This window comes from uncultured Brevundimonas sp., assembly GCF_963975535.1.
Classification (GTDB): domain Bacteria; phylum Pseudomonadota; class Alphaproteobacteria; order Caulobacterales; family Caulobacteraceae; genus Brevundimonas.
The window spans coordinates 1-111,297 of record NZ_CAXBHE010000005.1; the positions used below are offsets into that span (position 1 = coordinate 1).

Genomic DNA, 111,297 nt, shown 5'->3' on the forward strand with positions numbered 1-111,297 from the left:
GGATGAGCGGAGAGAAAGGCGGTTAGGCCTCGGTCTTTTCTTCGGCAGTCGCTTCAGCGGCCGGAGCTTCCTCGGCAGCGGCTTCAGCGGCCGGAGCCTCTTCAGCGGCAGCTTCGGCGGCCGGGGCCTCCTCGGCGACGACTTCCGGCTCCGGAGCCGGCGGCGCGTTCTTGGCGGCTTCAGCGGCGGCAGCCGCCTCTTCCTTGGCCTTCACGGCGGCTTCGGCGGCTTCGATCTTGGCCGCGGCCTCGGCCTCGGCGCGATCGGCTTCGCGCTGGGCGCGCTCGGCGGTGCGTTCCTGGGCCTTCTTGCCGGGGACCGCCTTGTTGGGGTTGTTCGACTGGGTCCACTTGACCGTCTGGCCCAGGGTCTCGTCCTGGCTCAGGAAGCGGGCGACGCGGTCGGTGGGCTGGGCCCCCTTGCCGAGCCATTCGGCGATGCGCTCGACCTTCAGCGTGACGCGCGGCTTTTCGCCGTCCTTGGGCAGCATCGGGTTGTAGGTGCCGACGCGCTCGATGAATTTGCCATCGCGCGGCGAATGGGAGTCGGCAACGACAATATAGTAGTAGGGGCGCTTCTTGGCGCCACCACGGGCCAGACGAATCTTCAGCATTTTCAGTCTCTTTCCAGGGTTCTAATTCTATTTCTTGGCAGGGAGGCCCGGCAGGCCCGGAAGGCCTCCCGGCAGTTGTCCGCCGCCCAGGCCGGAGAGCCGGTCCTGGATGGCTTTCATTTCGTCAGCAGAGGGTTCCGGCATCTTGCCGCCGCCCATGGCCTTGAGCCGGGCCATGTCGGCCCCGCCGCCACCCATGCCGGGCAGGCCGCCCATCATGGCGGCCATCTTCTGCAGGTTCTTGCCGCCGCCACGCGACAGCGACTTGACCATGTCGGCCATCTGTCGGTGCTGTTTCAGCAGGCGGTTGATGTCCTGGACCTCGACGCCGGCACCGGCGGCGACGCGTTTCTTGCGGCTGGCGTTCAGCAGGTCGGGCTTCTTGCGCTCGGTCTTGGTCATCGAGCTGATGATGGCGATCTGACGCGCGATCATCTTGTCGTTGATGTTGTTGTCGGCCATCTGGGCCTTCATCTTGGCCACGCCCGGCAGCATGCCCATGATGCCCTGCAGCCCGCCCATCTTCGACATCTGCTGCAGCTGGGCCGACAGGTCGTTGAGATCAAACTGGCCCTTGGCCAGCTTGCGGGCCATGGCCTCGGCCTTGGACTGGTCCAGTTCCTGGCTGGCCTTCTCGACCAGGGCGACGATGTCGCCGTGACCCAGGATGCGGCCGGCGACGCGGCGGGCGTCGAACACGTCGAGCGCGTCGACCTTCTCGCCCGAGCCCAGATATTTGATCGGCAGGCCGGTCACGGCCCGCATCGACAGCATGGCCCCGCCGCGACCGTCGCCGTCGGCGCGGGTCAGGACCAGGCCGGTCAGCGGCAGGCGCTCGTGGAAGGCGGCGGCGGTCCGTACCGCGTCCTGGCCGGTCAGGCTGTCGGCGACCAGCAGGGTCTCGACCGGGTTCGAGACCCGGGCGACCTCGGCCACCTCGTTCATCAGGGCCTCGTCGAGCGTGATCCGCCCGGCGGTGTCGAGGATCAGGACGTCGAAGCCCTGCAGCTTGGCGGATTGCAGCGCCCGCTTGGCGATCTCGACGGCCGACTGGCCCTCGACGATCGGCAGGGTCGCGACCTCGATCTGCTTGCCGAGGGTGGCCAGCTGTTCCATGGCCGCCGGACGCCGCGTGTCCAGCGAGGCCATCATGACCTTCTTGCGATCGAACTTGGTCAGGCGCAGCGCCAGCTTGGCCGAGGTCGTGGTCTTGCCCGAGCCCTGCAGGCCGGCCATCAGGATCACAGCCGGCGGCGTGGCGTTGATGTTCAGCGGGGTGGGCTCTTCGCCGCCCAGCATCTCGACCAGACCGTCATAGACGATCTTGACCACCTGGTCGGCCGGCTTGACCGAGCGGATCACATCCTCGCCGGTGGCGCGTTCGGTGGCGAAGGCGATGAAGTCCTTGACCACCGGCAGGGCGACGTCGGCCTCCAGCAGGGCCACGCGCACTTCGCGCATGGCTTCCGCCACGTCCTTTTCGGACAGGGCACCGCGCCCGGTGATCCGGTCGAAAACGCCTGTCAGTCGCTCGTTCAGGGCCTCGAACATACAAACCTCATGCCCGTTTTCGCTTCAGGCCGGGATGACCTGAATCCGGAAGACGGACGCTCAGCTCCGACGGGTTGGTTCGGTCCCCATAGAGAAATGGCCCCTGGCGACGATCACGTCGGCAGGGGGTTCTCGCCCACCTCGTCCCGACAGGTCGGGGGTCGTGTGGGTGGAGACGCGAGGTTCACTTGCGCCGGAAGCCGGGGCTTATGCGCGAAAACCCGGCCAAAGACAAGCTGACCCCGCGCAGGAGCACACATCGGGTTTCAGCGTTACCATTGGCACTGCCCGTCCGCCGGCATCCTGATAGGATCGTCCCGTCCTCCCCTCCCGAAAGTCCCTGCCATGTCTCCCGCCACCGACGACCGCCTGCGCGAAGAAGTCCGACTGCTGGGCAGTCTGCTCGGCGATGTGATCCGGGACGAGGGCGGGCCGGCCCTGTTCGACCGGATCGAGGCGGTGCGCCAGGCCTCGGTCGCCTATCACCGCGACCCCGAAGCCCACGACACCGGGCCGCTGGAAGCCCTGCTGGCCGAGCTGTCGCTGGATCAGGCCGTCGGCCTGGCGCACGGCTTCGCCACCTTCTCCCTGCTGGCCAATGTCGCCGAGGACCGGGCCGGCAAGCGCCACGCCCGGGCCCTGTCCGCCGAGGGCGCGCGCGCCGACACGCCCGAGGGCGCACTGGCGCGCCTGGCCGAGATCGACCGCACGCCCGAGGACGCCCGCGCCATGCTGGCCGGGGCCCTGATCTCGCCGGTCCTGACCGCCCACCCCTCCGAGGTCCGGCGCAAGAGCGTGCTGGACCGGATTACGGCCGTCAGCGATCTGCTGGATGCCTGCGACCGGGACGACCTGGCCTGCGCCCCCGACACCCTGACCCGGGGCCTGCGGCGCCAGACGGTGATCCTGTGGGCGACCCGACTGGTGCGCACGACCGGCCTGGTGGTCCAGGACGAGATCGACACCGTCGTCTCCTTCCTCGAGCGGGTCTTCCTGCTGGCCGCCCCGGCCCAGCTGGCCGACTGGCGTCGCCGGCTGAATGCCCCCGACCTGCCGCCCTTCATCCATATCGGCACCTGGGTCGGCGGCGACCGGGACGGCAATCCCAATGTCGACGCCACGGTGCTGGAGGCCGCCTTCCGCACCCAGGCCCGGGCGGTGCTGCGCTTCTACATGGACGAGGTGCATGCCCTCGGGGCCGAACTCAGCCTGTCGGGCTCCCTGGCCGGGATCAGCGACGACCTGCGCGCCCTGTCCGAGGCCTCCGGCGACACCTCGCCCCACCGCGCCGATGAGCCCTATCGCCGCGCCCTGTCCGAAATCTACGCCCGGCTGTCGGCGACCCATCCGGTCCTGACCGGCCTGGCCGCCGCACGGCCCGCCCCGTTCGCGGCCCGGGCCTACAGCGGTCCTGACGCCTTCCGCACCGACCTGCGGGTGCTGCGCGACAGCCTGATCGCCCATCATGGGGATGCGTTTGCCGACGACCGCCTGACCCATCTGATCACCGCCGCCGAGGTGTTCGGCTTCCACATGGCGACGATGGACCTGCGCCAGAATGCCGATGTCCACGAACGGGTCGTCGCCGACCTGTTCCGCGCCGCGGGCGTCTGCCCCGACTATCTGGCGCTGGACGAGGCGGCGCGCATGAGCCTGCTGGCTGCCGAGCTGGCGTCCGAACGTCTGCTGTTCAGCCCCTATGCCGACTATGCCCCCGAGACCCTGAAGGAACGCGCCATCCTCGAGGTCGCCGCCCAGGCCCTGGCCCGCTTCGGCCCCCGGGCCCTGCGCACCCATGTCGTCTCCAAGACCGACGCCGCCTCGGATTTGCTGGAGGTCTATCTGCTGCTCAAGGAGGTCGGCCTGTACCGGCCGTCCGAGCCGGGGGCCTGCCCGATCCAGGCGGCCCCCCTGTTCGAGACCATCGATGACCTGCGCGCATCGCAGGCGACCCTGTCCCGGCTGATGCGCGAGCCCTCGGCCCTGGCCGTGGCCCGGGCCCGCGGCGTCCAGGAGGTGATGATCGGCTATTCCGACTCCAACAAGGACGGTTCCTACCTGACCTCGACCTGGGAATTGCACGAGGCCTCGCGCGCCCTGCTGGACGTGACCCGTGAGGCGGGCGTCCGCCTGCAGCTGTTCCACGGTCGCGGCGGGGCCGTCGGCCGCGGCGGCGGCTCCAGCTTCGCCGGCGTCATGGCCCAGCCCCAGGGCACGGTGGACGGCCGCATCCGCATCACCGAACAGGGCGAGGTCATCGCCAACAAATACGGCGCGCCCGACGTCGCCAAACGCAATCTCGACGCCCTGACCTGCGGTGTCCTGCTGGCGTCGCTGCGCCCCGCGCCGGACGAGACCTTCACCGCCCGCCACGGCGCGACCGTGTCCGGCCTCTCGACCGCCTCCATGGCCGCCTACCGGGCCCTGGTTTATGAGACTGACGGTTTCGTCGACTATTTCCGCGCCGCCACCCCGATCGCCGAGATCGCCGAGCTGAAGATCGGCTCGCGCCCGGCCTCGCGCAGCGCCTCCACCGCCATCGAGGATCTGCGCGCCATTCCCTGGGTGTTCAGCTGGTCGCTGTCGCGGGTCATGCTGCCGGGCTGGTACGGCTTCGGCTCGGCCGTCCAGGGAAGCGACATGGCCGAGCTGCGGACCATGGCCGCCGAATGGCCCTTCTTCCGTACCCTGGTGCAGAACATGGAGATGATCATGGCCAAGGCCGACATGAGCATCGCCCGCCGCTACGCCGACCTGGTGCCGGACGCCGCCCTGGCCGACCGCATCTACGGGGCCCTGGTCTCGGAGTGGGAGCGCACCCGTGACGCCGTCCTCGCCATCACCGGCCAGGAGGACCTGCTCAGCGACCAGCCCGAGCTGGAGCGGCTGATCCGCCTGCGCCTGCCCTATATCGAGCCGCTGAACCATCTGCAGGTCGAGCTGATCCGTCGCCGCCGGGCCGGGGACACCGACCCCCGCGTCCGCGAGGGCATATTGCTGACCATCAACGGCGTCGCCGCGGGCCTGCGCAACAGCGGCTGACCGCCCGGCCCCGCCTCACCCGACATGAAAACGGCCCGGTGGATCGCTCCACCGGGCCGATGTTCATCAGGGTCGTCGCAGTCCCTAGTTGACCGGGAAGCCCCGCACCTTCAGCAGGGCCGCCACGTCCGGGTCGCGGCCACGGAACTGGCGATAGGCCTCGCCGCGGTCGGTCGTGTTGCCCGGGGCCAGGATGATCGCCTTGAAGCGGCGGGCGATGTCCGGATTGAACACGTCGCCCGACTCCTCGAAATAGGCCCAGGTGTCGGCGTCCATCGTCTCCGACCACAGGTAGGAATAGTACCCGGCCGAGTAGGAATCCGACGTGAACAGGTGATTGAACTGCGGCAGGCGGTGCCGCATCACGATCTCCTTCGGCATGCCGTAGCGGGCCAGGCTTTCACGCTCGAACGCGTCGATGTCGGTCGGGGGCGTGGCCCGGGTGTGCAGATCCATGTCGACCAGGGCCGACGACAGATAGCTGACCGTGGCATAGCCCTGGTTGAAGGTGGACGCGGCCTCGATCTTGTCGACCAGGGCCTGGGGCATCGATTCCCCGGTCTCGACATGCTTCAGATAGCCGTCGAGGATCGGTCGGGTCAGCAGCCAGTGCTCATGCACCTGCGACGGGTATTCGACGAAGTCGCGCGGCGTGCCGCCCAGCGCCGGATAGGTCACGTTCGACGACAGATAGTGCAGGGCATGACCGAACTCGTGGAACATGGTCTCCGCGTCGTCGAGCGAGATCAGGACCGGCTGGCCACCCTCGGCCTTGGTGAAATTGTTGTTGTTCGACGCCAGCACATTGTCGTCGCCGGCATAGGTCGAATGCGACCGGTAGGTCGTCATCCAGGCCCCCGACCGCTTGCCCGGACGGGCATAGTCGTCCGTGTAGTACAGGCCGACCGGACGCCCGTGATCCTTGACCTCATAGACGGTGACATCGGGGTGGAAGACCGGCACCGTGCCTGTCGGCAGCTTGGTGAAGGTAAAGCCGTACAGACGTTCGGCCATGGCGAAGGAGCCGGCGCGGACGTTGTTCAGTTCGAAATAGGGCTTCAGCTCGTTCTGATCGAGGTCGTACTTCGCCTTCCGGACCTTCTCGGCGTAATACAGATAGTCCCACGGCTCGATGTCGTGACCGGCGATCGCGCGCATGTCGGCGACCTCCTCGGCGACGCGCGCCTTGGCCGGGGCCCAGACCCGGTTCATCAGGCTGATCGCCGCAGCCGGGGTCTTGGCCATCGTATCCTGCATCCGCCATTCGGCATGGTTGCCGAAGCCGAGCAGGGCCGCGCGTTCGGCCCGCAGTTTCACGATCTCGGCGATCGTCGCATTGGTGTCATTGGCGTCGCCATTGTCGCCGCGATTGACGAATTTCTTCCAGACGACCTCGCGCAGACCCCGGTCATCGGCGAAGCTCAGGAAGGGGTCGACGCTGGACCGGCTGTTGACGATGACCCAGCCGTCCAGATTGCGCGACCGGGCGGCGGCGGCGGCGGCGGCCTTGTTCGACTCCGGCATCCCGGCCATGCCGGCCGCGGTCGGGATCACGGTCCAGGTACGCTCGTCGGCCACCACCTTCTGGCTGAAGCTGGTGAAGGCATTCGACAGGGCGGTGTTGATCCGGCCCAGTTCGGCCTTGCCGGCGGCATCGAGGGCGGCCCCGTTGCGCATGAAGGCGTCGCGCGACCGGGTCGCGATCCGCGTCTGTTCGGTCGTCAGACCCGCGGCGGCGGCACCGTCAGCCACGGCCCTGACACGCTGGAACAGCTTTTCGTTGAAGGTGATTTCGTCGCCGGCGGCGGACAACAGCGGCGACACCTCGGTATCGACCGCCTGGTATTCATCCGAACCGATGTTCTGGATCATCACGCCATAGATCGCGTCGGCCCGCTCCAGCGGCGCCCCGGCCATCTGCATGGCCACCAGGGTGTTGGCGAAGGTGGGGGCGGCCGGGTTGTTGGCGATGGCCAGGATCTCGGCGCGGCGCAGATCGATCCCCTCGATAATGGCGGCGCGCAACCTGGCCGCCGTCACCTTGTCCCAGGGCGGTACGCCGCCGTACGGCCCGGCCCAGGTCTGCAGCAGCTCGGCCCGCGGCGTCTGGTCCGGAAGCACCGCGCGGGCGATGGCCGCGTCCGCGGCGAGCGATGTCGGCGAGGTGCCGACGGCCGTCATGGCCCCCGCTGTCGCGCAACCGGTAAGGGCGAAGAGGCTCGCGCCCCCGATGAGGACATGACGTCTATGCATGGTCGCTCCGTAATCTGGATGATGTCTGATGGACCACCCTAGGCCTATTGCGCCTGAGCGTCACATGAACGGCGCGTTATCTTGAGGATTGGACGGGAACGGGCCGGGCGGCTAAAGGCCGCACCATGGCGATTGGCGTATTCGACTCCGGGGTTGGCGGACTGACCGTTCACCGCGAACTGACCCGACGGTTCCCCCGGCGGGACTTCATCTATCTGGCCGACCAGGCCAATGCGCCCTACGGCGGCCGCGACGGCGAGGACATCGTCAACCTGACCCGCGCCGGCTGCGAGCGGCTGTTCGAGGCGGGGGCCAGCGTCATCGTCCTGGCCTGCAACACCGCCAGCGCCATCGCCCTGCGCCGGCTACAGCAGACCTGGGTGCCGGAGGCGCGCGCGCGCCATGGCCGCCCGGTCAATGTGCTGGGAATCATCGTCCCGACCATCGAGGCCGCCACCGGCCTGCCCTGGGCCTTCGAGGCCGAACGGTCCGAGCGGTTCGGCGGCGACAAGATCGAGGCCATCGACGTTACCGGCGTGTTCTGCACCGCGGCCACCGCAATGAGCCGCGTCTATGAGATCGAGATCGACAAGCGCCGCGAGGATCTGGCGGTGTTTTCCGAACCCTGCCCCGGCCTGGCCGGCCTGATCGAACTGGGCGCGCCCGCCGAGGAGCTGAAGCTGGTCGTCGATGACCATGTCGACGCCCTGCGTCGCCGCATCGGTCGCCATCCGGACAAGGCCATCCTCGGCTGTACCCATTACGAGATCGTCGCCGACCTGTTCGCCGCCGCCCTGCCGCCCGGCACGCCGGTGATCCATCAGCCGACCGCGGTCGCCGACGCCCTGGAGCGTTATTTCCTGCGCCACGCAGACTATGACCTTGGATCGGACGGTCGACGGACCTTCCTCACCTCCGGCAGGGCCGGTCCGCAGTCGGATCTGGTGGCCCAGTTCTGGGGCGAGCCCCTGACCTTCGATCCGGCCTGACCTGACGGCGCAACCGTCGGGTGACCGAAAACGCCAGGAGGGCGCAGAATGCTGAAAGCGATGATTGCCGCAGCGACGATAGGCCTGTTCGCCGTCGGGCCCGCGGCGGCGGAAGTGACCGGGCGTCATGCCGACGGGTTTGCCCTGCGCGTCACGGTCCCGACGGCCGCGTCGGCCGGTGACGTGATCTCGGCGCTCGGCACCATCGGCGGCTGGTGGGACGGTGCCCACACCTACAGCGGCGACGCCGCCAACATGACCATGGCGCTGCAGCCGGGCGACTGCTTCTGCGAGGCGCTGGCGGACGGCGGCGTGGTCGAACACGGTCGCGTGGTGACGTTTGACGCCGATCATCTGACGCTGGACGCGCCGCTCGGCCCGCTCAAGGGTCAGGCCACACGGGCCGAGCTGACCCTCCGCTGGCCCGACGCCGGAGCCGGCACGGCCGTGACCCTGACCTATGTGGTCGAGGGCCCGAATCTCGGCGGCATGGCCGGTGCGGTGGACGGGGTGCTGACCGGGGCCGTCGCCCGGCTCGTCCGCTACGCCGAGACCGGCGCGCCCTGAACTCGGGCGGTCCGACCGACCGGGCCGAGCCGGCCCCGGCTCCGGTCAGGCGGCGAGAGCGGCTTCCGAGGCGGCGATGCGGCTGGCGGCATGAACGACGGCGGCAATGCGCATCGCGGCCTGGATCCGGGTATTGGGCACGCCGTGGGTCTTCAGCGCCGCCTCATGCGCGTCCATGCACGAACCGCAGCCGTTCAGCGTACTGACCGCCAGTTCCCACAGTTCGAAATCCGCCTTGTCGACGCCGGGATTGGCCAGGACATTCATGCGCAGCCGGGCCGGCAGGGTGGTGTATTCGGTGTTCTGCATCAGGTGCAGGCCGCGATAGTAGATGTTGTTCATGCCCATGATGGCCGCGGCCGATTTCGCCGCCGAGGCGGCTTCCGGGGTCAGGACCTCGCCGGCCGCCGCCGTGATCAGTCGCACCACCGGGGCCACGCCCACCGCGTGGGCGCAGGCGAGGAAACAGCCCCATTTCTGCTGGTCGCTGAGGACCGTCTCGCTGGCCAGGGAGGACAGGTTCAGGGAGATGTCCTTGGCATAGGCGGGCATCAGGTCGCGCAGGGCGTCGATCGACATTTTGTGAGGTTCCCTTCGGGAAGCGGCTGCCGCTCGCGACGCGGTCGCTCGCTGCTTGAGCCGGATCGGGGCTGGTCTGGTTACCGGGTGCATACGCGCTCAAGTGGCGAGCGACCGCGTCGCGAGCGTAGCGCCCATGGGTGAGCGAGCGGCGAGAAGGCGGCGACGCGAACGCCGCCGCCCTCCACCATCGGGTCAGCCGTCTTCAGGCCGCGAGCGTCTCACCGCCGACCGGGCGGTTGCAGGCGCACAGCTCGTCGGTCTGCAGGGCGTCGACGACGCGCAGGGTATCGGCCGGGGCGCGGCCGACGTTCAGGTTGGTGACATAGACGTGCTGCACGACATTGTGCGGGTCGACCACGAAGGTGGCGCGCAGGGCGACACCCTCCTCTTCATTGAGGATGCCCAGCTGCCGGGCGAACTTGCCGCCGTTGTCGGCGAACTGCCAGATCGGCAGCTTGCTCAGGTCGGCATGGTCACGACGCCAGGCCAGTTTGACGAACTCATTGTCGGTCGAGCCGCCCAGCACCACGGTGTCGCGATCGTCGAACTCACGCGCCAGCGAGGCGAATTCGGCGATCTCGGTCGGGCAGACGAAGGTGAAGTCCTTCGGGTAGAAGAAGATCACCTTCCACTTGCCCTCGAAGCTCTCGCCCGTGATCGGCTCGAAGGCGGAAATGCCGTTTTCTTCATGGTCGTTGAAGCCCGGCTTTACGCCAATGACTTTGAATTCCGGCAGCTTTTCGCCAACACCAAGCATGGTCAATCCTATCGGTTCAGGAACAAGAAAAACGGCGAAGAGGGGGAGCTCTCCGCCGATCCCCGTCAGATGGGCGTCCGTCGGCACGAAGTCAAATCGATCGTTTCGCAAGTGCGAATAATACAAATCTATACGATACCGGGGCTGTCCCGCTGCGGCGCATAAGTTTTTCTGTTCCAGTCGACAATCTTTATCGATTGGCCCTTGGTCCTGGCCCGGACTAGGCTGTGTGCACATTCAGCACAGAAAGAGGCAGTCATGGACGGCAATTCAGGTGGTGATCCCCTTCAATGCCCGGCCAGGGGACCGGCGGCGCTCAGGTCCCTTGTGGGCCGCACCAACCGCGACTGGTGGCCCAACCAGCTGTCGCTGGACATCCTGCATCAGCACGGCATCAACGGCGACCCGATGGGGCCGGACTTCGACTATGCCGAGGCGTTCAAGTCCCTGGACTATCAGGCCGTCAAACGGGACCTGACCGCCCTGATGACCGACAGCCAGTCGTGGTGGCCGGCGGACTATGGTCATTACGGACCCTTCTTCATCCGCATGGCCTGGCACAGCGCCGGCACCTATCGCAGCGGTGACGGCCGCGGCGGGGCCTCGTCAGGCTCGCAGCGGTTCGCGCCCCTGAACAGCTGGCCGGACAACGCCAATCTGGACAAGGCCCGCCGGCTGCTGTGGCCGATCAAGCAGAAATACGGGGCCCGGCTCTCCTGGGCCGACCTGATGATCATGGCCGGCAATGTCGCCATCGAGTCGATGGGCGGGCCGGTGTTCGGATTCGGCGGTGGCCGCGCCGACGTGTGGGAGCCGGAGAAGGACATCTACTGGGGCACCGAGGAGGAGTGGCTCGGGGACACCCGGATCGACCCCGACCAGGAGAAGGTGCTCGAGAACCCGCTCGCCGCCATCCAGATGGGGCTGATCTACGTCAACCCTGAGGGGCCGGGCGGCAATGCCGATCCGATCGGCTCGGGTCGGGACATCCGCGAGACCTTCGCCCGCATGGGCATGAATGACGAGGAGACCGTGGCCCTGACCGCCGGCGGTCATACCTTCGGCAAATGCCACGGGGCCGGCGACGCGTCCCTGGTCGGGGCCGAACCCGAGGGGTCCGACATCGCCCAGCAGGGGCTCGGCTGGCACAGCACCCATGAAAGCGGCATCGGCGACCACACCATCACCAGCGGCCTCGAGGGATCGTGGAAGCCCAATCCGATCCGGTGGGACGACGGCTATTTCCACATGCTGCTCGACTATGACTATGAGCTGGTCACCAGTCCGGCCGGAGCCAGACAGTGGCAGCCGGTCAACCAGAAGCCCGAGGACCTGGCCCCCGCGGCCCATGATCCGACCCGGCGGGTGCCGACGATGATGACCACCGCCGACATGGCGATGAAGATGGACCCGGCCTACCGCAGGATCTCCGAACGGTTCCGGGCCAATCCCGACGAGTTCGCCGACGCCTTCGCCCGTGCCTGGTTCAAGCTGTGTCACCGTGACATGGGCCCCAGGGCCCGCTACCTCGGCCCCGAGGTGCCGGCCGAGGACCTGCTGTGGCAGGACCCGATCCCGGCCCCGTCCGGCCCCGTCATCGACGCCGCCGACATCGCCGGATTGAAGACGGCGATCTCGGCATCCGGCCTGACCGTGTCCGAACTGGTGCAGACGGCCTGGGCCGCGGCCTCGACCTATCGCGGCTCCGACCATCGCGGCGGGGCCAATGGCGGGCGCATCCGCCTGGCCCCGCAGAAGGACTGGGACGTCAACCAGCCCGAGCAGCTGGCCCGGGTGCTGACGGTGCTGGACGGCATCAAGGCGGACTTCGACACGGCGGGCGGCAAGACGGTCTCGATCGCCGACCTGATCGTGCTCGGCGGCACCGTGGCCATCGAGAAGGCGGCGAAGGACGGCGGCCATGCGGTCGAGGTCCCCTTCACCCCCGGCCGCACCGACGCGACCCAAGACCAGACCGATGCCGAGGGCTTCGCGGTGCTGGAACCCCGGGCCGACGGTTTCCGCAACTATCTGCAGGTCCGGTTCAGCGTTCCGACCGAGGAACTGCTGATCGACCGGGCCCAGCTGCTGGGACTCAGCGCGCCGCAGATGGCGGTGCTGGTCGCCGGGCTGCGGGTGCTCGGGGCCAACCACGGCGGCTCGAAGCATGGCGTCTTCACCGACCGGCCGGGCGTGCTGACCAACGACTTCTTCGTCAACCTGCTCGACATGGGCACGGCGTGGAAACAGGTCGACGACGAGGCCGACGAGGTGTTCATCGGCTCCGATCGCGCGACCGACCGGCAGAAATGGACGGCCACCCGCACGGATCTGGTGTTCGGCTCCAACGCCCAGTTGCGAGCCCTGTCGGAGGTCTATGCCGCCGCCGACGCGGAGGGGAAATTCGTGCGCGACTTCGTCACCGCCTGGACCCGGGTGATGAACGCCGACCGCTTCGACCTGCCCCGGGCCGCGCGCCGGGCCGAGGCCTGATCGCCTGACCGCCCGGTCCCCGACACGTCGGGGACCGGGACACCGGCGGCCCCGCCCTTCGATGAGGCCAGCCGATAGATTTTGATCTCATGATAGCGAACCCTTATACCGCTCTCATGCTCCCGACCCTGCGACAGCTCCAGTATCTCAAGCTGCTGGCCGAACACGCGTCGTTCAGCCGGGCCGCCGAGGCGGCCCATGTCAGCCAGCCGGCCCTGTCGTCGGGCGTGCAGGAGCTGGAGAAGATTCTCGGGGCCCCGGTGGTCGAGCGCACCCGCGGCAATGTCCAGCTGACCGCCGTCGGGGCCGAGGCCGTGCGCCGGGCCGAGGACGTGCTGGCCCGGACCGAGGACCTGGTCGAGGCCGCCCGCAATGCCGGACGCCCGCTGTCCGGCCGGTTCCGTCTGGGCATCATCCCGACGATCGCGCCCTTTCTGCTGCCCAATAAATTGCCCGGCCTGAATGCCGCCTATCCGACCCTGCGCCTGTTCATCCGCGAGGACCTGACGCCGCGGCTGATCACCGGACTGAAGGCCGGACAGCTGGACGCGGCCGTGATCGCCCTGCCCTATTCGGCCCCCGGCATCGATCATGCCCGCATCGGCGACGACGAGATCCTGGCCGCCGCCCCGGTCGGTCACCGGCTGGCCGTGCCCGGGGCCATCCACCCGGGGGCCCTGAAGGCCGAGGACCTGATCCTGCTGGAAGATGGCCACTGCCTGCGCGACCAGGCCCTGGCCGCCTTCGAAATCGAACCGTCGCGCGGCGATGACGTCTTCGCCGCCACCTCGCTGCACACCCTGGTGCAGATGGTCTCGTCCGGGCTGGGCGTCAGCTTCCTGCCGCGCATGGCGGTCGACGCGGGTCTGGCCGACATGCCCGGCGTGGTCATCCGCCCGATCTCGGCCAAGGCCCCCAGTCGCGAGATCGTCGTCGCCTGGCGCCGGGGCTCCAGCCGGGCCGCCGAGGCGCGGCTGCTGGCCGGGGCCCTGCAACTGGACGCCCCCGCGGCCTGAAACGCGAAAAGGGCCGGCGGATCCCTCCGCCGGCCCCTGTCATGCGTCCGCCCGGTCCGCCTAGTCGCGGGCCAGGTTCCGCAGCACATAGGGCATCACGCCCCCGGCCTTGAAATAGTCCATCTCGGTGGCGTTATCGATGCGGCAGCGGACCGGGAAACGGGCCATCTTGCCGTCCGACGGGCGGAACAGCTCGACCCACAGGTCCTGGCGCGGACGCAGCTTGCCGGTGTTGACGTCGGACAGGCCGCGAATGGTGACGATCTCCTCGCCGGTCAGACCCAGCTTGGTCCAGCCGTCCTGCTTGAACTGCAGCGGCACCACGCCCATGCCGATCAGGTTCGAACGGTGGATGCGCTCATAGCTCTCGGCGATGACCGCGCGGACGCCCAGCAGACGGGTGCCCTTGGCGGCCCAGTCACGCGACGAGCCGGTGCCGTATTCCTTGCCGGCGAACACGACCAGCGGCCGGCCCTCGGCCTGGTAGCGCATGGCCGCGTCATAGATGGACATCGTGTCCTGCGACGGGAAATGCTTGGTCACCCCGCCCTCGATCTCGGGCGTGATCTTGTTGCGGATACGGATGTTGGCGAAGGTGCCGCGCATCATCACTTCGTGGTTGCCGCGACGCGCGCCGTAGCTGTTGAAGTCCAGCGTATCGACGCCGTGCTCGGTCAGATAGACCCCGGCGGGCGAGGTCTTCTTGATCGAGCCGGCGGGGCTGATGTGGTCGGTGGTGATCGAGTCGCCGAAGATGCCGAGCACGCGGGCCTCGACGATGTCGGTGACCGGGGCCGGCTCCATCGTCATGCCCTCGAAATAGGGCGGGTTCTGCACATAGGTCGAGGCGTCGTCCCAGGCATAGGTCTGACCGCCCTCGACGGCGATGCCCTGCCAGTGCTTGTCGCCCTTGAACACGTCGGCATAGCGTTTGGCGAACATGGCCGGGGTGACGCATTTCCTCTGGATGTCGGCGATCTCCTTCGAGGTCGGCCAGACATCCTTCAGGAAGACATCCTTGCCCTTCTTGTCCTGACCGATCGGGTCCTTGGAGATGTCGATCCGCATCGAACCGGCCAGGGCATAGGCCACGACCAGCGGCGGCGAGGCCAGATAGTTAGCCTGGACGTCGGGGTTCACCCGGCCCTCGAAATTGCGGTTACCCGACAGCACCGAGGTGGCGACGAGGCCGTTGTCGTTGATGGTCTGCGAAATGGCCGGATCCAGCGGACCCGAGTTGCCGATGCAGGTGGTGCAGCCGTAGCCGACCAGGTTGAACCCCAGGGTGTCGAGGTCGGTCTGCAGGCCGGCCGCGGTCAGATAGTCGGTGACCACCTGCGAACCGGGGGCCAGCGAGGTCTTGACCCACGGCTTGACCTTCAGCCCCAGCTTGTGGGCCTTGCGCGCCACCAGACCGGCGGCGATCAGCACCGACGGGTTGGAGGTGTTGGTGCAGGAGGTGATGGCGGCGATGACCACGTCACCGTCGCCGATGTCGAACTTGTGGCCCTTGACCGGGTAGCGGGCGGTGGCGTCCGGGCGCGCGAAGACCTCGCCCATCGCGGTTTCAAAGGCCGGAGCGGCCTCGGTCAGGGCGACCCGGTCCTGCGGACGCTTGGGTCCGGCCAGCGACGGTACGACCTCGGCCATGTCGAGCGACAGGATGTCGGTGAACACCGGGTCTTCCGAATTCTCGTCGATCCACAGACCCTGGGCCTCGGCATAGGCCTTGACCAGGGCGACGCGGGCCTTGTCCCGGCCGGTGGCGGTCAGATAGTCGAGGGTCGCCTGGGACACCGGGAAGAAGCCGCAGGTGGCCCCGTATTCCGGGGCCATGTTGGCGATCGTGGCCTGGTCCTCGATGGTCAGGGCGCTGACGCCCGGGCCGAAGAATTCGACGAATTTGCCGACGACGCCCTTCTTGCGCAGCATCTGGGTCACGGTCAGCACCAGGTCGGTGGCCGTAGCCCCCTCGGGCAGGCGACCGTCGAGACGGAAGCCGATGACCTCGGGGATCAGCATCGGGATCGGCTGGCCCAGCATGGCCGCCTCGGCCTCGATGCCGCCGACGCCCCAGCCCAGAACGGCCAGGCCGTTGATCATGGTGGTGTGGCTGTCAGTGCCGACCACGGTGTCGGGGTAGGCGACGGTCGCCTTGCCCTCGGCCACGGTCCAGACGGTCTGCGCCAGGTTCTCGAGATTGACCTGGTGGCAGATGCCGGTGCCGGGGGGCACGACGCGGAAATTGTTGAAGGCCGACGAGCCCCAGCGCAGGAATTTGTAGCGCTCGATGTTGCGCTCGTACTCACGCTCGACGTTCTGGGCGAAGGCACCCGGGGTGCCGAAATGATCGACCATGACCGAATGGTCGATGACCAGGTCGACCGGCGTCAGCGGGTTGATCCGCGACGGGTCGGCGGCGAGGGCCGTCATGGCGTCGCGCATGGCGGCCAGGTCGACCACGGCGGGCACGCCGGTGAAGTCCTGCATCAGCACCCGGGCCGGACGGAAGGCGATCTCGTGCTCGACCGAGCCCTTGTTGTCGATCCAGGCGGCCACGGCCTTGAGGTCGGCCTCGGTGACGGACACGCCGTCCTCGTTGCGCAGCAGATTCTCCAGCAGCACCTTCATCGAGCGCGGCAGGCGGGAAATCCCGGTCAGACCGGCTTCCTCGGCGGCCGGAAGGCTGTAATAGGCATATTTCTTGCGACCGACGGTCATGTCCCGGCGGGTGGTAAGGCTGTCAACTGACGGCATGGAGAGCTTCCTCTGGTCAAAGCCGCCCGGACATCCGGTTGCGCGGTCGCGCGACAGACGGCGGGGCACACAGGTCCCCGCCGCGCGCGGCGACAGCCTGCTGCGGCAAGCGCGTTCATAATGCGTGACGACGCGGCAGTCCATGTATCCACGCCGCCGTCATGGATATTGAGAACGGGTCTCAACTTGGCCCGCCGGGCCCTCTGTGCGGATATGCGGCCATGATCACCGCCCTGTCCGTCACCGACCTCGCCCTCGCCCGCGGCGAACGGATGCTGTTCCGGACCCTGGACCTGACCCTGGCCGCCGGCGAGGCCGTGGCCCTGACCGGGGCCAACGGCGCGGGCAAGACCAGCCTGCTGCGCGCCGTCGCCGGTTTCATCCGCCCCGAAGCCGGCATCGTGAGCTTCCGCGACGCCGCCGGCGACGCCATCGACCCGCAGGACGCCCGGGCCCACGGCCTGCATCTGCTGGGCCATCTCGACGGACTCAAGACGGCCCGCACCGCCCGCGATGAACTGCTGTTCCAGTCGCAATGGCTGGGTCACAGCCACCACGGCATCACCGGGGCGATCGAGACCCTGGGCCTGGCCCCCCTGCTCGACCTGGAGGTGCGCCAGCTCTCGGCCGGACAGCGCCGGCGGCTGGCCCTGGCCCGTCTGATCGGCGCGCCGCGCTCGCTGTGGCTGCTGGACGAACCGCTCAGCCCGCTGGACGCCCGCTGGCGCGCGGTGGTCGGTGCGATGATGGCGCGCCACCTGCAGGGCGGCGGCCTGATCCTCGCCGCTGTCCACGACCCCCTGCCGATCCCGGCCCGCGCCCTCGACCTCGGGGCCGGACGATGAGCCCGGTCCGCACCGCCCTGGGGGTGCTGTTCCGGCGCGAACTGTCCCTGGCCTGGGGCGGCGGCGGCGGTCCGCTGCTGGCCTGCGGCTTCTTCGCCTGTCTGACGGTGCTGGTGCCGCTGGCCGCCGGCGGTGATCCGGTCGGGCTGAAGCCGATCGCCTCGGCCATCGCCTGGCTGGCCCTGGCCCTCGCCGCGATGCTGTCGCTGGAGCGGCTGTTCGAACGCGACCTCGAGGACGGGGCGCTGGACCTGCTGGCCACCGGCCCCCTGCCGCTGGAAGCGGTCTTCGTGGTCAAGGCCGTCAGCCAGTGGCTGGCCACCGGCCTGCCGCTGGCCCTGACCGCCCCGGTCGCCGCCCTGACCCTGGGCCTGTCGCCCGACCTGCTGCCCCTGACCGCCCTGGCCGCGGCGATCGGCGGTCTCGGCTTCGCCTTCACCGGGGCGCTGGGCGCCGCCCTGGCCCTGGGCACAAGGCGCGGCGGCCTGCTGATCGCCATCGTCGTCCTGCCCCTGTTGATCCCGCCGGTGGTGTTCGGGGCCGGGGCGCTGGCGCGGGCCGCCAGCGGCATGGACCCGGCCCCGGCCCTGGCCCTGCTGGCCGCCTACGCCCTGTTCGCCCTGCTGATCGGCCCGTTCGCCGGGGCCGCCGCCATCCGCAATGCGCAGGGCTGAGGTTCACCCGGCCCCCCGCGCGATCGGTCGCGCCCGCCTTATGTAGCGCGACGCGCGATAGGCCACTAAGAAGCTCCCCATGTTCGGTCTCGCCAATCCCGAGCGCTTCATGCGCTTCACCCGCCCCGTGACGCCGGGTCTGTGGGGGCTGGCCGCCGTGCTGCTGGCCGTCGGGACCTGGCTGTCCTTCACCGCCCCCGAGGACTACCAGCAGGGCGACACGGTGCGGATCATGTTCGTCCATGTGCCGGCCGCCACCCTGGGCCTGGTGGCCTATGCGGCGCTGGGCGTCTCCAGCTTCTTCGCCCTGGTGTTCCGCCATCCGCTGGCCGACGCCGCCGCCCGCGCCGCCGCCGTGCCCGGGGCCGCCTTCACCGCCCTGGCCCTGGTCACCGGCTCCCTGTGGGGCAAGCCGATGTGGGGGGCCTGGTGGGCCTGGGGCGACGCGCGGCTGATGTCTGTGCTGATCCTGTTCCTGTTCTACCTCGGCTATATCGCCCTGCGGTCCGCGATCGACGACGAGGTCAAGGCCGGGCGTGCCGCCGCCGTGCTGGGTCTGGTCGGGCTGATCAACCTGCCGATCGTCAAATTCTCGGTCGACTGGTGGAACACCCTGCACCAGCCCGCCTCGCTGCTGCGCATGGGCGGGCCGTCGATGAGCGAGGCCTTCCTGGTCCCGCTGCTGACCATGATGGCGGCCTATGCCGCCCTGTTCGGGGCGCTTTGGCTGACCGCCATCCGCACCGAAGTCACCCGCCGCCGGGTCCTGACCCTGCGCGCCCGCGCCGCCCTGGAGGCCTGAGATGCCGGACCTCGACATGGGAACCTATGCCGCCTTCGTCTGGCCTGCCTGGGGCATCAGCGCCCTGGTGCTGGCGGCGCTGGGCGTCCGCGCCGTCCGCGCCGCACGGCGCTGGTCGCGGGCCCTGGCGGCGCTGGAAGCGACCGTCACCACCGACCCGACCGGGCCTGCGGCATGAATCGCTGGCTGTCCCTGATCCCGCTGGCCGTGGTCGCCGCCCTGGCCGCCCTGTTCATCGGCTGGTCGTTGAAGCGCGACCCGGCCTTCAAGCCCGACGCCCTGGTCGGCCAGCCGATCCCCGAGACCGTGCTGCCGATGCTGGACGGCGACCGCGCCGGGCCGGGCTATCTCGACCTCAAGACCGCCGGGGTCGGGCGGCCGATGATCGTCAATGTCTTCGCCTCCTGGTGCGCCCCGTGTCAGGTCGAGAACCCGACCCTGCTGGCCCTGAAGGCCCGCGGCGTGGCCGTGGTCGGCGTCGCCTACAAGGACGACCCGGCCGACACGCGCAAATTCCTCGATGCGTTCGGCGACCCCTTCGCCAAGGTGCTGGTCGACCGCGACGGGCGGGCCGGGCTCGACCTGGGCGTCTCCGGCGTGCCCGAGACCTTCGCCGTCGACGCCATGGGCAGGGTCGTGGCCAAACATTCCGGCCCGCTGCTCGATCAGGCCGACGTCGAGCATCTGGTCGCCGCGATGCAGGCTCCGCCGCGCGCCCTGCCCACAGCCACGCGCCGCTGATCCCGGACCCGGGCCCGGCGCGTTAACCCTTTTTCGACAGGATTGGTTAACCGTCCGGACATGAGCGCGATTCGCCCCGACATGCCCGCCGCCCTGCCCGGCACCGGCCCGACCAGCTCCGGCGGGGCCGCGGCCGATGCCGCCCGGGCCGCCTTCTTCCGCGCGGCCCTGGGCCAGGTCCAGGCGACCCCGGCCCCGGCGCGTGCCGTTGCCCCGGCGCCGGCCGCTCTGGCCACCGCTTCGACCGGCACCGCCCGGGCCGAGCCGTCCGCCGACCGGCCGGGCCGACCCGGCGCGCTGCTGGATATTCGCGTCTAGGCCCGGTTTCGCCGGCGCGTCAGGCCGGGGCCTTCCGGCCCTTGGCCGGCTTGGCCGCCTTGTCCGGCCTGGCGGTCTTTTTCGCCGCCCGCTCGGCCTTGCGGGCCTCCTTCAGCGCCTTCTTGGCGGCGCGGGCGTCCGCCTGGGCCTTGTCCGGGGCCGCGTCGGCGGCCGAGGCCAGGTCCGACAGCAGGGCCAGAAAGCCGTCGCGCTTGCCCTTGGGCAGCAGGGCCATGATGCGCTTGTCCGCCGCCGCGACCCGCGGCCGGGCCGCGTCCAGCGCCGCCGCCCCCGCCTCCGACAGCCGCACGGCCATGGCCCGGGCGTCGATCGCCGATCGTTCGCGCACCAGCAGCCCCTTGGTCGTCATCCGCGCCACCAGATCGGCCAGGGTCGAGCGGTCGATGCCGGTCGCGCGGACCAGATCGGTCTGGGTCAGGCCTGACTTCTGCGACACCGCCTCCAGCACCGCGAACTGGCGCTGCGTCAGGCCGTCAGGCCCGGTCTCGGCGGCATAGATGTCGAGCGCCAGCTGCAGGGCGCGGTGGATCAGATGGCTGGGCGACACCGCCAGCTGCCCGTGCCGCCGTGTCTGTTTTCCGGACTTGACCATCAACCGTCTCCTCCCGCTGCGACCGCCTCAGATGCCCGGATCAGGCGTGATCGGTCCGGGCTCGCCGGCGGTCGGCAGCAGGTTCTTCATGATGAAGGGGATCTGCAGCAGGCCGAACACGATGGCCAGGATGAACAGGCCGACCCGGAACTGGACCCAGGTGCCGTCCGACTGGGTGCGCCAGATGACCTCGTTGGTCACCGCCACCGTCGCGAAATACAGGCCGTAGCGCAGGGTCAGAACGCGCCACGCCTGGTCGGTCACCCGGATGGCGTCGCCCAGCAGATATTTGAACGGCGACCGGTTCAGCGGCAGCGAGCCCAGCAGCACCACCGCCAGCAGGGCGTTCTGCACGGTCAGCTTGATCTTGATCAGGCTCTCGTCCTGGAAGACGATGGTCATGGTCCCGAACACCAGGGCGAACAGGCCGGTGATCAGCGGCAGCGGGGCGAACCGCTTCTCGACGAAATAGCCGGTCGCCAGGGCCAGGGTCGAGGCGATGACCAGCACCCAGGTGGCCTTGATCATGTCGCGGGTGACGAAATAGGCGACGGCGAAGGCCAGCAGGGCCCCGAAGTCCACGGCCTGGCGGATCCACTGGCCCGTCTTCGGGGCCGGATCGGTGTTCGGGGTCGTCGTCTCGGTCATTCTCAGTCCTCAAGCCCGACCAGCGAGCGCGAAAAGGCCCGGGCATCGAACGGTTGCAGGTCCTCGATGCCCTCGCCGACACCGATCAGCTTGATCGGCGCGTCCGAGGCCTGGGCCACGGGCACCAGCACCCCGCCACGGGCCGTGCCGTCCAGCTTGGTCATCACCAGACCCGAGACATAAGCGGTCCGGCCGAAGATCTGTTCCTGGGCCAGGGCATTGCGGCCGACGGTGGCGTCCAGCACCAGCAGGGTCTCGTGCGGGGCGTCCGGGTCGATCTTCTTCAGCACCCGAACGATCTTCAGCAGCTCGTCCATCAGGGCCGACTTGTTCTGCAGCCGTCCGGCGGTGTCGATCAGGACCACGTCATAGCCCTCGGCCTTCGCCCTGGTATAGGCGTCGAAGGCCAGGCCGGCGGGGTCGGCCCCGTCGCGGCGGCTCTCGAAATCGGCCCCGGCGCGCTCGGCCCAGACCTTGAGCTGTTCGCGGGCGGCGGCGCGGAAGGTGTCGCAGGCGACGATCATCACCTTCGCCCCCTGACCGGTCAGGTCGGCGGCGATCTTGCCCAGGGTCGTGGTCTTGCCCGAGCCGTTGACCCCGACGAACAGGGTGACAAAGGGTTTCGGCCCGTTCAGCGGTTCATAGGCGGCCTGGCGCGGCAGCAGTTCGGCGGCGACCGCCTCGGCCAGGGCCTCCTTGACCTCGCGCTCGTCCGAGACCTTGCCGAAGCGCAGGTCGCGAAAGCGCGCGACGATCCGCGCCGAGGCCGCCGGCCCCAGATCGCTCTCGATCAGATGCTCTTCCAGCTGCTCCAGCGCCGCCTCGCTCAGCGGCTCGCGGATGAAGGTGGAGACGACCTGTTCGGTCATCTGTTTCGAGGATCGGCCCAGACCCTCGCTCAGCCGCGAGAGCCAGCCCTTTTTCGGCGTGTCGTTCATTGTGTCCGCTTAGCCGACCCGGCCCGCCGCGTCACGCGAACGCGGACAATTGAGGGGGCCGGGGTGTCCCTTCGGAAAAAACACGGTCCACTGAGTCCACTGAGTCCACATTACCGGAGGCTGACCCGGAGCGTCGGACCCCGGCTGGTGATCAGGCGGCATTATGGGGGACCTGGGACCGCGGGTCGGTCGATTTGCCCGGCTTTTTTGTAGCCGCTGGTTTTCGTTGAAGGTTTTTTCGCGGATCGGGAAAATCCGTGCGAGGTTTTACCGGTCCGGCGCGATGCGGCGCGGGGTCGTGTCCGCGACAGGGTCGCGCGCTCGCGCGCCGCTGGGTCCCGGATCGCCCTGCGCTGTCCGGGATGACGAAAGCAGAGAACGGGTTTTGCGGTCGTTAGCTTCCGGCTGATAGAAGGGGCCTGACCTGTCGGCGGAACCATCGATGCCTGAAGCCCACGCCTTCCACTCTGCCGCCACCCACGGCTTCGTCCGCGTCGCCGCTGCGACACCGGTGGTCCATATCGCCGATCCGGTCGCCAACGCCGCCGAACACGAAGCCCTGATCCGCCAGGCCGGAGCCGAGGGCGTCGACCTGCTGGTCTTCCCGGAACTGTCGCTGAGCGGCTATGCCATCGACGACCTGCTGATGCAGGACGCCCTGCTGGTCGCGGTCGAACGCCAGATCGGCCATCTGGCGGGGGTAGCCGGCGAGGCCGGTGTGGTCGCGGTCGTCGGAGCCCCCCTGCGCAACGGCGACGCCCTGTTCAACTGCGCCGTGGTGCTGGCCAACGGCCAGGTGCTGGGCGTGGTGCCCAAATCCTACCTGCCCAACTATCGGGAATATTACGAAAAACGCTGGTTCTCCCCCGCCGCCGGCCGGGCCGAGGATGTGCTGGTCCTGAACGGCGAGAGCGTCGATTTCGCCCCCGGCCTGATATTCGAGGCCGACGACCGCCCCGGCTTCGTCTTCGCGGTCGAGATCTGCGAGGACTTCTGGGCCCCCCTGCCGCCCTCGACCCGGGCCGCCCTGGCCGGGGCCCGCATCCTCTGCAACCTGTCGGCCTCCAACATCGTCATCGGCAAGGCCGACGAGCGCGCCGTCCTGTGCGCCAGCCAGTCGGTCCGCACCCTGTCGGCCTATGTCTTCGCCGCCTCGGGCTGGGGCGAAAGCACCACCGACCTGGCCTGGGACGGTCAGGCCACGATCCACGAACTGGGCGCGAAACTGGCCGAGGGCCCGCGCTTTTCGCTCGAATCCCACCTGACCGTGGCCGACGTCGACGTCGAGCGCATCGGCCTGGACCGGCTGCGCAACGGCACCTTCGCCGACTGTGCCCGGCTGGAGGGCGAGGCCGCCACCGTGGTGCCGTTCAGCGCGCCCGGCCACGACGACGTCGACACCCTGATGCGGCCGCTCGACCGCTTCCCCTTCGTGCCCGACGATCCGGCCCGGCTGGACCGCGACTGCTACGAGGCCTTCAACATCCAGGTCCAGGGCCTGATGCGGCGCATGACCGCCACCGGGGCCGAACGGCTGGTGATCGGCGTCTCGGGCGGGCTGGATTCGACCCAGGCCCTGCTGGTCGCCTGCCGCGCCTTCGACCGGCTGGCGCTACCGCGCACCGGCATCCTGGCCTTTACCCTGCCCGGCTTCGCCACCTCGGACGCGACCAAGGCCAGCGCCTGGGCCCTGATGCGCGCCCTGGGCGTCACCGGCGAGGAGATCGACATCCGCCCGGCCGCCGAACGGATGCTGGCCGACATCGGTCATCCGTATGCGGACGGTCAGCCCGTGCACGACATTACCTTCGAGAACGTCCAGGCCGGTCTGCGCACCGACTATCTGTTCCGCCTGGCCAACCAGAACCGGGCCTTTGTGCTGGGCACCGGCGACCTGTCGGAACTGGCGCTGGGCTGGTGCACCTATGGCGTCGGCGACCATATGAGCCACTACAACGTCAACGGCGGGGTGGCGAAGACCCTGATCCGCCACCTGATCCGCTGGGTCGCCGACGGCGATCTGGTCGGGGCGGACGCGACCCCGGCCCTGCACGCGGTGCTGGCCACGGTGATCTCGCCCGAACTGGTGCCGGCCGGGGCCGACGGCCGGATCCAGTCGACCGAGGAGACGGTCGGCCCCTATGCGTTGAACGACTTCTTCCTGTTCTACATCACCCGCTTCGGCATGCGTCCGTCCAAGGTCGCCTGGCTGGCGCATCAGGCCTGGAAGGACGCATCGACCGGGGACTGGCCCGTCCATACGCCGGCGGCCGAGCGCGTCGCCTACGACCTCGCCACGATCAAGGGCTGGCTGCGCCAATTCCTGGTGCGCTTCTTCCAGACCAGCCAGTTCAAACGCTCGGCCCTGCCCAACGGCCCCAAGGTGGTGACCGGCGGCTCCCTGTCACCGCGTGGCGACTGGCGGGCCCCGTCAGACGGCAACGCCCGCGTCTGGCTGGACGACCTCGAGGCCCACGTGCCGGAGGCCTGAGGCGACCCGCCCTTCGCGCCCCGACCCCGCGCCCTTCCGTCACCGCTGCACACAGAGACCCGCCATGACCGACACCCCGACCCGGGATTCCAACGGCAACATCCTCGCCGACGGTGACAGCGTCACCCTGATCAAGGACCTCAAGGTCATGGGGTCGGGCGGCGTCACCCTCAAGCGCGGCACCCTGGTCCGGAACATCCGGCTGACCGGCGACGAGGCCGAGATCGAGGCCAATGTCGACAGGGTGCGCGGGCTCGTCCTGCGCACCGAGTTCGTCAAGAAGGCATGAGCCACCGTCTCGCCGCCGTGGGCCTGGCGCTCGGCCTGCTACTGGCCGGACCTGCCGCCGCCGGACCCGTCGAGGACGCCGCCGCGGGTTTCGAGGCCCAGATGGCGGCGTGGAACCGCGGCGACATCGAGGGGGCGCTGGCCCTGTATCTCGACACGCCCGACATCGTCTGGGTCAGCCGCGCCGGCGTCGAGCGCGGGTTCGACTCCTTCGCCGCCGCCATGCGCACCGAATTCGCCGGGCACCCGGAGATCATGGGCACCTACAGCGGCGAGGTGCTGGACGCCCTGCCGCTCGGACCCGATCACGTCGCCCTGGTGCTGCGCTGGCAGATCACGCGTGACGGCACCCGCCTGTACGGCGGCGTCTCGACCCAGGTCTGGCAACGGATCGACGGCCACTGGCGCATCGTCCTGGAACACGCGGGCTGAAGCGCTATTTGACACCGGCGAGGAATTCGAAGATCGCGGCCCGCGCCTCGGGCTCGTCCAGCATCGGGGCGTGGCCGACACCCGGCACCTGGACATAGGCCATCTTGCGCGCCGCCTTGCGCATCCGGTCGACGATCTCGGGACTGAGCAGGTCGGAGGTCTCGCCGTGCACCAGCAGCACCGGACGGCCCCGGGTCAGCCGGCGGAAGAAGGGCCACAGATTGGGCACCATGGCCTTGGCCCCGGCGGCCCGGATCGGCACGGCGATATCCGGGTCATAGTCCGGCACCGGCAGGCCCTCGGTCCCCTCGCGGAAGGTGCGGCGCGCGAAGGCGGCCCAGTCGGCGTCGGTATAGTGGGGCAGGGCCACGGCGTTCAGCCCCTTCACATAGTCGGCCGCCTCGGCCCAGGTCGAGATCTCGACCGGCTGGCCCATATAGGCGGCGATCCGGGCCAGGCCGACCGGCGACACCTCGGGGCCGACGTCATTGATGATGGCCGCCGCGATCGTCCGCGCCCGGATGGCGGCGATGGCCATGGTGATCAGTCCGCCCATCGAGGTGCCGAGAAAGACCGCCTTGTCGATTCCGGCCTGGTCCATCAGGGCCAGGATGTCGCGCGCATAGACCTCGGGCGAATAGGTCATCGGGTCGGGGGCGCGGTCCGAGCGGCCGCGGCCGCGCACATCGACGGCCAGCACGCGGCGACCGCTCTGGGCGATCAGGGGGGCGATGGTGTCGAAATCGGCGCTGTTGCGGGTCAGGCCATGAATGGCGATCACCGGCAGGCGGGCCGCGCCGTCGGCACCGCCGTAGTCACGGGCGAACAGGGTCAGTCCGTCCGGCGAGGTCCAGCGACGTTCAGCGTATTCCGCCATGACAAATTCTCCGGATCGGGAGGGCCCAGCCTATTTCATTGTCACGGGAATTGCGATCAACCGCCCAGAAGATCATGGACGAATTCGTCGAGGTCGACGCCCTCGAACAGGAAACCGGGCAGGCCGGCGCGCCGGGCCGCCTCGAGATCGGTCGGCCGGTCGCCGATCAGGAACGACCGGGCCGGGTCGATGCCGTGGTCGGCGATGGCCCGGGTGATCATGCCGGGGTTCGGCTTGCGGTCGGGATGATCGGCATGGAAATAGCGTTCATCACGCGCTTCCTTGTGAAAGGGGCAGGCATAGACCGCCCCGATCCGGGCTCCCTTGGCCGCCAGGCGTCGCACAATCAGATCGTTGAAGGCGTGCATCTGCGCCTCGCTGAACAGGCCGCGCGCCACACCCGACTGATTGGTCACCACGATCACCAGATAGCCGAGGGCATTCAGCCGGCGCACCGCCCCGTCGGCCCCGGGGATCAGGGTCAGATGGGATTCGAGATGCGGATAGCCGGTATCCTCGATCAACACGCCGTCGCGGTCGAGAAACACGGCAGGCACGCCGCCGCCCGCTGTCTGGCCGGTTGCGCTGGTCGTTCTGGTCGTCACTAATGCACTCCACCCTGCCCCGGTCGCTTAGGACACCGCGTGGTCGCGTTGCAACCCGCAACGTGAAGTGACCCTGTGGCATTTGTCTGCGGTGGGGACGGTTTGGTAGGAGGCGCCAGCCTTGGCCCTCCCGCTCCGTGGCGCTTCAAGCCGCAACACGCCGACGCCTGATGAGAGAATCGCCAGTCATGACCATCGCCTTCATCGACCTCCAGGCCCAGCGCCTTCGCCTCGACGGCCGGATCGAGGCCGCCGTCCAGGCCGCCGTCGTCGGCGGTGCCTGGGTCATGGGCCCTCAGGTGCGCCAGTTCGAATCCGACCTCGCCGCCTTCGGTGGCGCGAAACACGCGCTCGGCTGCGCCAACGGCACCGACGCCCTGGCCCTGCCGCTGATGGCCTGGGGCGTGGGTCGCGGCGACGCCGTCTTCGTGCCCAGCTTCACCTTCGCCGCCACCGCCGAGGTCGTGCCCTGGTTCGACGCCGAGCCGGTCTTCATCGACGTCGACGCCCGGACCTACAACATGGACCCCGGCCACCTCGAGGCCGCCATCGAGGCCACGCTCAGGGAAGGTCGCCTGACCCCCAAGGTGGTGATCGCCGTCGACCTGTTCGGCCAGCCCGCCGACTATCCGGCCATCAAGGCGATCTGCGACAAGTACGGCCTGAAGCTGATCGCCGATTCGGCCCAGGGTTTCGGCTGCACGATCGACGGGGATCATCCGCTGAAATGGGCCGACATCACCACCACCAGCTTCTTCCCGGCCAAGCCCCTGGGCTGCTACGGCGACGGCGGCGCGGTGCTGACCAATGACGACGACCTGGCCCAGCTGATCGATTCGATCCGGGTGCACGGCAAGGCCGTCGCCCGCGACCTCACGGGCCGGACCTTCGAGCACGACCCCAAATACCTGAACATGCGTATCGGCCTGAACTCGCGGCTCGACACCATCCAGGCCGCGGTCCTGATCGAGAAGCTCAAGGTGTTCGGTCAGGAGATCGAATGGCGCAACCGCATCGCCTCCCGCTACAATGTCGGCCTGCGCGCCCACGTCGCGGCCGTGCCGGACGTGCCGGCCGGCAACGTCTCGAACTGGGCCCAGTACACGATCGAACACGCCGACCGCGACGGCCTGGCCGCCCATCTGAAGGCCCAGGGCGTGCCCACCGCCGTCTACTATCCGATCCCGCTGCACCTGCAGCCGGCCTATGACATGTATCCGCGCGGCCCCCAGGGCCTGCCGGTGACCGAGCGGCTGATGACGCGGGTCATCAGCCTGCCGATGCACGCCGACCTCGACGAGGCGACCCAGGACCGGATCATCGCCGCCGTCGCCAGTTACAAGGGCTGAACCGCATGACCACCTCCCTGCCCCCCCTTCGCTTCGGTGTCGCCGGTGCCGGCGTCATGGGCCGCAACCATGCCCGGGTCCTGTCGGACATCCGCGACGTCGACCTGACCGCCGTGTTCGATCCGGACGCGGCCACGGCCGAGGGGGTCGCCACCCTCTATGACGCCAGGGCCTTCACCCGGGCCGAGGATTTCGTCGCCGCCGGTCTCGACGCCGCCGTCGTCGCCACCCCGAACCGGCACCATGCCGAGCTGGGCGTGGCCCTGCTGGAAGCCGGCATCCATGTGCTGGTCGAAAAGCCGATCGCCGCCACCGTCGCCGACGCCCAGCGCATGATCGACGCCGCGAAAGCCAATGACCGGGTGCTGATGGTCGGTCAGGTCGAGCGGTTCAATCCGGCCGTCGACGCGGTCAAGCGCGCCATCGACGGTGACGACATCATCTCGATCCAGATCACGCGCGTGGGCCCCTTCCCGCCGCGCATGGGCGAGGTCGGGGTGGTCATCGACCTGGCCGTGCATGACATCGACATCATCCGCCACCTGACAGACTCCGAGATCACCGAGGTCCAGCCGCAACTGGCCCGCACCAAGGCCGATCGCGAGGACACGGCCCTGCTGCAGTTCCGGCTGGCCAACGGCGTCATCGCCCACATCACCACCAACTGGGTCACCCCCTACAAGGTCCGCACCCTGCAGGTCGCCACGCGCAACAAATTCGTGGTCGCCGACCTGATCACCCGCCAGGTCACCGAATATTTCGGCCAGCAGGCCGACGGCTCCTACCAGACCCGCGCCGTCAACAGCTGGCCGGCCGAGCCGCTGAAGAAGGAGCTGGAAGCCTTCGCCCACGCCATCCGTACCGGCGAGACCCCGGCCGTGACCGGCGAGGACGGGCTGCGCAATCTGGAAGTGGCGCTGCGGTGTCTGGGCGAGGGCTGAGCCTCTAGCCCACCACCTGCATCCCCAGCCATTCCGCCACCAGGGCCGGCTTGTCGCTGCCGTCGATCTCGACCGTGACCTCGTGTTTCAGCAGCCAGCGCCCGCCGCCCCTGTCCTCGGCGGACAGCAGCCGGAACCGGCCGCGCACCTGCGATCCGGCCGGCACCGGGGCGAGGAAGCGGAGTTTGTCGAAGCCGTAGTTGATGCCCATGGTCACCCCTTCCAGCGGCGGCACGGCGTCATAGGTCATGGCCGACAGCAGGCTGAGGGTCAGGAAGCCGTGGGCGATGGTGCCGCCGAACGGGCTGCTCGCCGCCGCGACCGGGTCGATATGGATGAATTGCCGGTCCTCGGTGATCCCGGCGAAGGCGTCGATCCGGGCCTGGTCGACCAGGATCCAGCGGCTGACCCCGACCTCGGTCCCGACCAGACCGGCGAGGGCGGCGGTGGGCGTCGGCACACCCTTGCGTTCGGTGCGGCTCATGGTGCGGCTCCCCAGGTTTCCGGCGTGTAGCGCTCTTCGATGATGGCGCTGAACAGGGCCGGGTCGACATTGCCGCCCGACAGGATGATGGCGGTGATCCGGTCCTTGACCGGCAGCTTCCCGGCCAGCAGGGCCGCCAGCGACACCGCCCCGCCCGGCTCGACCACCAGTTTCAGCACCCGGAAGGCCCAGGCGACCGCCGCCGCCACCTCGGCGTCGCTGACCGTCAGCACCCCGGTCATCCGGCGATTGATCGGAAAGGTCAGCACCCCCGGCTGCGGCGACATCAGGGCGTCGCAGATCGACGGCCGGGTCACCGGCGGATGGCCGCGCCGCTCGCCCGCGATCAGCGAGCGTCGGGTATCGTCATAGGCCAGCGGCTCGACCCCGAACACCTGGGTGTGCGACGCGGTCGCCGCCAGGGTCAGGTTGATGCCGGCCATCAGCCCGCCGCCCGACATCCCGCACAACAGCTGGTCCAGCGGGGCCGCCCCGACCGCCTTGGCCTGGTCCAACAGCTCCAGCGCCACCGTCCCCTGCCCCTCGATGATCAGCGGATCATCGAACGGCGGCACCAGCACGCGGCCGTGCTCGGTGGCGATGGCCGCGCCGATGGCCTCGCGGCTCTCGGTATAGCGGTCATAGGTCCGCACCTCGCCACCATGGGCGATGACGCCGTCGAGCTTCACCTTCGGGCTGTCGGCCGGCATGACGATGACGGCGTGGGTCCCCAGCATCTGCGCCGCCGCCGCCACCGCCTGGGCGTGATTGCCCGAGGAATAGGCCACGACCCCGCGCGCGCGTTCCTCGGCCGTCAGCCGGCTGATGCGATTATAGGCCCCGCGGAATTTGAAGGCCCCGGTGACCTGCAGGGTCTCGGCCTTGATCAGCACCCGGCCGCCCAGCCGCGCGTTCAGCGCCGGGCTCTCGATCAGCGGCGTGCGCACCGCGACGCGGGCGATCTGACGGGCGGCGTCCTGGACGCCGGCATAGGAGGCGATACGCATCCGGCCACTTAACCCCAGACACCGGCTCTGCGTAAGATGGAATGCTGAACCACCGCGAAGGGAATTCATGAACCGCCTGATCCTCGCCATCGACCAGGGCACGACCTCGACCCGGGCCATCGCCTTCGCCGTGTCGCCCCAGGGCGGGTTCAGCGCCGTGGCGGTCAGCCAGATCGAACTGGCCCAGCATTTCCCGCACTCCGGCTGGGTCGAGCATGACGCGGCCGAAATCTGGCAGGCGACCCTGCAGACCTGCCGCGCGGTCATCGCCGAGGCGGGCGGAATCGACCGTTTCGCCGCCGTCGGCATCACCAACCAGCGCGAGACCGCGGTGCTGTGGGACGCCACCACCGGCGAGCCCCTGCACCGGGCCATCGTCTGGCAGGACCGGCGCACCGCCGACGTCACCGCCCGTCTGACCGCCGAGGGCCATGAGCCGAGGGTCCAGGCCGCGACCGGCCTGATCCTCGACCCCTATTTCTCGGCCACCAAATTCGCCTGGCTGCTCGACGCTGTGCCCGGGGCGCGCGACCGGGCGGCGCGCGGCGAGGTGAAACTCGGCACGATCGAGAGCTGGCTGATCTGGAAGCTGACCGGCGGCACCCGCCACGTCACCGACGCCACCAATGCCAGCCGCACCAGTCTGATGGACCTCCAGACCCGGGCCTGGCGCGACGACCTGTGCGCCCTGTTCGCCGTCCCCCGCCGGGCCCTGCCGCAGATCCTCGGCTGCAGCGATCATTTCGGCGACTGCGACCCGGCCCTGCTGGGCGCGGCCCTGCCGATCCACGGCGCGGCCGGGGACCAGCAGGCGGCCCTGGTGGGCCACGGGGCGATGCGCCCGGGCGACGCCAAGATCACCTATGGCACCGGGGCCTTCCTCGTCGCCAATGTCGGGGCCGCGCCGGTGCTCTCGACCCGGCGGCTGCTGGGCACGCTCGGCTATCAGATCGGCGACACCGTCGCCTGGGCGCTGGAGGGTTCGATCTTCTCGGCCGGGTCGGCGATCCAGTGGCTGCGCGACGGGGTCGGACTGCTCGCGGACTCCGCCGGGTCCGAGGCCATGGCCCGGTCCCTGGCCGACAACGGCGGCGTCTATCTGGTGCCCGGCTTCACCGGCCTGGGCGCGCCCTGGTGGCAGCCCGACGCCCGCGGCACCGTCACGGGCCTGACCCGCGACTCCGGCCCGGCCCATTTCGTCCGGGCGGCGCTGGAGGCCCTGGCCTACCAGACCCGCGACCTGCTGGACGCCCTCGTCGCCGACGGGGCCCCGCCGCTGGCCGTATTGCGGGTCGACGGCGGCGTCACCGCCAACGGCTTCGCCATGCAGTTCGTGGCCGACATCTGCGACGTCACCGTCGAACGCCCGGCCTTCCAGGAGATGACGGCCCTGGGCGCGGCCCGGCTGGCGGCGCTCGGCATCGGCCTGATCGACGACCTGAGCCCCTCGGCGACCGACGCCCCGACCGTCTGGACCCCGCGCATGGACCCGGACGAGCGGGCGCGGCTGATCAAGGGCTGGCAAAGCGCGGTCCGGGCCGCCATCATCGCCGCACAATGACCGATACCGACCTGACCGACGCCCAGACCGCCTTTTCCGGCACCCGCGCGGTGGATCCGCGCCATGCCCTCGACGAGGCCGCCCTCGGGGTCTGGCTGAGAGAGAACATCGACGGCTATGCCGGTCCCCTGACCATCCGCCAGTTCAAGGGCGGCCAGTCCAATCCGACCTATGAGCTGACCACCCCCTCGGCCACCTATGTGCTGCGGCGCAAGCCGCCCGGGGTGCTGCTGCAGTCGGCCCATGCGGTCGATCGCGAGTTCACCGTCATCTCAGCCCTGCACAGGCACGGCTATCCGGTGGCCCGGCCCCACGCCCTGTGTACCGACGACGCGGTGATCGGCTCGATGTTCTATGTGATGGACAAGGTCGAGGGCCGGGTGTTCTGGGACCTGAAGCTGCCGGGCCTGCAACCGGCCGAACGCCGCGCCATCTATGAGGCCCAGACCGACACCCTGGCCGCCCTGCACCGCTTTGACCCGGCCGCCATCGGCCTGGGCAACTACGGCAAGCCGGGCAACTATTTCATGCGCCAGGTCGGGCGCTGGACCAAACAGTACCGGGCCTCCGAGACCGAACCCAACCCGGCCATGGACCGGCTGATCGCCTTCCTGCCCGACAGCCTGCCCGCCGACGGCCCGACCCGCATCGTCCACGGCGACTTCCGTCTCGACAACCTGATCCTCGACCCGAAGAAGGCCGAGGTCCGGGCGGTGCTGGACTGGGAGCTGTCGACGCTCGGCGACCCGATGGCCGACTTCTCCTATCTGCTGATCGGCTGGGTCATCCCCGCCACCCTGCGCAACGGTCTGGGCGGGGCCGATCTGGAGGCGCTCGGCATTCCCTCGATCGACGAGACGGTCGACCGCTATGCCGCCGCCGCCGGGGTCGCGGGTCCGAAGAATCTGGACTGGCTGTTCGCCTACAATCTGTTCCGGCTGGCGGCCATCTGCCAGGGCATCGCCGGGCGGGTGCGCGACGGCACCGCCGCCAGCAGCCATGCCCGCACCATGGCGGCCCAGGTCCAGCCGCTGGCCGACGCGGCCTGGAGCTTTGCGAAAAAGGCCGGCGCCTGAATCCGGCCGTGGCTAGCGCTGCGCCGCCGTCAGGATGCGACGGTCCGCCCGCGCCTGCAGCAGGACCACCACCGCATCGCCGTCGTCCGACACCGGCGGCAGGGCGAACAGGGCCGAGCGCCCGGTCCAGTCACCCAGACGGGTCACGCCGCGCACGACATTGAGCTGACGCACGGTCCGGCCGCGGTTGTCGCCGCGATCGACCTGCACGCTCTGCAGGCCGGGTGTATAGGTCACCGCCACCACCTCGGCCCCGCCCTCGGGCGGGCGGCCCGAGCCGATTCCGACCCGGCCGCCGGTGGCGCGGAATTCGATTTCGGGCGGGAAGTCGCGGCGGACCGATTCCTCGTCGATGGCGGTCTGCAACTCCGGCGAACGGGCCCCCGACACCTGGCGATGGCCGTCGATCACCACCTGGGGCGTCGACACCGACCGCAGGCGCAGGGCCTGGCGATAGGCATGCTGGCGCGCGGCGAACTCCGGCCGCGCGAAGGTGTCGGCCCAGCCCAGATAGTCCCAGTAGTCGACGCCATAGGTCAGCACGATCACCCCCGGGGTGTCGGCCGCCTCCTCGACCATCCGGTCGGCGTCGGAACAGCCGGCGCAGCCCTGGGCCGTGAACAGCTCCAGCACCACCGGCGCGCTCCGCACCGCCCGTGACGCCGGACGGGCGTCGGACGGCTGGGGCTCGGGCGGCAGGGTCGCCCCCGCCGCCATCAGCCCCGCGACCGCCGTCGCCACACCAAAGATCAAGCCCCTCAGGTTCATGGCCGACAGCTTAACCACCCCCGGCCCGATCCCGCCGCTCATTTTCCCGTGAGGAACCGTCAGTCCATCAACTGCTGGGCCAGATAGACATAGTGGCGGGCCCAGCGCCGGGCATTGGCCACCGGATCGGCGTCATTGGAGTGGCCGCCCGAGGTTTCCTCATAATACAGGTGGTCGTGGCCCTGATCGCCCAGCCGCGCCGCGAATTTGCGCGCATGGCCGGCATGAACCCGGTCGTCCAGCGTATTGGTGGTGATGTAGACGCGCGGATAGTCCGCATCCGGACGCAGCTGCTGATAGGCCGAATAGCCGGCGATCCAGGCGGCCTCCTCGGGGATGCGCGGGTCGCCGTATTCGCCGATCCACGAGGCCCCGGCGGGCAGTTCGTGATAGCGCAGCATGTCGATCAGCGGGCTCTCGATCACCGCCGCATTGATCAGCTCTGGGTGCTGGGTGACCATGACCGAGGTCAGCACCCCGCCGTTCGAGCGACCGTAGATGCCCAGACGGCGCGGCGAGGTGATGCCGCGCGCCTGCAGATCACGCGCCACGGCGGCGAAATCGTCAAAGGCCATCTGGCGGTTCTCGTTCAGCACCGCCTGGTGCCAGTCGGGCCCGAACTCGCCACCGCCGCGGATGTTGGCGTTGACATAGACCCCGCCCTTCTCGAGCCACAGCCTGCCCATTTCCGGAATATAGGCCGGCGGCTTGGACACCTGGAAACCGCCGTAGCCGTACATGATCGTCGGCGCATGGCCGTCCATGACCAGGTCGCGGGGACGGGTGACGAAATAGGGGATCTTGGTGCCGTCGGACGAGGTGGCCTCGAACTGTTCGACCACATGGGTCGAGGCCTCGAACCGGGCGGGGGCGGCGGCGATCTGTTCGGTCCGCCCGGCGGGGCCGACCCGCATATCCAGCAGGTTCAGGGTGGCCGGCGTCAGAAAGCCTTCAAAGCTGTAGAACTGTCGATCCGATCCCCGGCTCGAGTCGCCCAGGTGCACCGCGACATTGTCCGGCACGTCGACATCGGCCTTCAGCCAGCCGCGGCCCCGGGTGTCGAGGAAACGCATCATCCGTCCCCGGACGTTGTCGTAGACCGTCGCGACAACGCGGTTGTCGAACACCGACACCTCTTCGACCGACTGGCGGTCAGCGGGCGCAAAGATGGTCTCGGCGCGGCCCTGGCCGTCGCGCAAGCCCGCAAGGGGCGCGGCCATCAGGCTGCCGGCCCGGAACGTCTCACCCGCCTGGGTCCACGACTGGTCAACGCTGAAGATCAACTGGTCGCGGATCGCGCCCTGGACATTGACCTTGGCCGGAAGGCTCAGCTTGACCGCACGACCGTCCAGCCACTGTACGGTCTCGCTGCTGAAGGTATCCAGCGGACGGTTGAACAGCACCGCCAGGACCGCGCCCCGGCCGTCGCGCAGAACCCGCGCGCTGACCCCATAGCCGCCGTCGCCGATGTCGCCGCGATAGACCTCGGTGGCCTGGGCCAGGGTCTGGCCGCGCGTCAGGGTCTTGATGATGAAGGGATAGCCGCTCTCGGTCAGGGTGCCGGGGCCGAAATCGGTGGCCACCAGCAGGGTGTTGCGGTCCAGCCAGCTGAGGCGGTGCTTGCCCTCGGGCAGGGTGAAGCCACCGGCGACGAAGCGTTTGGTCGTCAGGTCGAACTCACGCACCACCACGGCGTCCCGGCCGCCGTCGGACAGATTGACCAGGCAGCGGGTCTCGTCGGGCGCGAGGCAGTTGGCCCCCTTGAACACCCAGTCCCTGCCTTCAGCCGCCGACAGGGCCCCGATGTCGAGCAGGGTCTCCCACTGCGGATCGGCCGAACGATAGGAGTCCAGCGTCGTGCGTCGCCACACCCCCTTGGGATTGGCCGCGTCCTGCCAGAAATTGCCGATGCCGTCGCCGAGGAAGCTCGGCGCGGGAATCCGGTCGGTGGCCGACAGGATGGCGAAGGCCTGCTGGCGATAGGGCTCATAGCGGGGATCACCGGTCAGGGCCGCCAGCGCGGCCGCATTCTCGCGTGCGACAAAGGCCATGGCCGCCTCGCCCTGCACCTGTTCCAGGTCCAGATGGTCGTCGGCGGCGGCCACCCCGGCCGGGCTGAGGTCGGCGGGGAAATGCGGCGGCGGCGCGCGCTCGGCCACGACCGCCGGCGGGGCGACGGCGGGGCCCGGCAGGGTGGCGCAGGCCCCCATGAGCAGGGCCGGGATGGCGGCGGACAGGATCAGATGGCGCATGGACTTACACTCCGCAGTTAAAATCCTCCCCCATCGGGGGAGGGGGACCATCCGAAGGATGGTGGAGGGGGACTGGACCTGAACCGGGGCCGGGGCCTTCGCGGTCCCCCTCCCCCAAGGAGGGGGAGGAAGGCACGACCTACTCCGGCACGGGGATCTGCGTGTCCATCAGCCGCCGCGTCAGATAGGTGTATTCCAGCGCGATGCGCCGGGCCGTCTCGCGCAGATTGGCGCCGGCCGCGTGGCCGCCGTCGGTATTCTCGTAGAACAGCACCGGATAGCCCAGTTCCTCAAGCCGCGCCGTCGCCTTGCGGGCGTGGCCCGGATGGACCCGGTCATCCTTGGTCGAGGTATGGATGAAGACCTCGGGATAGGGCTGTCCGGCGCGCAGGTTCTGATAGGGGGAATAGGCCTGGATCCAGGCCCGCTCGGCCGGGATGTCCGGATTGCCGTATTCGCCCTGCCACGAGGCCCCGGCCAGCAGCTTGTTGAAGCGCAGCATGTCGAACAGCGGCACCTGGATGACGGCGGCGTTGATCAGGTCCGGCCGCTGGGTCAGCATCGTGCCCATGAACAGCCCGCCCTGGGACCCGCCGATGATGCCCAGTCGCGGCTGGCTGGTGATGTCGCGGGCGATCAGGTCCAGGGCCACGGCCTGGAAGTCCTCATGGGCGCGCTGGCGGTTCTCCTGCAGGGCCGTGTCGTGCCAGTTGGGGCCGAACTCGCCGCCGCCGCGGGTATTGGCCACGACATAGACGCCGCCGCGCTCCAGCCACAGCTTGCCGACCGTGGCCGAATAGCCGGGCAGCAGGGAGTTCTGGAAACCGCCGTAGCCGTACAGCAGGGTCGGGTTCGCGCCGTCGCTGGCCATGGCGTCGCGATGGACGACGAAATAGGGGATCATCGTGCCGTCGGCCGAGCGGGCCTCGAACTGGTCCACGGTCATGCCGTCGGCATTGAATTTGGCCGGCAGCGCCTTGACCTGTTCGACCGCGCCGGTGGCCGCATCGGCCAGCCACAGGCTGGACGGGTTCAGATAGCCGGCGACGCTGACGAACACCTGGTCGTCGCGGTCCGAGGTCGACCCGACCCCGACGGTGACGTTCTGCGGCAGGTCCAGACGGATCCGGGCCCAGTCGCCGTCCGCGTTCGGCGCATAGACATGGACCGCGCCGCGGACGTTCTCGAACAGGGCCACGACCAGGCGGTTGCGGGTGGCCCGGATGCCCTCGATGGCCTCGCGCGGCCCGGGGCGGATGATCAGCCGCGCCGGTGTCGCCGGATCGGCCAGCCAGGCGTCGAGCGGCCAGGCCAGCACGTCGCCGGTCCGGAACGCCTGTCCCGAGGGGGCGGTCCAGTCCTGTTTGGTGGTGATGACCAGCTGACCCTGGACCAGGGCCTCGATGTCCGCCTTGGCCGGAAGCGCCAGCTGTGTCGTTGAGCCGTCGGCGTGCAGACGCCAGGTCTCGCTCTCATAGAAGCTGACGCCGCGGTTGAGCAGGGTGGCCCGCACCGTCCCGTCGGCGTCGCGCAGGGCATAGCCGGACACCGAGACGTCCTCCGGCTGGCCGGTGAAGACGGTCTCGGCCTGGTCGATCGTCTGACCGCGCCGCAGCCGTTTGACGATCATCGGATAGCCCGAACGGGTCATCGACCCCTCGCCGAAATCGCGGGCGATCAGCAGGGTGTCGGCGTCGATCCAGGCGGCGTCGCCCTTGGACTCCGGCAGGACGAAGCCGTCGGCGACGAAGGTCTTCGTGGTGCGGTCGAATTCGCGGATGGTGACCGCGTCCTTGCCGCCGTCGGACAGGGACACGAGGCAGCGGGTCTCGGCGGGCGGCAGGCAGGTCGCGCCCTTCCACACCCAGTTGTGCCCCTCGGCCGCCGACAGGGCGTCGATGTCGAGCAGGGTCTCCCATTCCGGTTCGGCGCGGCGATAGCTGTCCAGGCCGGTCGTGCGCCAGACGCCGCGCACATGCTCGGCGTCCTGCCAGAAATTGTCGAGCGTGCCGTCAGCGTTGAAGCCGGGATAGGGTATGCGGTCGCGCGACTGCACGATCTCCAGCGCCTGCCGGTGCAGGGCCTCATAGCGGGGATCCCCCTGCAGGACGCCCAGCGACCGGGCGTTGTGGGCATTGACCCAGGCCATGGCCCGCTCGCCCTCGATCTCTTCCAGCCACAGATACGGGTCGGTGGCGTCCGAGGTGGCGAAGGCCCCCTCGGCGAGCGGCGGATTGGGCGGGGAAGCGGGGGATTGGGCCATGACGCCTGTCGCGAGAGCGGTGGATGCCAGAAGGACGGCGAGCGTGGCGGCGGGACGGATCATGCGGGCGGTTCCGGTATGCGGGGGCCCGCACCTTAACCGCCGGCCGCCGCCGGACAAGGCGATGCGCGGTCCCTTACGGTTTTGTCATCGCAATTCAGCGGCCGGGATCGGGAATGCAGAGGGTCTCGCCGCACGCCTTGCAGTGGACGGCGTCGGGATCGTGGCGCTGCAGGCCGCAGGTCGGGCAGGGATAGACGACCTTGTGCGGCATCAGCAGGGTCTGCCCCAGGCGCACGAACAGGGTCACCCCGACCAGCATGATCACGATCGACACCAGCCGCCCCCAGTTGCCCGGCAGCAGAATGTCGCCATAGCCGGTCGTGGTCAGGCTGGTGACGGTGAAATACAGGGCGTCGATATAGCCGGTGATGCCTTCATAGCGGCCCATGAAGCTGGTGTAGACGAAGCCGGTGGCCACGAAGACGAAGGTCACCAGGGCCACGATCGCCTTGGTCGTGTCCTCGACCCGGGTCTGGTCATAGCGCCGGCCGATCGTGCGCCAGAAGAATTCCGAATTGATCAGGGTCCACAGCCGCAGCACCCGCAGGAAGCCGAGATTGAACAGCCAGGCCGGGAACAGCAGCGTCGCCAGGATGAACAGATCGACCCAGACGATCGGCTTCTTCAGCCAGGCCCTTACGTCGGAAAAGGCCCAGGCCCGCGCCGCAAGGTCGAGCGCCAGCAGGAAGGCGATCACATAGTCGATGACATAGAAGACCCAGGCCTCGCTCCGCAGCAGCGGGGCCGCCACGAAGAAGCCGACAATCAGCAGGTCAATGACCAGCACCGCCAGCCGGAACCGGACCGCGGTCTCGGATGAGCCGTGATACAGGGCCCGGACCCGCGCGCGCAGACGCAGGCCTTCGGGTTTTTCGACATCGTCAGCGCGGCTCATGCGCCAGCGATACCGCGCTTCGCCGCCGGCGGAAACAGCGCCCTTCGCCACAGGACGTTCCCGGTCTATAGGCTCGGGGTCCATGCAACGCCCCTTCGTCAAGATGAACGGCGCCGGCAATGACTTCGTCATCGTCAATGCGCTCGAAACCCCCTTCGCCCCGACGGGGACACAGGTGCGCGCCATCGCCGACCGCGACACCGGCCCGGGCTGCGACCAGCTGATCGCCATCGAGCCGTCCGACCGCGCCGACGCCTTCATGCGGGTGTGGAACGCCGACGGCGGCGCGGTCGAGACCTGCGGCAATGCCCTGCGCTGCGTCGGCTGGCTGCTGATGCAGTCGACCGGCAAGGACCAGGTCACCCTCGACACCCTCGGCGGCCCGACCACGGCCTGGCGCGTTCCGGGCCGCGTCGGATCGGGACCCGACGGGCGGCGCGAAGCGTCAGATCCGCCCGACCCGATCGGGGGGTCGACGAGCGCGGCCCGGATTAAGGTCGACATGGGCGCGCCGCGGCTGGACTGGACCGAGATCCCGCTGGAGGAGGCGATGGACACCACGGGCATCGAGCTGCAGGTCGGGCCGATCGACGCCCCGCTGCTGCACACGCCCGGAGCCGTCTCGATGGGCAATCCCCATGTGGTCTTCTTCACCGACCGGCAGGACGACGCCTTCGTCACCGGCTCCGGCTCGCTGATCGAGCACCACCCGCTGTTTCCCGAGGGGGTCAATGTCGGCTTCGCCCACGTCCTGGCCCCGGACCGCATCCGCCTGCGGGTGTGGGAGCGCGGGGCCGGCCTGACCCGCGCCTGCGGCACCGGGGCCTGCGCCGCCCTGGTCGCGGCCAGCCGCCGGGGTCTGACCGGCCGCTCGGCCACGGTCGAGGTCGACGGCGGCACCCTGACGATCGCCTGGGACGAGGCCACCGGCCACGTCTTCATGACCGGCCCGGTCGAGATCGAACGCACCGGCATCCTGACCCTCAAACCTGACCCCGGGTAAGGAATACGACGGGGGCCGGTTGTCGCCCCCCGTCGCCCGCTCTAGGAACAGATGACGCCCCCCGAGCCCCCGGAAAGACGCTGATGCCCGACCTGACCGAAAAACAGACCTTCTCCGACGAGGACGCGCTGGAGTTCCACCGCAATCCGACGCCGGGCAAGATCTCCATGGCCCCGACCAAGCCGATGGCGACCCAGCGCGACCTGTCGCTGGCCTATTCGCCGGGGGTGGCGATCCCCGTGCTGGCCATCGCCGCGGATGTCGACAAGGCCTATGACTATACCTCCAAGGGCAATCTGGTCGCCGTCATCTCCAACGGCACCGCCATCCTCGGCCTGGGCAACCTCGGGCACATGGCCTCCAAGCCGGTGATGGAGGGCAAGGCGGTGCTGTTCAAACGCTTCGCCGACGTCGACAGCTTCGATGTCGAGGTCAAGGCCACGGACCCGGACGAATTCATCACCGTGGTCAAGAACATCGGTGACACCTGGGGCGGCATCAATCTGGAGGACATCAAGTCCCCCGAATGTTTCGTCATCGAGAGCGAGCTGCAGGACCTGCTCGACATCCCGGTCTTCCATGACGACCAGCACGGCACCGCCATCATCTCGACGGCCGGCCTGATCAACGCCTGCCACATCACCGGCAAGAAGCTCGAGGACATCAAGGTCGTCCTGGCCGGGGCCGGGGCCGCGGGCCTGAGCTCGATCGGCCTGATGAAGGCCGTCGGGGTCCGGGCCGAGAACACCGTCATCGTCGACCGCGACGGGGTCGTCTACAAGGGCCGCGACAACGTCGACCAGTGGAAGGCGGCCCACGCCACCGACACCCCGCACCGCACCCTGGCCGAGGCCATGGTCGGGGCCGATGTGGTGCTGGGCCTGTCGGCCAAGGGCGCGATCACCAAGGAGATGGTGGCCTCGATGGCCCCCAATCCGATCATCTTCGCCATGGCCAATCCGGATCCGGAGATCACGCCGGAGGACGTCGCCTCGGTCCGCTCCGACGCCATCATGGCCACCGGCCGCTCCGACTATGTCAACCAGGTCAACAACGTCCTCGGCTTCCCCTACATCTTCCGCGGCGCGCTCGATGTGCGGGCCCGTCGGGTCAATCACGAGATGAAGGTCGCCTGCGCCCAGGCCCTGGCCCTGCTGGCGCGCGAGGATGTGCCCGACGAGGTCGCTGTCGCCTATCGCGGCCGCAAGCTGAAATTCGGTCCGGACTACATCATCCCGTCGCCGTTCGACCCGCGCCTGATCTGGTACATCCCGCCCTTCGTCGCCCAGGCGGCGATGGACAGCGGCGTGGCCCGCAAGCCGATCGAGGACATGGATGCCTACCGCATCCAGCTGCGCCAGCGCGTCGACCCCTCGGCCGCCCTGATGCAGAAGATCGCCTCGGCCGTGCGCGCCGCCCCGAACAAGCGGATCGTCTTCGCCGAGGGCGAGGAGACCACGGTCATCCGCGCCGCCTGGGCCTTCAAACAGGCCGAGCTGGGCACGCCCATCCTGGTCGGGCGTGAGGATCTGATCCGCCAGAACGCCACCGAGGCCGGGCTGAATTTCGACGAGCTGGGCATCGAGATCGTCAATGCCCGCGTGTCCGAGAAGAACGATCAGTACACGGACTTCCTCTATGGCAAGCTGCAACGGCGCGGTTATCTGCGCCGTGACGTGCAGCGGATGATCAACCAGGACCGCAACTATTTCGCCGCGACCATGCTGGCCCAGGGCGACGCCGATGCGGTGGTCACGGGCACGACCCGCAATTTCAACATGGTGCTGAAGGAGGTCCGGCGCGTCCTCGACGTCACCTCGCGCCTGGTCGGCCTGTCGATCGTGCTGGCCAGGGGGCGCACCCTGTTCGTGGCCGACACCTCGATCCACGAACTGCCCGACGCCGTCGAACTGGCCGAGATCGCCATCCAGGCCGCTGCCACCGTGCGGCGCATGGGGCGCAATCCGCGCGTGGCCTTCCTGTCCTATTCGACCTTCGGTGACCCCCCGGGCGACCGCGGCGAGATGGTGCGCGAGGCCATCCGCATCCTCGACCAGAAGGGCGTCGACTTCGAATACGAGGGCGAGATGCCGGCCGAACTGGCGCTCGATCCCGAGGCCCGCTCGGCCTATCCGTTCATGCGCCTGTCCAAGGACGCCAATGTCCTGGTCATGCCCGGCATCCATTCAGCCTCGATCTCGACGCGTCTGGTCCAGGCGCTCGGCGGGGCGACGGTGATCGGCCCGCTGCTGGTCGGGCTCGAGAAGTCGGTGCAGATCGTCTCGCTCGGGGCCTCGGTCAGCGAAATGATCACCGCCGCCACCTTCGCCGCCTATGAGGAAGGCCTCCTGCACGACAACTAGGCCGTCGGGCCGCCGGCCGGGTCGCACCGGCCGGCGATCCCGCGGCTCAGCCGGCCGCCGCGCCCGTCTTGCGCCGCCCGGCCGTCAGGCGGATCCACTCCAGAATGCAGAAGATCACGGTCACCCCGCCCAGGGCGGCCGCGAAGACGAACACCCAGGCGAAGCCGTGCACCTCGATCATCTCGCCCAGCGCACCCCGCCCGAGCGTGCCGATCAGCAGGGCCAGTGAGGTGAAGACCGCGAACTGCACCGCGCCGAACATCTTGCTCGACAGGGCCGACAGATAGGCCACGAACGCGGCCCCGGCGAAGCCCCCGGCGATGTTCTCGCCGGCGATGGCCAGCATCAGTCGCGCCATGGGCTCGCCGATGCCGAAACCGCCGAACAGCCCATAGAGGCCGGTCGAGGCCATGAAGCCGCCGATCACCGGGGCCCCCATGGCCAGGTCGGCGAACAGCAGATTGGTCGCCGCGGCCAGCACCGCCCCGATCACCAGCGACGCCATCCGGCCGATGACCAGCAGGGCCCAGCCGCCGAGGCCGATGCCGAGAATGGTCATGACCACGCCGAAGGTCTTGGAGGCCAGGGCCACCTCGGTCTTGGTGTGCCCGAGGGCGCCGCCGACATCGCCCATGTAGAAGGGATAGGCGAACGGGCCCCAGACGCCGTCGGTGATCCGGTAGGTCAGGATCAGGCCCAGCACGATCAGCGCGCCCCAGCCCAGACGCCCCATCAGCTCGACCAGCGGGGCCAGGATGGCGTCGTACAGGGTGGTCACCAGCGGGCGGGTGTCGGTCGCGGGCGTGGGCTGGCGACCGCGCCAGACCACGAAGCCGGCCAGGCCGCACGGCAGCAGGACGGCGGCGGCGATGATCCACGGCCCCCAGCTGGCGGTGAATTCGGTCGCGCTCGGGGCCGGCGAGGTGTTCAGGGCCGTGACCATGAAATTGACCAGCATGAAGGCGGCCCAGCCCCAGGCGGCGAGGGTGGCGATCAGGGCGAACAGCCGCAGTTTCGGCGACCCCAGCCGCTCCTTGGCGATGGCCTGGGGCGGGGCTGGTTCCGGCTCGGGGGCGATGATCGTGCCCAGCAGGCCGAGGCCCATCAGCAGGCCGGCGATGGTGAAGGTGGCCGGCCAGCCGGCGACATCGGCCAGCAGCAGGGCCCCGGCCCCGCCGACCAGGGCCGCGGTGCGGAAACCGAACTGGTAGATGGTCGACAGCAGGTCGATCGGTGCGCCCGGCCCGGCGACCTCGATGCGCCAGGTGTCGATGACGATGTCCTGGGTGGCGGAGGCGAAGGCCCCCAGGGCCGCGGCCCCGGCCAGCAGGCCCAGGGTGCCGCCCTCGGGACTGGAGACCGCGATCACCAGCAGGGCCCCGCCGATGATCAGCTGGCACCCCAGCAGCCACGAGCGCCGTCGCCCCACCCGCCGGCCGATCACCGGCGGGAACAGGTTGACCAGCGGCGACCACAGGAATTTGAAGGCGGCGAACAGGCCGATCCACGACAATATGCCGATCGTGGCGATCGACACGCCGGCCTCGCCCAGCCAGGCGTTGAGGGTGCCGATCAGCATGGTGAAGGGCAGGCCCGCCGAGAAGCCCAGCAACAGCATGGCCAGGGTGCGGCGATCGCGGAAGGCCGCCTTCAGCACCGCCAGTCCCTTGGGAGCGATATCCTCATCGGCCGTCGGGACGGCGGGTGTCTCGGTCATCGAAGCGTCTCTCCTGGACGCCCCGCGCCCTCTATTCGCCGACGACCTTGGCGCGGGTTTGCCGGTTCGTCCAGCGGGCGAGTGTCCGGCGCAGGCTCTCGGGGGCCAGCGGCTTGACCAGATGGTCGTCCATCCCGGCCTCGAGACAGGCGCGGCGGTCCTCGGCGAAGGCGTTGGCGGTCAGGGCCACGATCGGGGTTGCGTCGCCGCGGGCCCGGATCGCCCGGGTCGCGGTCGGACCGTCCATGCCCGGCATGCGCATGTCCATGAACACCAGGTCGTAGCGGGCCCGGGTCAGGGCGGCGACGGCCTCGTGGCCGTTGGCGGCGGTCTCGACGGCGCAGCCCTCGCGCCGCAGCAGGGTCGCGGCCAGCAGCGCCCCGACCGGATTGTCCTCGACCAGCAGCACCCGGGTGCCGGCGAAGCGGACGGTGGCCACCCGGTCGTCATCGGCCGACGGCGGCGGCGGCTGGCCGGGGGTGTGACCGGCCGAGGGGCTGGTCACGGCCAGCACCCGCTCGGCCAGGGAGGCGCGGCGCAGCGGCTTGATCAGATAGCCCTGGAAGCCGGCGGTGCGGTAGCGGGCGATCAGGTCCCGTTCCGACGGGCGCAGCAGCACGATGGCCCGGCCCGTTTCGGGCCGCGGGGCCAGGGACTCCCCGGCGACGGCGGCCAGGGCGTGGTCGACCAGCACGACCGGGGCCGCCGGGTGGACCTTGCCGCCCGAGGCCTCGATCTGGTCGATCGCGGCCTGGCGCACCATGTCGTCGGGCGACAGCACGGCGACGCGCCGGCCCTCCAGCGGCCGGCCGCGCTCGGGCCGGTCGGCGGCGGCGGTGAAGCTGGCCTCGAACCGGAAGCGCGAACCCGGGCTCTTGCCGCGGTGACCGACCGAGACCTTGCCGCCCATGGCGTCGGCCAGGCGTTTGACCACCGCCAGGCCCAGGCCGGCCCCGCCGAAGCGGGTGGCGTCCGAGGCGTCGACATGGCCGAACTCCTCGAAGATGCGGGCGCGCGCCTCGGCCGGAATACCCGGCCCGGTGTCGTCGACGATGAAGGCCAGCCGCGGGCGGTTGCCGGCCCGGGGCACGCGTTCGACGGTGATGTGGACCCCGCCGGTCTCGGTGAATTTGACGGCATTGCCGGCCAGGTTGAACAGCACCTGGCGCAGGCGGCCCTCGTCGGCCATCACATCGACGGCGTCGGGGGCGACCGACCAGACCAGCTCCAGCCCCTTCTCGTGGGCCCGCGGGCTCAGCAGTTCGGCGACACTGCGCACCAGGGTCTCGACATCGACCGGGGCGGAGTCGAACTCCAGCTTGCCGGCCTCCAGCCGGGCATAGTCCAGCAGGTCGTTGACCAGGCCCAGCAGGTGCTCGGCCGACTCGCGCGCCGCCTCGGCATAGGCGCGCTGCGCCCCGTCCAGCCGGGTCCGGGTCAGCAGGCCCAGCATGCCGATGACCCCGTTCAGCGGGGTGCGCATCTCGTGACTCATCAGGCGCAGGAACTGCTGCTCGGCCCCGTCGGGCGGCGCCACCGTCGCTGCGATGGCCTTTGCGATATTCTTCGCCGGTCGTGTCATGTCGATCTCCGACCGCCACCATGGCGCACAACCGTTAAGGGCGGCTCAAGGCGGGACCTGCGCGATCGAGTCCGTCGCCACCCCGGATCCCGACCACGGCAGGGCGTCGCCGGTCCCCGGCCCCACCGGGGTGCGCCGGTGCACCAGGGCCTCGGCGATATGGCGGCGCACCACCCCGCTCGCCCCTTCCAGATCGGCGATGGTCCGGGCCAGCCGCAGCGTCCGCACCCAGCCCCGCGCCGTCAGACCCCCGGCCTCACCCGCCCGCATCAGCAGGGCCCGGCCCGGTGCATCGGGGGCCGCGAACCGCTCCAGGGTCTCGCCCGAGGCGCGGGCATTCAACGCCTGATCGGGGGCCAGCCCCGCCGCCCGCGCCCGCTCGGCCTGCAGGCCCCGGGCCACGGCGACCCGGGCGGCGGCCTCGGCCGTGCCCTCGGCCGGCGGCGGCAGGGCCATGTCGGCGGCGGTGACCGGCGGCGTCTCGACCGTCAGGTCGATGCGGTCGAACACCGGGCCGGAGATCCGGTTCTGGTAGTCGCGCTGGCAGCGCGGGGCCTTGCCGCAGGCCCCGCGCCCGCCGCCGCCGATGCCGCAGCGGCACGGGTTCATCGCCGCGATCAGCTGGAACCGGGCCGGATAGCGGATATGGGCATTGGCCCGGGCCACCACGATCTCGCCGGTCTCCAGCGGGGCGCGCAGACTGTCCAGCGCCTGGGCGCTGTATTCCGGCAGTTCATCGAGGAACAGCACGCCATTGTGGGCCAGCGAGGCCTCGCCCGGCCGCGCCTTCAGCCCGCCGCCGGTCAGGGCCGCCATACTGGCTGAGTGGTGCGGACTGCGGAACGGCCGGTCCCGGGTCAGGGCCCCGCGCTCGATCAGCCCGGCCACGGACCAGACCATCGAGGTCTCCAGCAGTTCGGCCGGGGTCAGGGGCGGCAACAGGCCCGGCAGCCGTTGCGCCAGCATCGACTTGCCCGAGCCTGGCGGGCCGACGAACAGCAGGTTGTGGCCCCCAGCGGCGGCGATCTCGAGCGAGCGTTTGGCGCTCTCCTGACCCTTGACCTCGCGCAGGTCGGGCACGGCCCCGCCGGCCCGCACCGGTCCCGGCTCGGGCGGGCGCAGCACCTGGCTGCCCTTGAAATGGTTGATCAGCCCGATCAGCGAACGCGGGGCGAGGATGGCGACCTCCCCGGCCCAGGCGGCCTCGGGCCCGTTGGCCTCGGGGCAGATCAGGCCCAGCCCCATGGCCGAGGCCGCCACCGCCGCCGGCAGGGCCCCGCCGACCGGGGCGATCCGGCCGTCCAGCCCCAGTTCGCCGATCGCGGCCCAGCCGTCCAGCGCATCGGGCGTGATCACCCCCAGGGCCGCCATCAGCACCAGGCCGATGGCCAGGTCGAAATGACTGCCCTCCTTGGGCAGGTCGGCCGGGGCCAGGTTGGCGATGATCCGTTTCGGCGGCAGGCCCAGGCCGATGCCGGCAAAGGCCCCGCGCACCCGCTCACGGCTCTCGGCCACCGCCTTGTCCGGCAGGCCGACGATGGTGAAACTGGGCTGGGCCGCCCCGACCAGCTGCACCTGCACATCGACCCGGCGCGCCTCGACCCCGTCGAACGCCACCGTCACCACGCGAGCGACCATCGCCCCCTCCCGTTATACGGGAAAGAACAAATCACGAACTGTTTTGAAGATCAAGGGATGCCGGACCGGCGATCAGCAGAATACGGAACCCCGGGGGAGCGGATCGGCGTCAGCCCGTCGGCGCGCCGCCTGGGTCGCTCAAGCGCATCTCAGCTCGCCTGTAGACACTCAGTTCACTGCGTTTCACCAAAGCCCCCAATAGAAAGAGTCCCAACAGGAATCCAAAATCCATCAGTATTATTGAGTTGTAGTTGGCGATATCAAATCGAGCAGTCAATAGTTTCATGACCCATGGAAGGGTTATTGCCATCAGCAAGAACAAGGTCATCGGCCACTGAACGACCCTCATCCTTGATAAAATTTGTTTCTCGGAATCCAGGAGCAACGGCTTCAGCTTTTCGACCCGTTTCCCGGTCCCAGTTCCAATCGCGGTATATACCAAGCCCACGGATACTGCGACGAGGCCATAGGCGGCAACGCGGGGTATGACTGGTGGATCATACATCTGGGAAAAATAGGCCCCCAACCCGGCAATCGCAGCCATCAGCCTGTAGGTCGCGGAACTATTCCAAACGTCCGATTTTTGAGCCAACGACTTCGACATCTGGACCCACCCCTGTAACGCGCGAATTGAGCGATCCAACCGTACAGCCGTCGAGCGTGCTAACGCGAAGACCGCTTGACGTAGTCCCCTCAACAATCCCCGGAATCTACCGCATCATTGCTCTGCATGACGCCGGATAATCTCCCGAACCTGCAAGACGTCCGTCACCGCCAACAGCACCAGGGCGCAGAAAACCGTTATCGGAATCAGCAGCGACACCCCCGAGAAGACCGGCACAACCGCAGACAGCACAAGCCCGCCCACGGACACGACTACCCTGCGCCTGTTCCAGATATCGAAATCTTCCAATACCCGGGTCATCCGGGCACCATAAAACATGGAGGCTCTCCAGATATTCTGGTCTGGGAGGAAAAAGAATACGGCGTAAATCGCAGCAACAAGGGCGAGGTATTTGAGCCAGTCCACGGATCACCCTTCAGTCCAACCCCGGCCCTGCGCCGCCGCGCTTGTCACCCAGCCCGCTTCACCTCAATCGCGTCCCACATCAGGGCGGCGGCGTCGATGCCGGAAAATGCCTTCAGCTGCTGGGCCCCGGTCGGGGAGGTGACGTTGATCTCGGTCATCCAGTCGCCGATCACATCGATGCCGACGAAGATCAGGCCGCGCGCCTTCAGCGTCGGGCCGATGGCGGCGCAGATCTCGCGGTCGCGGGCGGTCAGTTCGACCGGGGCCGCGGTGCCGCCGACGTGCAGGTTCGAGCGCACCTGACCGGCCGCCGGAATGCGGTTGATGGCCCCCGCCGGTTCGCCGTCGACCAGCAGGATGCGCTTGTCGCCCTTCGACACCGCCGGCAGGAATTTCTGGATCACCAGCGGGTCGCGACTGCCGACGGCGTGGATCTCGATCAGGGCGTCCAGATTGGGATCGTCCGCCTTCAGACGGATCACCCCCGAGCCCCCGGCCCCGTGCAGGGGTTTCAGCACCACATCGCCGTGCTTCCTGTGAAAGGCGGTCAGGGCCACCGGATCCCAGCTGATCAGGGTCGGCGGCGTCAGGCCGGGGAATTGCGTGACCAGCAGCTTCTCGGGGGCCGAGCGCACCTCGGCCGGGTCATTGACCACCAAAGTCTTCGGATGGACCGTCTCCAGCAGATAGGTGGCGGTGACATAGGCCATGTCGAACGGCGGGTCCTGACGCATCAGGATGACGTCGACGTCCTCGCCCAGGTCCAGCCGCACCGCGTCGCCGAAGGTCACATGGTCCCCGGCCACGGCCCGCACCGTCATCGGCCGGGCCCGGCAGAACAGCCGGCCCTCCTCCAGCGCCAGGGTGCGGAAATCATAGACCCACAGCGGATAGCCCCGGTCCTGGGCCGTCATCGCCATCATGAAGGTGGTGTCCGCCAGGATGTCGACCGCCTCCATGGGGTCCATCTGGATCGCGACCTTGAGCATGCGGAATTCCTTTGTCGGCGTCGGGTGGAGGCGTCAGGCAGCCCGGGCGACGGACCGGTCCCTATGTGACCAGCCGCGGGCCCGGTCTCAAGGGGGCGGGGCCAACGCCGGACCGGATTCCCTCAATTCAGCTGCAGCCGGACCCGGTCGAGACTGGTCTGGCGCCGGACCAGGGCCGGGCCGTCCAGGTCCTCGGCCCGGGCCAAAGCCTCCATCGCCCCGGTCAGGGCCCCGCAGCGTTCGCGCGCCGCCGCCACGTCCAGCCACGGCCGGTGATCGTCCGGGTCCAGCAGGGCCCGGCGCAGGGCCGAACGCTCGGCCGCCTTGCAGTCACCGGCGGCGATGGCCCGGCTGAACTGCATGGCCTGCAGCCGGATCAGGGCCTGGCGCGCCGTCACCGGGGCCATCAGCAGGTCCAGCCGGTCGGCGACATGCGGGGTCAGGCCGGCGCACAGGGCCCGGCGCGTCAGCTCCGACGGCAGCACCAGCTGGCCCTGGCTGAACGGGTCCAGCGCCACCGGCCCGTCGGCCGTCTCGACGCGGATCAGGAAATGGCCGGGAAAGTCGACCCCCGTGGCCGGTATGCCCGCCTGCCGGGCCGCGTCCAGATAGAAGACCGCCAGGGCCACCGACAGGCCACGCCGCCGCTCGGCCACGGCGATGATGTCGGTATTGGCCGGGTCGCCGCCGTGGATCAGATCCCCGGTCAGCCGCAGCTCCGCCGACAGGGTCTCGGTCAGGGCGTCCTCGACCGGCTCCCCGCCGATCCGCTCCAGCAGCCGCTCGGCCGCCTGCCGCGCCAGCAGCCGCACCGGCTCGGCCTCGCGCATCGGATCGTCATGCAGGGCACAGGCGATCGCCGCCTCGAGCAACGGAAAATCGTCGTCGTCAGCCAGTCCGGCCGCCGTCAAGGTCGTGGTCGCGTCCTGATGGATCACGGAAATCGGGCCCCCCGGTCTCGATATCCTTAACATGACGCGGAAAGCGTCCGGGGGCCAGCGCCACCATATCCAGCCGCAGGGTCAGGCCCGCCAGAGCGGGCCGTCCGCGCGCCACCGCCCGGGCCGAGGCGCGCAGCCGCGCCAGCTGCTGCGGGCCCAGGGCGGTCAGGGCCGCCGCCAGCGTCGCCCGGCGTTTGACCTCGACCACCGCCAGGATCTTTCCCCGTCGGGCGAGAATATCGATCTCCCCGGCCCGGCTCTTCAGGCGAAAGCCCAGGATCTGGTAGCCGCGGCCCATCAGCCACAGGGCGGCCAGCCATTCCCCGGCATGGCCGCTGCGGTGCGCCGCCTGCCCCGACGCCCGCCGCCGGCCCGACACGGGCCGCACCGGCGCCGGACCGGGGCGCAGCCGTTTCATCCCCGCCCCTGCAGCTCCAGCGCCCGCTTGTAGAGCGGCTTGCGCGGCAGGTTCAGCGCCTTCGACACCTCGGCCGCCGCCTCGCCCGGGGCCAGCCGGGTCAGGGCCTCGGCCAGGGCCGCGTCGGCATCGGCCGCGCTGGCCACCTCCATCTCGCCGGGGCCGACGACCACGACGATCTCGCCCTTCGGCCCCTGGCAGCGCGGATCGACGGCCAGTTCGGCCAGGGTGCCGCGCACACATTCCTCGTACAGTTTGGTCAGCTCGCGGGCCACGGCGGCGGGCCGGGGTCCGAGCACCTCGGCCATATCGGCCAGGCTGTCGGCCAGCCGCGGCCCGCTCTCAAAGAAGACCAGCGTCTGGCGCGCGGTGCGCAATTCTTCCAGCATCGCCCTGCGCGCCCCGGATTTGGGCGGCAGAAAACCGGCGAACAGCACCCGGTCCGACGGCAGTCCGGCGATGCACAGGGCCGCCAGCAGGCTGGACGCCCCGGGGATCGGATGCACCGGCAGGCCCGCCGCGATCACCGCCCGGGCCACGACGAAGCCGGGATCATTGACCATCGGCGTGCCTGCGTCCGAGACCAGGGCCACCACCTCGCCCGCCCGCAGCCGTTCGATCGCCCCCTCGGCCGCCCGGGCCGAGGCATGGTCGTCGCACCGTTCCAGCTTCGCCTTGATCCCATAGGCCGACAGCAGCTTGCCGGTGACCCTTGTGTCCTCGGCCAGCACCAGATCCGCCGCCGCGAGCACATCCAGCGCCCGCAGCGTCATGTCGCGCAGGTTTCCGATTGGCGTCGCCACCAGATACAGGCCGGACGCGACGGGGCGCGGCGGCGGGGCGGTCGGCGGGAACGGCGCGGGATCGTGTTGGGAGTCTGGCATCGCCGGGACCGTGCCAGCGGGGCGCGGGCGGCTCAAGGGCGGAGAGGCAAAGGGCACATATTGCTCCCTCTCCCGCCGGGAGAGGGTTGCCGCGCCTGCTCCTCGACCGCCGCGCCAAACGGGCGGATTATGAGCCGAGCGGGCACCAACGCCGCATCACTAGACCGATTTCCTGCTCAGCCGGCGCGGCGGGGTCGGCAGGCCGGCGCGCGCCACCCTGCGGGCCGCCGCCGCGAGGCTGGCTTTCAGCCGGGCCCGCCGTGTCCACGGCCGCCATGAGTCCTGCGGCGAGATCGGGTCACCCAGGTGGAAGGTGGCGATGAAGGTGGCCATCGGACCGAGCCCCTCCGGCTCCAGCGGCCGCAGACGGCAGTAGCCCGCCAGACGCAGCGCCTCGAGGGCCCGGCCGACCCGACCCGCCCTGTCGATCGCCGTCCGGACGATATCGGCCTCGCAGCCGAACCAGTGGGCCAGGATGCCGGTGCGGATATCGGTGATCCTGGCGCGCGTCGCGGTGCCACCGGCCCCGCGCGCGGCCTCGATCGACAGGTCACACTCGGTGTCGAAGCCGAACGAGCGGTTGTTCATGTTGCTGGACCCGACGCGCAGCAGCACATCGTCGATGATCGCCAGCTTGGCGTGGACGATGATGGTGCGACCCAGATTGGTGACCGGGCTGTAGGCATGGAGGCGGCCGTGTTTGTCGGCCTCCTTCAGGCGCTTGAGAAACATCGACCGGGTCCGGTCCATGGTCATCTGGTCGAAATAGCTGGGCGAATGCTGGGTCGAGACGATGACCACCTCGGGCCCGCGCGGCTCGGCGAGGCGCGCGGCCAGGGCCTCGGCCATGATCGGTGAGGTGAAATACTGGTTCTCCAGATAGATGCAGCGCTTGGCGGCGGCGAAGGCCGCCAGATACAGCGCCTCGCTCTCGCGCACCTGTCCCACCTGTCGCCAGGCCGCGACACTGCGCGACAGGCCGACGGAGACCCGGCGGAAATCAGGCTTGACCCGGGTCGGCCAGGCGGACGGTGCCATGGCCTCGGGCTCCGGCAAAGCTTCCCTGGTGGCGCGCTGCCAGCGGTCGCGAAACAGCTGACCCAGCGCCCGGGCCGGCGCGCCGTCGACCAGGGTCATCACCTCGTGGCGCGAGTCGAAGCATTGATGATCGCGGGGCGTTTTCTCGCGCCGGGGATCGTCGTCGCGGTGTTCCGCCGTGTCCCAGCGATCGGGTCCGATATCGCCGCCGCCGCAGAAGGCCACGGCGTCGTCGACGATCAGCACCTTCTGATGGTGCGAGGCCCCGATCGGCAGCGCCCCGTCCAGCACGAATTGGACCGGCGTGCCGGCAAAGCATTTGCGCGCCTTCAGCGGAAAGAAGTCCTGGGTCGCCGCGACCGGCAGGGCCGACTTCCAGCACAGCACCCGCACATCCAGCTCCGGGCGACTGCAGGCCAGGGCCTTGAGGAAGGCGGCGAACCGGTCGGAGTCGGGCCCGGTGCAATTGGGCTGGGGGTCGAACAGGGTGTCCGGGTCAAAGGCCCAGTTCAGCAGGTGGATCGAACGTCTGGCCCGGGTCATCGCCTCGCGGGCGGCGAGAAAATAGTCGGCCATGTCGAGCAGGAAGGCGGCGCGCGGCGCTGTGCCGACCTGCCAGCAGGTGGTCCCCTCTTTCAGCAGCATCACCCAGGTCTCCGGAAGGGTCGCGGTCATCGCCGTCGGCGGATGGCGGCGCGCGTCGCGCCGGCTGACCTTGAAGCCCCGGGGAGGCCGTCGGGTTCCGGCGCGGTCCCCGGGGCCCCGGTCGCGACCACTGTCGAGCGGCCTGACGCCGGCGCGTCAGCCCCGTCCGACCGGACCGGTTGGGCCGGAAGGGCCGGCGAGTGCTATAAGGGGAAGGCAACCGCTGCGAGTGAGGGCCCGAGATGACCGAGACGCCGCCGCTACTCCACCGTCGCGCCGAGGCGGCCGTGGTGGACCTGCTGAACCGCGAACGGGTGATGACCATCGCCGTCATCCGTGACGACGGCTGGCCGCAGGCGACGACGGTCGGCTACTATAATGAGGGTCTCGACCTCTATTTCTCCATCGCCCGGTCCAGCCAGAAATTCGTCAATCTGCAGGCCGATTCCCGCGCCTCGATCGCGATCCGCTCGCGCAGCGGGGGCGGCAGCACAGGCCTGTCCATGGCCGGCCATGTTGTCGAGATCACCGACCCCGAGGCGGCGGAAAGCCTCAATCAGCGCCTGCTGGCGCGCTATCCCGAGGCGCATGTCTATTCGCCGTCCGGGGCCGCCGTGGCCCTGCTGCGCTTCAGACCCGTCATCGTCTCGGCGGTCGGGGTCGCGCACGACCGCAGCGATCCGCAGACCTTCAGGGTGGCGGATCGCGACGGCGAGACGGCACCGGCCGGGGGTTGAGGCACGACGGCGTCACACCAGCAGCGCCCGCAGCACACCGTCCAGCACCGGTCGGCCGGTGGCCGTCGCCCTGACCCGTCCTGCCTCCACCGTCAGGAACCCGTCGCGGATCAACCCGGCCAGCGGCTCCGTCGTCCCGGTGCGGTCCAGCGTCGCGAGATCGTCCAGCGCCGCCCCCTCGACCGTGCGCAGCCCCAGCAGCACCCGTTCCTCGGCGGCCGCCCGCGGGTCCAGGGTCTCGTGCTCGCGCCACGGCCTGCCCGCAGCGACGCCGGCGACATAGTCGGTGACGCCGCGATGGGCGACGGTGGCGGTGCGCGCCCCGTCCAGCGTCAGTCGTCCGTGCGCCCCGGGACCGAGGCCCAGATAGTCGCCGCCGCGCCAGACGTGCAGATTATGGGCCGAGCGGGCCGCGACGCCGCGCCCGTGGTTGGACACCTCATAGGCGTCGAAGCCCGCGCCCTCGAGCACCGTCTGGGTGGTCTCGTACAGGGCGGCGGCCGTGTCCTCGTCCGGCGGGGTCCAGGCTCCGCGCGCCACGGCCCGGCCGAAGGCGGTCGTCGGCTCGATGGTCAGCTGATAGGGCGAGACATGCTCGAACCCCATGGCCAGGGCCTCGGTCAGCTCGGCCGTCCAGCCGGCGACCGTCTGGTCCGGTCGGGCGTAGATCAGGTCGATCGACAGCCGGTCGAAGGCCCGGGCGGCCACGGCCACGGCGCGGCGCGCCTCATCGGCCGAATGGTTGCGGCCGAGGAAGGCCAGGGCCGCGTCGTCCAGCGCCTGCACCCCCATCGACAACCGGTTGACCCCGGCCTCGGCCAGGGCCCTGAACCGCCCGGCCTCGGCGTCGGTCGGATTGGCCTCGAGCGTGATCTCGATCACACCGGACGGCGGGAACAGGGTCTTCGCCCGCGCGATCACCGCCGCCACCGCCGCCGGATCCATCAGCGACGGCGTGCCGCCGCCGAAGAAGATCGAGGCCAGCCGCCGCGGCCCGGTCAGGACGGCCTGCGCCGCCATATCGGCAAGGATCGCCTCGACCAGCCCGGCCTGTTCCGCGACCCGGCCCCGGTCGCGCACGACGTTGAAGTCGCAATAGGGGCAGATGCGCGCGCAATAGGGCCAGTGCACATAGAGGGCGAGGTTATCCCCCAAATTGTCCACAGGCCCGCTAGTCCGCGTCAATCAGGGCCGCCTTCAGCAGCGCGAAGGCCCGGGCCCGGTGGCTCATCGCGTCCTTGGCCGCGGGTTCCATCTCGCCAAAGGTCTGGTCGTGGCCGTCGGGTATGAAGATCGGATCATAGCCGAAGCCCCGGTCACCGCGCGGCGGGAAGGTCAGCTGGCCGTCGACCCGGCCCTCGACCACGACACAGGGGCCGTTCGGCCAGGCCACGGCCAGGGCCGAGGTGAACCAGGCGCTGCGATCCCGGGACCCGGCCTCCTCCAGCCGTTCCTCGACCTTGGCCATGGCCTGGCTGAAATCCTTGTCCGGACCGGCCCAGCGCGCCGAGAAGATCCCCGGGGCCCCGTCCAGCGCCGCCACCGACAGGCCGGAGTCGTCCGCCAGGCTGACCTGACCCGTAAAGGCCGCCGCATGGCGGGCCTTCAGCATGGCATTGCCGGCAAAACTGCTCTCGGTCTCGTCCGGTTCGGGCACATTCAGCGCCGCCGCCGTGACGATCTCGTAATTTCCGTCCAGCAACGCCGCGATCTCCCGCGCCTTGCCGGGGTTATGCGTGGCCGCGACCAACCGCATTCCCTTGATTAATTTCAGATTCATTCTGATCACGCCCTCGCAACAAATCCTTGCCAAAGTTTAATATCGTTAAACGATATGTAACATGACTTCCCGGCACGCACGGCCTATCTATGATCCTCAAGAACGGCAGCCGCACCGTTCCCCTGATTGCCAACAAGAGCAACAGACTTGCAGCGGTTAACTGGATCGGGGGCAAAAACGACCCCCACCAAATAGATGGAGAAAGACGATGGATACCATGAGCGCCTCTTTGTGGATGGAAAAGGTCGGCCACGCGATCGTCAATGCCGCCCTGCTGGCCGCCCTGCCGACCGCCCTGGTCGCGTGCCTGGTCCAGGCATTTTGATCGTCGCCGCTTTGACGCCGTCGCCAAAGCCCGCGAAGACTATACCGCGTGAGGGTCGGTCGGACCCCACGCGGTAATCGCGCCCCGCCACCCGACCCGAGGTCTACCGCATGCGCCGCCCGACGTTCTCATCTCTCGGGTTCCACCTGCCCCGCCTGTCGGACAGGGGTCTGCGCGCCCCCAATCTGAAAACCCTCGGACCCGGCTCGGTCTCCAGCCTGCTCAAGATCGCGCTGGATGTCGCCTATATCCTGCTGGGTGTCATCACCGGCGGCCTGGTCCTGATGCTGATCGCCGCGGTCTTCATTCCGTTCGCCAACCTCAACCTGACCGTCTCCGACGATTCCGGCGGCCTGCAACAACCCCTGACCCGCCCGCTTCTGCTGTTCGGCGTCGGGGCCTTCGCCGCCTTTTTCGGCAGCTTCATGCTGATCCTGCGTAACCTGCGGATGATCTTCCGCACCCTGACCCTTGGCGATCCGTTCCAGCCGCCCAATGTGCGCCGACTGCGCCAGATCGGCCTGATCCTGGCCGTGGTCACCGGCGGCAAGTGGCTGGCCCAGGGCCTGGTCGCCGACCGCCTGGCCCCCGGCATCATGGACCCCCAGGGTTTCACGGATCTGCTGACCCCGGTGTTTTCGGTCCTTGTCGTCTTCGTCCTGGCGGAAGTGTTCCGTGAAGGGGCCCGTCTGCGCCGCGAATCCGAACTGACCATCTGACATGGCCGCGCGCGCCGCTAGACATGACGTTTTGGCGCGACACGGCAGCCTCCGGGTCGACCCTGCAAATGCCGCGGGATAGAGAGATTTCATGGCCATCCGCATCCAGCTTGATCGCATCCTTCTCGAACGACGCATGTCGTTGACCGAGTTGGCCGATCGCGTGGGCGTCACCCTGGCCAATCTGTCGATCCTCAAGACCGGCAAGGCCCGCGCCATTCGCTTCACCACCCTCGACGCCCTGTGCCGCGAACTGAACTGCCAGCCGGGGGACCTGGTCGTGCATGAGCCGGGCCCGCAGGACGCCGCCCGCGCCTTCGACGACGAAGACGACGACGCCTGATGGTCACGCGACGCGGCGGGGACCTGACTCCCGAGGACCGGCGGATCTGGACCCGGGTCACAGGCTCGGTCAGCCCGGCCAAACCGGTCAAGGCCCCGCGCATCGCCGTCGCCGGCCCGGTCGCGAATCCGGGCGCGACGCCCGCTCCGCTCCGGCCGACGCCCCAACCGGGTCCACGGCCGGCCGCTCCGGCGGCGACCGCGGCCGGCGCGGCCCGGCCATCCGCATCCCGCGGCGTGCCGGAGTCACTCGAACCCCGGCGTCAGAGGCGGTTGTCGCGCGAACGCGATCCGATCGAGGCCCGCATCGATCTGCACGGCTATGGCCGGTTCCAGGCCCAGGACGCCCTGACGTCCTTCCTGACCACCGCCCAGGCGCGCGGCTATCGCGCGGTGCTGGTCATCACCGGCCAGGGCCGGCGCGGCGGCACCGGGGTGATCCGCGGCTCGGTCCATGAATGGCTGACCGGCCCGGCCCTGCGGGGGGTGGTGTCCGGCTACGCCGCCGCGGCCCGCCACCACGGCGGTGACGGGGCTCTGTATGTGACGATCAAACGGCCGGGTTAGGCCGCGAGTTTCAGGCCAGCCGCGACGGCCAGCCGCTCAAGCGACGTCATCGGTCGCGGACCCCAGTGGGCGATGACCTCGGCCGCCGCCAGCGAGCCGAGCGCGCCTGCCTCGGCCAGGGTCAGGCCGCGCGCCAGACCGAGCAGGAAGCCGGCGGCGTACTGGTCACCAGCCCCGGTGGTGTCGACGACCTTGTCGACCGCGGCGGCCTTGACCACGACCCGCTCATTGCCGGCCACGATGACCGAACCCTCGGCGCTGCGGGTGACGGCGGCAACCTCGACCAGCGCGGCCAGTCGGGTCGTGGCCGCCTCGAAATCGTCGGTCTCGAACAAGGCCAGGAGTTCGCTCTCATTGGCGAGGACGATATCGGCCGAGGCCGCGATGAAGGCCAGAAGTTCGACGCGCCAGCGGCCGACGACGAAGGAATCCGACAGGGTGATGGCGACCTTGCGACCGGCGGCGTGGGCGGCTTCGGCGGCGGCCTCGAAGGCCGCACGGGCCGGGGCCGGATCGAACAGATAGCCTTCCAGATACAGGATGGCGCTGTCGGCGATCAGCGCCGCATCGATGTCGGCCACGGTCAGCTGGTTTGCCGCCCCGAGAAAGGTCGACATGGTGCGCTGCGCGTCGGGGGTGACATTGATCAGGCAGCGGCCGGTACCCGCACCGCCGGTCAGGACCGGGGTGTCGAAGGCCACGCCGGCGGCACGGATGTCATGGGCGAAGACCTGGCCCAGGGTGTCGTCGGCGACCTTGCCCAGATAGGCGGCGCGTCCGGAAAACGAGCCGATACCCGCCACCGTATTCCCGGCCGATCCGCCCGAGACCTCGACGCCGGCCGCCATGGCGTCATACAGGGCGGCGCTCTGGATCTCGTCGACCAGCGACATCGAGCCCGGGACCAGGCCCTGGGCGCTGAGGAACTCCGGCGTGCACGGGGCGAGTACGTCGACGATGGCATTGCCGACGGCACAGACGTCGAAGCGGGCGGGGGTCGCGGCGGGAATGTTTGTCTGGGTCATGGCGCGCCCCTTAGCGGTCGCGCCCGGAATTGGCCAGTGGGGGCGGTTGCGGGCCCGGGCCGTTTCGGGTCAGGAGGGTCTCCATGACCCGCATTGCCGTGCTGACCCCCGACCCCGCCGACCTTTCCTACGCCAGCCAGTGGCCCGGCGTGCGCGACCGGCTGGCGGCGGCCCTGGCGCGGGAAGGGATCGAGGCCGTGGCCACGCCATGGACCGAGCACATCGACGATGTTGCCGGCCTGGCCGGATTTCCATTGATCCTGCCGATGATCGTCTGGGGTTACCATCGCGATCACCCGCGCTGGCTCCAGGCCTGCGCGACCTGGGCGGCGGCCGGCCTGCCCCTGGCCAATCCGGCCCCCGTGCTGGCGTGGAATTCGGACAAGACCTACCTTGCCCGCCTTGCCGGGCGCGGCGTGCCGATTCCCGAGACGATCTGGAGCGCCGGAGTCACGGTCGACACGGTCGCCGCCGCCTTCACCAGCACGGGGGCCGAACAACTGATCGTCAAGCCGACCGTCTCCGGCGGCGCGTGGCGGACACTGCGCCTGTCACCGGGCCAGCCGCTCGACGCGGCTCCGAAGGGTTCGGCGATGATCCAGCCCTATCTGCCGACCATCGAAACCGCAGGCGAAACCTCCCTGCTGTTCTTCGGCGGTGTCTTCAGCCATGCGGTCAACAAACGTCCGGTCGGCGGCGATTTCCGCATCCAGGTCCAGTTCGGCGGCCTCTATGCGCCGGTGGCCGACCCGCCGGCCGCAGCCATGGCCCTGGCGAAGCAGGTGCTGGCCGCCATCGACGAGCCCCTGTTGTATGCCCGTATCGACATGGTGCCCGACGCCGACGGCAACTGGCTGCTGATGGAGGCCGAGCTGATCGAGCCCGACATGTATCTGGACCATGCCCCCGACGCTGGCATGGGATTCGCCCGCGCAGTGCGGGCGCGGCTCTAGCGCGGATCGTCCAGGCTGAGCCGCGACACCAGCACCGCCGCGCGCAGGGCCTGGCGGGTCAGACTGTCCAGGTCGATCCATTCGCCGTCGGCATGGGCTCCGCCCCCGGCCACGCCCAGCCCACCCAGCGTATCGACATCGGCCGCCACAAAGCCGCTGTCGGCCGCCCCGCGTCGGCCGGGATCAAACTCGGCCAGCAACGGCAGACCGAGATCGCGATTGACGACATTGAGCCGGGCCAGCAGGGCGCGGTTGCCCTCGGTCGGCGCCATCGGTGGATAGCCGCCCTCGGCGAATTCCAGCGTCGCTCCGGTTCGGGGCAGGTGTCCGGCGACGATCGTCTGCATGCCGGCGCGGACGCGATCATCCTGTTCGCGCGTCAGGGTGCGAAGATCGCCGCGGGCGATGGCGGTTTCAGCGACGATATTGGTCTTGCCGGAAGCAACGACCCCAAAGCCTTCGGCATCGATTGCCACCGGGGTACCGCCGGCCATCACCCCGACATTGAAGGTGGCGTTGGGCTCCTGAAGTTCGCGCTGAAAGGCGTCGAGGATGCGGGCCATTTCATAGATGGCCCCATAGCCCAGGGTCTCGTTGAACACCCCGCTGGAATGACCGGTGCGGCCGGTCGTGGTCAGGGCCCAGTTGGTCGAGCTGCGCCGGGCGACGGTTCCGAACTCCAGCCCGCCTTCAACTGCCAGATTTTCGAATTCCAGCGCATAGTCAGCCACCTTCCCGGCCGCGATCAGGTCGCGCCGCGCGACCGAGGCCGGAATCCCGACCCGCTCCTCGTCCCCGGTCAGAACGATGGTGACATTGGCGCGGTCCAGGTGACCTGCTGCCTGCAGGGCCCGCATCGCCGCGATGATCACCACCAGTCCGCCCTTGTCGTCACCGATGCCGGGCCCGATGGCACGGCTGCCCTCGCGCCGGAATGTCTGGAACGCCCCGTCAGCCTCGAACACGGTATCCAGATGGCCGATCAGCAGGACATTGCGCCCGGGTCCAGGGTAGCTGGCGATCAGATGACCGGCCCGGCCGGATTCGGCCATATCGACCCAGCGGATGACAAAGCCCAGGGGCTCAAGCTCGGCCGCGACCATTGTGCCGACAGCGCGAACACCCGCCAGGTTCAGCGTCCCGCTGTTCTGATTCACCAGTCGCTCCAGCAGGGCGATATGGCGATCGCGCTCCTGCGCCACCGTTCGGACCATGGCCTGTTCTGCAATACTGACCTGGGCATAGGCTGCGGCGGGCACCACCAGCAGCAACAGGCAACATAGGATCAGGCGCATCGAACTCTCCCGGGACCGGGTCAAGGCATTGCCCATACCACGCGCCGGGTAAAGGCCGCCCGCAGTGGCGTCAGTCGCTGCTTCGCGGTACCGTCAGGCGTACAGTCAGTCCATCAGGTCCGGAATCGAACGCCAGGGACGCATCCAGCTGCCGGGCCAGGTCCCGCATCAGGCCGATGCCGAACCCACCGTCGGTACCGGCCGGCAGGGCGGCGGGGAGGCCGTCGCCGTTGTCACCGATCTCGACCCGCAGATCGCCGGACGGGAGGGGCAGGCAACGGACGGTCAACCGCCCCGGTCGTGTTCCCCGGAATGCATATTTCAGCGAATTGGTCACCGCCTCGTTGACGATCTGGCTGATCGGCAGAAGCTGGTCCATTCGCACCGAACAGGCCGGGTCCAGGTCCTCGACCACGGCGCAGGTTTCCGGATCGATCGCGAAACAGGCCACCACCTCGTGCAGAAGGGGGCCCAGATCGCTCGACTGATCGTTCACATTCGTCATCAGCCTGCGGTGCAGGCGGGCGATGGCATGGATCTGGGCATCGACGCTGCGGGCGAAGAGGCTGACGGCCGCGCGGTCCACCACGCCGTCACGCGCGATATGGCGACCCTGCAGGCGCACGTAGCTGGACAGCATCATCAGATGATTGGCCACCCGGTGGTCGGTCTCGGCCCGCAACACACACGGTCCGGCACAGTCCGGACCGGCCGGAGGCGGTGCCTCCGGTGGCCGGTCTTTCGAAGATCGCGTGGAGTCTGGCATGGCCGGCTGCACCCGCGGATCCGTCCTGATCCGAGCCCGCAATCCTAGACAGGACGCCCATCCCCGACATTGAGAGAGATCAATCGGTGCCGGTTTGCCGGCACCTTATCCGGCCATCATCAGCCCCGCCCGCGACGGACACAGGTCGGCGACCGGACAGCCGCCGCAGTTGGGCTTGCGCGCGGTGCAGGTGTAGCGGCCGTGCAGGATCAGCCAGTGGTGGGCCTTGGCCAGATAGGCCTCGGGCACGATCCGGTGCAGCTGGGCCTCGACCTTGTCCGGGGTGGCGGCATTGGCCAGGCCCAGACGGTGCGAGACCCGGAACACATGGGTGTCGACGGCGATGGCCGGCTCGATGCCCAGTTCATTGAGAACCACACTGGCGGTCTTGCGCCCGACTCCCGGCAAGGCCTGCAGGTCGGCGCGGTTCAACGGCACGCTGCCGCCGTGCTGCTCCAGCACGATCCGGCTCAGGGCGATGACGTTTTTCGCCTTGTTCCGGTACAGGCCGATCGAGGCGATGAAGGGCGTCAGCCCCGCCTCGCCCAGGGCCAGCATCTTCGCCGGGGTGTCGGCCACGGCGAACAGCCTGTCCGTGGCCTTGTTGACCGCGACGTCGGTGGCCTGGGCTGACAGGGCCACGGCCACGGTCAGCGTATAGGCGTCATGGAAATGCAGTTCGGTCTTCGGCTCGGGCATGATCGCGGCCAGCCGCGCGAAAATGGCCTCGACCCGGTCGGGATCGGGCGGGAAGACGACGGCCCCGGACGCCGGCGCGCGCGGAGCTGTCTTGCGAGGACGAGGTTTCGGCACGGCCATCAACAAGGCCTTCGCCGTCCTCGCCGGTCGGGTCAAGCGCCCCGAGTGACGAACACTGAAACACGACGTGTTTGCTGCGGCGCATCCGGTGTTGTTGATTTTTGGACGTTGTAGTCCATTTTAGCGGCCAGCCTCCCCGGCACAGACCCTGAGTTCGAGTTACCCATGACCGTCTCCGCCACTTTGAAACAGCGCTTGCCGCTGATCGTCGCCGTTTTGGTCGGCCTTGCGGTCATCATCGGCGGCACCGTCTGGTGGCTGGGCAACCAGCGCTGGGAGACCACCGACAATGCCTTCGTCCAGGCCGACACCACCCTCGTCAGTCCCCAGGTCAGTGGCTATGTCGTCGCGGTTCTGGTCGCCGACAACCAGCGCGTCGAGCCCGGCCAGATTCTGGTCCGCCTCGATGACGCCGACGCCCGCGCCAAATTGGCCGAGGCCGAGGCCAATCTGCAGGCCCTGATCGCCGCCGTCGGCAATGTCGATGCCCGCGCCGCCCAGGAACAGGCGATGATCGCCGCGCGGGCCGCCGGGGTGGACCAGGCCCGGGCCCAGGCCGGCCTGGCCCATGCCCAGGTCGACCGCTACGGCCGGCTGGCCGAACAGGGCTGGGTCTCGCAGCAGCGCATCCAGACTGAACAGGCGGGGGCCGCCACGGCCCAGGCCGCGGTCGCCCAGGCCCAGGCCGCCCTCGTCGCCGAACAGCGCGCCGCCGCCGTACTGGGCTCGACCCGCGAACAGAGTGTCGCCGCGGTCCAGCAGGCGCGCGCCGCCGTCGATCAGGCGCGCACCGCCCTAGACCGCACCATCATCCGCGCGCCCGTCGCCGGCGTCGTCGGGGCCCGGGGCGTGCGCGCCGGCCAGTACGTCAATCCGGGGGCCCAGCTGCTGTCGATCGTGCCGCTGGGCGATACCTTCGTCGTGGCCAATTTCAAGGAAACCCAGCTGGACCATTTGCGTCTGGGCCAGACCGTCGAAATCACCGCCGACGCCTTTCCCGGTCGGCCCGTTCGCGGCCGGATCGACAGTTTCGCCCCCGCGACCGGTTCGGAATTCGCCCTGATCCCGGTCGAGAACGCCACGGGCAATTTCACCAAGATCACCCAGCGGGTCCCGGTGCGCATCGTCGTCGCCCGGAGCGAACACGGAACCGCGGCCCTGCGTCCCGGCCTGTCGGTCGAGGTTCGCGTCGACCTCAAGAGCGCCGGCGGGCCCAGCTTCGCCCAGGTCGGCGGTGACGATCCGCGCCTGGCCGAGGTCGCGACCGGTCCGGCCCGTCCCGAATGAGCGCGGCCGTCACCGACGGCTCCGCCCTTGCCCCCCAGCCTGAAACGGCCGCGCCCGAGATCAACTGGACCTTCCTGCTGCTCGGCTTTGCCGGGATGGTGATCGGCCAGTTCATGGCCATTCTCGACATCCAGATCGTGGCCGCCTCGCTGCCGCAGATCCAGGCCGGGATCGGGGCCTCGGCCGACGAGATCAGCTGGATCCAGACCGCCTATCTGATCCCCGAGGTCGTGATGATCCCGCTGTCGGGCTATCTGTCACGCCTGTGGGGGACGCAGAAGGTGTTCCTGGTCTCCTGTACCGGCTTCCTGCTGATGAGCGTGGCCACAGGCCTGTCGACCTCGATCGACATGATGATCCTGTTCCGGGCGCTGCAGGGCTTCGTCGGCGGGGCCATGATCCCGACCGTCTTCGCCGTGGCCTTCACCGCCTTCCCGCCCGACAAGCGGGTCACGGCCAGTGTGGTCATGGGGCTGATCGTGACCCTGGCCCCGACCGTCGGCCCGACCCTGGGCGGTCACCTGACCGAATGGCTCAGCTGGCGCTGGCTGTTCTTCATCAATGTGATCCCGGGTCTGCTGGTGCTGTTCCTGGTCGGTCGCTTCGCCGATTTCGACAAGGGCGATCCGTCACTGTCCAGGGGGTTCGACTGGTTCGGACTCGGCCTGATGGCGGTGTTCCTGATGAGTATGCAGTTCGTGCTGGAGGAAGGGTCGAAGAAGGACTGGTTCGCTGACACCGTCATCCTCGCCCTGGCCGTCGTCGCCGCCATTTCCGGGCCGGCCTTCATCTGGCGTTCGCTGACCTATTTCAATCCGATCGTCGAACTGCGCGCCTTCGCCAACCGCAATTTCACGGTCGGCTTCATCATGACCTTCATCGTCGGCGCGGCCCTGTTCGGCGGCACCTTCCTGCTGCCGCTGTTCCTTGGGCGGGTGCTCGATTATTCGCCCTCTGAGGTCGGCACCACCATGGTGGTCTCGGGTCTTGCCATGTTCGCCACCGCCCCCTTCGCCGGACGGCTGGTACGCAAGCTGGACCTGCGCCTGCTGATGTTCGTCGGTTTCGTCATGTGCGCCTGGGGCATGTGGGACGCCCGGGCCCTGACGTCGGAATGGGGCTATTGGGAGTTCGCCGGGGTCCAGGCGATGCGCGGGGCCGGAGTCATGCTGGCCATGATCGCCGCCCAGCAGGTGACGATGTCGACCCTGCCTGACCATATGGTCAAGAACGCCTCCGGTCTGGTCAATCTGTCGCGCAACGTCGGCGGGGCCTTCGGCCTGGCCTTCCTGAACACCTCCCTGACCACCAATACCGCCGTGCACATGGGCGAACTCACCGACCGGATCAGCCAGTCCAATGTGCAGATGCAGGCCATGCTGGCCGGGATGAGCCAGCGGTTCGCCGGCTCGATCGACCCCGAGGGGGCGGCACTGAAGGCGGTCTGGGGCATGCTGCAGCGCCAGGCCACCATCCTTGCGTTCGGTGACGCCTTCGCCATGCTGGCCATGGCCTGCGCCGTCGCCGCGGTCGTCACCCTGTTCGCCCGCCCCGTGAAGACGACCCCGGGCGCACCGCCTCTGGAGGCCCACTGATGTCCCGCGCCGTCGGCCAGATCGACCCCCGCAAGAGCGAGGCCATCCTCGACGCCGCCACGGAGCTGTTCGCCGAAAAGGGAGCGGCCGCGACCATGGACGAGATCGCCCGCCGCGCCGGGGTATCGAAACAGACCCTCTACAACCGCTTCGCCTCCAAGCTGGACATCGGTCGGGCCCTGGCCGCACGGCGGTCCGACGCCGTGACCGCCCCGCTGCGCTCCGAAGGCGACCCGCAGACGGTGCTGACGGCCTATGCCATCGCCCTGCTGGAGAAGATCGTCCACGGTGAGGCCGGAGCCTCGCTGCGCGGCCTCGCCATGGTCTCGCCGGAGGCCCCGGACATCGCCGCCGCCATCTATGACGGCGGTCCCGGTGAGAGCCTGCGCCGTCTGTCCGCCTGGCTGGGCGAGCAGGACCGGCGCGGCCTGCTGTCCGTGCCCGATCCGGACCACGCCGCCGAGATCTTCTCCGGCATGGCGCTGGGCCACAGCCACCTGCGCACCCTGCTCGGGGTTCATCATCCGGGCGCGGACCAAATCCCCGAACGGGCCCGCGAAACCGCGCGCCGCTTCATCCGCGCCTTCCTCCCCGACTGACCGGATCCGGCCCGTTGCGGATTGGCGACAGTCCCGGATCGGCGTAGGAGGCGGGCCAGTCCCCTGTACCGGAGTTCCCGACCATGCTCATCCATCTGTCGTCCTGGCCCGAAATCGATGCCCGTCTGAAGACGACCAAGACGATTGTGGTGCCGATCGGCTCCAATGAGCAGCACGGCCCGACCGGTCTGCTCGGCACCGACTGGCTGTGCCCCGAGATCATCGCCAACGCCGCCGAGAAGACCGATGACAACCTGATCGTGGCCCCGACCTTCAACATCGGCATGGCCCAGCATCACCTCGCCTTCGCCGGCACCATCTCCCTGCGTCCCTCGACCTTCATGGCCGCCATCACCGACTGGGTCTCCTCGCTCAGCCGCCACGGCTTCGAGCGGATCTATTTCCTCAACGGCCACGGCGGCAATGTCGCCACCATCGAGGCGACCTTTGCCGAGATCTATGCCGAATGGAGCTTCGTCGAGGAGCAGCCGCCGTTCGTGCTCAAGCTGAAGAACTGGTGGGACCTGCCGGGCGTCCACGCCCTGTGCAGTTCCATCTTCCCGACCGGCCACGGCATGCACGCCACCCCGTCCGAGATCGCCGTGACCCAGGCGGCCTATCCGGACCGGATCAAGACCGCCGACTATGCACCGAAGATCGCGCCGGTCGGCCCGATCCGCGACGCGCTGGATTACCGGGCCCGCTTCCCGGATGGCCGCATCGGTTCGGATCCGGCCCAGGCCAGCCCGGAAAAGGGTCAGCGCATCATCGATGCCTCCGTCACCGCCCTGCTCAAGGACGTGGCCGACTTCTCGGCCGAAGTTCTGCCCTAGGGGTTTCCCGGGACTTGCCCCCGGACCGAATGCGGCCCAAGGCTCGGCCATGACCCATATCAAGAAGGCGGCCCGCAACGGCCGACGCCTGGCCCGCAACAACCAGTCCGCTGCCGATACAGCCGTCGCCGGCGGCGAGATGCTGCAGGCCTCCGGCGAGGTCATCTCGGCCCGCCTGGAGATCATGGCCGCCGGCCTGGCCAATCCGGGCAAGACCGACCTCGTGGAAATGGCTCTGATGAGTTCGGAAAAGGTCGCTGCCATGTCGGCCTCGGCGTCCACCGTGACCCGCAATTTCGGCGACCTGTCCGACCGGATGGCCCGATCCGCCGCCAATGAGATGCACCTGGCCAGCCGCGCGGCCTCGGCCATGGCCAGCGCCGGCGACCCGGCGACCCTCGCCACCCTGCAGTACAACTATGCGGTCGGCTGGTGGGGGCGGGCGACCGGCCAGATGCTGACCCTCAATACCGAACTGCTGAAGGCCCAGGCCCAAGCGCTGGACCCGATCCACCGGACCGCCGTCGCCAATGCCAAACGGCTGAAGCGCTAGACCGGCCCCGTCACGCCGTCCGGATGACACCACCGTCGGCCACCACCGGCCACGGCGTCAATTTCGCCCCGGCGCAGGGGCCGCCGACGCAGGCCCCGGTCAGGGGCGTGAACACCGCCCCGTGCCAGCCGCACAGGATCAGCTCGCCGTCCGGCGTCAGATAGCGGTCCAGTTCAATCGCCAGCGGATGACCCTGGTGCGGGCAGCGGTCGACATAGCCGGCCACCTGACCCTGCCTGCGCACGACGAAGCCGTGGAAATACGCCTCGCCGATCTGCAGCACGAATCCGCGCGAGCCGGGATCGACGATGTCCGTCTCGGCACACAGGGTCACGCCGGGCGGCGTCTTCCAGACGCGTTGGCGCTCGGTCGGTATCGCGTCATCCATCAGTGCCGCTCGACCTTCAGGGGGCGCGACAGCAGGTTTCCGATCATCGCATCGACCGTGGTCTCTCCGTTCAGCAGGGCGGCGACCGCTTCCGAGATCGGCATCTCCACCCCCAGCTTCGCCGCCAGCTGGCGCACGGCCGGCGCGCTCTCATAGCCCTCGGCCACCGACCGCTTGCCGGCCAGCGCCTGATCGACACTCTGGCCCTGACCAAGGGCCAGACCCAGGCTCATGTTGCGCGACTGCGGGCTGGAACAGGTCAGCACCAGATCACCGAGGCCACACAGACCGGCCACCGTCTCCGGCCGCCCCCCCATGGCCACGCCCAGACGGGTCATCTCGGCAAAGCCGCGGGTGATCAGGGCCGCGTGGGCACTGCGCCCCAGACCCCGGCCCTCGCTGATGCCGCAGGCGATGGCCAGCACGTTCTTGATCGCCCCGCCGACCTCGGCCCCGATCAGGTCGGTGGCCAGATAGGGCCGGAAGGTCGGGGCCGACAGGGCCACCATCAGCGTCTGGCCCAGGGCCTCATCGGCGCAGGCCAGGGTGACGGCGCTGGGCAGGCCGCGCGCCACCTCACCGGCGAAACTGGGACCGGACAGCACCGCCGCCGGCGCGTTCGGCAGGGTCTCGGCCAGGACCTCGGTCATCAATTTCAGCGAGCCGCGCTCGATGCCCTTGGCGCACAGCACCACCGGCACGCCGGCCCGATGGAAAGGGGCGAAGGCCGCCAGGGTGGCGCGCATATACTGCGCCGGCGGTACGGCCAGGATCACGTCGCAGGCCCCGAGGTCGGCCAGCTCACCGGTCACCTTCACCTGCTCGTCCAGCGTAACGCCGGGCAGGAAGGCCTCATTGATCTGGTGGTCCCGGATGCTGTCCACGACTTCGGACTCGCGCGCGTGCAACAGCGTGTCCAGCCCGGCCCAGCCGGTCACCTGGGCCAGGGCGGTGCCCCAGGCACCGGCCCCGATCACCCCTGCGGTACGAAATTCCATCGGTCGTTTCCCTAGGCCTTGGCCCCCTTGCGACCCGGCTTGTGCATCGGGTCGCTGAGCGCCTTGTTTTCATCCAGCGGCCATCGTGGGCGCGCCGCCGTATCGATATCCGAAACGAGACCCTGCTGCAGGCGTTCCGCCCCGGCCAGGGCGATCATCGCCGCATTGTCGGTGCAATAGGCCATCGGCGGGGCCAGAAAATCAAAGCCGTTCTTCGCCGCCGTCGCTTCCAGCACGGCCCGCACGGTCCGGTTGGCCGCCACGCCCCCGGCGACCACGAACATCGGCCGGGTCGCCGCGGTGCCGTGGCTGTCGATCCAGTCGTGCATGGCCCGGTGCGAGCGTTCGGCCAGCTGGCGGGCGATGGCGCTCTGCACCGCATCAGCCAGATCGGCCCGGTCCTGATCGGTCTCGCAGGTCCGGGCCAGCCGCGAGGCCGCCGTCTTCAGTCCGGAAAACGAGAAGTCGCAGTCCTTGCGGCCCAGCAGGGCCCGCGGCAGATCATAGCGGCTGCCGTCGCCGGCCTCGGCCAGCCGCTCCAACGCCGGACCGCCCGGATAGCCGAGCCCCAGCGCCTTGGCGATCTTGTCGAAGGCCTCGCCGGCGGCGTCGTCGATGGTGGAGCCCAGCCGGCTCATGTCGCCGATGCCGCGCACCTCCAGCAGCTGACAGTGTCCCCCCGACGCCAGCAGCAGCAGGAAGGGATAGGCGAGGTTGCGCCCCAGCCGCGCCGACACCGCATGGCCTTCCAGATGATTGACCGCCACCAGCGGCACGCCGCGCGCCAGGGCCACCGCCTTGCCGAACCCCAGGCCGACCATCACGCCGCCGACCAGGCCGGGCCCGGCCGTGGCCGCGACGCCGTCGAGGCCCTCATAGCCCAGGCCCGCCTCGGCCATGGCCCGTGCCGTCACACCGGCGATCATCTCGACATGGCTGCGCGCGGCGATCTCGGGCACCACCCCGCCGAAGGCCGCATGGTCGTCGATCTGGCTGTGCACCATCGACGACAGGACGGTGGCCGTGCCGTCCGGATCCAGCCGCACCACGGCGGCGGCGGTCTCGTCACAGCTGGTTTCCAGTCCCAGCACGGTGAGCGCCCGCACCGGTCCGGTTGCCCGACCTGTTCCGCTGCTGTAGTCCGCGACCCTGTTCATCGGGTCCAGCTAACGACCCCCACTCCTGTGCGCAACGCCTCATGACCTTCCCGATCCGTATCGGCACCCGACGTTCCGCCCTGGCCCTGACCCAGTCGGGCATAATGCAGCGCGCCATCGCCGCCGCCATGGGCGTGCCCGACGACGAGGTCGCCACCGCAGTTCCTCTCGTCGAGATCGTCACTACCGGCGATCGAATCCAGGACCGCCGCCTGCTCGAGATCGGCGGCAAGGCCCTGTTCACCAAGGAGATCGAGGAGGCCCTGATCGACGGCCGCGTCGACGTCGCCGTCCATTCGATGAAGGATGTCCCGGCCGAACAGCCGCCCGGCCTGTGCATCGCTGCCGTGCCCCAGCGTGAGGATGCGCGCGACGCCTTCATCAGCACGGCCTTCGCCAGCTTCGCCGACCTGCCGCAGGGAGCCCGGCTGGGCACCGCCAGCCTGCGCCGCCAGGCCCAGGCCCTGGCCCTGCGCCCGGACCTTCGGATCGAGATGCTGCGCGGCAATGTCGATACCCGGCTGCGGCGTCTGGCCGACGGCGATTTCGACGCCATCCTGCTGGCCACCGCCGGCCTCAACCGGCTCGGCCGGGCCGACGTGATCCGCGAGCGGCTGTCCCTCGACCAGTTCCTGCCGGCTCCGGGCCAGGGGGCCCTGGCCCTGCAGACCCGCGCCGGCGAAACCGGGGCCGCCTGGGTCGCGGCCCTCGACCACCCGCTGACCGCCCTGGCCGTGGCCGCCGAGCGCGGGGCCATGACGGCGCTGGAAGGCTCGTGCCGCTCGGCCATCGGAGCCCACGCCACCCGGGCCGACGGCCGGCTGCTGCTGAGCGCCGAACTGCTCAGCCCCGACGGCACGGCCCGCTGGCGGCGCTCGGGCGACCTGGGCGACATCACCGCCGCCGATGCTGTCTCGGCCGCCCACGCCATGGGCCTGGCCGTCGGCCGCCAGATCCACGACGCCGCCGGCGACCAGCGGATCGATCTCTGACCATGGCCCGGACGGACGGGTCCGGCCCCCGCGTCTGGATCACCCGGGCCCGGCCGGGGGCCGAGCGCACCGCCGCCGCCCTGAGCGCGCGCGGCTTCACCCCGGTCGTCGCGCCGGCCCTGGCCCTGGTCCCGCTCGATACACCGCTCGACCTGACCGGTGTGGCCGGCCTGGCCTTCACCAGCCGCAACGGCGTCGCCGCCTTCGCCGACCGGACGCCGCGTCGCGACTGGCCGGTCTTCACCGTCGGCGACGCCACCGCCGAGGCGGCCCGGGCCCGCGGCTTCACCCGGGTGCACTCCGCCGACGGGGCGCTGGATGACCTCGTCGCCCTGATCGCCGCCGCCTGGCCCGCCGACGGGGGCCTGATCCTGGCCCCCGGGCCGCGCGACCCGGCCGGCGACCTGACCGCGGCCCTGACGGGTCGGGTCGAGGTCCGCGCCCTGCCCCTGTATGCGGCGCTGGAGACGGATCTCGCCCCGCCCGGAGCCTTCGACGCCGTTCTGGTGCATTCTCCCCGCGCCGCCCGGGTCCTGGCCGCCCGCCTGGCCGCTGCCGACGTCGGCAGCCGCCTGCTGGTGGCGATTTCACCCGCCGCCGCCGCGCCGCTGGAAGGTGCCGGCTTCGCCGAAATCCGCATCGCGCGCCGCCCGACCGAAGACTCCCTGCTCGCGGCGCTTGGCAACCCCGTCCGGCCCGTATAAACAGCGCTCCTCGCGCCGGGCCCCGTCGTCCGCGCACAGAGGCCGCTTTAGCTCAGCTGGTAGAGCATCGCATTCGTAATGCGGGGGTCAGGTGTTCGAGTCACCTAAGCGGCACCACCACTCCAATGGCACTCTAGGCAGGAAGTCGGCAGGCGAGCGGCGGAAGGGCCCCGGCCGCGAAGGGCTGTCTGGGTCCTGCGCGGCTGGCGCTCAGCTGGAAGGAACAGTCTGGACAGGCAAGACTCGTCTCTCGGCGCGGCCAGGGCAGGCGGGAGGCGAGGCTCTCCGGCCCCCTGCCGGAACGGGGATCGGCCACCCGACAACAACACCGGCGGCGGCCTCTCCCGGCCGAGCATCGTTGGCGCTGTCGATCCTAGAACTTCCTGGACAGGACCAGTCGCAGGGTTCCCAGCCTCTGTCCGGCGCTGAACTGCCCACCCAGTTCGCTCGATGCGGTCCAGCCGCTCGCAGTGGCCATCCGCAGCCCGAGACCCAATTTGATCTCGCCCCTGTCCCACCCGGCAGACCTTATCTGGTAGGTCGGCCCAGCAAGCCAGTCGGCATACTGGAGGTTCTGGGTTCCGCCATCGGCGAGCTCGTGCCGGTACTCAAGGCGCAAGCTGGGTGTCCAGGCGCTGTCGCGTTTCAGGTGGGTCACGGCGAACCCGACACCAAGCACCCCCTGCAGGGACTCAACGTCGCGCTTGGCGTAGCTGAGGGCCCAGAGTGCCGAACCGGTCTCGGTATAGGCGTCCAGCTCGGCGTTCGTTGATTCAACCCGACCGTAGCTGCTGATCCGGCCGCCGGAGAACGCCTTGTCGATACCCACCCCGATGGAACCGAACAGAGCCACGCCATCCCGTTGGCCCGAGACCAGACTGTCATCGATGCTGACCCTGCGCCGGAGGTCGATCCTGTGCGTGCCGTACCCCATCATGGCGTCGAAATGGACACCGTCCCGGGGCCGCCAGCTGCCGTAGACCACACCCACGAAATTGGAGGTATCGACGCTGGAGTCACGCCTGCCTACGTTGGCGCTTTCCCGGCCGAAGCCGCCGCCGACACCCAGGTCGAACCGCGGCGAGACCGGAAAATCGACACCCAGGCTCACACCGGACGAGCGGACCGAGAACCTGGCCTGATTGGTGGTGGCGTCCCGTTCACCGAGGGTAATCGCACCGCCAGTCCAGAACCGCGGTCCGCCTGACGGCAGCAACCCACCATCGGTTTGGCCGGCGGCACGACGACCGGCACCGGGACTGACATCCGTGTCGGAGCCAACGCCGAAGCCTGTACCATAAGCAGGGTCCGAGCCGCCGCCCGGGGATGCGCGCTTCCGGTCGGGCGAGTCGCCCGCGCTGGACAGCAGCAGGGCGTTCAGCTCGGCCCGGTCGAGATCGACCTGGCTTTGGCCGAACATCTGCCTGCCACCGAAGGGGGGCCGCTGATCGGGCTCCTGGCCCAACCGGGTCAGACCCGAGTTCAGAGTCAGGCCCAGGCTCACGGGCTGATCCCCGGTGCCGGAGTTGAGTTGCTCGAGACGACGGCTGAAGTTTTCCATCTGCGTGCCGGTCAGACGACGGGTCGCCTCGGCCTGGGCCGCATCCAGACCACGCACGTCCGGATCCTGCGAGGGATCAGGGCGGGCAAGGATCGACAGGCGCAGCGCCGCAGACCCGCTGTTGCCGAAGGAGTCGGTGGCAGAGACCGTAAAGTTGGCATCACCCACCTGATCGGACTTGCCGCTGATGCGACCCGCCGAAGACAGTGTGATGCCGGTCGGCAGCGCGCCCGAGATGACAGCATAGGTGTAGGTTCCCGAGCCCCCCGAGGCGCTGAGCAGGCGGTCATAGGGCACACCGGCCATCACGTCCGGCAAGGCGGTCGGGGAGATGGTGATGACTGCGGCATTGACCTCCAGCGTCAGGCTGACGTCGGAGAAGAACGGCCCCGAACCCGTCGAGGAATCGGTCACCCGCACCACGATGGGGAAGGTACCGATCACCGTCGGGGTCCCCGAGACCAGACCCGCCGAAGACAGGGTGATCCCGGCCGGCAGCGGGCCGGTCTGCAGGACGAACGTGTAGGGACCCGTGCCGCCCGAGCCGACCAGGGTCTGGCTGTAGGCAAAGCCGCGCTGGGCCGCCACCAGGGTCGAGGTCGAGGTCACGGTCGCTTCCCCGATGACCAGCCTGTACCGGTGGCTGGCGGTCACATTGCCGGCCCCGGCATCGGTCGCGGTCACCCCGATTTCAAAGGGGCCACCCGCCGTCGGGGTGCCCGAGAGCACGCCCGCGGAAGACAGGGATATCCCGGTCGGAAGCGGGCCGCCCGTGACCGCAAAAGTGCATGGACCGACACAGCCGATAGCCGTCAGGGTCGCGCTGTAGGCCGTGCCCACCCTGCCTGACGGCAGTTGGAACGGCGCGATGCCCGAAACACCCAGATAGGTGAAGTCGTCGCCTGCGCCGGCGGTGTCACTGGTTCCAGCGGGGGTGGTGACCGACACGTCCACCGCGCCCGCAGCATGCGCCGGAACGATGGCCGTCATCGATGTGGCGCTGTCAACGTTGAAGCTGGTCGCCGCGGTCCCGCCGAAGCTGACGCCGGTCGCACCCGAGAAGTTCGCGCCTGTCAGGGTCACCGTCGACCCGCCCTCGGCCGAACCGCTTGCAGGAGAAAGGGACGCCACCGCGGGCGGGGGCACCGAACTCTCGTCCTCGACGTCGGTCACGCTGACATAAACGGCCTGAACCGCCGAGCGACCCTGGCTGTCAAAGGCCGTGACAACGACCTCATAGCGATTGTCTCGGTCGCTGTCGGCGAGGTTTTCAAAGTCGCGACCGACCCGGAACGTCAGCGCCCCGGTCTGCTGCCCCAGGGCGAACAGCGCCTGATCCGCGCCGCCCGTGATGGCAAAGGTCACCGTCGGCGTTGCCAGACCCGGATCGTCCGCGACCAGGGTCATGATCGTCGTCTCATTTTCCGGCACGCTGACGAAGACATCGGAACGGCCGCCGCCGGAGGTGATCTGGAAACCGCACGCCAGAGCGCGGATCTCGGCGACCTTGGCGTTGAACCGTGCGGTGATTCCGGGCGTGCCGGCCTCTTCCTCGGCTGTAATCGGATTGTCGAACGGCGGGCAGAAGGCCTGTGCCAGCAGCAGTTTCAGCTCGCCGGAGTCGCAGGCGGGCAGATCGGAGGGGGCGTTCTGGGCGGCCTGCTGGGCCTCAAACGCGGCCTGGCCGTCGACCGTGGATTGGGCCACGGCGGTCTCAACGGCCAGCTTGGCGTCATTGTAGGCCACCAGCGCCTCCGGCGACGGGAAGCGGGTTTCCGCAAACAGGCTGGGCGCGCCGCTGGCGACCGCATCGTTATGGACGCTCAATGCGGCGTCGCGGTAGGATTTGAGCTTCTCCAGCAGCGAGGCCTTCAGGACCTCTTTCAGGATCTGGTCCAGCCCGAACGGGACGCCCCCGGTGAGCGAGAAGCCGATGCTGCCGGACAGATTGTCCACGTATTCCGCGGCAAAGCTGCGAATGGCCGCGTCGGGATGGTTCACCAGATCGGACCAGGTGACGCCCCTGTCCGGGGCCAGCAGGACAAGACCGCCCTGGTAGGCCCGTTCCGTGACATCCCTCACCGCCTCGAGGACCGCGACATAGGCGTACCATTTGAGGACATCCTCGGTCGTATAGGTCTTGGTGACGGTGACCGAGGCGTCGAGATTTGCCTTGGCCACGACCAGGGCCGCCCGGGCGGCGGTGACGTCCGCGGAACTGGCGACGGCCTTCAGCCGCGCCGTCTCATAGGCGACGTCGAGGGGGTGGGGACCGTAGGGTCGACCGTTCTCGAGGTTGTCGTCCGCATAGCAGCGAAACGGACTGTCCAGGGACAGGTCGGATCGACCGCGCGGATCAATGCCGAGCTGTTCAATCCCGGCCAGGGCGTTGCCGGCCCCGACCGCACCGAACAGCGTCGCCAGACCGAGGAGGCGAAGGGCCCGCAAGCAGGAGTTCACGATAAGCATCGACGCGACCGGGGAGTGGGAATACCGCCCTCCCGTCCCGACGACAGAAGAAATGCACTCTATTGATGTACAGGCGGGGACAGACCACCCCGGGCATTGCTTGACGAAAGTTCGCTTCAGATAGTTTCGGTATCTATGACCGGCCGACGGGCTTTTGACGAGCAAAATCAGCCATCAATCTGACAATTCGACTCCCACACCCACCCGGCAGCGTCAGTAATTCACGCCTGGTCGCCCGATCGACATCCGGATTCACAGACCGCGAAGGCCGGATTTACTGATCGGACGCCGCCCAGGCTTTATCGGCGTCCAGATCGCCGGGCCGAACGACCCTCAGCCCGCCGGTCAGAGGGCACAGCGGGGGGAGGGGTCCGTCCGCCTCCGCCGACGCGCCCGACCCGGGGCCCGGGTCGTTCCGCGGCAACTCAGACGTTGATGCTCTGCGGAATTTTCGACGGCATCAGATAGGCATAGGTGTGGCCGTTGGAATCGGCACCCCGCCGCGCGATGACGGATTCAATACCGTCGAGCGTTTCCTGGAACAGGTCCAGGGCAGAATATCCTGCCAATACATCACGGCACCGACCTTGCGCTGATCCCGCAGTTTGCGGTGTCCGGGGGTGTTGAGGTCCCGCCGCCTATTCTGTCAGCCCGGAGGCCGAACCGCGGCCGTCATGCCCGCCTGCCCCCGCGCCCGCGCCCGATCAGCATAACCGCTGCAAAGTTGATGCAAATGTTGGGAAGCTGACATATGGTGTCGGGTAAATAAATGTTCGTGTCGGCTATCGTATTTATTCGTCGGATTCTAATTCGACAAAAGTATCTCTGTTCCTGAATATCGAATTCTTGTAGTTCCAACGGTCTCTTCGATGGGGCCCATTCATCGTGCGTTTCCGAAACCGCGTACTTTCATCCATAAGGGAAGAAGATATCGTCGCCCTGCGACCGCATCTGCGCGAGGTTCTCGTGGCGCGGGGACAGGTTCTGATCCCCGAAAACACGCGGGTCACCCAGGTCTATTTTCCCAGCACCGCCATCCTGTCGAGCGTCATCGTTCTGCTGGACGGACGTCAGTGCGAGGTCTCCACGCTCGGAACCGAAGGGTTCGGCGGGGGGCTGGCCTGCCTGACCGGCGAGGTCTCGACCGAGCGCCTGTTCGCCCAGATCGCCGGCGGGCTGATCACCGTGCCCGCCGACGTCCTGAAAACGCGGGCGCTGGCCAGTCCCGCCCTGCTGAACCTGTTGCTTCAGCGGCTCCAGGCGAGCCAGGTCGAGGCCGGACAGGGCGTGGCCTGTAACGCCCTGCATGAGGCTCCGGCCCGGCTGGCGCGCTGGCTGCTGATGACCATGGATCGCATCGGCGCGACGGAGTTCCCCCTGACCCAGACCTATCTGGCGGTCATGGTCGGGGTCCAGCGCACGACGATCAGCGGCGTGGCCAACCGGCTCAAGCAAAAGGGCCTGATCGGCTACAGCCGGGGCCAGGTGACGATTCTGGATCCGGCCGGCCTTGAGACCGAGGCATGCGAATGCTACGCGGTCATCCGTAATCGCTCCGACGCCCTGGGCCTGGTTGACCGCCATGACTAGTCGCGCAGCGACCTTCCCCTCCCCCTCCGCCCGGGCCGTTCTGTGGATCGGCTCACCTCTTTGGCATGCTTCCCGATAGGCGACCGATGTTGTCCCCATTGACCGCGCGACAGGAAGAATGCCTGCGGCTGACGACATACCGGACCGACAAGGAAATCGCCGTCGCCCTGGGGCTTTCCGAGGCGACCGTGAAAAAGCACGTCCACGCCGCCTGTCAGCGACTGGGCGTCAACCGGCGCAAGGCGGCGCTGGCCCTTCTGGGACCAAAGGTACCAACGGCTACAAAGGACCCCATTGGTGACCTGGCTGAGGTGGGGCTTGATGCGCCTTCACCAACGGAAGACCACCATGCCCCCGATGACGGATCCCCTGCCACACTGGACCTGGGACGACCTGGAAACGGCCCTGGGTCAGTTCGACCAGACGCAGCAGCTCGAGATGCTGCGCAGTCACCTGCTGAACGGCCTGCGCTCGGACGCGATCTCGGCGACACCGCCGGATCTGCTGGCCCAGGTGTTGAGCACAGCCTGGGTGCTGGCCCAGGTCGGCGCTTCGGCTACAGGCCCCCGCCCGGAGGCTGGGCGCTCCGCCTGCTGATCATCAGCCTTATCATCGTGTTCGGAGCCGTGATGCTGGTCGGCGTCTTCGAGATGTTGGTCCGCTATCAGCGTCAGGTCAGCGAAATCGACCGCACAGTCAGCCAGATCACTCATCCGATCGATCCCGTTTCCCGTTAACGGCAGGGATCGTTCGCCGAACCGGAACTGAATCTGCATGGACCCGCTTCCGGCCGCCTTTCTGGTCTCCGCCCTGGTCATCTTTCCCCTGGCCTGGCTGGGAGGTGGACATACCGAACGGTCGGGGGTGGCGCTGTATATGTGCCTGTTTTTCGTCAGCCCCCTGGTTCAGCAGTACCGGATCGGCAATCTGATGTGGGCTACAGCCCTGATCGATCTCGTCTTCCTGATCGGTCTTGTCTGGCTGGCGCTGAAGCGGGAACGCTGGTGGCCGCTGGTGGCCTCCGCCTTCCAGGTCATGGTCATGCTGATCTATCTCAGCACGGCACTGGTGCCGGGCTTTGATACCCGGTCCGGGGTTGTGGCGATCATGGTCCTCGGCATGCTGGCGCTTTTCTGCCTGCTGGGTGGCGTGGTGGAACGGATTCTGGCCGGCGAGGCTCCCGTCAGCGCGTCCGCGGTCTGGCGACGCCGTCGCCCGGCCCCGCTCTGACACCAGCCCGCTTGAACATATAAGCATATCTTTATATGTTTGTCGGAATACCCGATGGGTCCCCCCCGACCAGGAGCCTTTGCTTGTCCCGTTCCTCATTCCTCTTCACCTCCGAAAGCGTCTCCGAGGGTCATCCCGACAAGGTCGCGGACCGCATCTCCGACACCGTGGTCGACCTGTTCCTGTCCAAGGACCCCGAGGCCCGGGTCGCCTGCGAGACCCTGACCACGACCAATCTGGTGGTGCTGGCCGGCGAGATCCGCGGCAACGGCATCATGGGCAAGGACGGCCAGTGGGCCCCGGGCGTCGAACAGGAAATCGAGACCGCCGTGCGCGCCGCGGTGCGTGACATCGGCTATGAACAGACCGGCTTTCACTGGGAAACCTTCGAATTCATCAACCGCCTGCATGGCCAGTCCGCCGACATCGCCGTCGGCGTCGACGCCGCCGGCAACAAGGATGAAGGCGCGGGCGACCAGGGCATCATGTTCGGTTACGCCTCGAACGAGACCCCCGAGCTGATGCCGGCGACCCTGCAGTACAGCCACAACATCCTGAAACGCCTGGCCGAGGTGCGCCACGCCGGCGGCTCGAAGCTGGAGCCCGACGCCAAGAGCCAGGTGACCATTCTGTACGAGAACGGCGTGCCCATGCGCGCCACCTCGATCGTGCTGTCGACCCAGCATGCGGCGGGGCTCTCGGCGGCCGAGGTCACGGCCATCGTCAAACCTCACATCCTGGCGGTCCTGCCCGAAGGCTTCACCGACGACGCCACCGAGTGGCACATCAATCCGACCGGTATCTTCGAGATCGGCGGACCCGACGGTGACGCCGGGGTCACCGGGCGCAAGATCATCGTCGACACCTACGGCGGCGCGGCCCCCCACGGCGGCGGGGCCTTCTCCGGCAAGGACCCGACCAAGGTCGACCGCTCGGCGGCCTACGCCTGCCGCTACCTGGCCAAGAATGTCGTGGCCGCCGGCCTGGCCGACCGCTGCACCATCCAGATCAGCTATGCCATCGGCGTGTCCAGGCCCCTGTCGGTCCACGTCGACCTGCACGGCACCGGCAAGGTTGCGGAAGCGGTGCTGGAGACGGCGCTTCCCGAAATGATCGGCGGGGCCACCCCGCGCGCCATCCGCGAGCACCTGGGTCTGAACCGGCCGATCTATGCCCGCACCGCGGCCTATGGCCATTTCGGCCGGGCGCCGGACGCCGACGGCGGTTTCAGCTGGGAAAAGACCGACCTGGTCGATCGCCTCAAGGCGCTGGTCTAGACGTCAATTTCGGGCTCGCCGGTCTCCGGTGAGCCCTTCGGCGGTTCCTTGGCCTCGGCCACATGGCGTTGCGGGGGATCGAGGACGGCTCCGAATCCGAACAGGGCGGCGGCTATCAGTCCTAGCCCGCCCCGACGTTTTCCGGCCGGCCGTGACCGGGTGACCGCCATCGTGGCCCAGATGACCCCCGCAATCATCAAGAGCCCGGCAGTCCAGCCGACAAGGTCGCGCATCGTCATTTCTTCGTGCCGGACCGACAGATGGCGGTTCGTGCCCGTCGTTTAAAGGCTCCCGTCCACCTCGAGACCTTTCTATAAGCCCCCATGGCCACCGATCCCGACAATCCATTCACCGACCGTCCGCTGCGCTCGTTCGGCCGCATCAAGTCGCGCGCGATCAAGCCGAAACAGGCGGTGCTGTTCGATACCCTGCTGCCGGACATCGCTGTGCCCGACCCGAAGGCGGGCCCGCTTGATCCCGCCGCCCTGATGCCCGGGGCGAAGGCCGTGTGGCTGGAGATCGGTTTCGGCGGCGGCGAGCATCTCGCCGAACAGGCCGCCCGCCATCCGGACACCCTGATGATCGGCTGCGAGCCCTTTCTCAACGGCGTGGCCTCAGCCCTGCGCCATATCGACGAGCGTGGCCTGAAGAATGTCCGCCTCCATGCCGACGACGCGCGTGACGTGCTGGACGCCCTGCCCGATGCCGCGCTGGACCGGGTCATGATCCTGTTCCCCGATCCCTGGCACAAGGCGCGCCACAACAAGCGCCGCCTGCTCAATGACGAGACCGCCGCGGTCCTTGCCCGGGTGCTGAAGCCCGGCGGCCGGGTGCGATTCGTCACCGACTGGGCCGACTACGCCGACTGGGCCCTGGAGCGGCTGCAGCGCACGCCCGGCCTGGTCGAGATGGACCCGGGCGAGGGCTACTGGCCGCAGCGGGCCATGACCCCGCCCGCCGACCATGTCGTCACCCGCTACGAGGAAAAGAAACTGGGCGACACCGCGCCGATCTTCCTGGAGTTCAGTCGCGTCTGAACCACACCGTCCGGCGCAGGGCGGCGGCGCAAACCACCACGGCCGCTGACTTGACCCCGGCTCCGGCCAGGAAGGGCGTGAAGCCGGCGGCCATCGCCGGGCCCGCGCCGACCTGGGTCGCCAGCCAAGCGGTGCCGAGACCAAGGATCAGTAGATGCGCCCCGATCATCAGGGCGACCCCGGACGCCGGGCCCGCGAACGCCGGACGGCGAGCCAGGGTCCCGGCGATGAAGGCTGCGACCGGAAAGGCGAACAGATAGCCGGCGGTCGGACCGGCGAACCGCTGCCAGCCCCCGGTGCCGTCCGAAAGCACCGGCAGGCCCAGCGCCGCCAGGGCCAGATAGACCAGGACCGCCACCGCCCCCCAGGTCCCGCCCAGCACCGCCCCGGCCAGCAGGACCGCGAACGTCTGCAGCGTCATCGGCACCGGCACCATGGGCACCGCCACCTGGGCGCAGAGCACCATCAGCGCGACAAATCCGGCCACGGCGATCAATCGACGCATCCGCGTCTCCCACTTTGCATTTGTCCGAAAGGCCCTCTATACCGCCTGTCACATCGTTAGACCGGCGTCCAACGGCGTCGTTCACAGCGGCGGCCCGGGGACGGCCAGCCGCTTTTTTATTGAGTAATGCCCGCCTTGCGCGCCAAGACCCCCGAAGACCGCAAACTGCTCGAGATGATCGACCCGATCGCTGAAAGCCTCGGGCTGGAGATCGTGCGCGTGCGCCTGATGGGCGGCACCCTGCGCCGGCGACTGCAGATCATGGCCGAACGCGCCGTCGACAATGACATCGCCGTCGAGGAATGCGCCCGTCTGAGCCGCGCCGTGTCCGAGGTGCTGGACGCCGCCGACCCGATCGCCGGCGAATACCTGCTGGAAGTCTCCTCGCCCGGCGTCGACCGGCCGCTGACCCGGCTGAAGGATTTCGACCTGTTCGCAGGCTTCGAGGCCCGGATCGAGACCGACCGGATGGTCGAGGGCCGCAAACGCTTCAAGGGCATCCTGGCCGGAACCGAGGGCGACGCCGTCGCCATCGATCTCGACGGCGAGGACGATACCGCCCTGCTGCCGTTCGAATGGCTGCATGACGCCAAGCTGGTGCTGACCGACGCCCTGCTGAACCGCGGAGCCGCCCTGCGCGCCGCCCGCGGCGAATCCGACGAGCCCGGCGGTGGCCCGGCCGACGACCCGGACCTGCCGCAACGCGGCGTGGCCCAGCCGAAGAAGACCTTTCTCAAGACCCCTTCCCCCAAGACAACCAAGACCAAAAGGGACAAAGCCTGATGGCCGTCACCGGTATTTCCGCCAACCGTCTCGAACTGCTGCAGATCGCGGACGCTGTCGCGCGTGAGAAGAACATCGACAAGGAGATCGTCGTCGAGGCGATCGAGGAAGCGATCCAGAAGGGTGCCAAGTCGCGCTACGGGGCGCACCACGACATCCGCGCCAAGATCGACATCAAGACCGGCGAAATGCTGCTGACCCGTCACGTCACCATCGTGCCCGACGACTGGCAGCCGGAAGACGAGCTGGAAGAGTTCAACGACAGCGCCATGGTGCGGCTGACCGACGCGATGAAGCGCGACCCCGAGGCCGTGGTCGGCAAGGAATATGTCGAGGTCCTGCCGCCGTTCGAATTCGGCCGGGTCCAGACCCAGATGGCCCGCCAGGTCGTGACCGGCAAGGTCCGCGAGGCCGAGCGCGCCAACCAGTACGAAGAGTTCAAGGATCGCGTCGGCGAGATCGTCAACGGCACGGTCAAGCGCGTCGAATACGGCAACACCATCGTCGATCTGGGCCGGGGCGAGGGCATCATGCGCCGTAACGACTCGATCCCGCGCGAGGTGTTCAACATCGGCGACCGCATCCGCACCTACATCTACGACGTCCGCGCCGAGGCCAAGGGTCCGCAGGTCATGCTGTCGCGCGCCCATCCGGGCTTCATGGCCAAGCTGTTCGCCCAGGAAGTGCCCGAAGTCTACGACGGCGTCATCGAGATCCGCGCCGCCGCGCGCGACGCCGGCTCGCGCGCCAAGATGGCCGTCCTGTCCAACGACTCCTCGATCGATCCGGTCGGGGCCTGCGTCGGTATGCGCGGTTCGCGCGTCCAGGCCGTCGTCGCCGAACTGCAGGGCGAGAAGATCGACATCATCCAGTGGAACCCGGACGAGCCGACCTTCATCGTCAACGCCCTGGCCCCGGCCGAGGTCTCCAAGGTCGTGCTGGACGAGGAAGCCGACCGCGTCGAGGTCGTCGTGCCCGATGAGCAGCTGTCGCTGGCCATCGGCCGTCGCGGCCAGAACGTGCGCCTCGCCTCGCAGCTGACCGGCTGGCAGATCGACATCATCACCGAGTCCCAGGACTCCGAGCGTCGCCAACGCGAGTTCGCCGAACGGACCCAGCTGTTCCAGGAGGCCCTCGACGTCGACGAGGTCATCGCCCAGCTGCTGGTCACCGAAGGCTTCGCCACGGTCGAGGACCTGGCCTTCGTGGAGGCCTATGAAATCTCCGAGATCGAAGGCTTCGACGAGGACACGGCCGAGGAACTCCAGGCCCGCGCCGCCGACTATCTGGCCAAACAGGCCGCCGTGCTGGACGCCAGGCGTATCGAGCTCGGGGTCGAGGACGCCGTGCTGCAGGTTCCGGGCGTGAGTCTGCCGATGGCCGTGGCCCTCGGCGAGGGTGGCGTGAAGACGGTCGACGACCTGGCCGACCTGGCCACCGACGAAATCCGCGGCGGCTTCGACATCAAGGACGGCGAGCGGATCAAACTGCCCGGCGTGCTGGAAAGCTTCAACCTGGCCCAGGCGGATGCCGAAATGCTGATCCTCCAGGCCCGCGTGGCCGCCGGCTGGATCGACGCCTCGGAACTGCCGCAGCCGGAACCCGAGCCGGAGTACGAAGAGGCCGGCGAAGACGCTGTTCTCGACGCCGAGGCCGTGTTCGACGCCCCGGCCGAGGCTGACGGCGACGCGGACGACGATCTCGAGACGGAGGTCCCCGCCGGGGACCCCGAAACCCCCAGCGACGCGTGATGGGACGCCGGGCCGTTCATGGGATTGCGCGACGCAACGATCGATAGGGAACGCCGCGACCTGGTCACGCACCAGGTCATGGAAGAATCTCGTCTGATCCGCTTCGTCGCCGCCCCGGACGGCTCGGTCGCCCCCGACCTGGGTCGCAAACTGCCCGGCCGCGGCCTCTGGGTCGCCGCCGACCGGGCCTCGGTCGAGACCGCAGTCCGGAAAAACCTGTTTTCGCGGGCCGCCAAGGCCCCGCTCAGGCCGGCCACCGACCTCGCGGACACCGTCGAGGCCCTGCTGGTGCGTCGGGTTCTCGACCAGCTGGGCCTTGCCCGACGCGAAGGCGTGCTTATCTCTGGGTTCGAGAAGTCGGCAGCGGCGATCCGTGCCGGCAAGGCCGCCTGGCTGATCGAGGCGAGCGACGGTTCACAGGACGGTCGCGGCAAGCTTCTGGGCCTCGCCCGGCACCAGCAACCGCCACCCAAAGTCTGCGGCACCTTCAGTGCGGACGATTTGAGTTTGGCCCTTGGGCTGGAAAATGCGATACACGCCGTCCTGCTTGCGGGCGGGCGGGCCGATCGCTGGACCGTAGAGGTCGAGCGACTGGCGGGATTTCGACCGCTCCACCCTCGGGACTGGCTCCAGGAACGCCCTGGACTCGAGACCGGGGACGGATCGGATGAAGCCCCCGGAATGGGTTTTGACGGGCGGGGTTCCGCCTCCTGAACGGGGAGGTGGGGCCACGCGCGGCTATTTGTGTTTGAACGAGACGATGGCGGGATTCTCCGCCCCGAGTAAAGCGACCGGATGAGCGACGAGAACGACAAGACCAACGAAGGCCAGGACCCGGGCACCCCGGCAGCGGGCGGCACGACGCCGTCCCAGACGGGCCCCCGTGCGCCGCTGAGCCTGAAGCCGCGCCCGACGGGCTCGGTCTCGACCGGCACCGTGCGCCAGAGCTTCAGTCACGGCCGGACCAAGACGGTCGTGGTCGAGACCAAGCGACGCCCCGGGGCAACGCCCGGACATCAACGCCCGCAGGGCTTTGACGTCGCCCGTCCGCGCCCCGAAACTCCGGCCCCCCAGGCCCCGCGTCCGACGGCCGCCCAACCCGCTGGCGGCAGCCTGTCGACCGAGGAGCAGGAAGCCCGCCGCCGCGCCATTGAACTGGCCACCAAGGCCCAGGCCGAACGGGCCAAGGCCGCCGCCGCCGAACAGGCCCGCCGCGACGCCGCGGCGCGCGAACAGGCGTCCGCGACCGAAAAGGCCGCCGCCGCCGCCCAGGCCGATGCCGCCGCCGCCCGGGCCGCCGCCGAGACCGCGCGCGCCGAGGCCGCCAAATTGGCTCCGGCCGCCAAGGCTCCGGCCCGTGCGCCCAAGGCTCCGGTCCCGGCCAAGGCCGAGCCCGCCGCTCCGACCGCCGAGGCTCCGGCCGCGCCGGCACCGGTCGCCGCCGCGCCGGTTGTCGAGACCCCCGCCGCCCCGGCCCGCCCGGCCCCGCCGGCCCGTCCGGTGGTCAATTTCGGCAAGCGCGTGCCCAAGGCCCCGACCCGGGCCCCGGCCGCCGCCGCCGACCGCCCCGCCTTCGGCGGTCGCTCGGCCCGTGAGGAAGCCATGGGCGGCGGTGAACGCGCCTATTCCGACCGTCCCCAGACGGCCCGCCCGCAGGGTGCGGCCGGACGGCCGGCCGAACCGGTCCGCTATTCTGCCCTGACGCCGCGTCCGGCACCCGGTGCCACCCGTCCCGGAGCCGCCCGCCCGGGTGCCGCCGGTCCGCGCGGTGCCAACCAGCCGCCGTCGACGCCCGAGGTCGCCCGTCCCAGTCGCGCGCCCGGTGGCGGCTTCGGCCGTCCGATCCGGCCCGAGGACGACCGCGACAAGCGCTTCTCCGACGCCGGCAAGGCTGTCAGCCGCACACGCGGCGAGCCCAAGCGCCGCGAAGGCCGCCTGACCATCCAGGCCCTGGCCGGTGACGGCGATACCGCCGAGCGCATGCGGTCGCTGGCTTCGGTCCGCCGCGCCCGCGAACGCGAGAAGGAAAAGCGCAAGGGTGGCTCCACCGATGCGCCGAACCGTCCGCGTGAAGTCGTCATTCCCGACATCATCACCGTCGGCGATCTGGCCAACCGGATGGCCGTGCGCGGTGTCGACATCGTCAAATTCCTGATGCGTCAGGGTCTGATGGTGAAGATCACCGACGTCATCGACACCGATACCGCCGAACTGGTGGCCGACGAGTTCGGCATGACCGTGCGTCGCGTCTCGGAAAGCGACGTCGAGACCGGCTTCCTCGCGCCCGACGATGACAGCGGGGCGACCACGCCGCGCGCCCCAGTCGTGGCCATCATGGGTCACGTCGACCACGGCAAGACCTCGCTGCTGGACGCCCTGCGCACCACCGACGTCGCTTCGGGCGAGGCCGGTGGCATCACCCAGCACATCGGGGCCTATCAGGTCCGTCTGCCCAACGACGCCCGCGTCACCTTCCTCGACACCCCGGGTCACGCGGCGTTCAGCGCCATGCGGGCCCGCGGGGCTCACGTCACCGACATCGTGGTCCTGGTCGTGGCCGCCGACGACGGCGTCATGCCCCAGACTATCGAGGCCATCCAGCACGCCAAGGCGGCCGGGGCTCCGATGATCGTGGCCGTCAACAAGATCGACAAGCCGGACGCCAATTCGCAGAAGGTCATCAACGAGCTGCTGCAGCACGAGGTCATCTCCGAGAGCCTGGGTGGCGACACCCAGATCATCGAGGTCTCGGCCAAGAACCGCACCAATCTGGACGGTCTGATCGAGGCCATCCTGGTCCAGGCGGAAATGATGGACCTGCGCGCCAATCCGGAGCGTTCGGCAGAAGGCGTGGTCATCGAATCCAAGCTCGACAAGGGCCGCGGCCCGGTCGGCACCGTCCTGGTCAAGCGCGGCACGCTGAAGCGCGGCGACATCGTCGTGGCCGGCTCCGCCTGGGGCAAGGTTCGCGCCCTGCTCAACGAGCGCGGCGAACAGCTGGACGCGGCGGGTCCCGCCATTCCGGTCGAGATCCTCGGCCTCGACGAGGCTCCCGGCCCCGGCGAACCCTTCGCCGTGGTCGAATCCGAGGCCCGTGCCCGTGAACTGACCGACTATCGTGACCGTCTGCGTCGCGACAAGGCCACCGGCGGTATCAACCAGGTGTCGCTGGTCGACATGATGTCCAAGCTCCAGTCCAAGAAGGTCTCGGAACTGCCGGTCCTCATCAAGGCCGACGTCCAGGGTTCGGCCGAGGCCATCGTCGGTTCGCTCGACAAGATGGGCAACGACGAGGTCCGGGCCCGCACCATCATGTCCGGTGCCGGCGGTATCACCGAAAGCGATGTCCAGCTGGCCAAGTCGGCCGGTGCGCCCATCCTCGGCTTCAACGTCCGTGCCTCGAAACAGGCCCGCGAACTGGCCGAGCGTGAGGGCGTGGAAATCCGCTACTATTCGATCATCTACGACCTGCTGGACGACATCAAAGGCGTGCTCTCGGGCATGCTGGCCCCGCTCCAGCGCGAAACCTTCCTCGGCAATGCCGCCGTGCTGCAGGTGTTCGACATCTCCAAGACCGGCAAGATCGCCGGTTGCCGGGTGTCGGAGGGCGTGGTTCGCAAGGGGGCCAAGGTCCGGATCATCCGCGACGACGTGGTGGTTCTGGAACTGGGCACGCTGGCAACGCTCAAGCGCTTCAAGGACGAGGTCAACGAGGTCCCGGCGGGCCAGGAGTGCGGTATGCATTTCCAGGGCTTCCACGACATCAAGGCCGGCGACTACATCGAGTGCTTCACCGTCGAAGAGATCCAGCGCACGCTGTAATCCGGCCCGCCTCCCCGTCGCCGCGCGGCGGGGAGGCTACGCCCGACTTCCGCCGCAACCGGACCGGATGATGCTGTCATGCGTCCCCTGCTGATCCTTGCCCTGCTCCTCGCGGTCCCGGCCGGCCCCGCGGCCGCCGGCGACACCCGCTATCTCGCCTATGACGCCGCCGATCGGCTGACCCAGGCGCTGACCCGGGGCGTGACCCTCGAGGTCGAGCGCAGCCTGTTCGGATCCATCAGCGTGCGCCGACTGATCTCCACGAGCCAGCGCGGCTCGGCCGAAATCCGCCGTGGCGGGCCTGAGCGCGTGCGCGACGCCCTGCCCGAGGGTGTCACCGCGCCGAACATCTACAGCATCGCTCCGGTCGGCGACGGCCGTGGCCTCAGCCGGGCCCTGTGCCCGGGGGCCGAGGAGACCTGGCTGGCGATCGGGCGCGTGCGGCTGGCCCGCCCGCTCGAACTCCATGCGGTCGGCCGCTGGTCGGACGGAACCCTGCGCCACTGCGTGCGACTGGCCTACAACTGGCGCGGTGAGTGGTCGATGCCGCCGGCCGGGCCCGGCCTCGACGAACCGCCCCCGCCGCCGACCAGTCGCTAGCCGATCCGGGCACGCAACTGGACAGGGCGGTCGGTCAGGACTAGACCCCGCCCCTTCGCTTTTCCGTCCGGGTCCGATCCCCGGCGAGCGTGGAGGACCTCACATGAGTAACCGCAAGCCCAAGGGTGCCAAGCCCGCCGCCAAGGCCGGCACCGTCAGTCAGCGCCAGCTGCGCGCCTCGGAAATGATCCGCCATGCCCTCGTCGAGGTGATGCGCGAGAACGAAATCCGCGACCCGGCCCTGACCGGCGTCTCGATCACCGTCACCGAGGTGCGGCTGTCGCCGGACCTGAAGCACGCCACCTGTTTCGTCGAACCGCTCGGAGCGGGGATCGAGACCGACCCTGTCGCGGGCCATGTCGATGAGATCGTCAAGGCGCTGAACGTCCATGCCAAATTCCTGCGCGGAGCCCTGGGTCGGCATATCGAGATGCGTTTCACCCCCGACCTGCGCTTCCGTCACGACGTCAGCTTTGCCGCCGCCGAGCGGCTGAACCGGATCCTCGACAACCCCCGCGTCCAGGCCGACGTCTTCCGCGTCCCGGTCGAGGACGACGAGAACGACGCTCCGGATCCCGGCCCTCAAGCGGCGCGCAGCGCGTCAGGGCCAAGGGAAGGCTCCTGATGGGTCGCCAGAAGAAGGGCGATCCCATCCACGGCTGGGTCTGTCTCGACAAGCCGTTCGGCATGGGCTCGACCGAGGCCGTCTCGAAGGTTCGCCGCCTGTTCAACGCCCAGAAGGCCGGTCACGCCGGTACGCTCGACCCCCTGGCCAGCGGCATCCTGCCGATTGCGCTGGGCGAGGCGACCAAGACCGTGTCCCAGATGATGGAGGCGCAGAAGATCTATCGCTTCACGATCAACTGGGGCGTTTCGACCGCCAGTGTCGACCGCGAAGGCGAGATCATCGGCCGGTCGGACGTGCGCCCGTCGGTCGAATCCGTGCGTGCGGCCCTGCCGGGTTTCGTCGGCGAGATCGACCAGACCCCGCCGCGTTTTTCGGCCATCAAGGTCGACGGCCAGCGTGCCTATGACCTGGCCCGGGACGGGGCCGAATTTGAACTGGCCAGCCGCCGCGTCACCATCCATGAGGCGGCCGTCTCCGCCAGTCCCGACGCCGACCATGTCGAGATCACCATCCGCACCGGCAAGGGCGTCTATGTCCGCTCCCTGGCGCGCGATCTGGCCCTGATGCTGGGGGCCGAGGGGCATGTTTCGGCCCTGCGCCGCGAGCGGGTCGGGCCGTTCTCGACCGATAACGCCGTGACACTGGATATTCTCGCCGATCTGGTGCATAGGGACGCCGCCTTGGAAGGTCTTCTTCCCGTGGCGACCGCCCTGGACGACATCCCGGAGCTGGCCGTTACGGATCAAGATGCCTTCTCGCTTCGGCAGGGACGGCCGATCGTACTGCTCCCCAGACAGGTCGAAACACTCAAGAGCCGCCTTCGGGAGGGCTCAAGAACCGTTTCCGCCTTTCAGGGCCAGACGCTCGTGGCGCTCTGCGAGATGCGGGCCGGTCGGCTTGAACCCGACCGCGTCTTTAACCTCTAGCCTGCCCGCCCGCCACCAGTAGCGCGCCGCGCGACAGGCCCATCAAGGAGCCACCCGATGTCGATTACTGCTGAACGCAAGGGCGAAGTTATCGCCGACAACGCCCGCACCTCGGGCGACACCGGCTCCGCCGAAGTCCAGGTCGCGATCCTCACCGAGCGCATCGCCAACCTGACCGAGCACTTCAAGACCCACAAGAAGGACAACCACTCGCGCCGCGGCCTGCTCAAGATGGTCTCGCAGCGTCGTCGCCTTCTTGACCACCTGACCAAGGTCGATCGCGAGCGTTACACCGCCCTGATCGGCAAGCTGAACCTGCGCCGCTAGGCCCCGGTTTTCCGCGGAAGTCATTCTCGAGGCGCGCGACGGTCACGTCCGCGCCTCGTTCCGCACCTAAGTACCGGCGCGCCGCCGGACGTATCGGCGCATGACGCGAGGGCCAGACCGGTCCTCTTTTACTCCAGGGTCTTCCGCGATGGCGCGGCGACCTCCGGATCGAAGGACTGAACGCCCGACGCTCCACCCGATTATGGGACCCCGCGCGGAATCCGCCCGCGGGACGACGAAAGACAAAACATGTTCGATATCAAACGCAAGACGATCGACTGGGCCGGCCGCCCGCTGACGCTGGAGACGGGCCGTATCGCCCGCCAGGCCGACGGTGCCGTTCTGGCCACCTACGGCGAGACCGTTGTGCTCGCCACGGTCGTCTACGGCCGCGCGCCCAAGCCCGGTCTCGACTTCTTCCCCCTGACCGTCAACTACCAGGAAAAAACCTTCGCCGCCGGCAAGATCCCGGGTGGCTATTTCAAGCGTGAAGGTCGCCCGACCGAGAAGGAGACCCTGGTCTCCCGCCTGATCGACCGGCCGATCCGCCCGCTGTTCGTCAAGGGTTTCAAGAACGAGACCCAGGTCGTCATCACCGTGCTGCAGCACGACATGGAAAACGATCCGGACGTGCTGGGCATGATCGCCGCCTCGGCCGCCCTGACCATCTCGGGCGTCCCGTTCATGGGTCCGATCGGCGCGGCCCGCGTCGGCTATGTCGACGGTGAGTTCGTCCTCAACCCGACCCTCGACCAGCTTCCGGACAGCCAGCTCGACCTCGTCGTCGCCGGCACCCAGGACGCCCTGATGATGGTGGAGTCCGAGGCCAAGGAACTCTCGGAAGACATCATGCTCAACGCCCTGATGTTCGCGCATCGCGGCATGCAGCCGGTGATCGACGCGATCATCGACCTGGCCGAGCACGCCGCCAAGGAGCCCTTCGACTTCCAGGCCGACGACGTCTCCGCCATCGTCACCGACATCAAGAAGCTGGTCGGCGAGGACATCAAGGCCGCCTACACCCACGTCGCCAAGCACGCCCGTCACGAAGCGGTCGGCGCGGCCAAGAAGAAGGCCTCCGCCGCCCTGGTGAAGACCGACGAGAACCCCGACGGCGTCGACGCCTCGCGGTTCGGCGTGGCCTTCAAGGAATGTGAAGCCAACGTCCTGCGTCGCGACATCATCGACAACAGCCACCGCGTCGACGGCCGTGCCCTCGACAAGGTGCGTTCGATCGTCTCGGAAGTCGGCGTCTTCCCGCGGACCCACGGTTCGGCCCTGTTCACCCGCGGTGAGACCCAGGCCATCGTGGTCGCCACCCTGGGCACCGGCGAGGACGAGCAATACGTCGACGCCCTGGCCGGGACCTACAAGGAGAAATTCCTCCTGCACTACAACTTCCCTCCCTATTCGGTCGGCGAGACCGGTCGGATGGGCGGCGCGGGACGTCGGGAAATCGGTCACGGCAAGCTGGCCTGGCGGGCGATCCGTCCGATGCTGCCGACCTCGGAAGACTTCCCCTACACCATCCGCCTGGTGTCCGAGATCACCGAGTCCAACGGTTCGTCCTCGATGGCCACGGTCTGCGGGGCCTCTCTGGCGCTGATGGATGCCGGCGTGCCGCTGGTGCGTCCGGTCTCCGGCATCGCCATGGGCCTGATCCTCGAGCCCTCCGGCGAGTTCGCCATCCTGTCCGACATCCTGGGTGACGAAGATCACCTCGGCGACATGGACTTCAAGGTGGCCGGCACGCGCGAAGGCATCACCAGCCTGCAGATGGACATCAAGGTCGCGGGCATCACCGAAGAGATCATGCGCAAGGCGATCGCCCAGGCTTCGGCCGGCCGTCTGCACATCCTCGACGAGATGGACAAGGCCATCGACGGTGCCCGCACCGAGCTGGGCGAGTACGCGCCCAAGATCGAGTCGATCAAGGTTCCGACCGACAAGATCCGCGACATCATCGGCACCGGCGGCAAGATCATCCGCGAGATCGTCGAAAAGACCGGTGCCAAGGTCAACATCGAGGACGACGGCACCGTCAAGATCGCCGCCTCGGACCAGGAAAAGATCGACGCCGCCAAGGCCTGGATCTCGTCGATCGTGTCCGAGCCCGAGCCCGGCACCATCTATTCCGGCAAGGTCGTGAAGGTCGTCGACTTCGGGGCCTTTGTGAATTTCTTCGGGGCCAAGGACGGCCTGGTCCACGTGTCCCAGATCGCCCTGGAGCGCGTCGCCAACCCGGCTGACGTCCTGACCGAAGGCCAGGACGTCAAAGTCAAATTCCTCGGCTTCGACGATCGCGGCAAGACCAAGCTGTCGATGAAGGTCGTCGACCAGACGACCGGTGAGGACCTTACCGACAAGATCAACGCCGACCGCGCCGAGCGTGGCGAACCGGCGCTGACCGAGGACACCGGCGGCGGTGGCCGCAAGCGTGAAGGCGGCGGTGGCGGCGGTGACCGTGGTCGCAGCCGTCCGCGTCGCGACTAGATGCCGACCGGGCCGGTATCCGGTCTGAATTGATGAAGGCCCCGCCGGCGACGGCGGGGCCTTTTTCATGCGCGACGACGGACCGGGTCAGGAGTGCGCGGATCCGGTATCGGCGGCGCGGCACAGGACCATGGCCCAAAGGGCATAGCCGAGCGTGATCAGGGTCGCCGTGGCCACCACCGCCATGGCCAGGGTGTCGGCGACGGCCAACGGGGCGAAGGCCCACAGCGCCGCATGAACCAGGCCGGCCAGGGTCAGGGACCAGCCCCCGACCCGCAGGGCCCGCTGTTCACGGGCGTCGGCCGCGGCGCCGCGCCAGCGACGGATCTGTTTGGGCATCCGGTTGGCGAAACCGGCCAGGATCAGGCCGATGGCCACCTGGACCCCGCGACGGGCGGTCTCGCCGTCGATCAGGCCATTGCCTTCGGCGAGTCTCAGGCCGGCGGCCAGGGCCAGCAGCAGACCGGCGAGGATCAGGGCGGGAAACAGGGTCTTGAGAGTCATGCGAGGGGTCCTTTGCTGGGTTTGGTGCGCCGGGGTGCCGGATCGGGGTCGGCCGTGCCGGTCGCGGCACCGGCCCCGATGCCGAAGGACTGGGAGAAGCCCAGCAGGGCCTCCTCCAGCACCGACAATTTGAGCCGGTAGGTGACGGTCGTGCCCTGTTTGCGGCTGTCGACCAGATCGGCCTCGCGCAGCACGGCGAAATGGGCCGACATGGTCGGCTTCGAGACCGGAAAATGGTCGCACAGGGCCCCGGCCGTCATGGGCTGCGCCCGCAACAACTCCAGCACCCTGCGGCGCGTCGGATCAGCCAATGCCTTGAATACCCGGTTCATGTATCAATGATTAGCTAAGTATCTAACATTGTCAAGCGCGCGTTCGCCGGGCCGTCCGACCCCTGCGTTTCCGGGGCCGCGGACGCGATCCGTCCCGGGCGGAAAAGTCGCTGAAATCGGAGAGATTTCCGCCAACGGTGGCCGTGAATATTCCAGTTCTCCAACGCCGATATATCTGCAATAGAAGAGGTGGCTGGTATCGGCGGCCGGTTAGTACAGCGTGTCCTCTTGGGCGAAAAATCCGGCTCCCGGTCTGGTCCGGTCAGTGTCGCCTGGTCCCTGTCATCCGACGGGCGTTCCGATGCCTTCGACGGCTACCGGCAATCGATCGCCGACCTCTATGACGTCTCGGAGGTCGCCGCCGCCGGGGCCACCGGTTTCAGCAGTCAGACCACCGCCTACGGTTTCGGCACCGGATCGGTCGCCCGGGCCCTGTCCGTGCCCCAGACCCTGACCCGGGGTCCGGGCCAGATCGGTCGTTCGGGCATCGACCATATCAGCGTCATCCTGAACCAGACCCGCACGGTCGGGGATTGCGACGGCCGCAATGTGGATGCGGCGGCCGGGTCGGTGCAGTTCCGGGACCTGGCCCGTCCCTCGGCCTCGCGGACCGACGGAATCGACGTCATCAACCTCATGGTCCCGCGCAGCAGCCTGCCGTCCTGGCTGGCGGGGCGGGGTCTGCACGGCCTGGTTCTGCCCTCAACCGGCGCCGGCGGACAGCTGGTCAGCTCGCACCTGCGCACGCTGTGCGACGTCGCCGGCGACCTGTCCGAGGACGAAGGGGTGGCCGCCATCGAGGCGACCTTCGTCATCGCCGAACGCTTACTGGGCAAGACAGGCCTCGTGACCCCGCTGCAGACCGAAGCGATCCATCGCACCATTCGCCAGCGCGCCCTGCGCCTGATCGACGCCCTTCTGTCCCAGGGACCGATCGAGACCGCATGGATCGCCTGCTCGCTGGGGGTCTCGCGCAGCAGCCTGTACCGCGCCTTCGAATCGACCGGCGGCGTCCAGGCCTGTATTCTCAACCGGCGGCTGGATCGCGCCTATGTCGCCATCCGTATGCATCAGGCCACCCTGCCGCCGCTCGCCGAGATCGCGACCCAGCATGGCTTTTCCGGCGAGACCGCGTTCGTCCGGGCCTTCCGCGAGCGTTTCGGCTTCCGGCCCGACGGAGTCCCGCGCTGGATCCGGGCCGATCCGGGCCAGAACGCCCTGTCCGGAACGTCGGGCGTCTACGACCGGGCCGCACACGAAGTCATCCTGGACTGGTTACGGCCCCGCGGCCTCGGCTGAGCACGGCAACCTGTCAGGCGGTGCATTCGGGCGGGCGGGCCTCGTCCGGTCCATACATGGCGCAGGAGCGGTCGATTTCCCCCTGGATCAGGGCGCAGCGATTCTGGACGTTGCATGGCGGGCGGGTGGCCGGGCTGACCTGGATGCACCGCTCGACCAGCCGGCCCGCGGCGGCAGCCCCGACTTCGGACAGACAGGACCCCTCGACCCCGGCCGCAGCCGGCGACAGGCCGGGATCGACCTCCTCCTGGGGCGGGGCGTCAGCCGGCATCACGATTGCCGGGGGGGCCACGACCTCGACGGCGTCGACCGGCGTCTCCCCGGGTTTGTCACAGGCCGAAAGGATAGACAGGCCGGCGAGAAAGGCGAGGGCGTGGGCGGTGCGCATGGCAGGTCTCCGGTCGTCGGGTCGGTCAGATCCCGCACGATGCCCCGGTTCGCCGCACGACGATACCCCGAAGCCACAGGCGGGACATCCGCACGGGGACCGGGACGCGCTCCGGGCCGGCCGTCCCGGGACCAAGGCCACAAACGGGCCCCGCCGGCACCCGGGCGCGGGTTCTCCGACCTGAAGAACCCGGCCACGTCGCGCCCTAGCGCTTCAGCGCAGCCCGCTGCAGGGCGAACAGATCGGCACAGCCGCCCTCGGCCAGCTGGAACAGCCGGTCGAACTCGGGCCGCGAAAAGCCGCGCTTCTCGCCGGTGGCCTGGATCTCGACGATCTGGCCCGCGCCGGTCAGGACGAAGTTGGAATCGGCCTCGGCGGTGGAGTCCTCCTCATAGTCGAGGTCCAGCACCGGCAGGTCCTGAAACACGCCGCATGACACCGCGGCGACCTGGTCGAGGATCGGGTCGGTCTTCATCACCCCCTCGGCGCGCAGATAGTCAAAGGCACTGGCCATGGCCACCCAGGCCCCGGTGATGGCCGCCGTGCGCGTGCCGCCGTCGGCCTGGATCACGTCGCAGTCCAGCACCACCTGACGCTCGCCCAGGGCCTTCATGTCGACCACGGCCCGCATCGAGCGACCGATCAGACGTTGAATCTCCTGGGTCCGGCCGGACTGCTTGCCGCTGGCGGCCTCGCGCCGGCCACGCGTATGGGTCGCCCGCGGCAACATGCCGTATTCGGCGGTGACCCAGCCCTGGCCGCTGTTGCGCATCCAGCCCGGCACCTTGTCCTCGACCGAGGCCGTGACCAGAACCTTCGTGTGGCCGAACGTCACCAGGCACGACCCCTCGGCATAGCGGTTGACGCCGGTTTCCAGCGTCACGGCACGCAGCTGGTCGGGTTGACGTTCCGAGGGGCGGATCGAGGTCATTTGACGTTCCTTCTGGCAAGCGGGAGCGGCGCTGCTTATCCTGAAAGGGTGAGCCTGTATGCCCCCAACCGTTCACCGTTCGGCCCCACCCCCCTCGCCGCAGGGGGCGGACTGGCTGCGCTTGACGGCCGGGCCCGCGATATTTTCCGCCGGATCGTCGAATCCTATCTCGAGACCGGCGACCCGGTCGGCTCACGCACCCTGTCGCGCGGCGGCGTCCATCTGTCCCCGGCCTCGATCCGCAACACCATGCAGGACCTGACCCTGGCCGGTCTGCTCGCCGCCTCGCACAGTTCGGCGGGTCGCATCCCCACCCATGCCGGCCTGCGCCTGTTCGTCGACGGCCTGCTCGAGATCGGCGACATCGGCCAGGAAGAGCGGCGCGAGATCGACGGTCGCCTCGCCGGCCGCGGCCGCGGCTTCGATGAGGCGCTGGACGAGGCCACCAACCTGCTGTCCGGCCTGGCCGGGGGGGCCGGCATCGTCGCCTCACCCGTGCGCGACGCCGGCGTCAAACACGTCGAATTCGTCGCCCTCGGCCACGATCAGGCGCTGGCCATCCTCGTCGGCGACGACGGTTCGGTCGAGAACCGCATCATGCCGCTGTCGGCGGGAGTCACCCCCTCGACCCTGCAGGAGGCCTCCAACTTCCTCAACGCCCGCCTCAAGGGTCGCCCGCTGGCCGAGGCCCGCAGCGAGATGGGGGCCGAACTGGCCGCGGCCCGCCAGGCCCTGGACGCCGCCGCCGCCCGGCTGGTCGAGGACGGCATGGCCGCCTGGTCCGGCGGGGCCGAGCGCGACCGTTCGCTGATCGTGCGCGGCCGCGCCAACCTGCTGCACAATCGCGAGACGGCCGAGGATCTCGAGCGCGTACGGGTCCTGTTCGACGACCTTGAGCAGAAGGAACAGCTGATCGGTCTGCTCGACGGGGTCTCCGAGGCCCAGGGGGTACGCATTTTTATCGGGGCTGAAACACGGTTGTTTTCATTGTCGGGTTCCGCCTTGATCGCCGCACCCTATATGACGGGCCGACAGAGGGTCGTCGGCGCCATCGGCGTCATCGGCCCCGCGCGACTGAATTACGCCCGAGTCATCCCGCTGGTGGACTACACCGCCCGGGTGCTGGGAAGAATGCTGGACGGACAGGACACGTGAGCGACATCAACGACGACCCCATCGATACCGAACTGGAAGCCGACATCGCCCAGGCGAGCGGCCCCGAGACCCCGGATGACGGCCTCGGCCCGATCGACGCCCTGATCGCCGAGCGCGACGAGTGGAAGGACCGTGCCCTGCGCGCGGCCGCGGAGGCCGACAACACCCGGCGTCGCGCCGAGGGCCAGATGAATGACGCGCGCGCCTACGCCATCCAGCGCTTCTCCAAGGATCTGCTGGGGGTGGCCGACAGCCTGCAGCGCGCCCTGACCGCCGCGCCGCGCGACGCCGATCCCGTGGCCACCAACCTGGTGACCGGTCTGGAGCTGATCGAGAAATCCCTGCTGTCGGCCTTCGAGGCCAACGGCCTGAAGCGGGTGGCCCCCGAGGCGGGCGAAACCTTCGATCCGCATCAGCACCAGGCGGTGATGGAGCAGCCGTCGGACACGGTCGCGGGCGGGACGGTGATCCAGACCCTTCAGCCCGGCTTCGCCCTGTTCGGCCGCACGGTGCGGCCGGCCATGGTCGTGGTGGCCGCCCGGGGTTCGGGCCCGACGGCCGGAACCGCCCCTGCCGGCTCCAACCCCTACGAAAAGGCTGACGAAACCGGCGGCCAGTTCGACGAGACGGCCTGAAATCAGGTCTTCAGCTTCGCCGCAAACAAGGCGAGCAACCGGCTCCACCCGTCCGCTGCGGCGGCGGGTGTGTAGCTGGCCCGGTAGTCGGCGTGAAAACCGTGCGGGGCCCCGGGATAGACGGTGATCTCGTCTCCCGAGGCTCCGGCCCGGGCCAGGGCCAGGCGCATGGATTCCACGCTCGACAGCGGAATACCCCGATCGTTTTCACCATAGAGGCCGATAACCTGACCCTTCAGGTCGTCAGCCAAGTCGACCGGCCAGGGCGCGCTGGCGGCCCTCTGCTCCGGCGTCGCCCCCTCCGGCGGGGCCAGGCGTCCGTACCAGGCGACCCCGGCGTCGATCGCGGCGAACCGGGCCGCGGCCTGCCAGACCACCTTGCCGCCCCAGCAGAAGCCGGTGATCCCGACCCGCTCGCTGTTGGCCCAGAGCTGCTGGCTGGCCCAGTCCAGGGTGGCGGCCACATCGCCCATCACCTGCTCATAGCCGGCGGCGGCCACGATGGCCTGGACCTGCTGCATGTCCTCGAGCGGGGCCGGGTCCGCGACCCGGACGAAGAAGGCCGGCGCGATGGCCGCATAGCCGGCCCGGGCCAGCCGGCGGCAGATGTCGCGGATATATTCATGCACCCCGAAGATCTCGGACACGACGATGACCACGGGAAAGGGTCCCTCTCCGTCGGGCCGGGCGACATAGGCCGGCAGGTCAAAGCCGTCGGGCGCGGGATAGGTCACATCAGCGGTTACCAGGCCCTCGGCACTGGTCGTCACCGGCCGGGCGTCCTGGGCCAGGGCCGCGGTGGCATAGCCGGCGAAGAACAGCCCGCCCAGCGCGCGGCGGCTGAAGCGAAAATCATCGGAGGTCTGGCCTTCAGGCCGGATCAGCACAGTCATCAGGGGAAGCTCCGGACACGGACGGGAACATCCACAGTGACCCTGAGCCGGGCCGGGTGTCGAGTCACGAACCCCTGATCCCGGTCCCGGTTTAACGGGCCCGGCGCAGGGTCAGGTTCAGTCGTCCCCCGCCGGACAGCAGTCGCGACGTGTCCGGGAGAATCCGGTCGATGCCGTGCCGCGCCAGCCGCGCCGGTCCGGTCAGGGCACAGACGTCCCCGGACGCCAGCCGCACCACCCGCGTCGGACCGCCCGCCGCCGGACCGATGCGGAACACGGCCGTGTCCCCGAGCGAGACCGACAGGACCGGTGCCGTCAGGTCGACCTCGTCCCGGTCCTGGTGCAGGCCCATGCGGGCCGGTCCCCTGTACAGATTGACCAGGCAGGCGTCCGGCGGGGCGTCGTGGCCGGTCAATCGCTCCCATAGGTCCAGCAGCAGGGGCGGAATCGCCGGCCAGGGTCGTCCGCTCACCGGATGGAGCGGCTGGTAGCGATAGCCGGCCCGGTCAGAAACCCAGCCCAGCGGTCCGCAGTTGGTCATCAACACCGAAAACGGCCGGCCGCCCGGCGTCTCGGGCCGATAGAAGGGGGCCCGGGCCACCACCGTCCGGACCTCGGCCAGCAGCCGGGACTGGTCCGGCGGTCCCAGCGCGCCCGGCCAGTAGCGGAAGCCCTCCAGCCCCGTCTCAAGCTGCCTGGCCGTCGCCATCCCGGGCCTCCTGGCGCTCCATGCGCCCGTTCGTCAGGGAAAATCGCGAAAGGACGGGCAAATAGACCCCGGAATCACGCCGCGTGGCGACGAAGCCCTTGCGACCCCTGAGGTCTTTCCCATATCCGCAACAACCGGAGAAGGCCCCGAACGTCTCGGAGCTTTCCGCCCGGATCATCCTGACCCCTGAACCGTATGGGGGCGATCCTGAGCCGCGCTTCCTTGAAGGCCGCCGCATCGCCCGCCGCTGGAGTGAAAGAAAAAAGCCCATGGCCAAGATCATCGGCATCGACCTCGGCACGACCAACTCGTGCGTCGCCGTCATGGACGGCAAGAATCCGAAGGTCATCGAAAACGCGGAAGGCAACCGCACGACCCCGTCGGTCGTGGCCATCCAGGACGGCGGCGAGACCCTCGTTGGCCAGCCCGCCCGCCGTCAGGCGGTGACCAACCCCACCAACACCCTGTTCGCGATCAAGCGCCTGATCGGGCGGAATTTCGACGATCCGGTGGTGGCCAAGGACAAGAAGATGGTCCCCTACGAGATCGTCAAGGGACCGACCGGCGACGCTTGGGTGCGCGCCAACGGCAAGGATTATTCGCCGCAGCAGATCTCGGCCTTCACCCTCGGCAAGATGAAGGAGGCCGCGGAGGCCTACCTCGGCGAGACCGTGACCCAGGCCGTCATTACCGTCCCGGCCTATTTCAACGACGCCCAGCGTCAGGCGACCAAGGACGCCGGCAAGATCGCCGGCCTCGAGGTGCTGCGCATCATCAACGAGCCGACCGCGGCCGCCCTGGCCTATGGCCTGGAGAAGAACGAAGGTCAGAAGATCGCCGTCTATGACCTCGGCGGCGGGACCTTCGACGTCTCGATTCTCGAGATCGGCGACGGCGTGTTCGAGGTGAAGTCGACCAATGGCGATACCTTCCTCGGCGGTGAGGATTTCGACCTGCGTCTGGTCGACTACCTGGCCGACGAGTTCAAGAAGGAACAGGGCGTCGACCTGCGGTCCGACAAGCTGGCCCTGCAGCGCCTCAAGGAAGAGGCGGAAAAGGCCAAGAAGGAGCTCAGCTCCACGACCCAGTACGAGGTCAACCTGCCGTTCATCACCATGAACGCCTCGGGCCCGCTGCACCTGAACATCAAGCTGTCGCGCGCCAAGCTGGAAGCCCTGGTCGACGACCTGGTCCAGCGCACGATCGAGCCCTGCGCCAAGGCGCTGAAGGACGCGGGCCTCAAGGCCTCGGACATCGACGAAGTGGTGCTGGTCGGCGGCATGACCCGCATGCCGATGGTCCAGGAGGCCGTGAAGAAATTCTTCGGCAAGGAGCCGCACAAGGGTGTGAACCCGGATGAGGTCGTGGCCCTGGGGGCCGCGGTCCAGGCCGGTGTGCTGCAGGGCGACGTCAAGGACGTGCTGCTGCTCGACGTGACGCCGCTGACCCTGGGCATCGAGACCCTGGGCGGTGTGTTCACCCCGCTGATCGAGCGCAACACCACCATCCCGACCAAGAAGAGCCAGGTGTTCTCCACCGCCGACGACAACCAGTCGGCCGTGACCATCCGGGTCTTCCAGGGCGAGCGGCCGATGGCCTCGGACAACAAGGTGCTGGGCCAGTTCGACCTGATGGGCATCCCGCCGGCACCGCGCGGCATGCCCCAGATCGAGGTCGCCTTCGACATCGACGCCAACGGCATCGTTCATGTGACCGCCAAGGACAAGGCGACCAACAAGGAACAGTCGATCCGGATCCAGGCCAACGGCGGCCTGTCCGATGACGACATCGAGAAGATGGTCAAGGAGGCCGAGTCCAATGCGGCCGCCGACAAGACCCGCAAGGACCTGGTCGAGGCCGTGAACGCGGCCGACAGCCTGGTCCACTCGACCGAGAAGGCCATGGCCGAACACGGCGACAAGGTCGGCGCGGACGAGAAGGCGGCGATCGAAACCGCCCTGGCCGAGCTCAAGGCGGCCAAGGAGGGCACCGACGCCGAGGACATCCGGACCAAGACCAATACCCTGGTCCAGGCCTCGATGAAGCTGGGTGAGGCGATGTACGCCAACCAGCAGGGCGAGGGTGCCGCCGATGAGGCTCCCGCCGACGACGGTGTGGTCGACGCCGAGTTCGAGGAAGTCTCGGGCGAGGGCGACGACAGCGACGACGAGAAAAAGAGCGCCTGATCAGGCGCTTGACATGAACAGGGCCCCGCTTGTCAGCCGGCAGGCGGGGTCTTGTCATGAAACTTGCATCATTTGACCCGGCCCCCATGTCAGTGGGGTCGACCGATCCGGACCAGCGCCCGGCAAGAGGCACGGTCCGTCGGCCAGGGGTAAGAGGACAAACGCCTGATGGCGCGTGATTATTACGAAATTCTGGGCGTCGAGCGCACGATCGATGCGGCGGGGCTCAAGTCAGCCTATCGCAAGCTCGCGATGGCCCACCATCCCGACCGCAACGGCGGCTGTGATGAATCCATGGCCCGGTTCAAGGAAATCTCCGAGGCCTACACGGTCCTGTCGGACGAACAGAAGCGCGCCGCCTACGACCGGTTCGGTCATGCCGGGGTCAACGGCGGCGGCGGCGGTGGTCAGCAGGGCTTCCACGACGTCAACGACATCTTCTCCCAGGTGTTCGGCGACGCCTTCGGCGATGTGTTCGGCGGCCGGGGCGGTCGCCAGCAGCAGAGCGGACCGCGCCGCGGCTCGGACCTGCGCTACGATCTGGAGATCACCCTGGAACAGGCCTATCGCGGGGCCGATGTCGAGATCGGCGTCCCCTCGACAGCCACCTGCGACGGCTGCGAAGGGTCGGGCGCGAAAAAGGGCACCAAGCCGGTCACCTGCACCACCTGCCAGGGGGCCGGACGTGTGCGCCAGGCCAACGGCTTCTTCCAGGTCGAGCGAACCTGCCCGCGCTGCGGCGGCGGCGGCCAGATGATCGCCGAGCCCTGCACCACCTGCCATGGCCACGGTCAGGTCCGCAAAACCCGCAAACTGGCGTTGAAGGTCCCGGCCGGGGTCGACGACGGCTCGCGCATCCGCCTGTCGGGCGAGGGCGATTCCGGGCTGCGTGGCGGGCCGCGCGGCGACCTCTATGTCTTCCTGTCCGTCACACCGCATGAATTGTTCGAGCGGGACAACCTCGACCTGCTGGTGACGGTGCCCGTGCCGATGACCACCGCGGCCCTGGGCGGCGAGATTGACGCCCCCTGCCTGGTGTCCGAGGCCTGCGACGGCCAGTGCAAGGCCCGGGTCCAGGTTCCCGCCGGGGCCCAGACCGGCAAGACGGTCCGCATCAGGGGCAAGGGCATGCCCCACCTGAACGGGCGGCAGCGCGGCGACCTGCTGGTCGAGCTGTTCGTCGAGACTCCGACCGACCTGACCGCCCGCCAGCGCGAGCTGATGGAAGAACTGGCCGGGACCTTCGGCGCGGACCAGAGTCCGCGCAATTCCAATTTCGCCGGCAAGGCCAAGCGCTTCTGGGCCGATATCCTGGGCGGTGAGCCTCCGGCCTCCGGCGCGGCCCCGGGTTCGAAAGAAACCACCGCGTGACGGCCCTGTTCCACGCCGGGATTTCGGGGGCCCGGGGTCGAATGGGACGCGCGGTCTCCCAGGTGCTCGACGCCCGCGAGGATGTGGTGGTCGCGGCCCGTTTTGACCGGGGCGAGACGGCCGACCTCAGCCTGTGCGACGTCATCATCGACTTTTCGACCCCGGACTCGTCCATGGCCCTCGCCCGCACCTGCGCTGAACGGGGCGGTCCCGCCCTGGTGATCGGCTCGACCGGCTTCAGCGAGGCCCAGGAGGTCGAACTGGCGGCCGCCGCCGCCAGTGTGGCGATCGTGCGCAGTGGCAATTTTTCTCTCGGGGTGAATGTGCTGATCGGGCTGGTCGAACAGGCCGCCCAGCGCCTGGACGCCCGCGACTGGGATATCGAGGTGCTGGAAGCCCACCACCGGCGCAAGGTCGACGCCCCCTCGGGAACGGCCCTGATGCTGGGCGAGGCCGCCGCCGCCGGACGCGGCGCGGACCTCTCCGACCTGAAAAGCCCGCCCTATGACGGCCTGACCGGCGAACGCGAACCGGGCCGGATCGGCTTTGCCACCCTGCGCGCCGGCGGCATCGTCGGCGAACACACGGTCATGTTTGCCTCGGAAGACGAGGTCGTCACCCTCAGTCACAAGGCCATCGACCGGTCACTGTTCGCGCGGGGGGCCGTGGCCGCGGCCGCCTGGGTCCGCAAACGCCCGCCGGGCCTCTATGACATGCAGGACGTCCTCGGCTTCCGCCAGGCCTAGGTCCTGGCAGGCTACCGACCCGTCGACCCGAATCCGCCCGTACCCCGCGCCGTGTCATCGAGTGCGTGAACCTCGACCATGGTCGCCTGCGCATGGCGGGCGATGACCATCTGGGCGATGCGGTCGCCGCGACGAATGACAAAGGGTTCGGCCCCGAGGTTGGCGAGGATCACCCCGACCTCGCCGCGATAGTCGCTGTCGACCGTCCCGGGCGTGTTCAGGCAGGTGACGCCGTGTTTCAGGGCCAGACCCGAGCGCGGCCGGACCTGGGCCTCATAACCCGGTTCCAGGGCAATCTTCAGCCCGGTCGGCACCAGGGCCCGCGCCCCCGGGGCCAGGGTCAGGGGCTGGTCATCGGCGATCGCGGCGCGCAGATCCATGCCGGCCGATCCGGCGGTCTCATAGGCCGGCAGCGGCAGGCCCGCCGCATGGAGCAGGCGTTCGATACGCACGGTCGTCATGGACGGCAGGCTCCGGTCGGGGTCAGGCGAAATGATCGACGATGCGGTCGACGAGGGTGCGGGCCACATCGGCCTTGGACTGGCGCGGCCAGACGTCCTCGGACCCACCGCGCTGGAACAGGGTCACCGAATTGCTGTCGGCTCCGAACACATCATCCGAAACGTCGTTGGCGATGATCCAGTCACAGCCCTTGCGGGACAATTTGGCCCGGGCATTGGTCTCGAGATCGGCGGTTTCCGCGGCAAAGCCTATGACCAGGGCCGGCCGGTTCGGGCCCGGCGCGGACAGGCCCGCCAGGATGTCGGGATTCTCGATCAGGGCCAGCGACGGCGGACCGCCCGGGGCCTTCTTGATCTTGCCGCCCGCGACCCCGTCAACGCGCCAGTCCGCCACGGCGGCGGACATGACGGCGATGTCGGCCGGCAGGGCCGCATCGACCGCCGCCTTCATCTCCACAGCCGTCTCGACCCAGACCCGGTGCACACCCCCGGGCGCGTCCAGACCCACCGGCCCGGAGACCAGGGTCACCGCGGCCCCGCGTTCGGCCAGGGCGGCGGCGATGGCATAGCCCTGTTTGCCGCTGGACCGGTTGGTCAGGCCCCGGACCGGATCGATCGGCTCAAAGGTCGGCCCGGCCGTCACCACGGCCCGACGCCCGACCAACGACCGTTGACCGCCGTCGGTCAGCAGGGCGCAGATCGCCGACAGGATCGCCGCCGGTTCCGCCATGCGGCCCGGGCCGAATTCCCCGCAGGCCATCTCGCCCTCGTCCGGCCCGACGGTTGTCACGGCATGCAGGCCGCCAAAGCCCCTGAGGCGCGCCAGATTGGCCTGAACCGCGGGATGCTGCCACATCCGCACATTCATCGCCGGAGCCATCAGGACCCGCTTGTCGGTGGCCAGAAGGGTGGTCGAGGCCAGGTCATCGGCCAGGCCGTTGGCCGCCTTGGCGATCAGGCCCGCCGTGGCCGGGGCAACGACCACCAGATCGGCCCAGCGCGACAGCTCGATATGGCCCATGGCGGTTTCGTCCTCGGGCGAGAACAGGGCGTGGTGCACCGGATGGCCGGACAGGGCCGCCAGCGACAGGGGCGTAACGAACTGCGCCCCCCCGTCGGTCAGGACGGTGCGCACGCCGGCCCCCGCCTTGCGCAGCAGGCGCACCAGCTCCAGCGCCTTGTAGGCGGCGATGCCGCCACCGACGATCAGCAGGACTCTTCGGGCGTTCAACGAGACCTCGGACATCCCGCTCCTCTAGCGAGGGCAAGGGGCGGCGTCGAGGCGGAAGCGTTCGACGGGGAACATTGCAGCAACACGCGTTTTCAACTATGGGTAGATCACCACAACCGCATGGAGGGAAACATGGCGCGCAATCCTGTCGCCGGGAGCGGGCTGATGATCGCGGGGGTCCTGATGCTGCTGGGGCCCGGCGCGTGTGACAATGCGGGTTCGGCCGTCGAGACGCGCGACCGGACCGCGGACCTGACACGGCCCGCCGGAGAGGATGGGCCCGGCGTGCCCACACAGGCCGACCGCCCCGCACCGCAACGCCCGCCGATAACCACCAACCGTCGTGAGACCGTGGACGCCAAGGTCGAACGCCTGTTCCAGCGCAACGGGGCAGCGTTCGGGGCCCGGTCGTCCGCGGACTATCTCGCCAAGATGCGGGCCTTCGTCGACCATCCGCCAGGCACGGTTGAAACGGTCCGGCGGCCGAATGGCGATGTGCTCTATTATGAGGCGGCGACCAATACCTTCGCCGTCGCGGCGCGCGATGGTACGCCGCGTACCATGTTCAAGCCGGACGACGGTGTGCGCTACTGGGCCGAGCAAAAGGCGCGGGCACCGGACTTTGGCCGGTCCCGCCCGGCGGGCGCGCCCTAGCCGGCGTCGTCGGTTCCGCTCTCGCCCAGTTCCCGGACCAGCTCCAGCACCAGCTTCTGGTGCCGGGTGGACAGCCGGGGGGCCAGACGCGACACCTCGATCGTGTAGCGGGTTGCCGGGAAGTCGTGGTCGAAGGCGGGAGCCCCGCCTTCACCGACGCCGGCCCCGGCCTGGTTCAGACCTTCGAAAAAGTAACCGATGTCGACCTTGAAGAAGCGCGCGATATCCCAGAGCTTCGAGGCCGAGATGCGGTTCGCGCCCTTTTCGTATTTCTGGATCTGCTGGAAGGTGAGCCCAAGAGCCCGCCCGAGGTCACTCTGGTTGTAGCCCAGGCTGATCCGTTTTTCGCAGACTCTCCGGCCAACATGCCGATCTACCGGATGGGGACCATCCTCGCCGCCGCCTCTTGCCATCGCCAAACCCAGCGCCTTCTTTTCTGTTCGGTTGTCCTGCAATGCGCCCACAGCAGCAGAATGTCACCTTAAAACAGAGAAACCATCATGCCTACTCGGTAGTGTTCCGGTGCTGGCGGCCGGGTCGAAAAGCCACGAGGGCCAGGCTGGCGACCACCGCCAACCAGAACAGCAGATCGCCAAACCGGCCGTACAGGGTGATCGCCGCAGGTTGTGCCAGCCGGACGTCAATGACCCCGCTTTCACCGGGATCCAGCCGCGCGTTGTCGACGATACGGCCCCATGGATCGATCATCGCCGACACGCCGGTCGGGGTGGCCCGGACCACGGGAAGGCCGGTCTCGATGGCCCGGTAGCTGGCCAGATTGAGATGCTGCAGCGGTCCGGACGTGCGACCGAACCAGGCGTCGTTCGACACATTGACGATCCAGCCCGGCCGTCCCTGCACGCCCGGCGTGAATCCGGGATAGAGGCTTTCGTAGCAGATCAGCGGCTGGGCCGGCGGGGCCCCGGGCACGGCGATCGGGGCCGGAACCGGGCCCGCGCTGAAGTCGGCGGGCACGTGCACCAGGCTGCGAATCCCCAACCGGCTCATCAACCGACCCATCGGCAGGTATTCCCCGAAAGGTACCAGACGGTGCTTGTCGTAGATTCCGGTGATCCGCAGCCCGGTGTCACCCTCGTCATGCAGGACGAACAGGCTGTTGAAGTAGCGCGCCCCGCCTTCGGCCGTGGCATCGGCCTCGCCGCGGCCGAGGCCGACCAGCAGGGTCTGGCCGGGTCGGAGCGCCCGGGCGATGGCCACCCCGTCGGGCGCGCCGGCCGCGAAGACATCATTGGCCGTGGCCGGCAGGGCCCCCTCGGGCCAGATCACCACATCCGGAACCCGGTCACCGGGTCGGGCCGTCAGAGTCACATAGCGGTCAACGATCCCCTGATAGGCTTCCGGCGTCCATTTGGACTCCTGCGGCACATCGGCCTGGACGATCCGCACCAGGGTATCGGTGAACAGCAGCCGGGCCTGGGACAGATGAACCGCGCCGCCCACCCACAGGGCGGCCAGCACCGTCACGCCGGTCGCGACGCCGGCGATCCGGGTCCGGCGGGGTTCCGGACCGCGTACCAGGCCGAGGGCCGACACCGCGGCGACCGTGACGAAGCCGAGACCATAGACCCCGGCGACGGCGGCGAACTGGGACATGGCCGAGCCCGCCTTCCAGCTGGCCCCGGCCGGATTCCAGGGAAAACCCGTCAGGACGTGGCCACGCAGCCACTCCAGCAGGGCGAAACAGGCGGCGAACACCAGCACACGGTGGACACCGGCGGGGGCGATCCGGCGATACAGCACCGTGGCCGTGCCCCAGAACAGGCCCAGACCCATCGGCAGGAGACTGGCCGCAAACGGGGCCATCCAGGCCTGGTCCGGATTGACCAGAAAGGCCTCGGCCACCCACCAGCAGCCGATGAAGAAATAGGCGAAGCCGGCGAGCCAGCCCATCCAGAAGGCACCGCGCGCCGTGGTCGAACGTTCCGCCAGCAGCATCAGCAGCGGATAGCCGAGCAGGCCGGGCAGGACACCGAACGGTGGATGGGCCAGCGCCGTCCCCGCTCCGGCCAGCAGCGCCAGGCCGATACGGACCCAGCGCAGGATCAGGCTGTGGCGCGGGTGGGTCGGATCAAGCTTGAGCATCGGACCTGTATGGGTCGGCGACCCCGAGGCTGGCAAGGATCGTCCGCTCCTCGGCCTCCATCGCCTCGGCCTCGACCTCGTCTTCATGGTCCCGACCCAGCAGATGCAGCACCCCGTGCACCACGAGATGGCTCAGATGGTCGGCCAGGGTCTTGCCCTGGGCCTCGGCCTCGGCCCGGCAGACGCCCGAGGCCAGGGCGATGTCGCCCAGCAGGTCCCCGGCCCCCTCGGCGGCCGGAAAGGACAGGACATTGGTCGGCGCGTCCTTGCCCCGGAACCGCGCATTCAGATCGCGCACACCGGCGTCATCGGTCAGCAGCACCACCACCTCGCCCTCGACCCGCCCCAGGGCGGCCCTGGCGGCACGTTCGACCACGCCGGACAGGTCCGCACCGACGGCGGACCAGCCGTCGGCGTCGTCCTCGACGATCTCGATCATCGGCTCACACGCTCCTCAAGGTCCGGCCGCGGCCGCTCATGGGCCGCATCGGCGTCATAGGCGCGCACGATCCGCTCGACCATGGCGTGGCGGACCACGTCCTGGGCCTCGAATTCCAGCACCCCGACACCCTTCACATCGCGCAGGATGCGCAGGGCGTGGGCCAGGCCGGAATCGCGCGGGTTCAGCAGGTCGATCTGGCTGGGGTCGCCGGTCACCACCATCCGGGCCCCCTCCCCCAGGCGGGTCAGGACCATCTTCATCTGCAGACGCGAGGTATTCTGGGCCTCGTCGACGATGACGAAGGCATGGCTGAGCGTGCGCCCGCGCATGAAGGCGATGGGCGCGGCCTCGATCTCGCCCTTGTCGCGGCGGCGCTGCACGTCCTCGGGGCCGAGGATGTCGTTCAGCGCCTCCCAGATCGGGGCCAGATAGGGGTCGACCTTCTCGTTCAGATCGCCGGGCAGGAAGCCCAGCTTTTCGCCGGCCTCGACCGCCGGGCGGGTGATGACCAGACGATCGACCTGGCCCCGGCGCAGCAGGGAGGCCCCATAGGCGGCCGCCAGGAAGGTCTTGCCCGTCCCGGCCGGACCGACGCCGAAGCTGAGCTCGCAGCGGGCGAGGATTTCGAGATAGCGGGCCTGGGCATTGGTCTTGGGCACGATGGCCCCGCGCCGGCCGACCGGCAGGGCCATGGGGTCGGCGCTGACCCCGCCGCCACGGACCGTCCCCATGATCGCGCGCACGTCAGCCTCGGTGACCTCGGCCCCCTTGTCGGCCCGCTTGGCCAGGGATTCGATCACCTGCCGGGCATTGGCGCGGTCGCGGGCCGAGCCGTTGATCGACACCCCGCCGCCGGGGGCCTCGACCAGCACCTTGAAGGCGTCCTCAATCAGGGCGACGTGGCGGCTGTTGGGGCCGATGACGGCCCGCAGGGCCCGGTCATCAAGGGTCAGGAACTCGGACTCACGCGCCATCAGGCCGCCTTCTGCTGAATGATGCGACCCGCCAGACTGTTCTGCGAAGCGCTTTCGATCTCCACGGCAACGATCTGGCCGAGCAGATGCTCCCCGTTTTCGACATGAACCGACTGGAGATAGGGCGAGCGACCGATGGCCTGGCCCGGATTGCGGCCCTTGCGTTCGAACAGGACCGACAGGGTCTTGCCGGCCTGGGACGCATTGAACGCGGTCTGTTGCTCGAACAGCAGGGCCTGCAGCGCATGCAGCCGTTCGCGGGCGACGGCGTCCGGCACCTGGGCGGCCATGGCGGCGGCGGGCGTGCCCGGGCGCGGCGAATACATGAAGGAAAAGGCCGAGGCGTAGTTGACCTGCCGCACCAGGGTCAGGGTGTCCTCGAAATCCCGGTCGGTCTCGCCGGGGAAGCCGACGATGAAGTCCCCGGAAATGGCGATGTCGGGCCGCACCGCGCGGATCCGGTCAATCACATCGAGATAGGTCTTCGGGCCATGCTTGCGGTTCATCAGCCGCAGGATGCGATCCGAGCCGGACTGCACCGGCAGGTGCAGATAGGGCATCAACGCGTCCAGCTCGCCGTGGGCGGCGATCAGGTCTTCGCTCATGTCATTGGGGTGGCTGGTCGTGTAGCGCAGCCGGTCCAGACCGGGGATGTCGGCCAGGGCATGGGCCAGACGCGCCAGGGTCGAGGGCGCGCCGTCCGGTCCCGCACCGTTGAAGGCGTTGACGTTCTGGCCCAGCAGCGTGATCTCGCGCACGCCCCGTTCGACCAGGGCCCGGGCCTCGGTCAGGATGTCCCCCACGGGCCGTGACCATTCCGCCCCGCGCGTATAGGGCACGACGCAGAAGGTGCAGAATTTGTCGCAGCCTTCCTGCACCGTCAGGAAGGCGGTCGGGCCGGTGATGCCGCGCGGTCCGATACGTTCGGACGTCATGGCGTCGAACTTGGCATGGGGCGCGAAATCGGCACCGATCCGCTCGCCCCGCGCCCGCGCCGTGCGGGTCAGCAGCTCCGGCAGCTGGTGATAGGCCTGCGGCCCGACCACCAGAT

106 protein-coding genes and 1 tRNA gene (1 of these 107 only partly in view) are annotated in these 111,297 nt (G+C 69.0%); 54 read left to right on the plus strand and 53 right to left on the minus strand.

What is annotated here, in order from left to right; genetic code table 11:
- Positions 1 to 22 precede the first annotated feature (22 nt).
- Both rpsP and ffh read right to left on the minus strand, forming a co-directional pair.
- Positions 23 to 613, minus strand: coding sequence for a 30S ribosomal protein S16 (gene rpsP / locus AACZ75_RS08145; protein ID WP_339872335.1), 591 nt, complete (start codon positions 611 to 613; stop codon positions 23 to 25).
- A gap of 27 nt (positions 614 to 640) precedes the next feature.
- Positions 641 to 2,164, minus strand: coding sequence for a signal recognition particle protein (ffh, locus tag AACZ75_RS08150; protein ID WP_339872336.1), 1,524 nt, complete (start codon positions 2,162 to 2,164; stop codon positions 641 to 643).
- A 345-nt stretch (positions 2,165 to 2,509) separates the two neighbouring features.
- Here ffh and ppc point away from each other — a divergent pair, with 345 nt between their 5' ends.
- On the plus strand, positions 2,510 to 5,206 hold the full coding sequence (gene ppc, locus AACZ75_RS08155) for a phosphoenolpyruvate carboxylase (RefSeq protein WP_339872338.1): 2,697 nt from the start codon (positions 2,510 to 2,512) through the stop codon (positions 5,204 to 5,206).
- An 84-nt stretch (positions 5,207 to 5,290) separates the two neighbouring features.
- On the opposite strand, the gene AACZ75_RS08160 is transcribed toward ppc, so the two are convergent.
- Positions 5,291 to 7,459: a M3 family metallopeptidase gene (locus AACZ75_RS08160; RefSeq protein ID WP_339872339.1), complete on the minus strand. Its 2,169-nt coding sequence runs from the start codon at positions 7,457 to 7,459 to the stop codon at positions 5,291 to 5,293.
- 125 nt (positions 7,460 to 7,584) lie between these two features.
- Between AACZ75_RS08160 and AACZ75_RS08165 the strand changes: the two genes are divergently transcribed.
- Together AACZ75_RS08165 and AACZ75_RS08170 are read left to right on the plus strand one after the other, a co-directional pair.
- Positions 7,585 to 8,448 (plus strand): aspartate/glutamate racemase family protein, encoded by an 864-nt coding sequence (locus AACZ75_RS08165; RefSeq protein ID WP_339872340.1) that lies wholly within the window; start codon positions 7,585 to 7,587, stop codon positions 8,446 to 8,448.
- Positions 8,449 to 8,496: 48 nt separating this feature from the next.
- The gene (locus AACZ75_RS08170) at positions 8,497 to 9,015 is read left to right on the plus strand and encodes an ATPase (RefSeq protein WP_339872341.1); all 519 of its coding nucleotides are present in this window, start codon (positions 8,497 to 8,499) and stop codon (positions 9,013 to 9,015) included.
- A 45-nt stretch (positions 9,016 to 9,060) separates the two neighbouring features.
- Here the strand turns inward: AACZ75_RS08170 and AACZ75_RS08175 are convergent, their stop codons facing one another.
- Both AACZ75_RS08175 and AACZ75_RS08180 read right to left on the minus strand, forming a co-directional pair.
- Entirely contained in the window at positions 9,061 to 9,594 is a 534-nt protein-coding gene (locus tag AACZ75_RS08175) for a carboxymuconolactone decarboxylase family protein (protein ID WP_339872342.1), read from the minus strand.
- A gap of 205 nt (positions 9,595 to 9,799) precedes the next feature.
- The gene (locus AACZ75_RS08180; protein WP_339872343.1) at positions 9,800 to 10,354 is read right to left on the minus strand and encodes a peroxiredoxin; all 555 of its coding nucleotides are present in this window, start codon (positions 10,352 to 10,354) and stop codon (positions 9,800 to 9,802) included.
- 258 nt (positions 10,355 to 10,612) lie between these two features.
- On the opposite strand from AACZ75_RS08180, the gene katG reads away from it, so the two are divergent.
- Positions 10,613 to 12,847, plus strand: coding sequence for a catalase/peroxidase HPI (gene katG, locus AACZ75_RS08185; protein ID WP_339872344.1), 2,235 nt, complete (start codon positions 10,613 to 10,615; stop codon positions 12,845 to 12,847).
- A gap of 116 nt (positions 12,848 to 12,963) precedes the next feature.
- Positions 12,964 to 13,863 carry a LysR substrate-binding domain-containing protein gene (locus tag AACZ75_RS08190; protein ID WP_339872345.1) on the plus strand — a complete coding sequence of 300 codons (900 nt, stop codon included), beginning with the start codon at positions 12,964 to 12,966 and terminating at the stop codon, positions 13,861 to 13,863.
- Between the two features lie 60 nt (positions 13,864 to 13,923).
- Here AACZ75_RS08190 and acnA read toward each other — a convergent pair whose 3' ends face one another.
- Positions 13,924 to 16,620 (minus strand): aconitate hydratase AcnA, encoded by a 2,697-nt coding sequence (gene acnA / locus AACZ75_RS08195; RefSeq protein ID WP_339872346.1) that lies wholly within the window; start codon positions 16,618 to 16,620, stop codon positions 13,924 to 13,926.
- A gap of 221 nt (positions 16,621 to 16,841) precedes the next feature.
- On the opposite strand from acnA, the gene ccmA reads away from it, so the two are divergent.
- The 6 genes from ccmA to AACZ75_RS08225 all read left to right on the plus strand — a co-directional run bounded on the left by ccmA (position 16,842) and on the right by AACZ75_RS08225 (position 20,000).
- A complete protein-coding gene (gene ccmA, locus AACZ75_RS08200; protein ID WP_339872347.1) occupies positions 16,842 to 17,465 on the plus strand; it encodes a heme ABC exporter ATP-binding protein CcmA in 624 nt (207 codons plus the stop codon).
- Complete coding sequence (gene ccmB, locus AACZ75_RS08205; protein ID WP_339872348.1) at positions 17,462 to 18,139, plus strand: heme exporter protein CcmB; 678 nt, start codon at positions 17,462 to 17,464, stop codon at positions 18,137 to 18,139. Before ccmA ends, ccmB begins: the two co-directional genes overlap by 4 nt.
- Positions 18,140 to 18,218: 79 nt before the next feature.
- Positions 18,219 to 18,941, plus strand: coding sequence for a heme ABC transporter permease (locus AACZ75_RS08210; protein WP_339872349.1), 723 nt, complete (start codon positions 18,219 to 18,221; stop codon positions 18,939 to 18,941).
- A gap of 1 nt (position 18,942) precedes the next feature.
- A complete protein-coding gene (ccmD, locus tag AACZ75_RS08215) occupies positions 18,943 to 19,119 on the plus strand; it encodes a heme exporter protein CcmD (RefSeq protein WP_339872350.1) in 177 nt (58 codons plus the stop codon).
- Complete coding sequence (locus tag AACZ75_RS08220) at positions 19,116 to 19,682, plus strand: DsbE family thiol:disulfide interchange protein (protein ID WP_339872351.1); 567 nt, start codon at positions 19,116 to 19,118, stop codon at positions 19,680 to 19,682. The genes ccmD and AACZ75_RS08220 overlap by 4 nt, the downstream gene beginning before the upstream one ends.
- Positions 19,683 to 19,742: 60 nt before the next feature.
- A complete protein-coding gene (locus AACZ75_RS08225) occupies positions 19,743 to 20,000 on the plus strand; it encodes a hypothetical protein (RefSeq protein WP_339872352.1) in 258 nt (85 codons plus the stop codon).
- Between the two features lie 19 nt (positions 20,001 to 20,019).
- Here AACZ75_RS08225 and AACZ75_RS08230 read toward each other — a convergent pair whose 3' ends face one another.
- Genes AACZ75_RS08230 through ftsY form a run of 3 tightly spaced genes read right to left on the minus strand, consistent with a single transcriptional unit; the run spans position 20,020 to position 22,199 of the window.
- Positions 20,020 to 20,613: a helix-turn-helix domain-containing protein gene (locus AACZ75_RS08230; RefSeq protein ID WP_339872353.1), complete on the minus strand. Its 594-nt coding sequence runs from the start codon at positions 20,611 to 20,613 to the stop codon at positions 20,020 to 20,022.
- A gap of 27 nt (positions 20,614 to 20,640) precedes the next feature.
- Positions 20,641 to 21,261, minus strand: a complete 621-nt coding sequence (locus tag AACZ75_RS08235; RefSeq protein ID WP_339872355.1) for an inner membrane-spanning protein YciB — start codon at positions 21,259 to 21,261, stop codon at positions 20,641 to 20,643.
- Positions 21,262 to 21,263: 2 nt separating this feature from the next.
- On the minus strand, positions 21,264 to 22,199 hold the full coding sequence (gene ftsY / locus AACZ75_RS08240; RefSeq protein WP_339872356.1) for a signal recognition particle-docking protein FtsY: 936 nt from the start codon (positions 22,197 to 22,199) through the stop codon (positions 21,264 to 21,266).
- Between the two features lie 442 nt (positions 22,200 to 22,641).
- On the opposite strand from ftsY, the gene AACZ75_RS08245 reads away from it, so the two are divergent.
- The 3 genes from AACZ75_RS08245 to AACZ75_RS08255 all read left to right on the plus strand — a co-directional run bounded on the left by AACZ75_RS08245 (position 22,642) and on the right by AACZ75_RS08255 (position 25,410).
- Complete coding sequence (locus AACZ75_RS08245; protein WP_339872357.1) at positions 22,642 to 24,690, plus strand: NAD(+) synthase; 2,049 nt, start codon at positions 22,642 to 22,644, stop codon at positions 24,688 to 24,690.
- Positions 24,691 to 24,754: 64 nt separating this feature from the next.
- Positions 24,755 to 24,979, plus strand: a complete 225-nt coding sequence (locus tag AACZ75_RS08250; protein WP_339872358.1) for an alkylphosphonate utilization protein — start codon at positions 24,755 to 24,757, stop codon at positions 24,977 to 24,979.
- Positions 24,976 to 25,410 carry a nuclear transport factor 2 family protein gene (locus tag AACZ75_RS08255; protein ID WP_339872359.1) on the plus strand — a complete coding sequence of 145 codons (435 nt, stop codon included), beginning with the start codon at positions 24,976 to 24,978 and terminating at the stop codon, positions 25,408 to 25,410. Before AACZ75_RS08250 ends, AACZ75_RS08255 begins: the two co-directional genes overlap by 4 nt.
- 4 nt (positions 25,411 to 25,414) lie before the next feature.
- Here AACZ75_RS08255 and AACZ75_RS08260 read toward each other — a convergent pair whose 3' ends face one another.
- Positions 25,415 to 26,287 carry an alpha/beta hydrolase gene (locus tag AACZ75_RS08260; RefSeq protein WP_339872360.1) on the minus strand — a complete coding sequence of 291 codons (873 nt, stop codon included), beginning with the start codon at positions 26,285 to 26,287 and terminating at the stop codon, positions 25,415 to 25,417.
- Positions 26,288 to 26,343: 56 nt separating this feature from the next.
- Entirely contained in the window at positions 26,344 to 26,892 is a 549-nt protein-coding gene (locus tag AACZ75_RS08265) for an HAD family hydrolase (RefSeq protein ID WP_339872362.1), read from the minus strand.
- A 188-nt stretch (positions 26,893 to 27,080) separates the two neighbouring features.
- On the opposite strand from AACZ75_RS08265, the gene AACZ75_RS08270 reads away from it, so the two are divergent.
- Together AACZ75_RS08270 and AACZ75_RS08275 are read left to right on the plus strand one after the other, a co-directional pair.
- A complete protein-coding gene (locus AACZ75_RS08270) occupies positions 27,081 to 28,241 on the plus strand; it encodes a DegT/DnrJ/EryC1/StrS aminotransferase family protein (protein WP_339872363.1) in 1,161 nt (386 codons plus the stop codon).
- 5 nt (positions 28,242 to 28,246) lie between these two features.
- Entirely contained in the window at positions 28,247 to 29,182 is a 936-nt protein-coding gene (locus tag AACZ75_RS08275) for a Gfo/Idh/MocA family oxidoreductase (protein ID WP_339872365.1), read from the plus strand.
- Between the two features lie 4 nt (positions 29,183 to 29,186).
- On the opposite strand, the gene AACZ75_RS08280 is transcribed toward AACZ75_RS08275, so the two are convergent.
- Entirely contained in the window at positions 29,187 to 29,666 is a 480-nt protein-coding gene (locus AACZ75_RS08280; protein ID WP_339872366.1) for a MaoC family dehydratase, read from the minus strand.
- Positions 29,663 to 30,673: a threonine/serine dehydratase gene (locus AACZ75_RS08285; protein ID WP_339872367.1), complete on the minus strand. Its 1,011-nt coding sequence runs from the start codon at positions 30,671 to 30,673 to the stop codon at positions 29,663 to 29,665. Before AACZ75_RS08285 ends, AACZ75_RS08280 begins: the two co-directional genes overlap by 4 nt.
- Positions 30,674 to 30,740: 67 nt before the next feature.
- On the opposite strand from AACZ75_RS08285, the gene glpK reads away from it, so the two are divergent.
- Together glpK and AACZ75_RS08295 are read left to right on the plus strand one after the other, a co-directional pair.
- Complete coding sequence (gene glpK / locus AACZ75_RS08290) at positions 30,741 to 32,234, plus strand: glycerol kinase GlpK (RefSeq protein WP_339872368.1); 1,494 nt, start codon at positions 30,741 to 30,743, stop codon at positions 32,232 to 32,234.
- A complete protein-coding gene (locus tag AACZ75_RS08295; protein WP_339872369.1) occupies positions 32,231 to 33,310 on the plus strand; it encodes a phosphotransferase in 1,080 nt (359 codons plus the stop codon). The genes glpK and AACZ75_RS08295 overlap by 4 nt, the downstream gene beginning before the upstream one ends.
- 12 nt (positions 33,311 to 33,322) lie before the next feature.
- Here the strand turns inward: AACZ75_RS08295 and AACZ75_RS08300 are convergent, their stop codons facing one another.
- From AACZ75_RS08300 to AACZ75_RS08315, 4 genes are all read right to left on the minus strand, one after another.
- Complete coding sequence (locus AACZ75_RS08300) at positions 33,323 to 34,078, minus strand: DUF1223 domain-containing protein (protein ID WP_339872370.1); 756 nt, start codon at positions 34,076 to 34,078, stop codon at positions 33,323 to 33,325.
- A 59-nt stretch (positions 34,079 to 34,137) separates the two neighbouring features.
- The gene (locus tag AACZ75_RS08305; RefSeq protein WP_339872371.1) at positions 34,138 to 36,330 is read right to left on the minus strand and encodes a prolyl oligopeptidase family serine peptidase; all 2,193 of its coding nucleotides are present in this window, start codon (positions 36,328 to 36,330) and stop codon (positions 34,138 to 34,140) included.
- A gap of 139 nt (positions 36,331 to 36,469) precedes the next feature.
- Positions 36,470 to 38,656 (minus strand): prolyl oligopeptidase family serine peptidase, encoded by a 2,187-nt coding sequence (locus AACZ75_RS08310; RefSeq protein WP_339872372.1) that lies wholly within the window; start codon positions 38,654 to 38,656, stop codon positions 36,470 to 36,472.
- 94 nt (positions 38,657 to 38,750) lie between these two features.
- Complete coding sequence (locus AACZ75_RS08315) at positions 38,751 to 39,551, minus strand: ion channel (RefSeq protein WP_339872373.1); 801 nt, start codon at positions 39,549 to 39,551, stop codon at positions 38,751 to 38,753.
- An 82-nt stretch (positions 39,552 to 39,633) separates the two neighbouring features.
- On the opposite strand from AACZ75_RS08315, the gene dapF reads away from it, so the two are divergent.
- Both dapF and AACZ75_RS08325 read left to right on the plus strand, forming a co-directional pair.
- A complete protein-coding gene (dapF, locus tag AACZ75_RS08320) occupies positions 39,634 to 40,554 on the plus strand; it encodes a diaminopimelate epimerase (protein WP_339872374.1) in 921 nt (306 codons plus the stop codon).
- 83 nt (positions 40,555 to 40,637) lie between these two features.
- Complete coding sequence (locus tag AACZ75_RS08325; RefSeq protein WP_339872375.1) at positions 40,638 to 42,917, plus strand: NADP-dependent malic enzyme; 2,280 nt, start codon at positions 40,638 to 40,640, stop codon at positions 42,915 to 42,917.
- Positions 42,918 to 42,963: 46 nt separating this feature from the next.
- Here AACZ75_RS08325 and AACZ75_RS08330 read toward each other — a convergent pair whose 3' ends face one another.
- The 10 genes from AACZ75_RS08330 to AACZ75_RS08375 form a co-directional block, all read right to left on the minus strand.
- A complete protein-coding gene (locus AACZ75_RS08330; RefSeq protein ID WP_339872376.1) occupies positions 42,964 to 44,634 on the minus strand; it encodes an MFS transporter in 1,671 nt (556 codons plus the stop codon).
- A 31-nt stretch (positions 44,635 to 44,665) separates the two neighbouring features.
- The gene (locus AACZ75_RS08335) at positions 44,666 to 46,216 is read right to left on the minus strand and encodes a response regulator (protein WP_339872377.1); all 1,551 of its coding nucleotides are present in this window, start codon (positions 46,214 to 46,216) and stop codon (positions 44,666 to 44,668) included.
- Between the two features lie 45 nt (positions 46,217 to 46,261).
- Positions 46,262 to 47,854 (minus strand): YifB family Mg chelatase-like AAA ATPase, encoded by a 1,593-nt coding sequence (locus tag AACZ75_RS08340; protein WP_339872378.1) that lies wholly within the window; start codon positions 47,852 to 47,854, stop codon positions 46,262 to 46,264.
- A 109-nt stretch (positions 47,855 to 47,963) separates the two neighbouring features.
- Positions 47,964 to 48,458: a hypothetical protein gene (locus AACZ75_RS08345; RefSeq protein ID WP_339872379.1), complete on the minus strand. Its 495-nt coding sequence runs from the start codon at positions 48,456 to 48,458 to the stop codon at positions 47,964 to 47,966.
- 114 nt (positions 48,459 to 48,572) lie between these two features.
- Entirely contained in the window at positions 48,573 to 48,884 is a 312-nt protein-coding gene (locus AACZ75_RS08350; RefSeq protein WP_339872380.1) for a hypothetical protein, read from the minus strand.
- A 44-nt stretch (positions 48,885 to 48,928) separates the two neighbouring features.
- Entirely contained in the window at positions 48,929 to 49,873 is a 945-nt protein-coding gene (gene gshB / locus AACZ75_RS08355; RefSeq protein WP_339872381.1) for a glutathione synthase, read from the minus strand.
- A gap of 122 nt (positions 49,874 to 49,995) precedes the next feature.
- The gene (locus AACZ75_RS08360; protein WP_339872383.1) at positions 49,996 to 50,811 is read right to left on the minus strand and encodes a transglutaminase family protein; all 816 of its coding nucleotides are present in this window, start codon (positions 50,809 to 50,811) and stop codon (positions 49,996 to 49,998) included.
- The gene (locus tag AACZ75_RS08365) at positions 50,762 to 51,232 is read right to left on the minus strand and encodes a YraN family protein (RefSeq protein WP_339872384.1); all 471 of its coding nucleotides are present in this window, start codon (positions 51,230 to 51,232) and stop codon (positions 50,762 to 50,764) included. The genes AACZ75_RS08360 and AACZ75_RS08365 overlap by 50 nt, the downstream gene beginning before the upstream one ends.
- A complete protein-coding gene (rsmI, locus tag AACZ75_RS08370; RefSeq protein ID WP_339872385.1) occupies positions 51,229 to 52,116 on the minus strand; it encodes a 16S rRNA (cytidine(1402)-2'-O)-methyltransferase in 888 nt (295 codons plus the stop codon). The genes AACZ75_RS08365 and rsmI overlap by 4 nt, the downstream gene beginning before the upstream one ends.
- A gap of 159 nt (positions 52,117 to 52,275) precedes the next feature.
- Complete coding sequence (locus tag AACZ75_RS08375; RefSeq protein WP_339872386.1) at positions 52,276 to 53,829, minus strand: phospholipase D-like domain-containing protein; 1,554 nt, start codon at positions 53,827 to 53,829, stop codon at positions 52,276 to 52,278.
- 212 nt (positions 53,830 to 54,041) lie between these two features.
- On the opposite strand from AACZ75_RS08375, the gene AACZ75_RS08380 reads away from it, so the two are divergent.
- Positions 54,042 to 54,536, plus strand: a complete 495-nt coding sequence (locus tag AACZ75_RS08380) for a pyridoxamine 5'-phosphate oxidase family protein (RefSeq protein WP_339872387.1) — start codon at positions 54,042 to 54,044, stop codon at positions 54,534 to 54,536.
- Between the two features lie 12 nt (positions 54,537 to 54,548).
- Here AACZ75_RS08380 and hemW read toward each other — a convergent pair whose 3' ends face one another.
- Both hemW and rdgB read right to left on the minus strand, forming a co-directional pair.
- Positions 54,549 to 55,691, minus strand: a complete 1,143-nt coding sequence (gene hemW, locus AACZ75_RS08385) for a radical SAM family heme chaperone HemW (protein ID WP_339872388.1) — start codon at positions 55,689 to 55,691, stop codon at positions 54,549 to 54,551.
- Positions 55,692 to 55,707: 16 nt separating this feature from the next.
- Complete coding sequence (rdgB, locus tag AACZ75_RS08390; RefSeq protein WP_339872389.1) at positions 55,708 to 56,316, minus strand: RdgB/HAM1 family non-canonical purine NTP pyrophosphatase; 609 nt, start codon at positions 56,314 to 56,316, stop codon at positions 55,708 to 55,710.
- Positions 56,317 to 56,751: 435 nt separating this feature from the next.
- Here rdgB and AACZ75_RS08395 point away from each other — a divergent pair, with 435 nt between their 5' ends.
- The 3 genes from AACZ75_RS08395 (at position 56,752) to AACZ75_RS08405 (ending at position 58,269) form a co-directional block, all read left to right on the plus strand.
- A complete protein-coding gene (locus AACZ75_RS08395) occupies positions 56,752 to 57,360 on the plus strand; it encodes a DUF2975 domain-containing protein (RefSeq protein WP_339872391.1) in 609 nt (202 codons plus the stop codon).
- A 91-nt stretch (positions 57,361 to 57,451) separates the two neighbouring features.
- Positions 57,452 to 57,703, plus strand: a complete 252-nt coding sequence (locus tag AACZ75_RS08400; RefSeq protein WP_339872392.1) for a helix-turn-helix transcriptional regulator — start codon at positions 57,452 to 57,454, stop codon at positions 57,701 to 57,703.
- Positions 57,703 to 58,269 (plus strand): Smr/MutS family protein, encoded by a 567-nt coding sequence (locus AACZ75_RS08405; protein ID WP_339872394.1) that lies wholly within the window; start codon positions 57,703 to 57,705, stop codon positions 58,267 to 58,269. Before AACZ75_RS08400 ends, AACZ75_RS08405 begins: the two co-directional genes overlap by 1 nt.
- Here AACZ75_RS08405 and AACZ75_RS08410 read toward each other — a convergent pair.
- A complete protein-coding gene (locus tag AACZ75_RS08410) occupies positions 58,266 to 59,294 on the minus strand; it encodes an adenosine kinase (protein ID WP_339872395.1) in 1,029 nt (342 codons plus the stop codon). The genes AACZ75_RS08405 and AACZ75_RS08410 overlap by 4 nt on opposite strands.
- An 83-nt stretch (positions 59,295 to 59,377) precedes the next feature.
- On the opposite strand from AACZ75_RS08410, the gene AACZ75_RS08415 reads away from it, so the two are divergent.
- Complete coding sequence (locus AACZ75_RS08415; protein WP_339872396.1) at positions 59,378 to 60,247, plus strand: transporter; 870 nt, start codon at positions 59,378 to 59,380, stop codon at positions 60,245 to 60,247.
- On the opposite strand, the gene AACZ75_RS08420 is transcribed toward AACZ75_RS08415, so the two are convergent.
- From AACZ75_RS08420 to nth, 3 genes are all read right to left on the minus strand, one after another.
- Positions 60,244 to 61,542 (minus strand): M20/M25/M40 family metallo-hydrolase, encoded by a 1,299-nt coding sequence (locus AACZ75_RS08420; RefSeq protein ID WP_339872397.1) that lies wholly within the window; start codon positions 61,540 to 61,542, stop codon positions 60,244 to 60,246. The genes AACZ75_RS08415 and AACZ75_RS08420 overlap by 4 nt on opposite strands.
- Positions 61,543 to 61,612: 70 nt before the next feature.
- Positions 61,613 to 62,227 (minus strand): sensor histidine kinase, encoded by a 615-nt coding sequence (locus AACZ75_RS08425; RefSeq protein WP_339872398.1) that lies wholly within the window; start codon positions 62,225 to 62,227, stop codon positions 61,613 to 61,615.
- 186 nt (positions 62,228 to 62,413) lie between these two features.
- Complete coding sequence (gene nth / locus AACZ75_RS08430; RefSeq protein WP_339872399.1) at positions 62,414 to 63,127, minus strand: endonuclease III; 714 nt, start codon at positions 63,125 to 63,127, stop codon at positions 62,414 to 62,416.
- A gap of 165 nt (positions 63,128 to 63,292) precedes the next feature.
- Here nth and AACZ75_RS08435 point away from each other — a divergent pair, with 165 nt between their 5' ends.
- From AACZ75_RS08435 to AACZ75_RS08455, 5 genes are all read left to right on the plus strand, one after another.
- Entirely contained in the window at positions 63,293 to 64,414 is a 1,122-nt protein-coding gene (locus tag AACZ75_RS08435) for an HlyD family secretion protein (protein ID WP_339872400.1), read from the plus strand.
- Positions 64,411 to 66,009: a DHA2 family efflux MFS transporter permease subunit gene (locus AACZ75_RS08440; RefSeq protein ID WP_339872402.1), complete on the plus strand. Its 1,599-nt coding sequence runs from the start codon at positions 64,411 to 64,413 to the stop codon at positions 66,007 to 66,009. Before AACZ75_RS08435 ends, AACZ75_RS08440 begins: the two co-directional genes overlap by 4 nt.
- Entirely contained in the window at positions 66,009 to 66,608 is a 600-nt protein-coding gene (locus AACZ75_RS08445; protein ID WP_339872403.1) for a TetR/AcrR family transcriptional regulator, read from the plus strand. The genes AACZ75_RS08440 and AACZ75_RS08445 overlap by 1 nt, the downstream gene beginning before the upstream one ends.
- An 83-nt stretch (positions 66,609 to 66,691) precedes the next feature.
- Positions 66,692 to 67,441, plus strand: coding sequence for a creatininase family protein (locus AACZ75_RS08450; RefSeq protein WP_339872404.1), 750 nt, complete (start codon positions 66,692 to 66,694; stop codon positions 67,439 to 67,441).
- A gap of 49 nt (positions 67,442 to 67,490) precedes the next feature.
- Entirely contained in the window at positions 67,491 to 67,994 is a 504-nt protein-coding gene (locus tag AACZ75_RS08455) for a phasin family protein (RefSeq protein ID WP_339872405.1), read from the plus strand.
- Between the two features lie 10 nt (positions 67,995 to 68,004).
- On the opposite strand, the gene AACZ75_RS08460 is transcribed toward AACZ75_RS08455, so the two are convergent.
- Genes AACZ75_RS08460 through tsaD form a run of 3 tightly spaced genes read right to left on the minus strand, consistent with a single transcriptional unit; the run spans position 68,005 to position 70,537 of the window.
- Complete coding sequence (locus tag AACZ75_RS08460) at positions 68,005 to 68,382, minus strand: Rieske (2Fe-2S) protein (protein WP_339872407.1); 378 nt, start codon at positions 68,380 to 68,382, stop codon at positions 68,005 to 68,007.
- A complete protein-coding gene (locus AACZ75_RS08465; RefSeq protein ID WP_339872408.1) occupies positions 68,382 to 69,380 on the minus strand; it encodes an NAD(P)H-dependent glycerol-3-phosphate dehydrogenase in 999 nt (332 codons plus the stop codon). The genes AACZ75_RS08460 and AACZ75_RS08465 overlap by 1 nt, the downstream gene beginning before the upstream one ends.
- 11 nt (positions 69,381 to 69,391) lie before the next feature.
- Positions 69,392 to 70,537, minus strand: coding sequence for a tRNA (adenosine(37)-N6)-threonylcarbamoyltransferase complex transferase subunit TsaD (gene tsaD / locus AACZ75_RS08470; RefSeq protein ID WP_339872409.1), 1,146 nt, complete (start codon positions 70,535 to 70,537; stop codon positions 69,392 to 69,394).
- Between the two features lie 41 nt (positions 70,538 to 70,578).
- Here tsaD and hemC point away from each other — a divergent pair, with 41 nt between their 5' ends.
- The 3 genes from hemC (at position 70,579) to AACZ75_RS08485 (ending at position 72,350) form a co-directional block, all read left to right on the plus strand.
- Positions 70,579 to 71,529 carry a hydroxymethylbilane synthase gene (gene hemC, locus AACZ75_RS08475; protein ID WP_339872411.1) on the plus strand — a complete coding sequence of 317 codons (951 nt, stop codon included), beginning with the start codon at positions 70,579 to 70,581 and terminating at the stop codon, positions 71,527 to 71,529.
- Between the two features lie 2 nt (positions 71,530 to 71,531).
- A complete protein-coding gene (locus AACZ75_RS08480) occupies positions 71,532 to 72,233 on the plus strand; it encodes a uroporphyrinogen-III synthase (RefSeq protein ID WP_339872412.1) in 702 nt (233 codons plus the stop codon).
- Between the two features lie 41 nt (positions 72,234 to 72,274).
- Positions 72,275 to 72,350 (plus strand) — tRNA-Thr (locus tag AACZ75_RS08485).
- A gap of 256 nt (positions 72,351 to 72,606) precedes the next feature.
- Here the strand turns inward: AACZ75_RS08485 and AACZ75_RS08490 are convergent.
- Together AACZ75_RS08490 and AACZ75_RS08495 are read right to left on the minus strand one after the other, a co-directional pair.
- Positions 72,607 to 76,242 (minus strand): autotransporter domain-containing protein, encoded by a 3,636-nt coding sequence (locus tag AACZ75_RS08490; RefSeq protein ID WP_339872413.1) that lies wholly within the window; start codon positions 76,240 to 76,242, stop codon positions 72,607 to 72,609.
- Positions 76,243 to 76,688: 446 nt separating this feature from the next.
- Positions 76,689 to 76,832 carry a hypothetical protein gene (locus AACZ75_RS08495; RefSeq protein ID WP_339872414.1) on the minus strand — a complete coding sequence of 48 codons (144 nt, stop codon included), beginning with the start codon at positions 76,830 to 76,832 and terminating at the stop codon, positions 76,689 to 76,691.
- 316 nt (positions 76,833 to 77,148) lie between these two features.
- Between AACZ75_RS08495 and AACZ75_RS08500 the strand changes: the two genes are divergently transcribed.
- From AACZ75_RS08500 to metK, 4 genes are all read left to right on the plus strand, one after another.
- A complete protein-coding gene (locus AACZ75_RS08500) occupies positions 77,149 to 77,853 on the plus strand; it encodes a Crp/Fnr family transcriptional regulator (protein WP_339872415.1) in 705 nt (234 codons plus the stop codon).
- 348 nt (positions 77,854 to 78,201) lie between these two features.
- Positions 78,202 to 78,450, plus strand: coding sequence for a hypothetical protein (locus AACZ75_RS08505; protein WP_339872416.1), 249 nt, complete (start codon positions 78,202 to 78,204; stop codon positions 78,448 to 78,450).
- Positions 78,451 to 78,627: 177 nt separating this feature from the next.
- Positions 78,628 to 79,083, plus strand: coding sequence for a hypothetical protein (locus tag AACZ75_RS08510; protein WP_339872417.1), 456 nt, complete (start codon positions 78,628 to 78,630; stop codon positions 79,081 to 79,083).
- 83 nt (positions 79,084 to 79,166) lie between these two features.
- Positions 79,167 to 80,360: a methionine adenosyltransferase gene (gene metK, locus AACZ75_RS08515; RefSeq protein ID WP_339872418.1), complete on the plus strand. Its 1,194-nt coding sequence runs from the start codon at positions 79,167 to 79,169 to the stop codon at positions 80,358 to 80,360.
- On the opposite strand, the gene AACZ75_RS08520 is transcribed toward metK, so the two are convergent.
- Positions 80,357 to 80,593 carry a hypothetical protein gene (locus AACZ75_RS08520; protein ID WP_339872419.1) on the minus strand — a complete coding sequence of 79 codons (237 nt, stop codon included), beginning with the start codon at positions 80,591 to 80,593 and terminating at the stop codon, positions 80,357 to 80,359. The two genes, metK and AACZ75_RS08520, sit on opposite strands and share 4 nt — an antisense overlap.
- A 90-nt stretch (positions 80,594 to 80,683) precedes the next feature.
- Here AACZ75_RS08520 and trmB point away from each other — a divergent pair, with 90 nt between their 5' ends.
- Positions 80,684 to 81,397 (plus strand): tRNA (guanosine(46)-N7)-methyltransferase TrmB, encoded by a 714-nt coding sequence (gene trmB, locus AACZ75_RS08525; protein WP_339872420.1) that lies wholly within the window; start codon positions 80,684 to 80,686, stop codon positions 81,395 to 81,397.
- Here the strand turns inward: trmB and AACZ75_RS08530 are convergent.
- Positions 81,384 to 81,902, minus strand: a complete 519-nt coding sequence (locus tag AACZ75_RS08530; protein ID WP_339872421.1) for a biotin transporter BioY — start codon at positions 81,900 to 81,902, stop codon at positions 81,384 to 81,386. The two genes, trmB and AACZ75_RS08530, sit on opposite strands and share 14 nt — an antisense overlap.
- 135 nt (positions 81,903 to 82,037) lie before the next feature.
- On the opposite strand from AACZ75_RS08530, the gene rimP reads away from it, so the two are divergent.
- The 9 genes from rimP to pnp all read left to right on the plus strand — a co-directional run bounded on the left by rimP (position 82,038) and on the right by pnp (position 93,232).
- The gene (gene rimP, locus AACZ75_RS08535) at positions 82,038 to 82,685 is read left to right on the plus strand and encodes a ribosome maturation factor RimP (protein ID WP_339872636.1); all 648 of its coding nucleotides are present in this window, start codon (positions 82,038 to 82,040) and stop codon (positions 82,683 to 82,685) included.
- Positions 82,685 to 84,436, plus strand: coding sequence for a transcription termination factor NusA (gene nusA, locus AACZ75_RS08540; RefSeq protein WP_339872422.1), 1,752 nt, complete (start codon positions 82,685 to 82,687; stop codon positions 84,434 to 84,436). Before rimP ends, nusA begins: the two co-directional genes overlap by 1 nt.
- Before the next feature lie 18 nt (positions 84,437 to 84,454).
- Positions 84,455 to 85,150, plus strand: coding sequence for an RNA-binding protein (locus AACZ75_RS08545; protein WP_339872423.1), 696 nt, complete (start codon positions 84,455 to 84,457; stop codon positions 85,148 to 85,150).
- Between the two features lie 81 nt (positions 85,151 to 85,231).
- Positions 85,232 to 88,258: a translation initiation factor IF-2 gene (infB, locus tag AACZ75_RS08550; protein WP_339872424.1), complete on the plus strand. Its 3,027-nt coding sequence runs from the start codon at positions 85,232 to 85,234 to the stop codon at positions 88,256 to 88,258.
- A gap of 78 nt (positions 88,259 to 88,336) precedes the next feature.
- Positions 88,337 to 88,858: a hypothetical protein gene (locus AACZ75_RS08555; RefSeq protein WP_339872425.1), complete on the plus strand. Its 522-nt coding sequence runs from the start codon at positions 88,337 to 88,339 to the stop codon at positions 88,856 to 88,858.
- 103 nt (positions 88,859 to 88,961) lie between these two features.
- Positions 88,962 to 89,483 carry a 30S ribosome-binding factor RbfA gene (rbfA, locus tag AACZ75_RS08560; protein ID WP_339872426.1) on the plus strand — a complete coding sequence of 174 codons (522 nt, stop codon included), beginning with the start codon at positions 88,962 to 88,964 and terminating at the stop codon, positions 89,481 to 89,483.
- On the plus strand, positions 89,483 to 90,412 hold the full coding sequence (gene truB / locus AACZ75_RS08565; protein WP_339872427.1) for a tRNA pseudouridine(55) synthase TruB: 930 nt from the start codon (positions 89,483 to 89,485) through the stop codon (positions 90,410 to 90,412). The genes rbfA and truB overlap by 1 nt, the downstream gene beginning before the upstream one ends.
- A gap of 57 nt (positions 90,413 to 90,469) precedes the next feature.
- Complete coding sequence (gene rpsO / locus AACZ75_RS08570) at positions 90,470 to 90,739, plus strand: 30S ribosomal protein S15 (protein WP_339872428.1); 270 nt, start codon at positions 90,470 to 90,472, stop codon at positions 90,737 to 90,739.
- A 249-nt stretch (positions 90,740 to 90,988) separates the two neighbouring features.
- A complete protein-coding gene (gene pnp, locus AACZ75_RS08575) occupies positions 90,989 to 93,232 on the plus strand; it encodes a polyribonucleotide nucleotidyltransferase (RefSeq protein WP_339872429.1) in 2,244 nt (747 codons plus the stop codon).
- 87 nt (positions 93,233 to 93,319) lie between these two features.
- Here pnp and AACZ75_RS08580 read toward each other — a convergent pair whose 3' ends face one another.
- The gene (locus AACZ75_RS08580) at positions 93,320 to 93,736 is read right to left on the minus strand and encodes a hypothetical protein (RefSeq protein WP_339872430.1); all 417 of its coding nucleotides are present in this window, start codon (positions 93,734 to 93,736) and stop codon (positions 93,320 to 93,322) included.
- On the minus strand, positions 93,733 to 94,068 hold the full coding sequence (locus AACZ75_RS08585) for an autorepressor SdpR family transcription factor (RefSeq protein WP_339872431.1): 336 nt from the start codon (positions 94,066 to 94,068) through the stop codon (positions 93,733 to 93,735). The genes AACZ75_RS08580 and AACZ75_RS08585 overlap by 4 nt, the downstream gene beginning before the upstream one ends.
- Before the next feature lie 228 nt (positions 94,069 to 94,296).
- Between AACZ75_RS08585 and AACZ75_RS08590 the strand changes: the two genes are divergently transcribed.
- Positions 94,297 to 95,367, plus strand: a complete 1,071-nt coding sequence (locus AACZ75_RS08590; protein ID WP_339872432.1) for a helix-turn-helix domain-containing protein — start codon at positions 94,297 to 94,299, stop codon at positions 95,365 to 95,367.
- A gap of 13 nt (positions 95,368 to 95,380) precedes the next feature.
- Here the strand turns inward: AACZ75_RS08590 and AACZ75_RS08595 are convergent, their stop codons facing one another.
- Positions 95,381 to 95,755 carry a hypothetical protein gene (locus tag AACZ75_RS08595; RefSeq protein WP_339872433.1) on the minus strand — a complete coding sequence of 125 codons (375 nt, stop codon included), beginning with the start codon at positions 95,753 to 95,755 and terminating at the stop codon, positions 95,381 to 95,383.
- Positions 95,756 to 95,960: 205 nt separating this feature from the next.
- Positions 95,961 to 96,677 (minus strand): ribonuclease PH, encoded by a 717-nt coding sequence (rph, locus tag AACZ75_RS08600; protein WP_339872637.1) that lies wholly within the window; start codon positions 96,675 to 96,677, stop codon positions 95,961 to 95,963.
- 120 nt (positions 96,678 to 96,797) lie between these two features.
- Between rph and hrcA the strand changes: the two genes are divergently transcribed.
- Both hrcA and grpE read left to right on the plus strand, forming a co-directional pair.
- Complete coding sequence (hrcA, locus tag AACZ75_RS08605; RefSeq protein WP_339872638.1) at positions 96,798 to 97,841, plus strand: heat-inducible transcriptional repressor HrcA; 1,044 nt, start codon at positions 96,798 to 96,800, stop codon at positions 97,839 to 97,841.
- On the plus strand, positions 97,838 to 98,476 hold the full coding sequence (grpE, locus tag AACZ75_RS08610; RefSeq protein ID WP_339872434.1) for a nucleotide exchange factor GrpE: 639 nt from the start codon (positions 97,838 to 97,840) through the stop codon (positions 98,474 to 98,476). Before hrcA ends, grpE begins: the two co-directional genes overlap by 4 nt.
- A 2-nt stretch (positions 98,477 to 98,478) precedes the next feature.
- Here grpE and AACZ75_RS08615 read toward each other — a convergent pair whose 3' ends face one another.
- Together AACZ75_RS08615 and AACZ75_RS08620 are read right to left on the minus strand one after the other, a co-directional pair.
- Positions 98,479 to 99,369, minus strand: a complete 891-nt coding sequence (locus AACZ75_RS08615; RefSeq protein WP_339872435.1) for a dienelactone hydrolase family protein — start codon at positions 99,367 to 99,369, stop codon at positions 98,479 to 98,481.
- 91 nt (positions 99,370 to 99,460) lie between these two features.
- The gene (locus tag AACZ75_RS08620) at positions 99,461 to 100,078 is read right to left on the minus strand and encodes an alpha-ketoglutarate-dependent dioxygenase AlkB (protein WP_339872436.1); all 618 of its coding nucleotides are present in this window, start codon (positions 100,076 to 100,078) and stop codon (positions 99,461 to 99,463) included.
- A gap of 269 nt (positions 100,079 to 100,347) precedes the next feature.
- On the opposite strand from AACZ75_RS08620, the gene dnaK reads away from it, so the two are divergent.
- From dnaK to dapB, 3 genes are all read left to right on the plus strand, one after another.
- Positions 100,348 to 102,264, plus strand: a complete 1,917-nt coding sequence (dnaK, locus tag AACZ75_RS08625; RefSeq protein WP_339872437.1) for a molecular chaperone DnaK — start codon at positions 100,348 to 100,350, stop codon at positions 102,262 to 102,264.
- Between the two features lie 168 nt (positions 102,265 to 102,432).
- Positions 102,433 to 103,635, plus strand: a complete 1,203-nt coding sequence (gene dnaJ, locus AACZ75_RS08630; protein WP_339872438.1) for a molecular chaperone DnaJ — start codon at positions 102,433 to 102,435, stop codon at positions 103,633 to 103,635.
- Positions 103,632 to 104,381: a 4-hydroxy-tetrahydrodipicolinate reductase gene (dapB, locus tag AACZ75_RS08635; protein ID WP_339872439.1), complete on the plus strand. Its 750-nt coding sequence runs from the start codon at positions 103,632 to 103,634 to the stop codon at positions 104,379 to 104,381. Before dnaJ ends, dapB begins: the two co-directional genes overlap by 4 nt.
- 11 nt (positions 104,382 to 104,392) lie before the next feature.
- Here dapB and dut read toward each other — a convergent pair whose 3' ends face one another.
- Together dut and coaBC are read right to left on the minus strand one after the other, a co-directional pair.
- Positions 104,393 to 104,842 carry a dUTP diphosphatase gene (dut, locus tag AACZ75_RS08640; protein WP_339872440.1) on the minus strand — a complete coding sequence of 150 codons (450 nt, stop codon included), beginning with the start codon at positions 104,840 to 104,842 and terminating at the stop codon, positions 104,393 to 104,395.
- A 22-nt stretch (positions 104,843 to 104,864) separates the two neighbouring features.
- Positions 104,865 to 106,088 (minus strand): bifunctional phosphopantothenoylcysteine decarboxylase/phosphopantothenate--cysteine ligase CoaBC, encoded by a 1,224-nt coding sequence (gene coaBC, locus AACZ75_RS08645; protein ID WP_339872441.1) that lies wholly within the window; start codon positions 106,086 to 106,088, stop codon positions 104,865 to 104,867.
- A gap of 117 nt (positions 106,089 to 106,205) precedes the next feature.
- On the opposite strand from coaBC, the gene AACZ75_RS08650 reads away from it, so the two are divergent.
- The gene (locus AACZ75_RS08650; protein ID WP_339872442.1) at positions 106,206 to 106,727 is read left to right on the plus strand and encodes an S-type pyocin family protein; all 522 of its coding nucleotides are present in this window, start codon (positions 106,206 to 106,208) and stop codon (positions 106,725 to 106,727) included.
- On the opposite strand, the gene AACZ75_RS08655 is transcribed toward AACZ75_RS08650, so the two are convergent.
- The 5 genes from AACZ75_RS08655 to miaB all read right to left on the minus strand — a co-directional run.
- Positions 106,724 to 107,140, minus strand: coding sequence for a helix-turn-helix transcriptional regulator (locus AACZ75_RS08655; RefSeq protein ID WP_339872639.1), 417 nt, complete (start codon positions 107,138 to 107,140; stop codon positions 106,724 to 106,726). The genes AACZ75_RS08650 and AACZ75_RS08655 overlap by 4 nt on opposite strands.
- Positions 107,141 to 107,231: 91 nt before the next feature.
- Positions 107,232 to 108,830: an apolipoprotein N-acyltransferase gene (gene lnt / locus AACZ75_RS08660; RefSeq protein ID WP_339872443.1), complete on the minus strand. Its 1,599-nt coding sequence runs from the start codon at positions 108,828 to 108,830 to the stop codon at positions 107,232 to 107,234.
- Positions 108,817 to 109,269, minus strand: coding sequence for an rRNA maturation RNase YbeY (gene ybeY, locus AACZ75_RS08665; RefSeq protein WP_339872445.1), 453 nt, complete (start codon positions 109,267 to 109,269; stop codon positions 108,817 to 108,819). The genes lnt and ybeY overlap by 14 nt, the downstream gene beginning before the upstream one ends.
- A complete protein-coding gene (locus AACZ75_RS08670; RefSeq protein ID WP_339872446.1) occupies positions 109,266 to 110,246 on the minus strand; it encodes a PhoH family protein in 981 nt (326 codons plus the stop codon). The genes ybeY and AACZ75_RS08670 overlap by 4 nt, the downstream gene beginning before the upstream one ends.
- Positions 110,246 to 111,297: the 3' portion of a tRNA (N6-isopentenyl adenosine(37)-C2)-methylthiotransferase MiaB gene (gene miaB / locus AACZ75_RS08675; protein WP_339872447.1), read on the minus strand. 358 nt of this gene lie beyond the right edge of the window; 1,052 of the gene's 1,410 nt are visible here — the last part of the coding sequence; its start codon lies beyond the right edge, outside the window; its stop codon occupies positions 110,246 to 110,248. Before miaB ends, AACZ75_RS08670 begins: the two co-directional genes overlap by 1 nt.

Bases quoted from the DNA above. Each gene is read 5' to 3' on its own strand.
- rpsP (WP_339872335.1), bottom strand. From the start codon at position 613: ATGCTGAAGATTCGTCTGGCCCGTGGTGGCGCCAAGAAGCGCCCCTAC.
- ffh (WP_339872336.1), bottom strand. From the start codon at position 2,164: ATGTTCGAGGCCCTGAACGAGCGACTGACAGGCGTTTTCGACCGGATC.
- ppc (WP_339872338.1), top strand. From the start codon at position 2,510: ATGTCTCCCGCCACCGACGACCGCCTGCGCGAAGAAGTCCGACTGCTG.
- AACZ75_RS08160 (WP_339872339.1), bottom strand. From the start codon at position 7,459: ATGCATAGACGTCATGTCCTCATCGGGGGCGCGAGCCTCTTCGCCCTT.
- AACZ75_RS08165 (WP_339872340.1), top strand. From the start codon at position 7,585: ATGGCGATTGGCGTATTCGACTCCGGGGTTGGCGGACTGACCGTTCAC.
- AACZ75_RS08170 (WP_339872341.1), top strand. From the start codon at position 8,497: ATGCTGAAAGCGATGATTGCCGCAGCGACGATAGGCCTGTTCGCCGTC.
- AACZ75_RS08175 (WP_339872342.1), bottom strand. From the start codon at position 9,594: ATGTCGATCGACGCCCTGCGCGACCTGATGCCCGCCTATGCCAAGGAC.
- AACZ75_RS08180 (WP_339872343.1), bottom strand. From the start codon at position 10,354: ATGCTTGGTGTTGGCGAAAAGCTGCCGGAATTCAAAGTCATTGGCGTA.
- katG (WP_339872344.1), top strand. From the start codon at position 10,613: ATGGACGGCAATTCAGGTGGTGATCCCCTTCAATGCCCGGCCAGGGGA.
- AACZ75_RS08190 (WP_339872345.1), top strand. From the start codon at position 12,964: ATGCTCCCGACCCTGCGACAGCTCCAGTATCTCAAGCTGCTGGCCGAA.
- acnA (WP_339872346.1), bottom strand. From the start codon at position 16,620: ATGCCGTCAGTTGACAGCCTTACCACCCGCCGGGACATGACCGTCGGT.
- ccmA (WP_339872347.1), top strand. From the start codon at position 16,842: ATGATCACCGCCCTGTCCGTCACCGACCTCGCCCTCGCCCGCGGCGAA.
- ccmB (WP_339872348.1), top strand. From the start codon at position 17,462: ATGAGCCCGGTCCGCACCGCCCTGGGGGTGCTGTTCCGGCGCGAACTG.
- AACZ75_RS08210 (WP_339872349.1), top strand. From the start codon at position 18,219: ATGTTCGGTCTCGCCAATCCCGAGCGCTTCATGCGCTTCACCCGCCCC.
- ccmD (WP_339872350.1), top strand. From the start codon at position 18,943: ATGCCGGACCTCGACATGGGAACCTATGCCGCCTTCGTCTGGCCTGCC.
- AACZ75_RS08220 (WP_339872351.1), top strand. From the start codon at position 19,116: ATGAATCGCTGGCTGTCCCTGATCCCGCTGGCCGTGGTCGCCGCCCTG.
- AACZ75_RS08225 (WP_339872352.1), top strand. From the start codon at position 19,743: ATGAGCGCGATTCGCCCCGACATGCCCGCCGCCCTGCCCGGCACCGGC.
- AACZ75_RS08230 (WP_339872353.1), bottom strand. From the start codon at position 20,613: ATGGTCAAGTCCGGAAAACAGACACGGCGGCACGGGCAGCTGGCGGTG.
- AACZ75_RS08235 (WP_339872355.1), bottom strand. From the start codon at position 21,261: ATGACCGAGACGACGACCCCGAACACCGATCCGGCCCCGAAGACGGGC.
- ftsY (WP_339872356.1), bottom strand. From the start codon at position 22,199: ATGAACGACACGCCGAAAAAGGGCTGGCTCTCGCGGCTGAGCGAGGGT.
- AACZ75_RS08245 (WP_339872357.1), top strand. From the start codon at position 22,642: ATGCCTGAAGCCCACGCCTTCCACTCTGCCGCCACCCACGGCTTCGTC.
- AACZ75_RS08250 (WP_339872358.1), top strand. From the start codon at position 24,755: ATGACCGACACCCCGACCCGGGATTCCAACGGCAACATCCTCGCCGAC.
- AACZ75_RS08255 (WP_339872359.1), top strand. From the start codon at position 24,976: ATGAGCCACCGTCTCGCCGCCGTGGGCCTGGCGCTCGGCCTGCTACTG.
- AACZ75_RS08260 (WP_339872360.1), bottom strand. From the start codon at position 26,287: ATGGCGGAATACGCTGAACGTCGCTGGACCTCGCCGGACGGACTGACC.
- AACZ75_RS08270 (WP_339872363.1), top strand. From the start codon at position 27,081: ATGACCATCGCCTTCATCGACCTCCAGGCCCAGCGCCTTCGCCTCGAC.
- AACZ75_RS08275 (WP_339872365.1), top strand. From the start codon at position 28,247: ATGACCACCTCCCTGCCCCCCCTTCGCTTCGGTGTCGCCGGTGCCGGC.
- AACZ75_RS08280 (WP_339872366.1), bottom strand. From the start codon at position 29,666: ATGAGCCGCACCGAACGCAAGGGTGTGCCGACGCCCACCGCCGCCCTC.
- AACZ75_RS08285 (WP_339872367.1), bottom strand. From the start codon at position 30,673: ATGCGTATCGCCTCCTATGCCGGCGTCCAGGACGCCGCCCGTCAGATC.
- glpK (WP_339872368.1), top strand. From the start codon at position 30,741: ATGAACCGCCTGATCCTCGCCATCGACCAGGGCACGACCTCGACCCGG.
- AACZ75_RS08295 (WP_339872369.1), top strand. From the start codon at position 32,231: ATGACCGATACCGACCTGACCGACGCCCAGACCGCCTTTTCCGGCACC.
- AACZ75_RS08300 (WP_339872370.1), bottom strand. From the start codon at position 34,078: ATGAACCTGAGGGGCTTGATCTTTGGTGTGGCGACGGCGGTCGCGGGG.
- AACZ75_RS08305 (WP_339872371.1), bottom strand. From the start codon at position 36,330: ATGCGCCATCTGATCCTGTCCGCCGCCATCCCGGCCCTGCTCATGGGG.
- AACZ75_RS08310 (WP_339872372.1), bottom strand. From the start codon at position 38,656: ATGATCCGTCCCGCCGCCACGCTCGCCGTCCTTCTGGCATCCACCGCT.
- AACZ75_RS08315 (WP_339872373.1), bottom strand. From the start codon at position 39,551: ATGAGCCGCGCTGACGATGTCGAAAAACCCGAAGGCCTGCGTCTGCGC.
- dapF (WP_339872374.1), top strand. From the start codon at position 39,634: ATGCAACGCCCCTTCGTCAAGATGAACGGCGCCGGCAATGACTTCGTC.
- AACZ75_RS08325 (WP_339872375.1), top strand. From the start codon at position 40,638: ATGCCCGACCTGACCGAAAAACAGACCTTCTCCGACGAGGACGCGCTG.
- AACZ75_RS08330 (WP_339872376.1), bottom strand. From the start codon at position 44,634: ATGACCGAGACACCCGCCGTCCCGACGGCCGATGAGGATATCGCTCCC.
- AACZ75_RS08335 (WP_339872377.1), bottom strand. From the start codon at position 46,216: ATGACACGACCGGCGAAGAATATCGCAAAGGCCATCGCAGCGACGGTG.
- AACZ75_RS08340 (WP_339872378.1), bottom strand. From the start codon at position 47,854: ATGGTCGCTCGCGTGGTGACGGTGGCGTTCGACGGGGTCGAGGCGCGC.
- AACZ75_RS08345 (WP_339872379.1), bottom strand. From the start codon at position 48,458: ATGTCGAAGTCGTTGGCTCAAAAATCGGACGTTTGGAATAGTTCCGCG.
- gshB (WP_339872381.1), bottom strand. From the start codon at position 49,873: ATGCTCAAGGTCGCGATCCAGATGGACCCCATGGAGGCGGTCGACATC.
- AACZ75_RS08365 (WP_339872384.1), bottom strand. From the start codon at position 51,232: ATGAAACGGCTGCGCCCCGGTCCGGCGCCGGTGCGGCCCGTGTCGGGC.
- rsmI (WP_339872385.1), bottom strand. From the start codon at position 52,116: ATGCCAGACTCCCAACACGATCCCGCGCCGTTCCCGCCGACCGCCCCG.
- AACZ75_RS08375 (WP_339872386.1), bottom strand. From the start codon at position 53,829: ATGACCGCGACCCTTCCGGAGACCTGGGTGATGCTGCTGAAAGAGGGG.
- AACZ75_RS08380 (WP_339872387.1), top strand. From the start codon at position 54,042: ATGACCGAGACGCCGCCGCTACTCCACCGTCGCGCCGAGGCGGCCGTG.
- rdgB (WP_339872389.1), bottom strand. From the start codon at position 56,316: ATGAATCTGAAATTAATCAAGGGAATGCGGTTGGTCGCGGCCACGCAT.
- AACZ75_RS08395 (WP_339872391.1), top strand. From the start codon at position 56,752: ATGCGCCGCCCGACGTTCTCATCTCTCGGGTTCCACCTGCCCCGCCTG.
- AACZ75_RS08400 (WP_339872392.1), top strand. From the start codon at position 57,452: ATGGCCATCCGCATCCAGCTTGATCGCATCCTTCTCGAACGACGCATG.
- AACZ75_RS08405 (WP_339872394.1), top strand. From the start codon at position 57,703: ATGGTCACGCGACGCGGCGGGGACCTGACTCCCGAGGACCGGCGGATC.
- AACZ75_RS08410 (WP_339872395.1), bottom strand. From the start codon at position 59,294: ATGACCCAGACAAACATTCCCGCCGCGACCCCCGCCCGCTTCGACGTC.
- AACZ75_RS08415 (WP_339872396.1), top strand. From the start codon at position 59,378: ATGACCCGCATTGCCGTGCTGACCCCCGACCCCGCCGACCTTTCCTAC.
- AACZ75_RS08420 (WP_339872397.1), bottom strand. From the start codon at position 61,542: ATGCGCCTGATCCTATGTTGCCTGTTGCTGCTGGTGGTGCCCGCCGCA.
- nth (WP_339872399.1), bottom strand. From the start codon at position 63,127: ATGGCCGTGCCGAAACCTCGTCCTCGCAAGACAGCTCCGCGCGCGCCG.
- AACZ75_RS08435 (WP_339872400.1), top strand. From the start codon at position 63,293: ATGACCGTCTCCGCCACTTTGAAACAGCGCTTGCCGCTGATCGTCGCC.
- AACZ75_RS08440 (WP_339872402.1), top strand. From the start codon at position 64,411: ATGAGCGCGGCCGTCACCGACGGCTCCGCCCTTGCCCCCCAGCCTGAA.
- AACZ75_RS08445 (WP_339872403.1), top strand. From the start codon at position 66,009: ATGTCCCGCGCCGTCGGCCAGATCGACCCCCGCAAGAGCGAGGCCATC.
- AACZ75_RS08450 (WP_339872404.1), top strand. From the start codon at position 66,692: ATGCTCATCCATCTGTCGTCCTGGCCCGAAATCGATGCCCGTCTGAAG.
- AACZ75_RS08455 (WP_339872405.1), top strand. From the start codon at position 67,491: ATGACCCATATCAAGAAGGCGGCCCGCAACGGCCGACGCCTGGCCCGC.
- AACZ75_RS08460 (WP_339872407.1), bottom strand. From the start codon at position 68,382: ATGGATGACGCGATACCGACCGAGCGCCAACGCGTCTGGAAGACGCCG.
- AACZ75_RS08465 (WP_339872408.1), bottom strand. From the start codon at position 69,380: ATGGAATTTCGTACCGCAGGGGTGATCGGGGCCGGTGCCTGGGGCACC.
- tsaD (WP_339872409.1), bottom strand. From the start codon at position 70,537: ATGAACAGGGTCGCGGACTACAGCAGCGGAACAGGTCGGGCAACCGGA.
- hemC (WP_339872411.1), top strand. From the start codon at position 70,579: ATGACCTTCCCGATCCGTATCGGCACCCGACGTTCCGCCCTGGCCCTG.
- AACZ75_RS08480 (WP_339872412.1), top strand. From the start codon at position 71,532: ATGGCCCGGACGGACGGGTCCGGCCCCCGCGTCTGGATCACCCGGGCC.
- AACZ75_RS08505 (WP_339872416.1), top strand. From the start codon at position 78,202: ATGCCCCCGATGACGGATCCCCTGCCACACTGGACCTGGGACGACCTG.
- AACZ75_RS08510 (WP_339872417.1), top strand. From the start codon at position 78,628: ATGGACCCGCTTCCGGCCGCCTTTCTGGTCTCCGCCCTGGTCATCTTT.
- AACZ75_RS08520 (WP_339872419.1), bottom strand. From the start codon at position 80,593: ATGCGCGACCTTGTCGGCTGGACTGCCGGGCTCTTGATGATTGCGGGG.
- trmB (WP_339872420.1), top strand. From the start codon at position 80,684: ATGGCCACCGATCCCGACAATCCATTCACCGACCGTCCGCTGCGCTCG.
- AACZ75_RS08530 (WP_339872421.1), bottom strand. From the start codon at position 81,902: ATGCGTCGATTGATCGCCGTGGCCGGATTTGTCGCGCTGATGGTGCTC.
- nusA (WP_339872422.1), top strand. From the start codon at position 82,685: ATGGCCGTCACCGGTATTTCCGCCAACCGTCTCGAACTGCTGCAGATC.
- AACZ75_RS08545 (WP_339872423.1), top strand. From the start codon at position 84,455: ATGGGATTGCGCGACGCAACGATCGATAGGGAACGCCGCGACCTGGTC.
- infB (WP_339872424.1), top strand. From the start codon at position 85,232: ATGAGCGACGAGAACGACAAGACCAACGAAGGCCAGGACCCGGGCACC.
- AACZ75_RS08555 (WP_339872425.1), top strand. From the start codon at position 88,337: ATGCGTCCCCTGCTGATCCTTGCCCTGCTCCTCGCGGTCCCGGCCGGC.
- rbfA (WP_339872426.1), top strand. From the start codon at position 88,962: ATGAGTAACCGCAAGCCCAAGGGTGCCAAGCCCGCCGCCAAGGCCGGC.
- truB (WP_339872427.1), top strand. From the start codon at position 89,483: ATGGGTCGCCAGAAGAAGGGCGATCCCATCCACGGCTGGGTCTGTCTC.
- rpsO (WP_339872428.1), top strand. From the start codon at position 90,470: ATGTCGATTACTGCTGAACGCAAGGGCGAAGTTATCGCCGACAACGCC.
- pnp (WP_339872429.1), top strand. From the start codon at position 90,989: ATGTTCGATATCAAACGCAAGACGATCGACTGGGCCGGCCGCCCGCTG.
- AACZ75_RS08580 (WP_339872430.1), bottom strand. From the start codon at position 93,736: ATGACTCTCAAGACCCTGTTTCCCGCCCTGATCCTCGCCGGTCTGCTG.
- AACZ75_RS08585 (WP_339872431.1), bottom strand. From the start codon at position 94,068: ATGAACCGGGTATTCAAGGCATTGGCTGATCCGACGCGCCGCAGGGTG.
- AACZ75_RS08595 (WP_339872433.1), bottom strand. From the start codon at position 95,755: ATGCGCACCGCCCACGCCCTCGCCTTTCTCGCCGGCCTGTCTATCCTT.
- AACZ75_RS08615 (WP_339872435.1), bottom strand. From the start codon at position 99,369: ATGACTGTGCTGATCCGGCCTGAAGGCCAGACCTCCGATGATTTTCGC.
- AACZ75_RS08620 (WP_339872436.1), bottom strand. From the start codon at position 100,078: ATGGCGACGGCCAGGCAGCTTGAGACGGGGCTGGAGGGCTTCCGCTAC.
- dnaK (WP_339872437.1), top strand. From the start codon at position 100,348: ATGGCCAAGATCATCGGCATCGACCTCGGCACGACCAACTCGTGCGTC.
- dnaJ (WP_339872438.1), top strand. From the start codon at position 102,433: ATGGCGCGTGATTATTACGAAATTCTGGGCGTCGAGCGCACGATCGAT.
- dut (WP_339872440.1), bottom strand. From the start codon at position 104,842: ATGACGACCGTGCGTATCGAACGCCTGCTCCATGCGGCGGGCCTGCCG.
- coaBC (WP_339872441.1), bottom strand. From the start codon at position 106,088: ATGTCCGAGGTCTCGTTGAACGCCCGAAGAGTCCTGCTGATCGTCGGT.
- AACZ75_RS08650 (WP_339872442.1), top strand. From the start codon at position 106,206: ATGGCGCGCAATCCTGTCGCCGGGAGCGGGCTGATGATCGCGGGGGTC.
- AACZ75_RS08655 (WP_339872639.1), bottom strand. From the start codon at position 107,140: ATGGCAAGAGGCGGCGGCGAGGATGGTCCCCATCCGGTAGATCGGCAT.
- lnt (WP_339872443.1), bottom strand. From the start codon at position 108,830: ATGCTCAAGCTTGATCCGACCCACCCGCGCCACAGCCTGATCCTGCGC.
- ybeY (WP_339872445.1), bottom strand. From the start codon at position 109,269: ATGATCGAGATCGTCGAGGACGACGCCGACGGCTGGTCCGCCGTCGGT.
- AACZ75_RS08670 (WP_339872446.1), bottom strand. From the start codon at position 110,246: ATGGCGCGTGAGTCCGAGTTCCTGACCCTTGATGACCGGGCCCTGCGG.